Below are 111,145 nucleotides of genomic sequence, written 5' to 3' on the forward strand. Positions count from 1 at the left end.
GATTCCGGGCTTCGAGGCCGTAATGGCGAGCAGCGCTGGCAATGGCGTGTCCTATGCGTGTTTCATTGGCCGCAGGAATATTTCAGCGGATGAGATTGCGCACCCCGTTGGGGACGACGATATCCGTATCGCACCCGTTCTGGCCGGAGCAAAACGCGGAGGGCTTTTTCAGACCGTTCTGGGCGCAGCCCTCATCGTTGCTGCGGTCTATTTCGCGCCGGCAATGGGATTCGCCGCACTTGGGGCCCAGGGTGCCGTGGCCGCCCCGATGATGCTCTCGATGGGCATTTCGATGGCGCTGGGCGGTGTGGTTCAAATGCTCTCGCCGCAGCAGCGCGCGTTAAGCGCTCGGGATCGCCCTGAAAATGGTGCCTCTTACAATTTCAATGGTCCTGTGAATACGACTGCACAAGGCAACCCGGTGCCGATCCTATACGGCCGAATGATTGTCGGCAGCGCGACGATATCGGCGGGGATTTTCTCGGAAGATCAGGCATGAAACAGCGAGTCCGCATGAAGCGAAAGGCGCCCTGGGGCGCCTTTTTTTATGGGCACAAGAATCACGCCATTGTGGGTCATAAGGGCGGCAAGGGCGGCGGAGGTGGGCGCGGCCCCACCGAGGCCCCCGACAGCCTGCACAGCATCGCTTATGCCCGAGTCATCGACCTGTTGAGCGAGGGCGAAATCTATGGTCCTGCGCACGGCCAGGGAGGCGCGCTGCGTGATGTGTACCTGAATGGCACTCCGGTAGCCAACGAGGATGGCTCGTTGAACTTCTCCGGCGTGTCGGTGGATTTCCGTACGGGGACGCAATGGCAGGATCCGTTGCCCGGCTTCCCCGCGTCAGAAAACACCATCGGCATCGGGACCGAACTGAAGGCCGCGCAGCCCTGGGTGCGGTCGTTCACGAATCGCCAACTGTCGGCCGTGCGCGTCACGCTCGCTGTGGAAGGATTGAGTCAGGCGAACACCAGTAACGGCGACATCAACGGCTACCGCGTCGAGTACGCAATCGATGTTAGCCGAGACGGTGCCGCCTATCAGCAAGTGCTGGCCAGCGCCTTCGACGGCAAGACTACCCAGCGCTACGCGCGGTCGCATCGTATCGAATTGCCGGCCGGCGCATTGCAGGGTTGGAACATTCGCGTTCGACGGATGACCGCCAATGCGAGTAGTAACACAATCGCTGACCGCACGGTTGTCGATGCGGTGACGGAAGTTATCGACGCCAAACTGCGCTACCCCATGTCCGCGGTGGTCGGGATCAAGGTCGACGCGTCGCAGTTCCAGAGCGTGCCGACGCGCGCCTACGACGTGAAGGGCCGCATTATCCGGGTGCCGTCGAACTACGACGCTGACACTCGAACCTATACGGGCGTGTGGGATGGAACATTCAAGCTCGCTTGGACCGATAACCCGGCTTGGGTGTTCTTCGACCTGGTGAGCAATGACCGGTATGGCCTTGGCGAGCGAATCCCTGCGGGGTGGCTAGATAAGTGGGGCCTGTACCAAGTTGGCCGCTACTGCGACGAATTGGTAGACGACGGCTTTGGAGGGAAAGAGCCGCGATTTGCCTGCAATGTCTATATGCAACAGGCGGCCGACGCATATCGAGTGGTGCAGGATTTCGCCTCCATCTTCCGCGGCATGGCGTATTGGGCGAATTCGTCGGTGTTTGCCGTGGCGGACATGCCGGGTGATCCGGTCTACACGTTCGCGTCAGGGAATGTGATCGGAGGCAAGTTCAGCTACACCGGATCGGCTCTCAATGCCCGGTTCTCAGTCGCATTGGTGTCGTGGACCGATCTGAGCGACATGGGTCGCCAAAAGGTCGAGTACGTCGAGAACCGCGAGGGCATCGCGCGCTATGGCATCAAGCAGCTGGAGGTGACCGCGTTTGGCTGCACGTCGCGGGGCCAGGCCAATCGCGTTGGAAAGTGGCTTTTGCTGACTTCGCAGCTGGAGACGCGCGGCGTCACCTTCACGGTGGGCCTGGAGCATTGCCAGATCCGTCCCGGCAGCATCATCCGGGTTGCTGACCAGCACCTGGCCGGCCGCCGCATCGGCGGGCGCATCCGCGAGGCCACGGCCAGCCGGATCGTGGTGGACGCCGAACTGGGCATCCGGCCGGGTGACCGGTTGACGGTGAACCTTCCCAGCGGCACTTCCGAAACTCGCGTAGTGTCGTCGGCCATGGGCGAGCCGTTGACGCTGGACAACGGGGACTACAGCTACGACTCTACGGCGCTCACCTGGGACTTGATCGGCCTGCCTGGCACGGCCATGCACATCGACGTCAAGACGCCTTTCTCGGAGGTGCCCGAGGCTGAATGCGTATGGACGCTGGAATCGGAAGCGCTGTCCGCGCAGACGTTCCGGGTGCTGCGCATCGAGCGCAAGGACGGCCTGCTGGCTGATATCTCGGCCATCCAGCACGAGCCGGGCAAGTTCAACAACGTCGACTTCGGCACGCGCCTGGATCGGCCGCCAATTTCGGTGGTGCCGCCTGGCGTGCAGTCGCCGCCCACCGCGCTGAAGATCAGTTCGTATTACATCGTCAGCCAGGGCGTGGCGAACCACACCGCTGTATTCGAATGGGATCCGGCCGAGGCCGCCGTGTCCTATGAAGTGCAGTGGCGCCGTGACAACTCGGACTGGATCAACCTGCCGCGCACGGGCTACACGCGGGTGGAGGTGCCCAATATCTATGCCGGCGGCTTCACGTTCCGTGTGCGGGCGATGAACGCGCTGGACGTGGCATCGATCTGGGCCACGTCCACGCTGGTGCAGCTGGACGGCATCGTGGGACCGCCGCCGGTGGTTACCAGCCTGGTCGCGCGAAGCCTGCTGTTTGGCATCCAACTGGACTGGGGCTTGCCGCCTGGTCCGTCGATCATCGAGCGCACCGAGGTTTACTACTCGCAGAACTCGAGCTTCGAATCGGCCATTCCGCTGGGCGTGTTCGCCTACCCGCAGAACACGCACACGCTGATGGGCCTGAGCGCTGGTAAGGAACTGTGGTTCTGGGCGCGCCTGGTCGACAAGAACGGGGTGGCGGGGGCGTGGTATCCCGCGGCGTCCGGCATCGGCGTGCGCGGTCAGGCCAGCTCGGACGCAGGGCCGATCCTGGAGCAGATCGGCGGCAAGATCGAAAAGTCCATGCTCGGCCAGGAGCTGGTCAAGGAAATCGAGTCAGGGGGCGAGTCTGCGACCGAGATCAAAGAGGTCAAAGATAGCCTGAGCGCGATGATTAGTATGAAGGCCGGCGTGACCGTGGACGGCAAGTACTACGGCGCGGGCATGGCGCTGGGCGTTGAGAACACGCCTGAGGGCATGCAAACGCAGGTGCTTTTTCTCGCTGATCGACTGGCCCTCATCAACTTGCAGAACAGCGTCATCACAACGCCGTTTGTGATTCAGGACGGCCAAACGATCATCAATGAGGCCATCATCGGCAACGCCTCCATCGGCTCGGCCAAGTTCAAGGACTGGCTGGAGTCGGACGCAGTGAATTCCCAAGGGCAACGCATTTTGCGGATGAACTTCCGAACCGGGGTCATTGAGCAGAACATGCCGCTCACGGGCGGCGGCCGAATGGTGACCAACGGAAACGGGCAATTCATCTACGACCAAAACGGCGTGCTGCGCATTGAAACAGGTCTTTTGTCATGAGCTATGGAACTCAGTTTTTTGATGGAAATGGGCGCCTGCGGGTGAGGATCACTGATCGGCTGACGCGGATCTTGGGTTCGGTCGAAACGGGCACTTCTGATGGCTCTATCAGCGTTCCTGCGTTCGCTGGGCGGCAGCCATTTGCGCAGCTGGCCCTGAATTCTGGGGCGCCGGCTGGATCATATTTCGCACCCGAGTTCGAGATATCCGGGACCACGTTGAGTTGGCGGTTCCTTGTGGCGGCGGCTGCCTATCGGGCTAATGCAAGAATCATCTATGGAATCGTCGGCTAATGGCGGACTTTGGGCAGAGAATACGGAACGGCATAAACGAAGTGCAGATCGACAGCACGTTTAAAAATCTGGCACTTCGGATGAAAGGGACTGCTGTAGCGTCGTCGCCATGGTTCCACGTCAATTACCGGCAGGTCATCGTTTCGCTCCCGGCAAGTAGCGGCATGATTGCTTACCGTGCGAACGGACCTTGCTGCATCTATGGCATGGACACGAGCGGCGGCACATTGAAGGTGGCCTTTCTGACCTACAAGCCATCTTCCGCCACGCCAGACATTACGGTGAACTGGTATCTCTTTGATGAACCAGGCTTGGTTCCCGTTGCGCCTGACTATGGCCGGAGGGTGCGTAATTCGAGCGGGGTGGTGACCTACGACTCTCGTCTGCCCTACATGAAGTTCAATGCGTTTCTTGTTGGCACAGACAAAGACCTGCCATCCACGTCGTCGGGCTTGTCTCCGAACTTCACATATTGGGCTTATCCGGGGATTCTCCCGGCTATTGTTCAAGGGAATCTTGTCAACAGCCAAACAGAGGTGCCTGTGGGGGTCGGGCCTAACACACCCTGGATGCAGTTTCGATTCTGGCAAATGATGGTGCAAAACGGTCCGATGATTGGGTCGACTATCTGCGTGGAGGACTACGGGCCCAGCTCGACCCCCTCGGGATGGTTAGACGTAAGGAGGCAGAAATTCAGTATGTCGATCGTTGATGTTTCTGATCTTTGAAAACTAGTAAGACGGCCTTAAATCTTCTCCCGCTTCGGCGGGTTTTTTTTCGTCCACACAACGGGAGGCAGCAATGCAAACCCATCAGAGGAGTATTCGAATGGAACCGAGTTCCACGGGATTGGGTGGCTGGGCCGCCCTTAAGGGGCTGGAGGGGTTGGGTGGGTATGCCGCGGTGAAAGTCGCGATGGCCTACGGCGTGCCGGCGGCGGTTGCCGCGATTCTGGGGTTGCTAATCATGCCCCCGCGCACCGCGCGTGAATTTACGGTGCGGACCATCTGCACGGTCGCCTGCTCGTTCATGTTCGGGCCGGCGCTCGCGGGGGCGGTCATCGCCTGGAAGCCTGGCCTGATGGAGGCCATGACGTGGCTGGCGCAGCACGGTGCCGGCAGCGACGACGCGCTGCTGGCGAAGTTCTACGTTCTGGGGCCGAGCATGCTGATTGCCGGTCTGCCGGCGTGGTGGGTGCTGGGCGCCTATATGCGCTGGATGGCCAGCATGCGGCAAAAGGGGCTACTGGAATGGCTGGTTGAAGTTCGCGCCAAGCTGTTGGGCCTGCGGTCGGGCGGGGAGGGCTGACCATGAATCTTCAGACGATCAACGATAACGCGATCACTCCGGCGCTGGCGCTGCTGCCGGCGCGCATGGACACGGCGGCCGCGCGCGTGATGCTGCTGGCCATCGGCCTGCAGGAAAGCCGGTTTCTCGACCGGCGGCAGCTTGTTGGCAGTCCGCCGCGGCCGACCGGCCCGGCCAAGAGCTTCTGGCAGGCGGAGCAGGGCGGCGGCATGGTCAGCGGCGTTCGGACTCACGCGGCGACCCGCGACCTGGCGGCGCAACTGTATCGCGCCCGGGGGGTGGCGGCCGACAACGCCGCAATCTGGAACGCCATCGAGCAGGACGATGTGCTGGCGGCCGGCCTGGCTCGCTTGCTGCTTTGGAGCGATCCGGGGCGGATGCCGGACATTGGCGATGAAGAGGGCGCATGGTTGCTGTACCTGCGCACCTGGCGCCCTGGCGCCTACAGCCGGGGTACGCCCGAGGTGCGGGCAGCCCTGCGGAAGAAGTGGGCCAGCAACCACACGCAGGCCTACATCGAGATAGGGGGGCGAAATGCGAACGTGGCTTGAACGCATGCAAGGCTGGCTGCTGTTTGCGGGAATCTTCCTGGGCACGCTGGCGGGCGTGTTCTACCGGGGGCGCGCCACCGGGCGGCAGGCGGAGCGCCACGAGCGCGCCGAGCAAATCAACGAACAGGCGGCGAAGGCCCGCCAGGAGGTGCGTGATGTACAGGACGACGTGGCCCGCAAAGATGATGACGCTGTCATTGCTGAGCTTAAGTCTGACTGGGTGCGTGGCCCCGGCTCGCGTAGGGATTGAGTATTGCGAGCATGCGCGGCCGATCTACTTTGATTCGGAGGCGCAGGTAGAGCAGACGCCGCGGCCGGTCGCCCGCCAGATATTGGACCGCAATGCCACCTGGCGGCGTCTGTGTTCGACAGTGAAGTAATTAGGTCATCGTGGAGGGGCGCAGCGTTTCACGCTGGCGCGGAATTCTGCCTCTGGCATGGCCCAGAGCGTCCGGCCGTATGTGTGGATAGCGATGCTAGATCCGCTACTGTCCTTCGAGGCGGCGGCTAGATAAACCATGTCGCTCGACGTGCCGATCATGAATTCGGCCGCGCCCGATTCGGGGTAAGTGGTGATCTCGAGCATGTCTGTTGGCAAATCGCGCATGCAGCGCGTCACCGTATCCACGGATGCCTGGCTGAAGTAGGTTTCACCCGGCGTGGCTCGCAATTGAACAAGGCTCTTTGAGGGCGCGCATCCGCTCGCCGCCATCGCGCAAGCCAAGATAACGAATATACGAAGCACGCTGGGTCTCCCAAAAGCATTGTTGCGACCTTTTAACACACGGGGCTCGCCGACCCTATTCAGAACTCGATACCCACTGCATCCACCACCCCTGGTAGTAGCGCACGCCGGCGATCTCCTCGAAGCCGACCACCATCATGCCGCGGTCAGACCCGAAGGTGAGTAGCTGGGGTTCGAGCAGATCGGGGATAGCACTGGGCACCGTCGCGCCGAATTTTGCTAGGGCATCCATCGTCATGCGAGGGACATGGCGATTTAGGCCCTGGTGGAGCATGGAATACATCCGGACCGTGCCCACCACGGGCTGGCCTGGATCGTTGTCGCGGCGGCGTTCGCCAAGGTGATGCGTCCGGAGGACGGTGCACTGGAGTCGCACGGTCTTGCTCTAAAAATACTGTATGGACATACAGTGTAAACAGTCCTAGAATTCGCGCAATTCGGCCCCGATTTCGGCCGAAAGGGGACGGAACATGGCGGACACGACGGACTGGCAGCAGCGGGACGAGTACTACTGGGCGGGGCCTGGCGGGTGGACGATCTGCAAGGTGTTCGCGCAGAACCGCTGGCAGTTCGAGGTCTGGGCAGCGAACGGCACGCGCCACGGCATGGAGCCGTCACTTGCTGCCGCCATCACGCTCTACGACAAGGTGAAGGGCTGAGGCCTACTTCGCCGCCGGTGTCGCGACCAGCTTGTCGGCCGGGAAGGGCACCAGGAAATCCCGTGTCGCATCCGACGGCGCGTTGAGCCATTCGCTGTAGGCGCCCTCGGGCAGGATCACGACCATACGTTTTTCCTTGCCGGCCTGGTGGTAGTCCTGGAACATTGGATGCTCGTCCGCATTGATGGTGAGCATGGTGTAGCTCTCCTGCAGCTGGCCGGCGGCGTCGCGCCAGCGGTCCCACAGGCCGGCAATGCCCAGCGGCGCGCCGTCGGCCCGGGTGAACCGGGTAGCAACCGAGGTCTTGCTGCGGCCTTCATCGACCGGCCGCCAATCGGGTTCAAAGATCGCATCGGCCGGAATGATGCAGTGCTGCGCGCGGCGCCAGGCGTTGCCGAAGGTGTAGGAGTTGGCCGCCGTCTCGCTGCGTGCGTTGACCGTCGACAGCTTGCCGGCCTTGTCCAGACCGTCCGCCTTGGTCATGGCGCTGATCAGGCCCCAACGACCCACGACCGCCTCACGCTCGGGCACCGCTTCGTCGCCGGCGTCATGCTCGACCGGCCGCCGGATGAAGATGCCGGGGTAGCGCGGCCACATGTCGTATTTGCCGCCGGCCGGCTTGTTGGGCGCGCCGAACTTCTTGAGCAGCAGCTCGGCGTCCTTCAGGGTCTGGTAGTGGCTGCACATGACACCCTCCCATGGGAAGGGTCAGTATAGGGTCAGTCGTCCGTGTCCGGCGCCTGCAACCTGGCCGCGCGTTGTCGTTCGACCTCGGCTATGAAGGCGGCTGTCAATGCCTCGACCATCGCCTTGTCGTCGGCGGGGAGCGCTGCCCACACTTCGGGCGTCAAGGTGTCGTAGGGCCATGTGTGCATGGGCAACAGTCTATGGCTGCGTTCTTGGCCAGAGGGGCGATAATTGAATTCCCAGACCGTTTCACCCAACGCAAAAAGGGCGAGACGGCTTTCGCCGTCCCGCCCGAATGACAGCTTACGGACAACATAAGTCCGGGAAGCCGCATAAACATTGGCTTGAGTAGGGGTTCGAGTCCCCTCCTTCGCACCAACCCTATTCGGGTAGTGATCTGGCGGCATGCCGACACTGTCCCAAGACCCCGAGACACCCTTGTGTCTCGGGGTTTTTTTATTTTGCGCTTCTTGGAATGTCCTTATTAATCAAATGGTTGATTGGGAGAATGGCTGATCAAGCGAATGGGTTGAATGCCGCCGGAGAGCGGCGACCGCCATGGGGGACAAGACAGGCGCAAGACAGGGACCCGGATCGGGATGAAAAGGCGGCTCGAAGCCGTGCCCCGGATTAACGCGCCTGTACCGCATTTGCCTCGCTTGTTATAAAGAAGCCTGAAGCTTTTCTCGTCGAGCGAGGGTAAATTGTTGTCGATTCAATCACTTGGCCGCGGCGCATTGATGTTGTTGCTCGCCGGGCTCGCAGCAGGCTGTTCTTCCTCCTCCCCCCTGAATGTCTGGTCGGCGCCGGCGTCGTCATCCGGCCCCGACTCATCGCGCGTCAGCCTCGAATGCCGGGTGAGCCGCAGCAGTTGCCTGTATGACGGCAAGTACGAAGTGGGCGAGCGCGATTACGCCGAGGACGAGGCCAAGCGCCTGAACCGCGCCGAATTGGACCGCTTGCGCCGCGCCGCCGGCAACTGACCGTCCGCGATGGCCGGCCCAGCCGGGCCTAGCGCGCGGCGCCGTGCAGCCGGATGCGGAACGTCGCCTGCGGATCGTTGAATGCGCTGGCGCTGTCGGCGCCGATGTCGATGCGCGCATTGTCGGCGTTGGCGTACGACTTGTTCGAAAAGTGCTTCACCACGTCGCGCCCGGCGACGATGTCGGCCAGGTAGATGGCCGGGCTGAAGTCGACCTGCCCGTGGTGCAGGTCGGCGGTCACGCCCACCAGCGCCCAATGACATATCCCTTTGCCGTAATAGTCTTCGTCGCGGAAGCGGTCGAGGAGGATTTCAGCGCGGTAGCCACCGCCGGTGGCGGGCTCGAACGACACCGGTACGCGCTGTTCCGGCACCACCGTGGCGCCGGTGACGGCGGTCAGCGGCACGCAGGCCGGATTCTCGACGCGGTAGTCGGCGTGGCCGTCGACGCGCTCGAAGAGGCCGGGCGCGCCCTCGACGCGCATGCTCAGGTCCACGCCTTGGCGCGCTTGCGGATTGGGTTGAACGGCCACACTCGCGGCCAGTGCGCAGGCCGGCGCGAGCAGCGCCGCAATCAGCGGCAGGGCGATCGGGGCGAGGCGGCGCGTCATGGCGATCAGCGGGCCGGTTTGGCGGGGGCCAGCGTTTCGTACTGGTCGATCTGGCCGACGTCGACCCAGCCGGCCGCGCAATCGCCCTGGTAGTCGCCATCCTTGGTGCGTTCGCAGGCCTGGCCGCGCTTGGCCTGCTTCCAGTCCACCGGCAGGTCGGCGTTCTTGCACAGCTCGTTGCCACGGCACGCGGGCACGCTGGCGGTGGGCACGGCGATCACGTAGTGGCGCTGTTCCTCGCCCTTGCGCACCATGGCGGGAATGCAGACGAACTGGCGGTCCATCACGTGGGCCACCGTCTTGCCTTTGCCGTCGACGCGATCATTCAGGTCGACGCCGCCATCGGCGGCGATCGAGCCGAACGCGGCGCCTTCGCCGCAATTATCCAGGTACATCACGGTGTAGCCGTCGGCGCTGCATTGCGCGCCGTTGCTGCCGGTGGCGTGGCACTCGATCTTCGAGGCGGGCGTCATGCCGGCCAGCCTGGCTTGCGCGGCGGTGACGGAGGGGGCGGGGGCGGCCAGGGCGGCGCCGGCGCAGAGGCTGGCGGCCAGGGCGGCGAACAGGCGGGGCAGGGAGATCGTCATGAGGGCTTCCAAGGGGGATGGGGGAAGAGGGTGGGGCCGGCGCTCACGCGGGGGCGGGAAGGGTGGCTTGCGGCTTGCCGTAGAACACCCGCGCGCAGACTACGCCGCTGATCAGTCCGGGCACGCCGCCCAGGAACAGCGGAAAGCCCAGTTCGGGCAGGGTGTTGTCGCGCACCGCGAAGCCCAGCAGAAAAACGAAGGCATAGAGACCGCCCAGCAGCCCCGGCCAGCAATACGAGTGCCATGATACGGCGGCGGGGCGGCAGGCGCCCGCCACCAGGCCGCACAGCAGCGCGGGCACGCCGCCGTACAGGTACGACCAGGGCACCAGGAAGATCGACGTGAACAGCGTTTCGACGCTGATCGTGGAAATGGCGATGAAGAGCGCGAAGACCAGGGTGCCCACCGGAGGCCCCAGGGCCGCGAACAGGGCGGCGCCGGCAGCGGCCGAGCGGGCAATGTCGCCGCGCGTCTTGCCGGCAGGCCGGCGCACGAGGCGCCACGTCAGCACGCCCAGCGACAAGGCGGCCAGTACACATACGGATAACAGCAGCACAGCGTGGCTTCTTATGCGTCGGTGGGTTTGTTGGGAAACAGGTTCAGCGACAGGATGGCGTCGGGATAGGTCGACAGCAGCATGCCGGACAGGTGGCCATGCAGGGCGCCGAACAACGGCCAGGTCAGCGCCTCGCTGCCGGGCAGCAGGTCCAGCAACATCAACTGGCCGGTGCGCACGGTACCCACGAAGTAGGCGCGTTCGTCATGCTGGCCGGTGGGCGTGGCGCGGTAGATCTTGGTGGCGCGGCCGCTGTCGTCCTTGCGCCAGCTGTTGCCGCTGGTGGTGGTCCGGGCGTTGATGGAGGCGATGTCCGCCTGGATGGTTTCCCAGAGGGTGCGGGCGTTGGCGGCGTATACGACGATGGTCATGGTGGGCGCTGTCCTGTGCGAAAAACGGGGAACGCGAGGCCGGGCACAGCAAAGTTACCAATGCCGCCGCGGCACGGCAAGCGCCGCCGCGTCGCGCCGCGGGCTCAGTCGCCCGCCAGTTCGCGCAATTCGGCGGCGCGGCTGATGTTGAGCAGCATCGGGCAGTACTCGTACATGGGCGAACCGACGTGCGCCCCGGCCAGGGCGCATTGGCCGTTGCGGTAGGCCAGCCAGGCTTTCTGGGTCTGTTCCAGCTTGGCGGCGTCGTCCGGGTAGTCATTGGCCAGGCGCGCCTGGACCCGGGCGTAGAGCGCGTTGATTTCGCGCTTGGCGGCCGCCGAGACGCCTTCCGCGCAGGCGCCCACGGTGCCGTTGTTGGTGACGCCCGCGTCGCGCAGGCAGCGGTCGTACTGGCCCATGTAGTCCGGCGTGGAGGCGCCCAGGACCAGGGCGGGAGACAGCATCAGGGAAAGCGCGAGGACGTGTCGGATCATGGCGGCGAGGATCGCGGGAAGGAATCGGGGCGCGTGCGGATATCGCCGCGCAACGAGAGCATACCGCCCACGGCGGCTTCTTCCATGGCCGCGTCCGCGCCGGCCATGGCCGGACCGATCGGAGGCGTGCGCGCAGGCGGCGTCCACGCCACGCAATGTCAAGGATTCAAAAGAATTTGCATTGCTTTGAAGTGTCGTTTTTTACGTCGGGCTACTGTCGCGTTTTCTGTCTTGGAGAGCGGCAATGTACCCACTATCGAAGCGCTGCGGCGCGGAATTCTTCGGCACCTTCTGGCTGGTGCTGGGCGGTTGCGGCGCGGCGGTGCTGGCGGCCGGGTTTCCGCAACTGGGCATCGGTTTCGCCGGCGTGGCGCTGGCGTTCGGCCTGACGGTGCTGACCATGGCTTTCGCCGTCGGCCATATTTCGGGCGGGCACTTCAATCCCGCCGTCACGGTCGGGTTGGTGGCCGGCGGCCGGTTTCCGGCGCGCGAGATCCTGCCCTACGTGGTGGCGCAGGTGCTGGGCGCCATCGCCGCGGCGGCGGTGCTGGCGGTGATCGCCGACGGCAAGCTGGGGTTCGACCTGAAGGGCAGCCATTTCGCCGCCAACGGCTATGACGCCTATTCGCCCGGCAAGTACTCGATGGCGGCGGCGCTGGTCACCGAGATCGTGATGACGGCGGGCTTCCTGTTCGTGATCCTGGGCGCCACCGCCAAGCGGGCGCCGGCCGGTTTTGCCGCGATTCCCATCGGGCTGGCGTTGACGCTGATCCACCTGGTCAGCATTCCGGTCACCAATACGTCGGTGAACCCGGCGCGTTCGACCGGCCCGGCGTTGTTCGTGGGCGGCTGGGCGCTGGAGCAGCTGTGGCTGTTCTGGGTGGCGCCGATCGTCGGCGCGATCATCGGGGCGCTGGCGTACCGGCTGGTGAGCGAGCCGGCCTCGCAAGCGTAAGGGGCGGGGCGGACTGGCCCCGGTCAGTCCATGGCCCGCAACTGGGCCAGCTGCGCATCGCTGGGAAAGCCGCGGGTGCGATAGCGCACCGGGTAGAGGTTCTCGCGTTCGAGCAGCGGCGCCATCAAGGCCAGGGCCTGTTCCCAGGCGACCACCCGGACCTCGCCGATCTCGTCGGCCGCGTCGGGGCGCACCAGCGCCAGGCGGTCGACCTTGGGCAGCGAGGTATCCACGCCGCGGGTCCAGGTCGCCAGCGAGAACGAGGCGTCGGCGTCGCCGTTCTGCACGAACAGGTTGTAGGTGGCGACGAACACGTCGATGCCCTGCTCCTCGTACAGGTGTTCCAGCGCCTCTTTCTGGGCGTCGTAATCGCCCTTGGCCAGCATGCGCGCCAGGTTGGCCTGGCGCTGCCGCAGTTCGTCATGCGGCGGCACGAAGCGCTCGACCCCGGCCTCGCCATGGCGGTACATGCAGGGCGACACGGGTCGACCGTGCGGGATCACCTGCTGGCACAGCTCGACCATCTTCATCAGGCCTTCATCGTCGTTGTCGCCGCTGACCAGCAGCAGGTCGCGCGTCGGCATCATGAAGACCGGCCGGCCGCGCACCGGCACGCGCTCCAGCATGTCGGGCAGCAGCACGCGGCTGATGTCATAGCCGTCTTCCCAGCCGCCGCCGTAGACGCCCGGCGCCACCTCCACGAAGTTGTCGGCCGAATCGCGCAGGTTGTCGATGGCGATCGCCAGCGCTTCGTCGAACGTGACGCCCCAGGAAGCTTCGGGGCCATTGGTGAGGGTGGCGATGGATTCCGGTCGGTCCAGCGCCAGCAGCACCACGCAATCGTCGCCGAAGGGCCGCACGGCGGGGTGGAACGCCGCGTCGTTGCCATCGTTGCGCAGGTGATGCATGCGCACGGCCTCGACCGCGCTGCGGCCGCGGATCACCGGGCGCAGCAGGGGGCGGGCCTCGGCCAGCGAGTGCGGCATGGCCTGGCCGCTGCTGAGCAGGGTGGAGACATAGCCCTGCAACGCGCCCTGGCGCTGGCCGCCGCGGGCGTCGCAATAGGCGTGGTAGGCGTTGTGCAGGTTGAAGTAGGCGCTGTCGCCGTGCAGCAGGCGGAACTCATCGGCCTTGTAGATGAGTTCGCCGGTGTAGCCCCGTTGCCGCACGGCGGCGATGAAAAGCGTGGCGAACTGGTCTTGCGTGGGCTTGCGCCGGAACAGCGAGTCTAGGAATCCCATGCTTTTCTCACCTGTTGGAGGCGTCGCTATGCCGGTCTGGCGTGTAATCGTGGCTGGCCGAGTTTGAACCAGGCCTTGGTAATCTGGTGGCCGCGCACTTCGTAGATTGCGGTGACGTCGATTTCCCCGGGGCCGTCGGCGAAATTGCGGGTGACGATCTCCTGGTCCACCACGATGTCGCCGTTGACGATGCGGTTGACCAGCCGGCCGTGCAGGTCGGGTTCCTGGAAGCGTTCAACGTGGCGCGCGCGGATTTCGGCGTGGCCGCTGGCCAGCAGCGTGTCGGGGAAGGCGTAATACAGGCAATCCTCCGCCCAGGCCGGCATGAAGGCCTCGATGTCGCGGGCGTTGTAGGCGTCCAGTTGCCGCTGGACCACGTCGGCGGGGCCGGCGGGGGGCGCGTCGCGCACGGCGGCCTGCTGGCGGATGCGCGCTTCGGTGTCGGCATCGAGCAGCCGGCGGATCTCCCGGAACAGGGGCAGGGCGTCGGTGTGCTTGCGGCCATAGTCCAGGTTGAACGCATAGTCGAAATCCGGGGCATTGGCGCCCTGGTTATGTTGCAGCAGCGTCTCCAGCTTGTCCATCGCCTTGACGGCGCGGGCCTCGGGCGAACCGGCGTTTTCGTAGTCGTCCCATAGCGCCAGCAGCCGCGCGCGCGCCGTGGCGTCCAGCGGGGCGGCCAGCTGCAGCAGGTCGAGCCGTTCCTGGGCGCCCTTGTCGGTGCCCGTGGCCTGTTGCGTCGCCGGGATGTCGCCATGGATGGCCTCGCCCAGGTCGTGCACCACGCACAGTCGCAGAATGCGGGCGAAATCCAGGTCCGCCAGGCCCTCTTCGAGCATCATCGCCATCAGGCACAGGCGCCAGGTGTGTTCGGCCGTGCTTTCCTGGCGTCCGCCCGAGCTGCGGGCGCTGCGCAGGACGTCTTTCAGCTTTTCGGCTTGCCGCAGGAATTCGAGCCGGCCTTGCAGGGTGTCGGTGTCCATGAATCAGGTAGTCGTAAGTCTGTTCTCAATACGCTCGCGGGTATTGCTACCAACGAGTGTATCTTGTGACTGCCACGATGACGCCGCCTGCTTGCGCCGGCACCCCGCACTATGACCGGGCCACGATCGCTTTCCACTGGCTGACGGTGATCCTGGTCGTCGGCCTGTTCGCCCTGGCCGAGATCTGGGGCTTCCTGCCGCGCGGCACGCCGACGCGGCGCCTGCTGCAATCGGTGCACATTTCCTTCGGGCTGCTGTTCGCGGCGGTCTTCGTGCTGCGCGTGGTCTGGCGCTTGAGCCGTGGCCGTCGCCTGCCGCCGGCCTCGAGCGGCTGGCTGCGGCTGGCGGGCTCGGGCATGCACGGGCTGCTGTACCTGCTGCTGGCGGCGCAGATCGTGCTGGGCTTCCTGTTCCGCTGGGCGCAGGGCGAGCCGTTCGCGTTCTTCGGCCTGTTCGACATCCCCACGCTGGTCAGCATCGATCACGAGCAGCGGCGATTTTTCGGCGGGCTGCACAACACAGTGGCCTGGAGCATCATCGTGCTGGCCTGTATCCACGCGGTGGCGGCGCTGGTCCACCACTACGTCCTGCGCGACGGCGTGCTGCGCCGCATGACTTCCAGCCGCTGAGGCGGCGCAAAAAAGCGGTTGGCGGGGGCCGGGTCCGGGGTGGGCAGGTTGTACATTACGCACTATTACCCGCTTCATCTTTACAGGATCGCCCCCCATGACCGCCCCGGAAGTCGTCATCTCGCCCTCGATCACCTGCGCCAACGACCAGCCCTTCGTGCTGTTCGGCGGGATCAACGTGCTGGAATCCAAGGATCTCGCGCTGCGCGCCTGCGAGGAATACCAGCGCGTGACCACCAAGCTGGGCATCCCCTACGTGTTCAAGGCGTCGTTCGACAAGGCCAACCGCTCGTCGATCCATTCCTACCGCGGTCCGGGCCTGGAAGAGGGCATGAAGATCTTCGAGGCGGTCAAGCAGAACTTCGGCGTGCCGGTGATCACCGACGTGCACGAACCCTGGCAGGCGGCCCCCGTGGCCGAAGTCGCCGACATCCTGCAACTGCCGGCGTTCCTGGCCCGCCAGACCGACCTGGTGGTGGCGCTGGCCAAGACCGGCCGGGTCGTCAACATCAAGAAACCGCAGTTCCTCAGCCCCACGCAGGTGCTCAACATCGTCGACAAGTTCACCGAGGCGGGCAACCAGCAGATCATCCTGTGCGACCGCGGCACCAGCTTCGGCTATGACAACCTGGTGGTGGACATGCTGGGCTTCGGCGTCATGAAAAAGGTTTCCGGCAACCGCCCGGTGATCTTCGACGTCACCCACGCGCTGCAGCAGCGCTCGGCCCTGGATGCGGCCTCGGGCGGCCGCCGCGAGCAGGTGGCGGAACTGGCGCGGGCCGGCATGGGCGTGGGGCTGGCGGGCCTGTTCCTGGAGGCCCACCCGGACCCCAGGAACGCCAAATGCGACGGCCCCAGCGCCTTGCCGCTGGACAAGCTGGAGCCGTTCCTGACCCAGCTCAAGCAGCTGGACGATCTGGTGAAATCCTTTGCGCCCATCGACATCGAACCCTGATGCCGCCTGTCATCGCGGATCAGTGAAGTTGTTATACGATCCGGGCCACCAACTTTGGGGAGGCCTGGATGTCGTTTTACGCAATCGTCGCCGTTCGTAAAGAAGCCGTCAGCGGTCACGTGGCCTACGTGCGCTGGGGGCTGGCCGAGCGCGGCGTGCCCGGCTGGGTCAGCGACCCCGTGACGGCGGCGGCCTCCGAGGTGATCGAGGCCATCAAGGCCGGCGCCGAGGTCGAGACCGTGATCAGCGTCGACGGCCTGTCCGTGGCCTCGCGGCCGGTGCGGGTGCTGACCGACGATGACGGCCGCGAGCACCTGGCCTCGGTGCCGATGCCCAGTTCCACCCTGCATACCGTCTTCGACCTGCCGGAATTCTAGGGACGGTAAGCCCGTACCACTCCGGCTGGTAATTTTTCCACCCCCCGATCCCCCCATCCCGCGCCCGGCGCGGCAGGCATGGCGCTTGCTGCCGTCAATGCCGTCATACCGCCGCGACCCGCGCGGCCGCGGCGGGGCTTCAGGGGGAACCAGCATGATGGACCATAACGAAATGATGGCCCGCATGATCAGCAAGCCCGTCGCGCCAGGCAAGCCCGAAGGTTGGGATGGCATCCTGTCCGCCTATGCGGACTGCCTGATGCGTGTGCAGGGCCAGTTGACCGAGGACGACATGGGGCGCTTTCTGGAAGTGGGCGCGCGGGTGTTCCGCACCTGCTGCCAGGAGGAAGCCCGGCAGCGCTGGACCGCCGAGCAACTGGCTGCCTATCACCGCAAGCCGCGGGTGGAGCTGTGAAGGGCCGCGGCCGGCCGCGCTAGAGGCACTGGCGCAGCGCGAACTTGCGGCCAAAGGCGCGTATTTCGTCGCCGTCGATGGAGGCGGCGACGTCCCAGTGGTCGCCGCGCGTGATCAGCACGGACTGCGACGACAGGGCGTGGCGCAAGGCGAACATCCAGAATGCGGCTTCCGAGCCGACCGGCGCCAGGTCGTGCGGACCGATGCGCAGTCGCGCCGGCCGGGGCGTGGCGCCCAACGACCAACGCAGCGCAACGCCCAGGAAGGCGAAGCGGGCCATCACCGATGACGGTTGCACGCAAAGCACTCGGATCTTGGGTTGCATGGTCACTGGACCTCCACAAGGGTGACCCAGCGTAGCAAAGAAGATTTCATCCTTCCATACTGCATTTGGATTACCAGCGGATTGCGTCCGGAGGGGGTAGGCGTCAGTCCGCGGGCAGGCGGGTGAAGAGATTGGTGACGATCATCTGGTCGGGACGCTTGGCGCCCGGCTTCACCGGCGGCATCAGCCTGTCCATTTCCTTGCGATCCTGGACGCGGGTGAGCGTCAGGTGGTCGCCCTGGATCTTCACGTAGCGGATGGAGGCCTCGCCGATCTCGTATTCGCTGGTGGATTGCTCCAGCGTCTGCTCGATGCGCTTGGCGTCGAGCCAGCGGTAGGTGCCGCTGGAAAGCGCACCCGGGCCCTGCATCGACCAGGTGCCGTCGCTGCGGAATTCGGCCACGCCGGCGCCGCCGGACGGCTGGGGCGGCAGCGCCTGGCCGTCGACGGTGCGCAGCATGGTCTGGTGCCGCCATTTGCCGACGAGGGCTTGCGCGGCGGCTTGCTGCGTCGGCGGTTGGGCCGGCGCCGCGGCGGGCAATAGCGCGGTGCCGCCGAGCAGGGCGGCCAGGGCGTAAAGGCGCAGGAGCTTCATTTTGGTGGGGCGAGGGATCCGGGTTGCGGGGGCAGGGGCCGGTCTCCAGGGGCGGCCCATCAAACGCAGTGTCGCATTATGCGCGACGACGGCGTTTGCGGCGAGTGCCGATCCCGCTTGCCGGTGGTCGCGGTCAGGTCCGGCGCAGGCCCGCGAGCAGCAGGTCCAGCGCCTGCAGCGCCTGCGCCAGCCGCGCCTGGCTGTCGTCCCCGGCGATCCAGAGGGCGCTGTCGGCCAGTCCGCCGTGCAGCATCCGCGCCAGCGCGTCGGGTTGGGCCGGGCCGATGACGCCTTGCGCCATCAGGGCCTGCAGCAGCGCGCCCAGCGACGCGGTGCACTGTTCCTGCGCGGCGGCGCCGCCATGGCCCAGCACCGCGCGCGCGTCCTGCAGCACGATCCGGCGGATCTCGGGCTCGGCCGCCATCGCCAGATAGGCCCGGCAGCGCTCGCGCAGGGCTGTCCAGGCATCGGGGGCGTCGCGCGAAATGGCCTGCAGCCGCGCCTCCATCTCGCCGTCGATCTGCGCCGCGACCGCCGCCAGCAAGCCCTGCTTGTCACCGAAATGGTGATACAACGCTCCACGGGTCAGCCCGGCGGCGGCGGTCAGGTCGTCCATCGACGTGCCCGCATAGCCGGCGCGGCGGAACGACTCACGTGCCGTCGCCAGCAGTTTTCCGCGGGTTTCTTCGATCATCTCGGCGCGCGATCGCGACATGGCTGGCTCCAGTGGCATACGAGGCGTATGTTAATTGACATACGCCAGGTATGTGAATACCATCTTGCATACGCTACGTATGTCAATCTGTCCGGCGGCGCCCATCGCCGGCTGCAACATCCCCAGAGGTTCCGGGTGTCGAATCCCTATCGCGAATTGTTCCAGGCGCCCGGCGCCGCCGGTTTTGTCGCCGCCTGCGCCGTGGCGCGGCTGGCCCTGCCCATGATCGGCATCGGCATCATCACCATGCTGTCCCAGGTGCGCGGCGCCTACACCCTGGCCGGCGCGGTAGCGGCCACCTTCGCGCTGGCCACCGCCTTGCTGGCGCCACGCATTTCGCGCCTGGTGGATCGCCATGGCCAGGGCCGCATCCTGCCGCTGGCGGCCGGCGCCTGCGTGGCCGGGCTGGCGGGCCTGGCCGCCTGCGTGCGCTTGCAGGCGCCCGACTGGACGCTGTTCGTGTTCGCGGCGCTGGCGGGCAGCCTGCCGAGCATGCCCGCCATGGCGCGGGCCCGCTGGACCGAGATCTACCGCGACCGGCCGCAATTGCGCACCGCCTACGCCCTCGAGTCGGTGTTCGACGAACTGAGCTTCATCATCGGCCCGCCGCTGGCGGTGGGCCTGTGCGTGATCCTGTTTCCCGAGGCCGGCCCGCTCGGCGCGGCGCTGTTGCTGGGCCTGGGCGTGACCGCCTTCGTGCTGCAACGGGCCACCGCGCCGGCGGTGCAGCCGCGCGAGGCGGGCCGCGAGTCCTCGGTGCTGGGCGTGCCGCTGATGCGCCAGCTGACCGCCATGATGGCCGCCATGGGCGTCATCGTCGGCACCATCGACGTCATGAGCGTGGCCTTCGCCCGCCAGCAGGGCCTGCCCGCCGGCGCCAGCGTGGTGCTGTCGGCCTATGCCCTGGGATCGTGCGTGGCCGGCCTGGCGTTCGGCGTGCTGAAATTCCAGATGCCGCTGGCGCGCATGCTGGCCATTGCCGCCAGCGTGACCGCCTTCACCACCTTGCCGCTGCTGTGGGTCGGCGATCTGCTGACGCTGTCGCTGGGCGTGCTGCTGGCCGGCCTGTCGTTCGCGCCGACCATGATCATCGCCATGGCGATGGTGGAAGGCAGCGTGCCGGGCCGCCGTCTCACCGAAGGCCTGACCTGGCTGGTGACGGGCCTGGGGGCGGGCGTCGCGGCGGGCGCCGCGCTGGCGGGGTGGATCGTCGATCGCCATGGCGTGGGAGCGGGCTTCTGGACCGCGGCGGGCGCGGGGGCGGTGGTGCTGCTGGTCGCGGTCTACGCGGCGCGCGGCGCCCGGCCTGCCGCCGCCGTGGCCTGAGCGCGGCCGGGGCGGGCATGCAGGGCATCTAGAATGCCGGCAACGCCGCGCCGCGGGGCGGGGCGTCCACAAGGAGAACAAACATGTCCCGAACCGTCGTCAATCCCGATACCGTCTTCAACACCGTGCAATACGGCTTCAGCCAGGCCGTCATCGTCACGGGCCAGCGCCGCATGCTGCTGTCCGGCCAGGTCGGCGTCGATGCCCAGGAGCGCACCGTCGGCCCCGGCCTGCGCGACCGCTTCCCGGTCGATCCGCCGCCGTCGTCCTGGATCATCGTCAGCGGCTTGTCGCTGCCCGAATGGCTGGTCGAGATCGAGGCCGAGGCCATGCTGGACTGATCCGGCGGGGCCGCGGCCGTCGCGCGCCTCAGGCGGTCGCCTTGTCGCGCCACGGCGTGGCCGCGAACGCCTCGCGCAGGTGGGCGAGGAAGCCGGCGGTGCGCGCCGGCAGTTCCTGGCGCGATTTCACCAGCGCCACCACATTGGCCTCGGGCAGGGTCCAGCCCGGCAGCAGCGGCACCAGGGCGCGCGTTTTCACATGCTCGGCCACGTCCCATTCCGACCGGGCCACGATGCCGTGGCCGGCCAGGGCCCAGGCCACCGCGGCGGCGCCGGCGTTGCTGGACAGCACCGGCGCGATGCGCACCCCCACCGCCGGCCCGCGCCCGCGCTTGAAGCGCCACAGGGTCACGTCCTCCTCGTTCTCACGCAGGGCGATGCAGTCGTGTTCGCGCAGGTCCTCGGGCTTGGCGGGCGCGCCATGCCGCGCCAGATAGGCGGGCGAGGCGCACAGGATGCGCCGGTTCGGCGCCAGCGGATAGGCCACCAGGGTCGAATCGCGCAGCTCGCCGATATGGATCATCACGTCCCAGTCGTCGCTGGCCAGGCGCGGCGGCCCGTCCGACAGGATCAGGCTGGCGGTCACGTTCTCGCTTTCCTTGCGAAAGCCGGCCACCAGCCCGGCGACGTAGCGCTGGCCGAAGCCCAGCGGCGCCACCACGCGCAGGTGGCCGGCCACCACGCCCCGCCGGCCCACCAGTTCATCGGCCAGGTCGTTCAATTCGCCGCAGATCTGGCCGGCCCGCAGCGCCAGCAGCCGGCCCTCGTCGGTCAGCGCGGTGCCGCGTCCCGAGCGGTTGACCAGCCGCACGCCCAGGCGCTTTTCCAGCGCATGCAGGCGTTGCGTCACGGCGGGCGGCGTCACGTCCAGCGCGCGCGCCGCCTGCGCCAGCGAGCTGGTGGCCGCCAGGCTCAGGAAGAAACGCAGGTCGTCCGTCGTGATCATTCAGAAACGCCTTAATGATTGATTAAGTCTTTATTAAACACGCAAGCCACGTGGCGCGCCATACTGCGGGCATGCGGTCGCGTTCCGGGCGGCGCCCGCGTCGGTTTCCATTTTTCCGCCCTTCCTGTTCCGTCGATACCGCCATGACCACTGCCTCCGCCACCCTCGATACGCTGGAAACGCCCTGCCTGGTGCTGGACGAAATCCGCATGACGCGCAACATCGAGCGCCTGAACGGCCTGATGGCCGCCCATGGCGTGCAATTGCGTCCGCATCTGAAGACGCCCAAGTCGATCGAGGTGGCGCGCCGCGTCATGACGCGGCCCGAGGGGCCCGCGGCGGTGTCGACGCTGCAGGAAGCCGAGCAGTTCGCCGCCGCCGGCGTGACCGACCTGCTGTACGCCGTGGGCGTGGCGCCGGCCAAGCTCGGCCGCGTGCTGGCGCTGCGCCGCCAGGGCATCGACCTGACCGTGGTGGTCGACAGCATCGACGCCGCCGAAGCGCTGGCGGCGCGCGCCCGGGAAGAGGGCGCCGCCATTCCCGCCTTGATCGAGATCGATTGCGACGGCCATCGCGCCGGCGTGCAGCCGGGCCACACCGACCAGTTGCTGGCGATCGCACGGACCCTGCATGCCGTCGACAGCCTGCGCGGCGTCATGACCCACGCCGGTGAATCCTACGGCTGCCGCAGCGTGCAGGCCATCGCCGACATGGCGGAGCAGGAGCGCGCGGCCGCGGTCGGTTGCGCCCAGGCCATCCGCGCGGCGGGCCTGCCGTGTCCGGTGGTCAGCGTGGGCTCGACGCCCACCGCGCATTTTGCCCGCAACCTGGAAGGCGTGACGGAAGTGCGCGCCGGCGTCTACGTGTTCTTCGACCTGGTTATGGCGGGACTCGGCGTCTGCGAGGTGGACGACATCGCCGCCACCGTGCTGACCACCGTGATCGGCCACCAGCCCGACAAGGGCTGGATCCTGGTGGACGCGGGCTGGATGGCCATGTCGCGCGACCGCGGCACGGCCAAGCAGCCGGTGGACCAGCTGTACGGGCTGGTGTGCGATGCCGACGGCAAGGTCTATCCCGACCTGCTGCTGGCCGAGACCAACCAGGAGCAGGGCATCATCAAGCTGCGCGCCGGCAGCGGCGCCGCCTTGCCGGAACTGCCGCTGGGCACCAAACTGCGGATCGTGCCAAACCACGCCTGCGCCACCTGCGCGCAGCACGACGCCTACGCGGTCGTGCGCGACGGCGACCGCCGTGTCGTGGCGCAATGGCAGCGCTTTCGCGGCTGGTAAGTCCGGCCGCCCCGCATAAGGAATCGAGATGGACCTGATCCACACCCCCCGCGCCACGCCGCCGGCGGGCCATTATTCGCAGGCCGTGCGCGCCAACGGCTTCGTGTTCGTTTCCGGGCAACTGGGCTTCCTGCCCGCCGCCAGCCCGGGCGAACGGCCGCAGCTGGCGCAGGGCGTCGCCGCGCAGACCGAGGCCGCGCTGCGCAGTATGGCCGCCATCCTGCAGGCCGCCGGCACGTCGATGGCGTCGGTGGTCAACGTCACGGTCTACATTCCCGACGTCGGCCTCTGGAACGAGGTGAACAGCGTCTACGAGCGCAGCTTCGGCGACCACAAGCCGGCCCGCGCGATCGTGCCGACGGGCGAATTGCACTATGGCGCGCTGGTGGAAATCAGCGCCGTCGCCGTCGTTCCCCAGGGCTGAACAGCGCCCCGGCGGCCGCTCGGTCCGCCGGCCTGCCGCCATCGTCGGGGACGGATGGCACGCCAGGCCCCCTATAATGCGGGCGCCGCAACGTCCCAGGGGAGTCCGTCCGCATGCAGTACGAATACCTGTTCTGGTCCATGGCCGCCATGGTGGCGGTGGCATTGGTGGGTGGGTCGCTCTGCGGCCGCCTGCGCTCACCCGGCCGGGTGCTGGCGGGCGTGGCCGTGCTGGCCGCGGCGGTCTGCGCCAGCGTGGTGGTGCTGTCGCGGTCGGCCGGTTTCGGCGACCAGGCGGCGATGCTGGCGATCGCCGCGTTCATGTTCAGTCTGGTGATCGGCGCCGCCGCCGCGCTGCTGACGCGGCGCATCCTGCGGCGCCATTGAGCGTCGCGGCAGCCGGATCGCCCAGGGGATCCGGCCGGCGCGGCAGGCGAGGGCGGCGTGTGGCCGCCGTCTCAGCGGTGGGCCCGGCTGGCGGGCCGCGAACCGCTCATTCCTCGTCGTCGAAGTCCTCGTCCTCTTCGTCTTCCTCGTCCTGTTCCAGGGCGTCGTAGCCCTTCCAGGTGATGCGCCAGCGCGTGTCGCCGGCCGTCGCCGTCGTTTCGCTGATCTGCTTGACCAGGCCGGCGTCGGCCAGCAGGTCCAGGTGGTGCGCAATCAGCTGCAGGCCTTGTTCCTGCGCGTGGGGCGCCAGGGCGGCCTCCTTGATGTCGTGGGTGCTCAGGTTGGGGCCCGCCGCGTCGCGCAGGGCTCCCAGGATCGTGACGACCAGATCGAAATCGCGTTGCATGATGTCCGCCGTATGGGGTTGGGGTGGAACAGCCCACAATAGCAGAGTTCCGTGGCGACGACGCGACAGCCGGCCGGGTCGGGTTACAGTGCGGGATTACCGATCACAGATAGGCTGTATCAATGAAGAAACCCGCCGAGCGCGATTGCCTCGCCCTGATCCCTGGCTACACCGGCCAGGCCGCCAAGCTGTTCCTGACGCGCACCGAGGAAGGCGCCATCGTCGGCGTCACCGTGTTCGATCTGCTGGGGCACATCAAGCAAGAGGGTGATGCCCAGGCCGCCGCCGACTGGGTGGCCAACTGGCTCGCGCAAGAATCCGACAACCGCAAGGCGCGCCGTACGCAGCTGCTGGCCCAGATGTTCCTGTGCAAGCTGGTGGGCGACGAGAAGGCCGTGTTCCTGGACGCCCAGAAGCCGCTGCTGGCCGCGCTGGCCGCGGCCGGGGTGCGCAGCCGTCGCGTGGCCGCCACGTCCGGCGCCGCCCGCCGCTCGCTGGGACCGGTTGTCAGGAAGTCTTAGCATAAGGCTGTTATAGTCGCGCCTGGGCGTGTACGCATCCGTGCGAGCGTGCCCAGGCGGGCCTGGCCCGCAAGTCAAGGAAGAGTGATCATGGAAATACTGAGTCGGCATGTTGCCGACGTGGCGGGCGGCGTTGAGCTGCACACAACGCTGGATGGCGAGAGCATCAGCGTCTATGTCGTGACCGATGTGGACGATCTCAATGCGATTGCCGACATCGTACCCCCCGAAAAAGTCGAAGCTGGCGCGGACATACACGCCGCCAATGTCGACAATGTTGATAATGCGCAAGAACAAATCGACCAAGTCCTGGAAAATATGAATCCCGGTGACGTGGCGGTTTTCCTTTGCTCGGGTCCCGACGCTTTCGGCGCGGCGCTCGACTTGTTGGGTTTACCTATCGACGAGTAAGCCTGACGGCAAACCAAAGTGCCCGTCCAAACGGCGTATGCATCCAATACGCTCTTTGGCGGCATTTATATAAGCCTTGATTGTTTTTTTATGATGCGTGGGTGTTTACACCTATGCAGGACTTCTTTTTCCCTATGAAAACGTGCAAATTCTGTTCGCAGTTTCTCTTTGTTGCATTATTGGCACGTATTTTTTAGGATTATGTTGACTTGTGAGGGGAACATAACGATAGTGTCGGCACACGATCACAAGCGTTGCGATTTTCGTTCAGTGCCGTGCCTTTTCCGGCTCAGCGTTATTGTTCTACTGTCCCCTCCTTGATTGATTCGTGACCTCCGGGCATTTGCCCATTATCTCTAGGAAATACAGTATGGAAACCGGCGTCGTTAAGTGGTTCAACTCGGAAAAAGGCTATGGCTTCATCACCCCGGAAGCGGGTGGTAAGGACCTGTTCGCTCACTTCTCCGAAATTCAGGGCTCGGGCTTCAAGTCTCTGGAAGAGAACCAGCGCGTCAGCTTTGTGACGGCCAATGGCCCCAAGGGCCCGCAAGCCACGAAGATCCAGGTCCTGTAAGGTTCTGGCTTTTCGGAAAAGCCCCTTCGGGGGCTTTTTTGCATCTGGGCTCCCCGTGGGGAGCCCTTTTCGTTGGCGGCGCCCGCAAGGCCCCTGGCGCGCGCCGCGAGGCCATCCCGCGCCCGCGCCTGGCCGCACGCGGTATCCTTGCCCCTGTCTCCCGCCGCGCCGCCTGGCCGGACCCGCCATCGATTGAGGACGATCTCCATGACCCACCCTGGCCAAGCCCCCGTATCCCTGACGCCGAAGGACGTCGTCGCGTTCTGGCGCGACGCCGGGCCGCAGCAATGGTTCAACAAGGACGAGGCCTTCGACGAGCGCTTCCGCCAGCATTGCGGCGCCGCCCACATGGCCGCCGCCGCGCGCCAGCTCGACGCCTGGCTGGACGAGCCGGACGGCGCGCTGGCCCTGATGATCCTGCTGGACCAGTACCCCCGCAACGCCTACCGCGGCACCGCCCACATGTTCGCCACCGACCCGCTGGCGCTGCTGTTCGCCGAACGCGCCATCGCCGCCGGCCACGACCTGGCCGTCGATCCGGCGCTGCGCCAGTTCTTCTACATGCCCTTCGAGCACGCCGAGACCGTGGCCGCGCAGAACCGCGCGGTCGCGCTGATGGAGCCGCTGGGCGCCGACTCGGTGCGCTGGGCCGTCCTGCATCGCGACATCATCAAGCGCTTCGGCCGCTTTCCGCATCGCAATGCCGCGCTGGGCCGCCAGACCACCCAGCCCGAGCAGGAGTTCCTGGCCTCCGGCGGCTTCGCGGGCTGAGCCGCGGCGGCACGGCCGTTCGACGCGAGCGTATCGGCTTGTATCGACGCATGGCGAGTTGAAAGATCGCGATGCCGCGGCCAGGAGCCTGGCGCGGCGCGGGCGCCGGGATCGCCGCATATTTGACGTTTTTCGGGGTTCGCCAATACACTGGGTTCAGCGAGATTTTCAAGAGACGCGGTCTGCGTTTAACTTGTCGCGGTCAGTGGTGCTGCGGTTGCTTTCCTCTCCCATCCTTGATCATCTGGCGCCCCGCGAGCAATCGCTTCTTTAGGTTCGAGGAAATTCCATGGCAACCGGCATCGTCAAGTGGTTCAACGCCGAAAAAGGGTATGGCTTCATCATGCCCGACGACGGCAGCAAGGATCTGTTCGCCCACTACTCGGAAATCCGCAGCGAAGGCTACAAGTCGCTGCAGGAAAACCAGCGCGTCACGTTCGAGGTCGGTACCGGCCCCAAGGGTCCCAGCGCCAAGAACATCAAGGTGGCGGCCTGAGTACAGGTCCACGGCGGGCCGTATCCGGCCGGCCGTAATAAAAAGCCCCGACACGCCAGTGCCGGGGCTTTTCTTTTCCCGCGCGGCGCGGGGCGTTCAGTGCTTGGGGTGCGACGGCGTGGACAGCTTGTCGACCAGGGCGATGCCCAGCGCCGACAGGATGAACAGCGCGTGGATGATGGTCTGCCACATCACGCCCGCCTCCGAGAAGCGCGCGTTGGGCGTGCCCAGCGTGCCCGCCTCGATGAAAGTGCGCAGCAGGTGGATCGACGAGATGCCGATGATGGCCATGGCCAGCTTGACCTTGAGGACGCTGGCATTGACGTGGCTGAGCCATTCCGGCTGGTCCGGATGGCCCTGCAGGCGCAGGCGCGAGACGAAGGTCTCGTAGCCGCCGACGATCACCATCACCAGCAGGTTCGAGATCATCACCACGTCGATCAGGCCCAGCACCAGCAGCATGATCTCCATTTCGCCGAAGCTGTTGGCATGCGTCAGCAGATGCCAGAGCTCCTTCAGGAACAGCATGACGTAGACGCCCTGGGCGACGATCAGTCCCAGATAGAGCGGCAGTTGCAGCCAGCGCGAGCTGAAAATCAGGCTGGGCAGCAGGCCAAGACGGGGAGGGGTGTTGGGGGTCATGATGGGTGCGAGCCGTTATAGGGATACGGAAAAAGTGCGGCGGCAATTCTAACAACGCCGCGCCATCCCGGGATTTGTTTTTGATGACGGATTTATGGCGAGGCAGGGGTACTTACCACGGTAAGAAGTCTTCCGCATGCCTTTTATGTAAGAGAACTTCGCATTTGCGAAACTCTGTGGCGAAACGGTTTGAGAGCTTTGGCCGTATATAGAATTGCCGCCTCACTCGCACAGAGTCAGTCAAGAGGAGTTTTTTCCATGAAGATCCGCTACACCGTTGCCGCGCTGGCCGTCGCACTTGCCCCTTATTCCGCGTCGCATGCCCTCGATATCGGGGGACTGGTGGGCGCCGGCAGCAAGGTGGTGCAGGCCGCCACCCTGAGCGATGCCGAAATCAAGACCTTGTCGGACAAGGCTTGCGCGCAAAGCGATTCCCAGGAAAAGATTGCCGCCCCGGGCAGCAAGTACGACGTGCGCCTGCAGAAGATCGCCAAGCAGCTGGGCGGCACCGTCAACGGCCAGAAGGCCAGCTACAAGGTCTACCTCACCAAGGACGTCAACGCCTGGGCCATGGCCAACGGCTGCATCCGCGTCTACAGCGGCCTGATGGACATGATGACCGACGACGAAGTGCTGGGCGTGGTCGGCCATGAAATCGGCCACGTGGCGCTGGGCCACAGCAAGAAGGCCATGCAGACCGCCTACACGGTCTCGGCCGCGCGCGACGCCGCCGGCGCCGCCGGTGGCGCCACGATCGCCGCCCTGAACTCGTCGCAGCTGGGCGACCTGACCGAGAAGTTCGTCAACGCGCAGTTCTCGCAGTCGCAGGAAAGCGCCGCCGACGACTACTCGTTCGATCAGCTGCAGGCCAAGAAGCTGAACACCCGCGGCCTGGTGACGGCGTTCCAGAAGCTGGCCGAGCTGGATGGCGGCAAGAGCGATATGATGAGCTCGCACCCGTCCTCCGCCAAGCGCGCGCAGCACATCGAGGATCGCATCGCCAAGGCCAAGTAAAGCGCCCTGGCGCGCCATTTGACGCCCTTTCCGGGCGGAAAACGGGGCGCGAGCATCCGGGCTTATCCGGGTGCTCGCGCCCCTTTGCGTCAGGGGTCCGGAAGTTTCCGGTAAAATGCCGCGTTTATCCGCCCGTCATCTCATATCTTTCGGAAAATAGGTCTTTTAATGCAGCCTGTGGTTGAAACCCTCTCCGGCCTCGAGCGCCGTGTTGATCTGGCCGTCTCGGTGGCCGACGTCGAAAAGGAAGTCCAGGCGCAATTGAAGCGCGTGGCCCGTACCGCCAAGGTTCCCGGCTTCCGTCCCGGCAAGGCGCCGCTCGCCATGCTCGAGCGCAGCCATGGCCCCGGCATCCGCTACGACGTGATCAACAGCCAGGTCGGCCGTGCATTCGAACAAGCCGTCGACGGCGCCAAGCTGCGCGTCGCTGGCGCCCCGAACCTGGAACCCAAGACGGAAGGCGTCGGCGAAGACACGCTGGCCTTCACCGCGACCTTCGAGGTCTACCCCGAAGTCGCCGTGCCGGACCTGTCGGCCCTGGCCGTGACCCGCTATGAAACCGCCGTCACCGACGCCGAAGTGCAGCAGACCCTGGACGTCCTGCGCAAGCAGCGCGCCACGTTCGAAGCCCGTGAAGGCCGCGCCTCGCAAGACGGCGACCGCGTCACGCTGGACTTCGCCGGCACCATCGACGGCGTGCCGTTCGAAGGCGGCAAGGCCGAAGACTTCCCGTTTGTGCTCGGCCAAGGCCGCATGCTGCCGGAATTCGAAGAAGCCGCCCGCGGCCTGAAGGCTGGCGAAAGCAAGGTCTTCCCGCTCAAGTTCCCCGATGACTACCAAGGCAAGGAAGTCGCCGGCAAGACCGCCGAATTCACCATCACCGTCAAGGAAGTGGCTGAAGGCGTGCTGCCCGAACTGAACGCCGAATTCGCCAAGTCGCTCGGCCAGGCCGAAGGCGACGTCGAAAGGCTCAAGGCCGACATCCGCAGCAACATCGAACGCGAAGTCAAGGTGCGCTCGCAAGGCCGCACCAAGTCCAGCGTGATGGACGCCCTGGTCGAGGCCGGCAAGTTCGACGTGCCGAAGTCGCTGATCGACAACGACGTGCAAGGCCGCATCGCCGCCGCTCGCGAAGAGCTCAAGCAGCGTGGCGTGCCCAACGCCGAGTCGGTGCCGATCCCGGCCGAAGCCTTCTCCACCGAATCCGAGCGCCGCGTGCGCCTGGGCCTGCTGGTGTCCGAGCTGGTCAAGCAAGCCCAGCTGCAAGCCAAGCCGGAACAGGTTCGTGCCCGCATCGAGGAATTCGCGGAAAACTACGAACAACCCGCCCAGGTTGTCAGCTATTACCTGGCCGACCGCCAGCGTCGTGCTGAAATCGAGGCTATCGTGCTCGAAGACAACGTCGTCGCGCACGTTCTGGACAAGGCCAAGGTCACCGACGAAAAGGTGCCTTTCGATCAGTTGATGGGGATGGCGTAACACTATGCAGAGATTCACCGATTTCTATGCGGCAATGAATGGCGGGTCTTCGGTGACCCCCACCGGCCTGGGCTACATTCCCATGGTGATCGAGCAGTCGGGGCGCGGCGAACGCGCCTACGACATCTATTCGCGTCTGCTCCGCGAGCGGCTCATTTTCCTGGTGGGTCCGGTCAACGACGCGACGGCCAACCTGGTCGTGGCGCAGTTGCTGTTCCTGGAATCGGAGAATCCTGACAAGGACATTTCCCTGTACATCAACTCGCCTGGCGGGTCGGTGTACGCGGGCATGGCCATCTACGACACCATGCAGTTCATCAAGCCGGACGTGTCGACCCTGTGCACCGGCCTGGCGGCCAGCATGGGCGCCTTCCTGCTGGCGGCTGGCAAGAAGGGCAAGCGCTTCACCTTGCCCAACTCGCGCATCATGATCCACCAGCCCTCGGGCGGCGCCCAGGGCCAGGCCTCCGACATCCAGATCCAGGCTCGCGAGATCCTGGACCTGCGCGAGCGTCTCAATCGCATCCTGGCCGACAACACCGGCCAGTCGATCGAGCGCATCGCCCTGGACACGGAACGTGACAACTTCATGTCCGCCGAAGATGCGGTATCGTATGGACTGGTCGACAAGGTGATGACCTCCCGTTCGGAAGGCTGACTTCCCGGTTGAGTCCCACCCGCTGTTGCCATGTTTGAGTAAGCGCCGGGCCCTTCACCCGGTCCGGCGCTTCTTTACCTGAGATACGAATACATATGCCAGAAAAAAAGGGATCGGCAGACGCTAAAGTGCTGCATTGCTCGTTTTGCAATAAAAGCCAGCACGAAGTCCGCAAGCTGATCGCGGGTCCGTCCGTATTCATCTGCGATGAATGCATCGACCTGTGCAACGACATCATCCGCGAGGAAGCGCAGGCGACCGCGCGCGCGGCGATTCGTTCCGAGCTGCCCACTCCGGCTGAAATCAAGACGTTCCTCGACCAGTACGTGATCGGGCAGAACTCGCCCAAGCGCATGCTGGCGGTGGCCGTCTACAACCACTACAAGCGCATCCGCCACGGCGAGATCAAGGGCGACGAAGTCGAGCTGTCCAAGAGCAACATCATGCTGATCGGCCCCACCGGGTCGGGCAAGACGCTGCTGGCGCAGACCCTCGCGCGCATGCTGAATGTGCCGTTCGTCATGGCCGACGCCACCACCCTGACCGAAGCCGGTTACGTCGGTGAGGACGTCGAGAACATCATTCAGAAGTTGCTGCAGAACTGCAACTACGAAGTCGAGAAGGCGCAGCGCGCCATCATCTACATCGATGAAATCGACAAGATTTCCCGCAAGTCCGACAACCCGTCCATCACCCGCGACGTGTCGGGCGAGGGCGTGCAGCAGGCGTTGCTCAAGCTGATCGAAGGCACGGTGGCCTCGGTGCCGCCGCAGGGCGGGCGCAAGCACCCCAACCAGGACTTCGTCCAGGTCGACACGACCAACATCCTGTTCATCGTCGGCGGCGCCTTCGACGGGCTGGAAAAGGTCATCCGCGACCGCACCGAAAAGTCCGGCATCGGCTTCTCGGCCGCGGTGCGCGCCAAGTCCGAGCGCGGCGTGGGCGAGCTGTTCTCCGAGGTCGAACCCGAAGACCTGATCAAGTTCGGCCTGATCCCCGAACTGGTGGGCCGTCTGCCGGTGGTCGCCACGCTGGACGAGCTCGACGAGGCCGCCCTGGTGCAGATCCTCACCGAGCCCAAGAACGCCCTGCTCAAGCAATTCCAGAAGCTGTTCGCCATGGAAGGCGCCGAGCTGGACGTGCGTCCCGCCGCACTCAAGGCCATCGCCCGCAAGGCGCTCAAGCGCAAGACCGGCGCCCGTGGCCTGCGTTCCATCATCGAGCAGGCCCTGCTCGACACCATGTATGACCTGCCGTCGCAAGGCAACGTCAAGCGCGTGGTGCTCGACGAAGGCGCGATCGACGGCGAGGGCAAGCCCTTGCTGATCTACGCCGACGAAGAGGGGACGGCCGAAAAGCCGGAGCGCGGGGAAGTCCGCGACGCCGCGGCCTGACGGATATTTCAAAAAAACCCGTTTCCGTAACGGGTTTTTTTGTCTCCGGCGCCTGATTGAACGCACACTGCCAGGGTGTGTCCAATAAAACGGGATACCGGCCGCCGATTTTTTTGCCGTTTTGTTTATCCGGCCGCCGGGACCTTGAATTTTCGGCTATTGTTCCCATAACAGACGTAACCGACGGGGCTGTCCGGGTATACCCGGTCATCCTGTCCCCGATACGCCGAGTCATACCGAGGAACCTCCTATGTCTGCCAGCCAGACCCTGCCTTCCGACCCGATCGACCTTCCCCTGCTGCCACTGCGCGACGTCGTGGTGTTCCCGCACATGGTCATCCCGCTGTTCGTCGGCCGTCCGCGCTCCATCCGCGCGCTCGAGGTTGCGATGGAAGCGGGCAAGAGCATCATGCTTGTGGCCCAAAAATCCGCCGGCAAGGATGATCCCACTCCCGAAGACGTCTACGAGATCGGCTGCGTTGCCGGCATCCTGCAGATGCTCAAGCTGCCCGACGGCACCGTCAAGGTGCTGGTCGAAGGCACCCAGCGCGCCCGTATCAACAGCATCGAGGACGCCGATTCGCACTTCACCTGCCAGGTCACCCCGATCGAGCCGGACGCCGTCCAGGGCTCCGAGACCGAGGCCCTGCGCCGCGCGATCGTCGCCCAGTTCGAGCAATACGTAAAACTCAACAAGAAGATCCCCCCGGAGATCCTGACCTCGCTCGCCGGCATCGATGACGCCGGTCGCCTGGCCGACACGATCGCCGCGCATCTTCCGCTGAAACTCGAGCAGAAGCAGAAGATGCTCGAGATCGTCGGCACCTCCGAGCGCCTCGAAGGTCTGCTCACGCAGCTGGAAACCGAAATCGACATCCTCCAGGTCGAGAAGCGGATCCGCGGCCGCGTGAAGAAGCAGATGGAAAAGAGCCAGCGCGACTACTACCTGAATGAGCAGGTCAAGGCCATTCAGAAGGAGTTGGGCGAGGGCGAAGAGGGCGCCGACATCGAGGAGCTCGAAAAGAAGATCATCGCCGCGCACATGCCCAAGGAGGCACGCAAGAAGGCCGATGCCGAGCTCAAGAAGCTCAAGCTCATGTCGCCCATGTCGGCCGAAGCCACCGTGGTGCGCAACTACATCGATACGCTCATCAACCTCCCCTGGAGGAAGAAGAGCAAGATCAACAACTCCATCTCCAACGCCGAGACCGTGCTCGACAACGACCACTACGGCCTGGAGAAGGTGAAGGAACGCATCCTCGAATATCTCGCGGTGCAACAGCGCGTCGACAAGGTCAAGGCGCCGATCCTGTGCCTGGTCGGTCCTCCGGGGGTCGGCAAGACCTCGCTGGGCCAGTCCATCGCCAAGGCCACGAACCGCAAGTTCGTGCGCATGGCCCTGGGCGGCGTGCGCGACGAAGCCGAGATCCGCGGCCACCGTCGTACGTACATCGGCTCGATGCCCGGCAAGATCGTCCAGAACATGTCGAAGGTCGGCGTGCGCAACCCCCTGTTCCTGCTCGATGAAATCGACAAGCTGGGCATGGATTTCCGCGGCGATCCCTCGTCGGCGCTGCTCGAAGTGCTGGACCCGGAACAGAACCACACGTTCCAGGACCACTACATCGAAGTCGACTTCGACCTGTCGGACGTCATGTTCGTGGCCACCAGCAACACGCTGAACATTCCGCCGGCCCTGCTGGACCGCATGGAAGTGATCCGCCTGTCCGGCTACACCGAGGAAGAAAAGATCCACATCGCCCGCGACCATCTGCTGCCCAAGCTGATGAAGAACAACGGCGTCAAGGATACCGAGCTGACCGTCGATGACAGCGCGCTGCGAGACATCGTGCGCTACTACACCCGCGAAGCCGGCGTGCGTGCGCTCGAACGCGAAGTGGGCAAGATCTGCCGCAAGGTGATCAAGCAGTTGCTGACCCAGAGCGATCGCGCCAAGGCCGAAGGCAAGACCTTCGAGCTCAAGCCGGTCAATGTCACGGGCGACAACCTCAGCGATTACCTCGGCGTGCGCCGCTACACCTTCGGCATGGCCGAAAAGGAAAACCAGATCGGTCAGGTGACCGGCCTGGCCTGGACGGAAGTCGGCGGCGACCTGCTCACGATCGAAGTGGCGGACATGCCCGGCAAGGGCGTGATCCAACGCACCGGCTCGCTCGGCGACGTGATGAAGGAATCGGTCGAGGCGGCCCGCACGGTGGTGCGCTCGCGGGCGCGTCGCCTGGGCTTTGCCGACAGCGTGTTCGAGAAGCACGACATGCATGTGCACGTGCCGGAAGGCGCGACGCCCAAGGACGGTCCGTCCGCCGGTATCGCGATCACCACGGCCATGGTGTCGGCCCTGTCGCGTATCCCGGTGCGCGCCGACGTCGCCATGACCGGCGAGATCACGCTGCGTGGCGAAGTCCTGCCGATCGGCGGCCTGAAGGAAAAGCTGCTGGCCGCCCACCGCGGTGGCATCAAGACGGTCTTGATCCCGGAAGAAAACGTCAAGGATTTGGCGGAGATCCCGGACAACGTCAAGAACCATCTCGAGATCGTGCCGGTCCGCTGGATCGACAAGGTGCTGGAACTGGCCCTGGAACGCCTGCCGGAGCCGCTGGCTGAAGACGAAGCGGTCAAGGAACCGCTGGTCGCCAAGCCGGCGGAACCGGGCTCGACGGATCCCGTGCTCAAGCACTGATGCCTGGCCCGAGGCGCCCCGCAAGGGGCGGCCTTCAAAAAGAAACCCCGCTTGCGCGGGGTTTCTTTTTGGCGCGGCGATCTAGCCGGCGCCGGAACAAGCGGGGAAATCAGTGCAGCGTGTGCGGCCGGATCAGCCCGACCGCGATGCCTTCCAGCGCGAATTCCTGGTCGGCTTCGACCACGATGACATTGAAGTCGGGGTTCTCGGGCAGCAGTTCGATGCGGCCGTTCTGGCGCTGCAGGCGCTTGACGGTGACGTCGTCGCCCAGCCGGGCCACCACGATCTGGCCGTTGCGAGCCTCGGACGCCTTCTTGACGGCCAGCAGGTCGCCTTCGAGGATGCCGGCGTCGCGCATGCTCATGCCGCGCACCTTGAGCAGGTAGTCGGGCGTCTGCGCGAACAGGCTGGTATCGACGCCGATCTCGCGCTCGACGTGCTCGGCCGCCAGGATCGGGCTGCCAGCGGCCACGCGGCCCACCAGCGGCAGCAGCAACTGCGCCAGGCCGGGCAGGGGCAGCGGCGCCTGGGTCTGGGCGGGCGAGGCGTCCTTCAGGCGGATGCCGCGCGAGGCGCCGGCGGTGAGCTCGATGGCGCCCTTGCGGGCCAGCGCCTTCAGATGGTCTTCGGCCGCGTTGGGCGAGCGGAATCCGAGGGCCTGGGCGATCTCGGCGCGGGTGGGCGGAAAGCCGGTGCGCGCGACGGTTTGCCGGATGAGGTCCAGGATTTGCTGTTGACGATCAGTGAGTTTGCTGGCCATGGTGATGATCCGTTGGTGAGTCGGACTGTACATATATACAGCAGCATTCTGGGGGACATAACGCAAAAAAGCAAGCGCGGATCGGGCGCGGCCACCGAGCGGGCAATAAAAACGGGACCCGAAGGTCCCGTCTGGGGCTGGCGCAGGCCGGCGGGGCGCTTTACAGCACCGCGGCGATGCCCTTGGCCACCTGGTCGATGTTGCCGCTGTTGAGCGCGGCGACGCAGATGCGGCCGCTGGAGACGGCGTAGACGCCGTGCTCTTCGCGCAGGCGGTCGACCTGGGCCGAGGTCAGGCCCGAGTACGAGAACATGCCGCGCTGCTGCAGCACGAAGCTGAAGTCCTGCTTGCCGCCGTGTTCCTTGATCTTGTCGACCAGCTGCTTGCGCATCAGGCGGATGCGGTCGCGCATGCCGCCGAGTTCTTCTTCCCACATGGCGAACAGCTCGGGCGAGTTCAGCACCGTGGAGACGATCGTGCCGCCGTGGGTGGGCGGGTTGGAATAGTTGGTGCGGATGACGCGCTTGAGCTGGCTCAGCACGCGGACGGCTTCGTCCTTGCTGCCGGAGACGACGGTCAGGGCGCCGACGCGCTCGCCGTAGAGCGAGAACGACTTCGAGAACGACGAGCTGATGAACATGGTCAGGTCGAGGTCGGCGAACAGGCGCACGACCGCGGCGTCCTCACGCAGGCCCTCGCCGAAGCCCTGGTAGGCGATGTCCAGGAACGGCACCAGCTTGTTTTCCTTGACGACCGCGGCGATCTGCTGCCATTGGTCGAAGGTGGGGTCGACGCCGGTCGGGTTGTGGCAGCAGGCGTGCAGCACGACCACGGTGTTGGCCGGCGCGGCCTTCAGGGCGGCCAGCATGCCGTCGAAGTTCAGGCCGCGGGTGGCGGCGTCATAGTAGGCATAGGTGCCGACTTCGAAACCGGCGCGTTCGAACAGCGCGCGGTGGTTTTCCCAGCTGGGATCGCTGATCAGGACCTTGGAGGTCGGCAGCAGCTGGCGCAGGAAGTCGGCGCCGATCTTGAGCGCGCCGGTGCCGCCCAGGGCCTGGGTGGTCAGGACGCGGCCGGCGGCGACCAGCGGGGAATCCTTGCCGATCAGCAGGGCTTGCGCGCCCTGGTTGTAGCCGGCGATGCCTTCGATCGGCAGGTAGCCGCGGGCGGCGGCTGCCTCGATGCGGGCGATTTCCGCCTTGCGCACGGCGCCCAGCAGGGGAATGCGACCCTGGTCGTCGTAGTACACGCCCACGCCCAGATTGACTTTACCGGGGCGGGTATCCGCGTTGTATTGTTCGTTCAGACCAAGAATGGGGTCGCGCGGCGCGAGTTCGACGGAATCGAAAAGGGTGCTCATGGGACTCTGCTGAGGGTGAGTGGACGCAGTCGGAAGTGCTGTGGATAATGGGGGGTTTACCCTGGGAACAGTCTAGCATGCCTAAGAGCGCAATAGACCCGAGCGCGGCGGGTGCCGCAGCCGTTGGCTCCGTCACCGACGGGGCGCCCGATAGGGCCCCTGGCGCTGCCGCGGCGGCCCCAGGCCCGGGGTTCGTCGATTACCCCGGCAGCCCGTTCCACCTGTATCAACCGTATCCGCCCGCTGGCGACCAGCCGGGCGCCATCGACGGACTGATCCAGGGCGTGCAGGACGGCCTCATGTACCAGACCCTGCTGGGCGTGACCGGCTCGGGCAAGACCTACACCATGGCCAACGTCATCGCCCAGTTGGGGCGGCCGGCGCTGGTGCTGGCGCCCAACAAGACGCTGGCGGCGCAGCTGTACGCGGAAATGCGCGAGTTCTTCCCCAAGAACGCGGTGGAGTACTTCGTCTCGTACTACGACTACTACCAGCCCGAGGCCTACGTGCCGACGCGCGACCTGTTCATCGAAAAGGACTCGTCGATCAACGAGCACATCGAGCAGATGCGCCTGTCGGCCACCAAGAGCCTGCTGGAACGCCGCGACACCATCATCGTCGGCACGGTGTCGTGTATCTACGGTATCGGCAATCCGGGCGATTACCACGCGATGGTGCTGATCCTGCGCGCCGGCGACCAGATCTCGCGGCGCGAGATCCTGGCGCGGCTGGTGGCCATGCAGTACACCCGCAACGACGCCGAATTCACGCGCGGCGCGTTCCGCGTGCGCGGCGAGACCATCGACATCTTCCCGGCGGAAAGCGCCGAGCTGGCGCTGCGCCTGACGCTGTTCGATGATGAAATCGAAAGCCTCGAGCTGTTCGATCCGCTGACCGGCCGCATTCGCCAGAAGCTGCCGCGCTTCACCGTCTACCCCGGCTCGCACTACGTGACGCCGCGCGACACGGTGCTGCGCGCCATCGAGACCATCAAGGAAGAACTGCGCGAGCGCACCAAGCGCTTCATCGACGACGGCCACCTGGTCGAGGCCCAGCGCCTGGAGCAGCGCACCCGCTTCGACCTGGAAATGCTGCAGGAACTGGGTTTCTGCAAGGGCATCGAAAACTACTCGCGCCACCTGTCGGGCGCCGCGGCCGGCGAGCCGCCGCCCACGCTGATCGACTACCTGCCCGGTGACGCGCTGATGTTCATCGACGAGAGCCACGTCACCATCGGCCAGCTCAGCGCCATGTACCGGGGCGACCGCTCGCGCAAGGAAACGCTGGTGCAGTATGGCTTCCGCCTGCCGTCGGCGCTGGACAACCGGCCGCTCAAGCTCGAGGAGTTCGAGGCCCGCATGCGCCAATGCGTGTTCGTGTCGGCCACGCCCGCGGCGTATGAAAAGGAACATGCCGACAACGTGGTCGAGCAGGTGGTGCGGCCCACCGGCCTGGTCGACCCGATCGTCGAGGTGCTGCCGGCCCGCACGCAGGTCGACGACCTGCTGGGACAGATCAAGGTGCGCACGGACCTGGGCGAGCGCGTGCTGGTCACCACCCTGACCAAGCGCATGGCCGAGGACCTGACCGACTTCCTGACCGAGCACGGCGTGCGGGTGCGCTATCTGCACTCCGACATCGACACGGTCGAGCGCGTGGAAATCATCCGCGACCTGCGCCTGGGCACGTTCGACGTGCTGGTGGGCATCAACCTGCTGCGCGAGGGCCTGGACATTCCGGAAGTGTCGCTGGTGGCCATCCTGGATGCCGACAAGGAAGGTTTCCTGCGGTCCGAGCGCAGCCTGATCCAGACGATCGGGCGCGCCGCGCGCAACCTGAACGGCCATGCCATCCTGTACGCCGACCGCATCACCGATTCGATGCAGCGCGCCATGGAGGAAACCAGCCGCCGCCGCGCCAAGCAGCTGCAATTCAACGCCGACCACGGCATCACCGCCCGCGGCGTGCAAAAGGCCGTGCGAGAGCTGATCGACGGCATCGTCGCCCCGGTGCAGCACGATGCGCTGGAAGCCGCGGTCCCGGCCGAATTGCTCAAGGACGAAAAGGCCCTGGCGCGCGAGATCAAGCGCCTGGAAAAGCTGATGATGGATCACGCTCGCAACCTCGAGTTCGAGCAGGCCGCCGCCGCCCGCGACGCCCTGACGGCGCTCAAGCAGCGGGTGCTGCTGGATGGCGCGGTATGAAGTTCGTCAGTATCTAAATGTATCTATTCGCTGACAACGTGCTGAATATTGGGAAAAGTCATCATGTTGTCAGCGGACGTCCGAAATTTGCGCAAATGATCCATCCGGGGCCTTCCGCGAAGCCTCAAATATAGTTGTTAACTATATGATTTATTAGCATTATTTAAGGCGGCGAGCTGGCTTGTAACGGATGGCGAAAACGCAAAAAAAGCTTGCCTTATCTCGGGTTTTCCCGCACACTTACTCCCATGATGACCAAGGTACTTTTCGTTTGCATGGGCAATATCTGTCGCTCGCCGAGCGCAGAGGGCGTGTTTCGCCATTTGGTGAACGACGCGGGTTTGGGCGATGTGGTTCGCATCGACTCCGCGGGCACGCACGCGTTTCACATCGGCGAGGCGCCTGATGCCCGGGCGCAGGCCGCAGCGCGCAAGCGCGGCTACGAGATCACGCACTGCGAGGCTCGCCAGGTCACCGCGGAAGACTTCCGCGACTTCGACCTCATCCTCGCCATGGATTGGGACAACCTGTCCGCCATGCAGCAGCAGTGCCCCAAGGCGTACCAGCACAAACTGATGCTGCTGATGCGCTTCGCCAACGAGTTCGAAGAAGCCACCGTGCCCGATCCCTACTACGGCGGCGCCGACGGTTTCGGCAAGGTGCTGGACTACCTCGAAGACGCCTGTCAGGGCGTGCTCGAGCTGGTCCGCAAGCGCGCCACCCAATACCAGGCGGCTTGAGGCCTCCTGTGCGCCGGCGCGCCCTGTAGGGCGGCTTGGCGATTGGCAGTGAAAAGAACCGCGCGACAGCGCGGTTTTTTTCTAGCCGGGAGTCATACCAAATTACTCGGGAATTTGCTATACTTGAGCCAATTACTCGGGTATTGACCGCCGGATTCGCCGACGGCCATTGCCGAATCACAGGGAATTCACCATGCGGCTAACTACCAAAGGGCGTTTCGCCGTGACTGCCATGATCGATCTGGCTATGCGGCAGCATAGCGGCCCGGTCACTCTTGCGGCCATCAGCCAGCGTCAGAATATTTCGCTTTCCTATCTGGAACAGCTGTTCGGGAAACTGCGCCGCCACGAACTCGTGGACAGCGTGCGCGGCCCCGGCGGCGGTTACTCGCTCGCCCGCCTGGCGCGCAACGTGACCGTGGCCGACATCATCTTCGCCGTCGACGAACCGCTGGACGCCACCAGCTGCGGCGGCAAGCGGGACTGTACGAGCGGCAACGACGGCAAGCCTGGCAAGTGCATGACGCATGAGCTGTGGGCCACGTTGAATCGCAAGATGGTCGATTACCTGGATTCGGTGTCGCTGCAAGATCTGGTTGATCAGCAGCGCGTGCGCCAATTGCAGGAAGCCAACAATCAAGCGCAGGCTTGCGCGGTACGCGTGAATCGGGTGGGAGGCACCAACAACGCCGCCAACGCCCCGACCACCACCGTCGCGGCCAATGCCACCGTATAAGCAGTAGGAGTTGTAGATATGACCACCCGCCCGATTTACCTGGACTACTCGGCCACGACCCCCGTCGACCCGCGCGTCGTCGAAAAGATGGTGCCCTGGCTGTACGAAAGCTTCGGCAACCCCGCTTCGCGCAGCCACTCGTTCGGCTGGGAAGCCGAAGACGCCGTCGAGCGTGCCCGCGAGGAAGTCGCCAAGCTGGTGAACGCCGATCCGCGCGAAATCGTCTGGACCTCCGGCGCCACCGAGTCGGACAACCTGGCCATCAAGGGCGCCGCCAACTTCTACGCCGAGCGCGGCAAGCACATCATCACCATCAAGACCGAGCACAAGGCCGTGCTCGACACCTGTCGTGAACTCGAGCGCCAGGGCTTTGAAGTGACCTACCTGGACGTCAAGGACAACGGCCTGATCGACCTGGACGTCTTCAAGGCGGCGCTGCGTCCCGACACCGTGCTGGTGTCGGTGATGATGGTGAACAACGAAATCGGCGTCATCCAGGACATCGAAGCCCTGGGCGAGATCTGCCGCGAGAAGGGCATCATCTTCCACGTCGACGCCGCGCAAGCCACCGGCAAGGTCGAGATCGACCTGCAGAAGCTGAAGGTCGACCTGATGGCGTTCTCGGCCCACAAGACCTACGGCCCCAAGGGCATCGGCGCGCTGTACGTGCGTCGCAAGCCGCGTGTGCGCATCGAAGCGCAGATGCACGGCGGTGGCCACGAGCGCGGTTTCCGCTCGGGCACGCTGGCCACGCACCAGATCGTCGGCATGGGCGAGGCCTTCCGCCTGGCCCGTGAAGAAATGGGCACCGAGAACGAGCGCATCCGCATGCTGCGCGATCGCCTCTGGGCCGGCCTGTCGCAGATCGAAGAGGTCTACCTCAACGGCGACATGGACCACCGCGTGCCGCACAACCTGAACGTCAGCTTCAACTATGTCGAAGGCGAGTCCCTGATCATGGCGATCAAGGAACTGGCCGTTTCGAGTGGCTCGGCCTGCACCTCGGCCAGCCTGGAACCTTCCTACGTGCTGCGCGCCCTGGGCCGCAACGACGAGCTGGCGCACAGCTCGATCCGCTTCACGCTGGGCCGTTTCACCACCGAGCAGGAAGTGGACTACACCATCGAACTGCTCAAGAGCCGTGTCGGCAAGCTGCGCGACATGTCGCCGCTGTGGGAAATGGCCAAGGAAGGCATCGATCTGAATACCGTGCAGTGGGCCGCGCACTGAGCGCCCGAGCCAAAGAATACGTGGAGAACTAACATGTCTTACAGCACCAAAGTCCTGGATCACTACGAAAACCCGCGCAACGTCGGTTCGTTCGACAAGTCGGACGACTCGGTGGGCACCGGCATGGTCGGCGCGCCGGCCTGTGGCGACGTCATGAAGCTGCAGATCAAGGTGAACGAAGCCGGCGTCATCGAAGACGCGCGCTTCAAGACCTACGGCTGTGGCTCGGCCATCGCCTCCAGCTCACTCGTGACCGAATGGGTCAAGGGCAAGACGCTGGACGAAGCGATGAACATCCGCAACACGCAGATCGCCGAAGAACTGGCCCTGCCGCCCGTGAAGGTGCACTGCTCGATCCTGGCCGAAGACGCGATCAAGGCCGCCGTGCAGAACTACAAGGAAAAGCATTCGGTTCCGGCCGAAGCTGTTGCGAGCTGAACATGTCCGTTACCCTGACCCAACAGGCCGCCACCCACATCGGCCGCTATCTGCAAAAGCGCGGCAAGGGGATCGGCTTGCGCCTCGGCGTTAGGACGACGGGTTGTTCCGGCATGGCCTACAAGCTGGAGTACGTGGACGATGTGGCGCCCGAAGACCAGGTGTTCGAGAGCTTCGGCGTGAAGGTGTTCGTCGATCCCAAGAGCCTGGCCTACCTGGACGGCACCGAGCTCGACTACGCCCGCGAAGGCCTGAACGAAGGCTTCAAGTTCCGCAACCCCAACGAGAAGGCGACCTGCGGCTGCGGCGAGTCGTTCACGGTGTAAGTCTTGGCTGGAGACGATCACTTCAGCCTGTTCGGCTTGCCGTCACGTTTCGACCTGGACGCTCAGGCGCTGGAATCGGCGTGGCGCACCGTCGCCGCGCAGGTGCATCCCGACCGCTTTGCCACCGCCAGCCCCGCGGAACGCCGCGTGGCCATGCAGTGGGCGGCGCGCGCCAACGAGGCCTACCGCCAGTTGCGCGATCCGCTGTTGCGGGCGCGCTATCTGTGCGAGCAGGCTGGCGTGGATCTGCAGACCGAGAGCAACACGTCGATGGACACGGCTTTCCTGATGCAGCAGATGACCTGGCGCGAAATGATGGACGACGCGCGCGACGACGCCGGCGTCCTGGCGACGCTGCGGACCGAGCTGGAGGAAGCCCGCCAGCAGATGCGCGCCGCGTTGACACGCCTGCTGGACGAACAGCGCGACTACGCCGCCGCGGGTCTGAAGGTGCGGGAATGGATGTTCGTGGAGAAGCTGGCGCAAGAGCTGGCCCACGCCCATCCCGATTCCTAGCCAACGGGGCCGGGCAAGGCCCGGCCGCGGGGCGACCCGGACTTCGCCGCCTACTGAGTAGAAAAAACAATCATGGCCTTATTGCAGATATCCGAGCCCGGTGAATCGCCCGCGCCGCACCAGCGCAAGCTGGCGGTGGGGATCGACCTGGGCACCACCAATTCCCTGGTTGCCGCGGTGCGCAGCAGCGTTGCCGAAGTCTTGCCCGATGCGCAGGGCCACGTGCTGCTGCCCTCGGCGGTGCGCTATTTCCCCGGCGGCAAGGTCACGACGGGCCGCGAACCCCTGGCGCAACAGGCCGAGGACCCGCTGAACACGGTGGTGTCGGTCAAGCGTTTCATGGGCCGTTCGCTGGAAGAGGCGCGGGCCTCGCGCGCGCCCTACGAATTCGTGGATGCGCCCGGCATGGTGCGCATCCGTACCGTGCAGGGCGACCTGAGCCCGGTGGAAGTGTCGGCGCAGATCCTGGCGGTGCTGCGCCAGCGCGCCGAGGACGTGCTGGGCGACGACCTGGTGGGCGCCGTCATCACGGTGCCGGCCTATTTCGACGACGCCCAGCGCCAGGCGACCCGCGACGCGGCGCGCCTGGCTGGCCTGAACGTGCTGCGCCTCTTGAACGAGCCGACCGCCGCGGCGATCGCCTACGGCCTGGATAACGCCGCCGAAGGCGTGTACGCCGTCTATGACCTGGGTGGCGGCACTTTCGATATTTCCATCCTGCGGCTGACGCAGGGCGTGTTCGAAGTGATCTCGACCGGCGGCGATACCGCGCTGGGCGGCGATGATTTCGATTCGCTCATCGTCGACCATGTGGTGGCGGCCGCGGGCGCCACCGACCTGACGCACGCCGACCGGCGCGGCCTGCTGATGGCGGCGCGCGCGGCGCGCGAAGCGCTGTCGGATGCGCAGGACGCCCATCTGACGCTGACGCTGGCCAATGGCCAGGTGATCGACCACACGCTGACCCGCGCGCAGTTCGAGGCGCTGGCGCAGCCGCTGGTGCAGCGCACGCTGGACAGCGCGCGCCTGGCGCTGCGCGACGCCGCCCTCAAACCGGCCGACGTGCGCGGCGTGGTGATGGTGGGTGGCGCCACGCGCATGCCGGTGGTGCGCGCCGCGGTCGGCGAGATGTTCGGCACCGAGCCGCTGACCGATCTGGATCCGGATCAGGTCGTGGCGCTGGGCGCCGCGCTGCAGGCCAATCTGCTGGCCGGCAACCGCGCGCCGGGCGAGGACTGGCTGCTGCTGGATGTTACGCCGCTGTCGCTCGGCCTGGAAACCATGGGCGGGCTGGTCGAGCGCGTGATTCCGCGCAACAGCACCATTCCGGTGGCGCGCGCGCAGGAATTCACGACGTTCAAGGATGGCCAGACGGCCATGAGCATCCACGTGCTGCAGGGCGAGCGCGACCTGGTGACGGATTGCCGTTCGCTGGCGCGTTTCGAACTGCGCGGCATTCCGCCCATGGTGGCGGGCGCCGCGCGCATCCGCGTGACGTTCCAGGTGGACGCCGATGGCCTGTTGAGCGTGACCGCGCGCGAGCAGAGCACGGGCGTGGAAGCGGCGGTGTCGGTCAAGCCTTCGTATGGCCTGAGCGATGACGAAGTCGCGCGCATGCTGGCCGATAGCGTGGCGCAGGCCGACAACGATGCCCGCGCCCGCATGCTGCGCGAGCAGCAGGTGGAAGCGCGCCAGCTGGTCGAATCGGTGCAGGCCGCGCTGGCGGTGGACGGCGACCTGCTGAACGCCGAGGAACGCCAACGGGTCGATGAATGCCTGCAGGCGGCCGCCCGCGCCCAGGAGGCGCAGGACGTGGACGCGGTGAAGGCCACGGTCGAGGCGCTGTCGGCCGCGACCGATGAATTCGCCGCGCGCCGCATGGACCGCAGCATCCGCGCCGCGCTGGCCGGCCGCAAACTTGACGAAATCGCCTGATAAGAAGCTATGCCGAAACTGACCGTATTGCCTCATCCCGACTACTGCCCCGAGGGCGCCGTGATCGAGGACGCGCCCAAGGGCGTGTCGATCTGCCGCGTTCTGCTGGACAACCACATCGACATCGAGCACGCCTGCGAACTGTCGTGCGCGTGTACGACCTGTCACGTGGTGGTCAAGCAGGGCTATGCTTCACTGGAAGACGCGACCGACGACGAAGAGGATCTGCTGGACAAGGCCTGGGGCCTGACGCCGACCTCGCGCCTGTCATGCCAGGCATTGGTGACGGACGCCGACCTGACGGTGGAGATTCCCAAGTACACCATCAACCACGCGAAAGAGGGCCATTGATGAAGTGGACCGATACTTACCAGATCGCCGAGGCGCTGGCCGATACGCATCCGGATGTCGACCCCAAGACGCTGCGCTTCACGCAACTGCGCGAATGGGTGCTGGCCTTGCCCGGTTTCAATGATGATCCGGAACGCAGCGGCGAGAAGATCCTGGAGGCCATCCAGATGGCCTGGATCGACGAGGCCGACTGATCCTGGCGCGAAACGCTCCCCTCGGGGAGCGTTTTTTGCATTGAGGCCACGCACGCGCGGTATCATCAAGGCTCTCTTCGTTGTCCTTGCCCTGAGTCTACCGATGCCCGCTGCTCCCCTGCGCTTTGGCCTGGCCGCCAACCGGCTGCACCATGAATCGCCCGACGCCGCCTTGTTCACCTGGCTGCGGGCCTGTTCGTCCACCATCCGCGAACTGGGCGTGCAGTTGCATACCGTGGGCCGCACCCACGATGCCATCGTGCGCGAGGGCATGCTGCAAGGCTATTCCGGCCTGATCCGCTATCCGTATGGCCGCGAAGGCGGGCTGATGAAGCTGGTAGCGCGCGTGACCGAGGGCCGCGATGGGCAGGAGCCGTTCGATGGCGCGATCTACCTGATCGATCCGGTGGACCCGTCGTCGATCTTTCCCGAGGCGCTGGCGCTCAAGCGCCAGTGCATCACGCATGGCCGGCCGTTCATCTCGACGCTGGCCGGCGCCATCGAGTGGATGGAGGTCGAGCGCGTGCATGCGGGCCTGGCGCCGGACATGGCGGCGTCGCGGCTGTTCAATTACACCGGCCAGACGCTGGCGCTGATCGCGCACGATGCGCTCAAGGACGAGATGGTGGCGTTCGCCGCCGAGCACTTCGACGTGTTGTCGCAATTCGCGCGGCGCGTGGCCACCGGCACCACCGGCGGCCGCCTGAACGAACTGGCCTGGTCGCGCGGCTGGCCCAAGGACACGCCGTGGGTGCACCGCTACCTGAGCGGTCCGCTGGGCGGCGATGCGCAGATCGCGGAACTGGTGCTGGAGCACCAGTGCCAGCGCGTCATCTTCTTCGAAGATCCCCATGTGGCGCGCCAGCATGAGGCCGATATCCAGCTGCTCGAACGCGCGGTGCGCGTGGTGACGGAGTCGGCCACCTGCGCGACCTCGCCATCGGTGGCGCGGCGCTGGGCCAAGGCGGTGGAGTTGCGCGCCGGGCGCGGTTGACCCGGTTGCGTGTTGTCGAGGCGCCCTGTGGGGCGCCTTTTTTCTTGTCGTTTTCCCTGATGGGGGAGGGACGTTTGGGGCGTTTTGCCCGTGGGCGGCGTGTTGTAAACAGGGGAAGTCTTTCCTTTTGTAGGGAAAAGGAACGATTTCAATAACGAGAAACATTAACATCTGGCTCTTCAAAATTCATCAAGGGGAGCCACGTCGATGTTTGATCCTGCCATGTCCCGCCGCGCCAGCCTGGCGGCGGCGTTGAGCCTGCTGCCGGCCGCGCTGGTCGCGCAGTCCGCGCCCGTCGAACCGACCACGTTGCCGTCGGTCAAGGTGGAAGGCAGCGCGGAGACGGCGACCAGCCCGGTGCTGGGCTACGCCGCCACGCGTTCGGCCACCGCCACCAAGACGGACACGCCGCTGAACGAGACGGCGCAGTCGATCACCGTGGTGCCGCGCGACCAGATCGTGGACCAGGGCGCCACCAGCCTGCAGGAGGCGCTGGGCTATGCGGCCGGCGTGCGCTCCGACGCCTACGGCCTGGATTCGCGCAGCGACAGCGTGCGGGTGCGCGGGACCGATGTCGACGTCTACCTGGACGGCATGCGCCAGGCGTTCGATTACTACACCAGCACGACCCGCCCCGATCCGTACATGCTGGAACGCATCGAGGTGCTGCGCGGGCCGGCGGCCATGACGTATGGCCAGGGCAGCACGGGTGGCCTCATCAACATGGTCAGCAAGCGGCCGCTGGCGGAGACACAGCGCGAAGTCGGGATACAGCTGGGCAACCATGGGCGCAAGCAGGCGCAGATCGACCTGACCGGGCCCGTCACCGAGGACGGCCAGTGGCTGTACCGGCTGGTGGCGTTGCAGCGCGATGCCGATACCCAGGTGCATCACGTGCCGGACGACCGCACGCTGGTGGCGCCGTCGCTGACGTGGCGCCCCAGCGCGGCCACGTCATTGACGCTGCAGGCGCTTTACCAGAAGGACAAGTCGGGCTCGACCGCGCAGTTCATGCCGTGGTCGGGCATGCGCACGCCCAATCCGAACGGCATGATTCCGACCTATCGCTTCATCGGCGAGCCGGGCCATGACCGCTACGATTCCGAGCGCAGCAGCTTCGGCTGGCTGTTCGAGCACCAGTTCAACGACAAGTGGTCGTTCAGCCAGGGCTTCCGGCACGCCAACAACAAGGTGACGTACTTCACGCACTATGCGGATTCGTTCTCCGTGCCTGGCGGCTGGGCGGAGGATCCGATCAACCAGCGCATCATCGGCCGCTACGCCGACGATTCCATCACCAAGGTGCGCATGGATACGCTGGACCAGCACCTGACGGGCGAGGTGAGCACCGGCGCCGTGACGCACAAGCTGCTGCTGGGGCTGGACTGGTCGCGCTACCGGCGTGACCGCCAGAGCGGAAGCGGCACGGATACGATCGACGCGTATGCGCCGGTGTATGGCAATGGCTACATCCCCGAGCTGACCGGCGAGCCGCGCTTCACGCAGCGCCAGACCGGCCTCTACCTGCAGGACCAGATGAAGATCGGCCAGCACTGGATCGTGACGGCGGGCCTGCGGTACGACCGCGCGCGCAGCCAGCTCGAAGGCGGCGAGGTGGACAAGGCGCAGGCCACCACCAAGCGGTTCGGGCTGATGTACGCCGCCAGCAACGGCTGGTCGCCGTACGTCAGCTACAGCGAGTCGTTCACGCCGGTGGCCAGCACCACGCGCAACACGCCCGATGGCGCGGTGCCCGAGCTGTACAAGCCGCTGCGCGGCAAGCAATGGGAGGCGGGCGTCAAGTACCAGTCCGCCGATGGCGGCCACCTGGCGACCGCGTCGGTGTATGACCTGCGGGAGCAGAACCGCCTGGTGCCGGATCCGACGGCGGCGTTGAACAACATCCAGACCGGCAAGACGCGCACGCGCGGGCTGGAACTGGAATGGCGCGGCCAGCTGACGTCGTCGTTCGACGTGATCGCGCACTACAACTACATCGACCTGGATCCGAAGCTGGAAGGCATTCCGCGCCACCAGGCCGCGGCATGGGGCCGCTACCGTTTCGCGCTCGACAACCTGGACGGGCGCTTTACGGTGGGCGCGGGCACGCGCTGGATGGCGGCGTTCCGCGATGGCGACGGGCCCAAGCTGTCGCCGGTGTGGCTGGTGGACGCCATGATGGCGTACGAGACCAACCACTGGCGCTATGCCTTGAACGTCAACAACCTGACCGACAAGACCTATCTGGCCACGTGCCTGTCGCGCGGCGATTGCTGGTACGGCGCGCGCCGCAGCGCGATCGCCAGCGTCACGTACAAGTTCTGACGCGGACGCCGCGCTCGCGCTTTACCGGCCCTGGAAGCGCGGCGCGCGTTTTTCGCGGAAGGCGCGCACGCCTTCGGCGAAGTCCTCGCGCCGCGCGGTTTCCAGGAAGCAGGCGGTTTCGTCCGCCAGCTGGGTTTCCAGCGAAGCGTGCGCCGCGCCGCGCAGCAGGTGCTTGGCGCCGGCGATGCCGTGCGGCGCGTGGCTGGCGAGATGGCCGGCGTAGGCCTCGGCCTGCTGTGCGAGCAGGCCGGTGTCGGCGACGCGGTTGAGCAGGCCCCAGGCCAATGCGTCGGCGGCACCGAAGGCGTCGTGGCGCAACAGCAGGTCGAGCGCGCGGCGCGGGCCGAGCAGGCGGTTCAGGCCATGCGTCATGCCGGCGTCGGGCGTGGCGCCGAGTTTCAGGTAGGCCGTCATGAAGCGCGTTTCGGCGTCGGCGATGGCGAGGTCGCAGGCCAGTACCAGCGACAGGCCGGCGCCCGCGGCGACGCCGTGGATCTGCGCCAGCCAGAGCTTGTCCATGCGGGCGACGTGCGCGACGAAATCGTTGAGCGGCGTGAACAGGTCGAGCAGCTTGCCGCGCACCGCGTTGACGTCGCCTTCGAACAGCGTGATGTCGCCGCCGGCGCAGAAGGCCTTGCCGGCGCCGCGCAGCAGCACCACGCGCAGGTCCGCGCGGGTATCGAGCCACTGGGCAGCGCGTTGCAGGTCGCGCGCCATGGCGACGTCGATGGCGTTGAGCGTGGCGGGCTGGTTCAGCGTCAGCGTGGCGATGCCGTCGGCGGCTTCCAGCAAGAGGGTTGGAAAGACGGGCAGGGGTGGGTTCATGGCTTGTCTCCGTTATCGGGTAAATACCAACTTTCGATCCAAAAACCACGATGCTATGGTCGGAACCAAGCGCTTGCTCGGTTGCCGTCCGCCACGCAAGCGTAACGCATAGAACGATTTTCCGGCGCTGTACAGCGTAGGTAAAGACAGGTTCGCCGCATCGCCTGCCTCGGGGCTACGCTGATTCACCGCCATTAGAAAAACAGCTTCGCGACAACAGCGAGGAGACAAAGGTGGATCAATCCGACAGCCCTCCGTTGCTGGAGGTGGATGGGGTCACGTTGGCGTTCGGCGGGGTCAAGGCGCTCACGGGCGTGGGCTTTCGCGTGGCGCCCGGATCCATCACCACGGTCATCGGCCCCAATGGCGCGGGCAAGACCTCGCTGTTCAACACCATCTCGGGTTTCTATCGGCCGGCCGCGGGCGCCATCCGCTTCATGGGCCGCGACATCACGCGCATGGCGGCGCCGGAGCGCGCCCGGCTGGGGCTGGCGCGCAGCTTCCAGAACATCGCGCTGTTTCGCGGCATGACGGTGCTGGACAACATCAAGCTGGGGCGTCACGCGCACCTGCGCACCAACGTGCTGGACGCGCTGTTGTACCTGGGGCGGGCGCGGCGCGAGGAGATGGCGCTGCGCGCCGACATCGAAGAACGCATCATCGACTTCCTGGAGATCGACCACATCCGCCATGCTCCGGTGGCGGCGCTGTCGTACGGGCTGCGCAAGCGGGTGGAACTGGCGCGGGCGCTGGCGATGCAGCCCAGGGTGCTGATGCTGGACGAGCCGGTGGCGGGCATGAACCGCGAGGAGACCGACGACATGGCGCGCTTCATCCTCGACGCGCGCGCCGAGTGGGGCGTGACGGTGCTGATGGTGGAGCACGACATGGGCATGGTGATGGACCTGTCGGACCACGTGGTGGTGCTGAACTTCGGCCAGGTGATCGCCGATGGCACGCCGGCCGCGGTGCAGGCCGATCCCGAGGTCATCAAGGCCTACCTGGGCGCGGGCGACGTCGGCGACCTGCGCCGGCGGCTGCGCGAGGCGGCCTGATGGACGGCCTGTTCTTCCTGGAGGTGACGCTGGCCGGGCTGGGCAGCGGCGGCCTGTATGCGCTGGCGGCGCTGGCGTTCGTGATCGTCTACAAGGCGACGCGGGTGGTGAACATCGCCATCGGCGAATTCCTGATGATGGGCGCCTATGTGTTCTATGCGTTTGCCGCCGGCATGGCCTGGCCAGTGTGGGCGGCGATCGCCGGGGCGGTGGCGGTGTCGGCCGTGCTGGGCGCGGTGGTCGAGCGCGTGACGATCCGGCCGATGCTGGGCGAATCGCCGATCTCGGTGTTCATGATCACCGTGGGACTGGCGTCGATCCTGGTGGGCGTGGTGGAGCTGATCTGGACCGCGGACCAGCGCCGCCTGCCGGAATTCATGCCGCGCGCGCCGGTGATGGTGGGCGAGGCGTTCGTCGCGCCCAAGGTGTTCTACGGCTTCTGGGTGGCGCTGGCGCTGGTGCTGCTGGTGCTGGTGGTGTTCCGCTACTGGCGCGGCGGCGTCGCCTTGCGCGCCACGGCGTCGGACCAGGGGGCGGCGTATGCGATGGGCATCAACGTGCCGCGCGTGTTCTCGCTGTCGTGGGCGGCGGCGGGCGCGATCGCGGCGGTGTCGGGGGTGATCGTGGGGGCGATCGGCGGCATCTCGTCGTCGATGGGCGTGTTCGGCCTGTCGGTGCTGGTGGTGGTGATCGTTGGCGGGCTGGACAGCGTGGCGGGGGCGCTGGTGGGGGGCATCTTCATCGGGCTGCTGGAGGCCTGGGCCGGGGCCTACCTGGGCGGCGAATACAAACTGCTGGCGACCTTCGTGGTGCTGGTGGCGGTGCTGATGATGCGGCCCTACGGGCTGTTCGGCACGCGCGAAATCGAGAGGCTGTAGCCATGCGCATCGCGACCGCGAAAGAGACCTACCGGGCCGACGAGGCGCTGTTCGACACAACAACCCAGCGGCTGTGGCTGGCGTTGCTGGCGGCGTCGCTGGCGCTGTTCCCGTTCGTGGCCGACGCCTACTGGCTGTACCTGGCGTGCCTGGTGGCGATCAACGTGGCCAGCGCCACGGGGTTGAACATCCTGACCGGCTACACCGGGCTGGTGAGCCTGGGGCAGGCCGCGTTCATGGGGCTGGGCGCGTACACCGTGGCGGTGATGGAATTGCGGCTGGGCACGCCGGTGTTGCTCAACCTGCTGGGCGCCGGCGTGGTGGCGATGCTGGGCGGGCTGCTGGTGGGGATTCCGTCGCTGCGGGTCAAGGGGCTGTACCTGGCGATCTCGACCATCGCGGCTTCGTTCATCGCGCACTTCGTGTTCGCCAACTGGGCCTTCACCGGCGGCACGGGCGGGTTGCAGGTGCCGCCGGCGCGGCTGCTGGGAATCGACCTGGATACGTCGTTCAAGATCTACTGGCTGATCGTGCCGTTGACGGCGCTGATGGTGCTGGGCGCGGCCAACCTGTTCCGCACCCGCATCGGCCGCGCCTTCATCGCGATCCGCGACCGCGACATCTCGGCCGAGGTGCTGGGCATCCACCTGCTGCGCTACAAGCTGCTGTCGTTCGGGCTGTCGTCGTTCTACGCCGGCGTGGCGGGCGGATTGTGGGCGTATTTCTTTCGCGTGGTCACGCCGGAGAGCTTTCCGCTGATCATGTCGATCTTTTTCCTGGCGGCCATCATCGTGGGCGGCATGGGCTCGATCCTGGGTTCCATCCTGGGCGCCGTGTTCATGACCATGGTGCCCGAACTGCTCAAGCTGGTGGTGGGCTGGCTGCCGGTGGGGGGCGACGCGCTGCGCCTGATTTCGCCGGTGCGCACCATCGTGTTCGGCCTGCTGATCGTGGGCTTTCTGATCTTCGAGCCGCACGGGCTCGCGGAAATCTGGCGCCGCGTGCGCCGCTACTTCCATCTGTGGCCATTCCGCACCTAGACGGCGGCCGCGTATTCCCAAGAGAACCAGGAGACGAAACCATGAAGCGCATCCGGATAGGCAGCGGTTTATCGAAGTTGCTGGCGCCCTTGGGCGTGGCATTGGCGTTGGCCGCGGCGCCGGCGGCCCAGGCCGAGGAGGATCTGGTGCTGGGCGGCTCGATCCCGCTGAGCGGGGTGTTCGCGTTCGCCGGGCAGGGCATCCACGCCGGCATCACCGACTATGTCAAGATCGTCAACGACCAGGGCGGCATCAAGGGCCGCAAGCTGCGCTACGTGCCGGAGGACACCGCCTACAAGGTGGACGCGTCGGTGGCGGCCTTCAAGAAGATCACCAGCCAGAACAAGGTCAATTTCTACTACGGCGATTCGACCGGGTTCTCCAAGACCATCAATGCCGAGCTGAACCGCTCGGGCAACATCCTGATGACCGGGGCCTCGTTCGCGACCGAGCTGAATGACCCGGCCAAGTATCCGGCGCAGTTCATGCTGGGGCCGGACTACACGGAGATGTTCGGCATCCTGCTGCGCTACATCGCCAAGGAAAAGCCGGGCGCCAAGGTGGCGTTCGTGTATTCGGACACCGAGTTCGGCCGTGACCCGATCGCCAGTTCGCGCGCGGTGGCGCAGAAGCTGGGGCTGACGGTGGCCACCGAGATCATGACGCCGCCGGGCAGCGTCGATGTGTCGACCGAGGTCATCAAGCTGCGCCGCGCCGATCCGGACTTCACCATCTTCCACGGCTACGTGCTGGCGCCGATTCCCGAATTCGTCGGGCAGGGCAAGCGCATGGGCCTGAAGACGCGCTACATGGGCACGTTCTGGACCATGGACAACTCCACCGTGATGCAGATGGGCGAGGACGCCGAGGGCTTCATGGGCGTGATGCCGTACCGCTACTACTACGACGAGACGGCCGACGCGCCGATGCTCAAGAAGATCCGCGAGATGCGGCCGCAGTACCAGAGCACCGGCTACATGCAGGGCTTCCTGGCGGCGATGCTGTTCACCGAGGTCGCCAAGCGCACGCTGGAGGCGGGCAAGGAGCTGACCAGCGCCAACATGAAGGCCGCGCTGGAGGGCATCAAGGACTTCGACACCGGCGGGCTGATCGGCGTGCCGATCAGCATCAAGGGTAATTCGATTCCGGTGGGGCGCATCTACCGCGCCGATACCAGGCAGAAGCAGATGGTGCCGGCTTCCGACTGGATCGTGCTGCAGTGAGGCGCCCGTGAATCCCGGACACGCTGCGTCGCCGCCGACGGTGCTGGACATCAACAACATCGAAGTGGTCTACAACAAGGCGGTGCAGGTGCTGCGCGGCCTGTCGCTGTCGGTGCCGGCCGGCGCCATCGTGGCGCTGCTGGGCAGCAACGGCGCCGGCAAGTCGACCACGCTGAAGGCGGTGTCGCGCCTGCTCGACCTGGAGGACGGCGAGCTGGCGCGCGGGCGCATCCTGTTCGATGGCGGCGACACCGCCGGCGCGAAACCGCAGAACCTGGTGCGGGCCGGGCTGGCGCACGTGATGGAAGGGCGCCGTGTGTTCGAGGACCTGACGGTCGAGGAAAACCTGGTGGCCGCGACCTACGCGCTCAGCGGCAGGGCTGGCGCCAAGGCCGACTTCGACCTGGTGTATGGCTATTTTCCGCGGTTGTACGAACGCCGCCGCGGCCTGGCGGGCTATCTGTCGGGCGGCGAGCAGCAGATGCTGGCGATCGGGCGGGCGTTGATCGCGCAGCCCAAGCTGATGCTGCTGGACGAGCCGTCGCTGGGATTGTCGCCGATGCTGGTGGAAACCATTTTTTCGATCATCGCGCGCATCAACCGCGAGCAGGGAGTATCGATGCTGCTGGTCGAGCAGAACGCGTCGGTGGCGTTGGCGGTGGCGCATTACGGCTACATCATGGAGACCGGCAAGGTGGTGATCGACGGCACGGCCGAAAAACTGGCGGCCGACCCCGACGTGCGCGAGTTCTATCTGGGCGTGGGCGGGTCGGGCGAGGCGCGCGGCTTTCGCGATATCAAGCACTACAAGCGCCGCAAGCGCTGGCTGTCATGAACGGGCCGCTCGATCCTGGCCGTGCGCCGCACGCCTGGCCGGCGCTGACGCTGCCGCAGATGCTGCGCGAGCAGGCGCGCCGCCAGCCCGAGGGCATCGCCGTGCGGCAGAAGGACTTCGGCGTCTGGCAGCCGGTGTCGTGGGCGCAGTACTGGCGCCGCGCCTGCCGCGTGGGGCTGGGCCTGCAGGCGGCCGGCCTGTCGCGCGGCGGACGCGTCGCGATCGTGGCGGAGAACCGGCTGGAGTGGCTGTTGACGCAGCTGGGCGCGGGCGCCGTCGGCGGCGTGGCTGTCGGCGTCTATGCGACCAGCCCGGCCGAGGAAATGGGCTATGTGCTGGAGCACGCCAACGTCGAACTGGTGGTGTGCGAGGACCAGGAGCAGACCGACAAGGTGCTGCAGGTGGCGCATCGCCTGCCGCTGTTGCGGCGCATCGTGGTGATGGAAACCAAGGGCCTGCGCTCGTACGCGCCGGCCGAGCGCGACCGCATCGTCGCCTTCGCGGAGCTGGAGGCCGAGGGCCAGCGGATGGAGGCCCAGGCGCTGCCGGCCTTGAACAGCGTGCTGGACGGACAGCGGCTGGATGACCTGGGCCTGATGATCTATACCTCGGGGTCCACCGGCAAGCCCAAGGGCGCGATGCTGAGCTATCGCAACATGCGCGGCGTGGCGCCGGGCATCGCCGAGCGCCTGGGCATGGACGCGGCCAGCGTGCACCTGTCGTACCTGCCGCTGTGCCACGTGGCCGAGCAGATGCTGTCGACGTTCGTGCCCATCTACCTGGGCGCGCAGGTCAATTTCGGCGAATCGATCCGCACCGTGCAGGAAGACCTGCGCGAGGTGGCGCCGACCGTGTTCCTGGGCGTGCCGCGCATCTGGGAGAAGCTGCACGCGTCGATCTCGATCAAGATGCAGGAGGCCGGGCGCCTGCAACGCTGGCTCTACCGGCGGGCCATGGCGGCCTGCGCGCCGTTCGCGGAAAAGTCGGCGCGCCAGCGCAATGCGGGCGAACGGCTGACCTATGCGTTGTGGTACTGGCTGGTGCTGCGCGCCCTGCAGAATTTCATCGGCCTGCGGCGCGTGCGGGTGGCGATGACGGGGGCGGCGCCGATCGCGCCGGAAGTGGTGCGCTACTTCCGCAATCTTGGCGTGCCGCTGGTGGAGGTGTACGGCCTGACCGAGTCGACCGGCATGATCTTCGGCCAGCATCCTGACCGCGTGAAGGCGGGCACGGTGGGCGAGCCGATCCTGGGCGTCGAGTGGCGCCTGGGCGAGGCGGATGAATTGCAGATGCGCGGCGAGATGGTGTTCGCGGGCTACTACCAGAACGAGGCCGCGACCGCCGACGCGGTGCGCGACGGCTGGCTGCACACGGGCGACGTGGCCGCGGTGCGGGATGGCCAGCTGCGCATCGTCGATCGCCTGAAGGACATCATGATCACGGCGGGGGGCAAGAACCTGACGCCATCCGAGATCGAGAACGCGGTCAAGAGCAGCCCGTACGTGAAGGAATGCGTGGTCGTCGCGGACGGCCGGCGCTACGTGGCCGCGCTGATCCAGCTGGAATTCGAGACGGTGGGCAAGTGGGCCGAATCGCAGCGCATCGCCTTCACCCATTTCCGTTCGCTGGCCGAGTGCGGGCAGGTGCGGGAGCTGGTGGCCGGCGAGGTGGCGCGCGCCAACGCGGGGCTGGCGCCCGTGGCGCAGATCAAGCGCTTCCATCTGCTGACCAAGGAACTGGACCATGACGATGGCGAGGTGACCGCGACCATGAAGGTGCGGCGCGCCAGCATCTACCGCAGCTACGCGGACGAGATCGAACGGCTGTACGCCGAGGAGACGCCGGCATGAACGAAGCGGTGATCGTGGAAGCGGTGCGCACCCCGTTCGGGCGGCGCGGCGGCTGGTGGGCCGATACCCGGCCCGATGACTTGCTGGCCTTGACCATCCAGGGCGTGCTGGCCCGCGCGGGGCTGCCGCCGGAGCAGGTGGACGACGTGGTGGCGGGCTGCGTCAGCCAGGCGGGCGAGCAGGGGGCCAACATCGGCCGCCTGGCCGCTTTGCTGGCGGACTTGCCGCAAACGGTGCCGGGCATGGCCTTGAACCGCATGTGCGGATCGAGCCAGCAGGCCGTGCATGTCGGGGCGCAGGCGATTGCCGCGGGCGATATGCGCTATGTGGTGGCGGGCGGCGTCGAGAGCATGAGCCGCGTGCCCATGTTCCTGGACGTGACGCTGGGGCAGCGCGAGTTCCGCGGCTTCGAGTCGCTGAACCCCGGACTGCTGCAACGCCATCCGTTGATCCACCAGATCGAGAGCGCGGAGCGTATTGCCGAGCAGTGGCAGTTGAGCCGCGAAGAACTGGATGCGTGGTCAATGCAAAGCCACGCGCGCGCCTGGCAGGCGGCCAGCGCGGGCCACCACGCCGAACTGCTGCCGGGCCCGGCCGGCACGCCGGCACGCGACGAAGGCATCCGCGAGCGCGCCGATCCGGCCAAGATGGCGGCGCTGGCGCCAGCCCTGCGCGCGCCCGGGCAGGGCAATGTGACGGCGGCGCAGGCCAGCCAGTTGGCCGACGGCGCCGCCGCGGTGCTGCTGGCGGATCGCGCCGTGGCGCTGGCCGACGGGCTGCGGCCGCAAGCGCGGTTCCGCGCCCGCGTGGCGATCGGCTCGGATCCGGTGTTGCAGCTGACCGGCGTCATCCCCGCGACCGAACGCGCCCTGGCGCGCGCCGGCCTGCAACTGGCGGACATCGACTGGATCGAGATCAACGAGGCCTTCGCCAGCGTGGTGCTGGCCTGGCTGAAGACGCTGGGCGCGGATCCGTCGAAGGTCAATCCGTGGGGCGGCGCCATCGCCCATGGCCATCCGCTGGGCGCGACCGGCGCGGCGTTGATGGCCAAGATGCTGGCGGGGCTGCGCGCCACCGACGGCCAGTTCGGCCTGCAGGTCATGTGCATCGGCCATGGCATGGCGACCGCGACGATCATCGAACGCCTATGATCCGGATCGACAGGGCAGGGCCGGGCGCGACGCCTGCCGGGCACGAGGACGGCGCGGAATCGCTGCGCCGCGCCGAAGTGATCTTGACGGCGGCCCGCCTGTTCCGCAAGCATGGCTACGAGCGCACCACGGTGCGCGAGCTGGCGCGGGCCGTGGGCCTGCAGTCCGGCAGCCTGTTCCATCACTTTCGCAGCAAGGAGGAAATCCTGGTGGCGGTGATGAACAACGGCATCCAGGAAGTGCTGGATGCCGGCCGCCAGGCCCTGGCGTTGTACCAGGCGCCCGCCGACCGGCTGGCGGCGCTGTTCCGCGTGCACATGTGGAGCATGCTGCACGGCGCCGGCGGCGATGCGATGAACGCGCTGGTCTACGAGTGGCGCAGCCTGTCGGCGCCGAGCCAGGCCAGCGTCAAGGTGCTGAGCGACCGCTACGAGGCGATGTGGCAGGACGCGGTGGCGGCGGCGGTGGCCGCCGGCCTGCTGCGCGGCGATGCGCGCGTGATCAAGCGTTGCGTGCTGGGCGCGATGAACCTGACGGTGCAGTGGTACAAGCCCGACGGCCGGCTGCGGCCGGCGGCGTTCATCGATGAGATGCTGCGGGCCAGCCTGCCGGCGTTGCCGGAGGGGGCGGGGCGCTGGCCGGTGGCATGAAACGCCCGGCGGGTCAGGCGCTGCCCGGCCAGTAATGGCTGTCCGGCAGCGCGCGCGCGCCGAAGATCGCCTGGCCGACCCGCACCAGGGTGGCGCCTTCCTCGATGGCGATCTCGAAGTCGCCGGACATGCCCATCGACAGTTCGTCCAGGTTGATGCCCGCGGGCGCTTCCTGGCGCAGGCGGTCGCGCAGGCCGCGCAGCAGCACGAAGCACTGGCGCACGCGTTCGGCCTCGCTGGAGAACAGCGCCAGCGTCATGAAGCCGCGCACGCGCAGCGCGGAATACGCCGGCAGCGCCTGGATGAAGGCCGCCACGTCATCGGGCGCCAGGCCATACTTGCTGGGCTCGCCGGACGTGTTGACCTGCACGAATACGTCCAGCGCGCGGCCCTCGGCCTGCAGGCGCCGGTCCAGCGCCTCGGCCAGCCGCAGGCTGTCCAGCGCCTGGAATTCGCTGGCGAACTGCGCCACCAGCTTGGCCTTGTTGGTCTGCAGGTGGCCGATGACCGACCAGCGCAGATCGGCCAGGTCGGTGGTGTTCTCCCATTTGCGGTGCGCTTCCTGCACCTTGTTCTCGCCCAGCAGGCGGCAGCCGGCCGCATGGGCCAGCCGGATGCGGGATTCGTCCATGGTCTTGCTGACCGGCAGCAACCGCACGCTGGCCGGGTCGCGTCCGGCGCGATGGCAGGCGGCCGCCATGCGGGCGTGGATCGTGGCCAGGTTGTGCTGGAAATCCTCGACGCTGAGGGCCTGCGGGTAGCGGCCGTGCTGGTCGTGCCGGGTCTGGGTGTCGCCGTCGGCCGGCGTGGCCGCGGCGCTGTCGGGGGAAGTCGTCATCATTTCACCAGTTGCTTGTGCGCGGAGTCGGAACGCGTCGATGCAGTGTAACGGGCCGCGCGCCAGGGCAGGCGGCCATTGAGCAGGGCGTGGGCCAGCAGGCCGATCACCAGGCCCCAGAAGGCGCCGCCGATGCCGAACAGCTTGATGTTGGCGGCGGCCGCCAGGAAGGTGATGAGCGAGGCCTCGCGTGACTTGGCATCGGCCAGGGCGCTGGCCAGGCTGCCGCCGATGGTGCCCAGCAGGGCCAGGCCCGCCAATGTGGTGATGAAGGCGGCCGGCAGCGCCATGAACACGGCGGCCAGCGTCACGCCGAAGATGCCGACCAGGATGTAGAAGACGCCCGCGGCGATGCCGGCGATCCAGCGCTTGGACGGATCGTCGTGGGCTTCGCGGCCGGTGCAGATGGCGGCGGTGATGGCGGCCAGGTTGAAGGCATGCGAGCCGAACGGCGCCATCAGCAGCGAGCCCAGGCCGGTGAGGGTGACGATGGGGTTGGCGCTGGTCTTGAAGCCGTCGTTGCGCAGCACCAGCATGCCGGGCATGTATTGGCCGGTCAGCGTGATCAGGAACAGCGGCAGCGCCACGCTCAGCAGTCCATTGAGCGAGAACGCGGGCGCGGTGAAGACGGGGGCGGCGAATTCCAGCCGCAGCCCCGACAGGTCGACCCGGTCCTGCGCCAGCAGCAGCGCCAGGCCGGACACCAGGATGCCGACCACGGCGTAGCGCGCCGTGTAGCGCTTGAGCGCGACGTAGGCCAGGATCAGCCAGCCCACCAGCAGCGGGTCCAGGCTCATGCCGCCGAAGGCGCCGATGCCGAACGGCAGCAGGATGCCCGCCAGCAGGCCGGCGGCCACGCCCGGGGGGATGAGGCGGATGGCCTTGTCGAAATAGCCGGACAGTCCGAGCAGGACGAAGGCGGCGGCCGAGATCAGGTAGGCGCCGATGGCCTCGGCATACGGCGTGGTCGCCAGGGCCGTGACCAGGAAGGCGGCGGCGGGCGTGGACCAGGCGGTGATGACCGGTTCGCGGCTGAGCCAGCTCAGCACGATGCCGGTGATGCCCACGCCGATCGACACCGACCAGACCCAGGAGGCGGTCAGCGCCGGACTGAGACCGGCGACCTTGGCGGCCTGGAACACCAGGATGAAGGTGCCGCCGTAGTTGACGATGACCGAGATCAGGCCGGCGACGATGGGATGGACGAGATCGCGCGGAAGCAGGGAGGAGGCGCTGGGGGAGGACATGGGGGGCGAGGGGATGCGGGAAGGGTTGAGTGGCAGCCCACTTTGTAGCGCCGTATTGGCCTGTCATGACCGTACACTTCGGATGCCAAGACCAGACCACTTTTTTCATCCCGGCGTATCCGGCCGCGACTAGAATGGTCGGTTTTCATCGACGCTTTCATCGCCTTCGGGCAGGCCACATGAGCAAGACCTTTGCGCTTGAGACCCTGAAGATCCGCATGGGCGACGCCGACCTGGCGCCGCTCGACCTGCATCTGCGCATCCAGCGCGCCCTGCGCGCGCTGGTGCTGGACGGCGACCTGGACCCTGGCGTGAAACTGCCCGCCACGCGCGCGCTGGCGCAGTCGCTGGGCGTGGCCCGCGACACGGTCGAGAACGCCTACGTGCAGTTGCAGCGCGATGGCTTCATCGCGCGGCGCAAGGGCTCGGGCAGCTACGTGTCCGAGATGATCGGCACCGAACTGCGCGGCTCGGCGCGGCGCCGTCCCGCGGTCCGGGAGCGCCGACCCGAGACGCCGCAACCGGCCGCGCCGGCGGCGGGCATGAGCCGGCGCGGGCGCGCGATCTTCGACAGCGGCGGCGTGGCCGACCAGCAGACGATCCAGGCGTTCGCCACCGGCCTGCCCGAGACCCGCACCTTTCCGACCGGGGTGTGGGAACGGCTGCAGAGGCAGGTGATGAAGGATCATCGCGGCACGGTGCTGCTGCATGGCGACCCGCAAGGCGCCGAGCCCTTGCGCCGCGCGATCGCGACCTACCTGAACCTGGAGCGCGGCGCCAAGGTCCGCCCCGAGCAGATCGTGGTGCTGAGCAGCACGCGCCAGGCGCTGTTCCTGTGCGCGCAGTTGCTGGTGGACGCGGGCAAACCGATCCTGCTGGAGAACCCCGGCTACTTCGGCGCCCGCAAGGCGTTCGAATTCGCCGAGGCCCGGGTGGTGCCGATCGACGTCGACGCGCAGGGGATCCGCACCGACCTGCTGCGGGCCGACCGCAGCGGCGCCAGCTGCGTCTACGTGACGCCGTCGCACCAGTATCCGACCGGGGCGACGCTGTCGCTGGAACGGCGGCTCGACCTGACCCGCTGGGCCGCCGAGAGCGGCAAGTGGATCATCGAGGACGATTACGACAGCGAATTCCACTACGACGGCCTGCCGACCGCCTGCGTGCAGGGGCTGGACCGGCACGGCCGCACGATTTACCTGGGCACCTTCAGCAAGACGCTCTATCCGGGCCTGCGGATGGGCTACATGGCCCTGCCTGACGAGCTGGTCGGCGCCTTCAGCCGCGCGCGCAGCATCGTCGACGGCCACACGCCGCAGATCCTGCAGCTGACGCTGGCGCGTTTCATGGCCGACGGCCACTACAACGCGCACGTGCGGGCCATGCGCAAGCTGTACGCGGCGCGGCGCGAGGCCATGCTGGAGGCGGTCGGCAAGCACCTGGCGGGGGTGGCGCGGGCGCTGCGTCCCGAGGGCGGGCTGCAGGTGCCCTGCCTGCTGAAGCCGGGATGGTCGGAGGCGGACACCATCCGCCGCGCCGCGCAGGCCGGCCTGGTGCTGCCGGGCCTGGCGCGTCTGTATGCGGGCACGCCCGCGCTGCAAGGCTGGCTGCTGGGCTATGCCTCGCTCAGCGCGCACGAGATCGACCTCGCCATGCGGCGCCTGGCGGTCGCGATAAAGAGGAAGGGGTAGGGCGGGCCCGGCGCCGCGGACGGAGGCCGCTGGAGCGGCCCGTCGCGCGGGATCAGGGCATCAGCCCTTGCGCTTGAGGAAGGCGCCGACGCCGCAGGCCACCGCGATCGCCAGCAGGGCGGCCGCGATGGTCAGGAGGAAATCGGCTTCGCCGTGGTAGCCGCCGCCGGTCACGCCGCCAGCGACGCTGCCCATCCAGATCACCGCCGTGACCAGCGTGCCGGTCAGGGCCAGCGCGGTGGCCAGGCACAGCGCGATGAACAGCGGCGTGCGGCGCACGGGCGCGGGGCCCGTGGCGTAGCCGCCGCGGCCGCGGCGGGGTTGCATCACCATGAAGAACAGCGCCGCAACCACCGCGGCCAGCATCAGGATCTTGACGATCATGACGCCGCCCGCGTCTTAGTCTTCACGGCGCAGGTGCGGGAAGAGGATGACGTCGCGGATGCTGGGGCTGTCGGTCAGCAGCATGACCAGGCGGTCGATGCCGATGCCGCAGCCGCCCGTCGGGGGCATGCCGTATTCCAGCGCGCGGATGTAGTCGGCGTCGTAGTACATCGCTTCCTCGTCGCCGGCATCCTTGGCCTCGACCTGCGAGCGGAAACGCTCGGCCTGGTCTTCGGGGTCGTTCAGCTCGGAGAAGCCGTTGGCGATCTCGCGGCCCGTCATGAACAGCTCGAAGCGCTCGGTGATGCCTTCGCGGCTGTCGGAGGCGCGCGCCAGCGGCGACACTTCGACCGGGTAGTCGATGATGTAGGTGGGGTTCCACAGCTTGGCTTCGGCCGTTTCCTCGAACAGCGCCAGTTGCAGCGCGCCCAGGCCGGCGCGCGACAGCACCGGGCCGTCGGCGTCGGCGCCCAGCTTCTTGAGCTCGGCGCGCACGAAGGCCGGGTCGTCCAGTTGCGCCTGGGTGTAGCCCGGGGCGTACTTGAGGATGGCTTCGCAGATGGTCAGGCGGTCGAACGGCTTGGACAGATCCAGCTCGCGTTCCTGGTAGGTCAGCACGGCGCTGCCGGTGGCCGAGATGGCGGCCTGGCGGATCAGTTCCTCGGTGAAGTCCATCAGCCAGCGGTAGTCCGCGAAGGCCGCGTAGAACTCCATCATCGTGAATTCCGGATTGTGGCGCGGGCTCACGCCTTCATTGCGGAAGTTGCGGTTGACCTCGAACACGCGTTCGAAGCCGCCGACGATGAGGCGCTTGAGGTAGAGCTCGGGCGCGATGCGCAGGAACATCTCCATGTCCAGCGCGTTGTGGTGCGTGACGAAGGGCTTGGCCGCCGCGCCGCCCGGGATCGGGTGCAGCATGGGCGTTTCGACTTCGAGGAAGCCGGCGTTCAGCATGAACTGGCGGATGCTGCCCACGGTCTTGCTGCGCGCCTCGAAGGTGCGGCGCGTGGCGTCGGTCATGATGAGGTCGACGTAGCGCTGGCGGTAGCGCAGTTCCTGGTCGGCCACGCCGTGGAACTTGTCCGGCAGCGGGCGCAGCGACTTGGACAGCAGGCGCGCCGTGGCGGCGTGCACCGACAGTTCGCCCTTGTTGGTCTTGAAGACCGACCCTTCGACCGCGATGATGTCGCCAATGTCCCATTGCTTGAACGCGGCGTAGCTGTCTTCGCCCAGCGTGCCGCGGTCCAGGTAGATCTGGATGCGGCCGGTGCTGTCCTGCAGCGTGGCGAAGCTGGCCTTGCCCATGACGCGCTTGAGCATCATGCGGCCGGCGACCTTGACGGTGACGGGCGCGGCGGCCAGGGCTTCCTGCTCCTGGTCGTCGTACTTGTCGTGCAGGGCCGCGGCGCGGGCGTCGGGGACGAAATCGTTGGGATACGCGACCCCGGTCTCGCGCAGTTTGGCCAGCTTGGCGCGCCGTTCGGCGATCAAGCGGTTTTCATCCTGGGCGGGGGCCGGAGCGGTCGTGTGGTCGGTCATGGTCGGGGGATCAGTCGTAATTGCGGATGTCGTCGATTTCGGTGGTGCCGAAGTCGTCGCGATCCAGGTAGGCGAGGATGCGGGAGGCCACGTTGGCGGGCGCGGACAGCTTGCCGCTGGCGTGGAAGTCCTGGAACTTGGCCAGTGCCGGGAAGCTCTTGGGGTCGCTGGCGCGGATGGCGACCTGCATGTCGGTGTCGACGATGCCGGGCGCCAGCGAGACGACGCGCGCGCCGCCTTCGCCTTGTTCTTCTTTGACCACGCGCGAGTACATGTCGAGCGCGGCCTTGGTGGCGCAGTACACGCCCCAGCCGGCGTTGGGGTTGCGGCCGGCGCCGGACGAGATGTTGAGCACGCGGCGGTCGGCCTTGAGGTCCGCGACCGCGGCCAGGAAGCGCGCGGTCAGCAGCATCACGGCCGTCACGTTCAGGTTGAAGGCGGCGGCGATGGCCGGGCCGTCGATCAGCGCGTCGGTGCCGGACACGGGGTGCACGGTGCCGGCGTTGTTGATCAGCAGGTAGCGGCTGGCGTCGCGCGGCAGCGCGTCGCAGATGCGGCGCGCGGCCGCCTCGGCCGCGGCCAGGTCCGAGAGGTCCACGGACAGCTGTTCCAGCTGCGCGTCCTGCGAGCGGGCGTAGGCGGCCAGCTCGGGGTCTTCGCGGCGCGCCAGGGTGATCAGGCGGGTGCCCGGTTTGGCCAGGCCGCGCGCCATGGCGGCGCCGATGCCGCGCGAAGCGCCGGTGAGAATTGCGATGGTGTCAGACATGCGTGAACCCTCGGGGTACGGTGGACGGAAGTATCGCGGAACTTACACGCCTTGCTTGAGGCTGGCCTGGATGAAGGGATCCAGGTCGCCGTCCAGCACTTTCTGCGTGTTGGAGATTTCGACGTTGGTGCGCAGGTCCTTGATGCGGCTCTGGTCCAGCACGTACGAGCGGATCTGGTGGCCCCAACCCACGTCGGTCTTGGAGTCTTCCAGCTTCTGCTGCTCGGCCATGCGGTTGCGCATTTCCAGTTCGTACAGCTTGGACTTCAGCATCTGCATCGCTTCGGCGCGGTTGCGGTGCTGCGAGCGGTCGTTCTGGCACTGCACCACGATCCCGGTCGGGATGTGCGTCAGGCGCACGGCCGAGTCGGTCTTGTTGATGTGCTGGCCGCCCGCGCCCGAGGCGCGGTAGGTATCCACGCGCAGGTCGGCCGGGTTCACTTCGACTTCGAAGGAATCGTCGACCTCGGGGTAGACGAACACGCTGGCGAACGAGGTGTGGCGGCCGCCCGACGAGTCGAACGGGCTCTTGCGCACCAGGCGGTGCACGCCGGTTTCCGTGCGCAGGTAGCCGAAAGCGTGATCGCCCTCGATCTTGATGGTGGCCGACTTCAGGCCGGCGACTTCGCCCTCGGATTCTTCCAGTATCTCGGCCTTGAAGCCCTTGCGCTCGGCGTACTTGAGGTACTGGCGCAGCAGCATCGAGGCCCAGTCCTGCGCTTCCGTGCCGCCCGCGCCCGCCTGGATGTCCAGGAAGCAGTTCAGGGGATCGGCCGGGTTGGAGAACATGCGGCGGAATTCCAGGCTTTCCAGCTTTTCCTGGAAGGCGTTGGCGTCCAGTTCGATGGATTCCAGGGTGGCGTCGTCGTTGTCGGCGGCGGCCAGTTCGAACAGCTCGTTCGAGTCGGCCAGGCCCATGCCCAGGCCGGTGAGCGTTTCCACCACGTCCTCGAGGGCTTTCTTTTCACGGCCCAGGTCCTGGGCGTGCTTGGGGTCGTTCCAGACGGCCGGGTCTTCGAGCTCGGCGTTTACGACTTGCAGGCGTTCAGCTTTGGCATCGTAGTCAAAGATACCTCCGTAGAGCCTGTTCGCGCTCCGCGTAGTCGGCGAGGCGGGCTGCGAGCTGGTTCTGACGTTCGGCTTCCATGATGATTCCTGATGACTTTTGTGCGAAACCGGGCATTTTACCGTGTAAGACGCAGGCCCGTGGGGCCCGCCCGTATTCAGGGGGACGGATTGGGATGAAACGCCGTTCCGGCGGGGAGCCGTCCGGATCCGTCGGCCGGGTCCTAGGGGTTTGCGCGCAGAGGGCATAGTTGTTCAGTCTTTTGTCAACTATGGGGTTCTAGGCTTGATCTGCCGGCCCATATGTCCCCGCCGCGGGACGCGGGACCGGCAAGCCGCCGGTAAACAGCCGGCCTGTCCCGTTAGAGGAGGAGACGTTGATGGAACACACTATGGCCCCCGGGGTCTCGCCGGCGATCCCGGCGGCTGAGGAGGACCGGATCTACCGCAAAGTGGGGTGGCGGCTGGTGCCGCTATTGGTCGTCTGCTATGTCGTGGCCTACCTGGACCGCGTCAACGTGGGCTTCGCCAAGCTGCAGATGCTGCAGGAACTCCAGTTCAGCGAGACGGTGTACGGGTTGGGCGCGGGGATCTTCTTCATCGGCTACTTCCTGTTCGAGATCCCCAGCAACATCATCCTCCACAAAGTCGGCGCGCGCATCTGGATCGCGCGGATCATGATCACCTGGGGCATCATCTCGGCGTGCATGATGTTCGTGTCCAGCGTGCACATGTTCTATTTCCTGCGTTTCCTGCTGGGCGCGGCCGAGGCCGGGTTCTTCCCGGGCATCATCCTCTACCTGACCTACTGGTATCCCGCCGCCCGCCGCGGACGCATCACCACCTTCTTCATGACCGCGGTGCCGATGTCCGGCCTGATCGGCGGCCCGATCTCGGGCTGGATCATGAGCACCTTCCATGGCGGCCACGGCCTGTCGGGCTGGCAGTGGCTGTTCCTGCTCGAAGGCATCCCGTCGGTGATCATCGGCGTGCTGGTGCTGATCTACCTGGACGACCGCATCAACAAGGCCAAGTGGCTGACCGCCAATGAAAAGGCGGTGCTGATCCGCAATATCGCGGCCGAGGAGCAGCACAAGGAAGACCCGCCGATCCGCGCCGCGCTGACGCGTCCGCGGGTGTGGGCGATGGCGCTGATCTACTTCTCGTTCGTGATGGGACTGTACGGCGTGGGGTTCTGGATGCCGACGCTGATCAAGAGCACGGGCGTGCAAAGCCCGCTGGCGATCGGCCTGCTGACCGCGGTGCCCAACCTGTTCGCGGTGATCGGCATGATCCTGATCGCGCGCAACTCCGACCGCAACCGCGAGCGCCGCTGGCACGTGGCCATCCCGGCGCTGTGCGGCGCGGTGGGGCTGCTGTTCTCGGCGATCTGGAGCGGCAACACGGTGCTGGCCATCCTGGCGCTGACGGTGGCCAACATCGGCATCTGCACGGTGCTGCCGCTGTTCTGGAGCCTGCCGACCGCGCTGCTGGGCGGCACGGCCGCCGCCGCCGGGATCGCGCTGATCAACTCGGTGGGCAACCTGGCGGGCTTCGTCAGCCCCTACCTGGTGGGCTGGCTCAAGGACGCGACCGGCACCACCAACACCGGCCTGTACATGCTGTCGGCATGCCTGGTGGTCGGCGCGCTGGTGGCGCTGGCGCAACCGGCCAAGCTGGTCAACAAGTAGGCGCCAACCAGGCGCGACGGCCCCGCTTGCCGGGGCCTGCAAGCGACACGGGCGCATCCTCGCGGATGCGCCCGTTTTCTTTTACGGCACCGAGCGTCATTTGGTCTTGCTTCGCGGCGACAACGAAACTTTCCGCCTGTTTTGTGCCGAAAATGCTGGGACGTAATGCGTGAATGAATCATTCTCATTCATGCATGTTTTCCCGGCAATTTGCAGCTCGGCCTTGGTCATTCTGACCGAAGTGGCCGCGGAGTTCAAAACCATCATGACCGTTGCTTCCTCGCGTTCTGCTTTCCGCCTACCGACCCGGCTTTCCCGAAGCCACACCCACTCCAGGCGTTTCATCCCCCGCAAGACCACCACCGCCCTCTACGTCGCCCTGGCCCTCTCGGGGCAGGCGGCCAGTGTGCATGCGGTAGAGGCGGCAGCGGAAGCGCCTGCGACCCTTGCCGGCACCCAGAGCATCCTGCTGACCAAGGACAACACGCCGTTTGTCGTGCAGACGCAGCCGACCGGGCTGGATGGCGACAACGGCAAGGCTGCCGGGGCTGATGCGCCCTATGCGGCCGCGACCGATGGCAAGACGGCGTACGTCTTCACAACGCAAGACGGTTCACTGCGCGACAGCAACTTGGTGCAAATAAATACTCCCTCTTCCCTTGTCGGCGGCAAGGCGGGGGCCCCCGTCATCCAGGTTGGCGAAAATGGCGCCAACGGCGCGGATGCCATTCATGGCAGCAATCTCCGAATCATTATCGACGGCGGTTCAATCAAGGGCGGCGCGGGCAGCAATGGCGTGAATGGGCGCGGCGCCAATACCGTAGATACCGAAGGAAACGCTTTGCCGGCGTCGAAGGGCGGCAATGGCGGCAATGGCGGCGCCGCCATTGTGGGCAGCGACCTGGACATTGTGTTTACCGATGCCAAACCCGCAGGATCAATCAGTGCTGGAACGCCCGGCTTTGGGCGGCAGGGCATTGGCAAAGCAGGAGGCGATGCCCAGGAAAGCGGGGGCCATGGCCGCTATGGGGAGGCTCTCCACTTTACCGGCGGCAATAACCTGCTCACGCTTGAGATGGGCTCCATCATCAACGGCAGCGTGCTGCTCGATGCGCCTGCCGGCTCGTCCGGCAGCATGCTGCATATCTTGAATAATGCAGCAGAGTGGATTGATTTGAATGGAAGGTACTTCACAGGTTACGCCAGCATCAACCAAGGGCCGATACTCAGGAAGCCGCTGGCCAGCTCGTTTCCCGCCGATTTTTCGACTGAAGTGCAGGGTCGCATGCGCATGCCGCAACTCACCGTTGGCGAAGGCGCCACGCTGATGGTGTCGGGAAAGGGCCAAACCCGGATCGGCGATCTGGTCTTGAAGGATGGCAGCACCCTCTCCGTCATTGCCCGCAGTGCGCTTAACGGCGACGGCACGAAATCCAGCAATCCGGAAAGTTTCCGGCTTGTCCTCAACAACAGCAAAGCCACTATCAGTAAAACCGGCACGACGTTCAACCTGGCCGGCATCACCGATGGCAGCGCGGCCGATCAGTTCCTGTTCGTTACCGAGAATCAACTCAACTCGGAAGTCTTCGTCGAGGGCGATTTCGCCAAGACTGCCGTCGGCGGCATTGCCGTCACCGACAAATCGCCCGTCGACTACCTGACGTTCGCATCCGGCATCGCCATGGGCGGGGAACGGACCCAGGCGGAGGTCGATGCTGATAAATTCGGCCTCAACCTGCCTGTGATAGCGGCCCACCCCATCGGCTACCAGGCCACCTACAAACTCAGTTGGCTCGAAGACCCCGCCAAGGCGCACGGCACATTCACGATTGCCGAAGGCGGCGACTTTACCTTGGGCGCGGTGCTGGCCGATGTGAGCGCGAACACCAACACCACCACGCCATGGGATGGCAAGAGCCTGACCAAAGCGGGGCCCGGCGTGTTGCAGTTGACGGCGGCAAACCTGTATACCGGTCCCACCACGATCAACGCGGGGGTGCTGAAGGCCGGGGTGGCGGACGCGTTCGCAAAAAGCAGCGCGCTGACGATTGCCGCGGATGCCACCTTGAACCTCGGCGGGTTTTCCCAGGCCGTGAGCGCAGGCGGGGCCGTCACCAACAATGGCACCATCCTGTTCAACAGCATGAATGCCGGCAAGGCCGGCTCGAACGCGGTGAGTCTGACGGGCAACCTGACCAACGCCGGCACGCTCGATCTCGACAACGGCGACAATGCCGTTGGCAAGACACTGAAGATCATCGGCGATTGGGTCGGCGGCACCAACAGCCTGATCAAACTGGCCGCCGTCCTCGGTAACGGCGACGACAGTGTCACCGACAAAGTCGACATCACGGGCGCCGCCACGGGTTCCACCAAAGTCCAGGTGCGCAACATCAACGGCGCAGGGACGACGGGCACCACGAACGGTATCACTCTGATCACCGCTGGCGACGGTAGCGAAAACGGCGCCTTCACCCTGAACACCGACACCATCACCGCCAACGGCCTGGTCTATTCGCTTCTCAACAAGGCCGATTCGGCCAACCATAAAGTCTGGTACTTGAGCAGCGCCAAGAATAATGATGGTGATGGGGCTCAGCCCGTCCCGCCAGCCGTTAACCCGCCTGCCGTTAATCCTCCTGCGGTTAACCCTCCTGCCGGTGAGCAGCAGGATATTGACCATGCCATTCCTCCCACGATCGAGGCAGGCACCACGCTGCCTTTCGATTTCTCAAGGGCGCTGACCGCCGAAGAGAAGGCGAAGTATGTCGTCAATGCGGAGGGAGACATGATCTTCGCCGAGGGCGTGACCCTTGACATGACGATGGCCGGCATCAGCGAGGCGGAGAAGAGCGACGTCGGGATCACCAGCGTCACCGGCGCCATCAAGGGCGATCTGCCCAAGGTCACCGTCAACGGCGCGGCGCAACCCGATTATGTGACGGCCAACGTGTCTAAATCGCAGGACGACAAGACGCTGCAAGCCGGCTACAAGCTCAGCTGGAATGAAACGGCCGACAAAGCGCACGGCACCTTCACCGTTGCCGGCGGCAGCTTCGCGCTTGGCGCGGCGCTGGCCGATGTGGGTGCGAACACCAGCACCACCCTGCCGTGGGATGGCAAGACCCTGACCAAGGACGGCCTGGGTACGCTGGTCTTGACAGCTGGCAACCGCTACACCGGCGACACGATCATCAACCAGGGTGAACTGAAAGCCGGCGCCGAAAATACGTTCGCCACGAGCGCCAATCTGACGATCGCCAACGGCGCCACGCTCAACCTGGGCGGATATGCCCAATCCGTGGGCGGCAACAATCCCGGCGCCATCACCAACCGCGGCCGCATCGTGTTCAACGACATGGGCGAGGGCAAGAAGGGTGCCAGCCCGATGAGCTTGGCCGGCAACGTCGGCAACGCCGGCACGCTCGAACTCGACACCGGCGACGGCACCGTTGGCAAAACCTTCCAGGTCCAAGGCGATTGGTTCGGCGATGTCGGCAGTTTGATTTCCCTGACCGCCGCACTGGCGGGCGACGACAGCAACACCGACAAGGTCGACATCACTGGCGCAGCCACCGGCACCACCCGAGTCAAGGTCCGCAATGTCGGCGGCGCGGGGGGCGAAACCACCGCCGATGGCGGCATCACCCTCATCACCACCGGTAGCAGCGTGGCCAATGCCTTCGTGCTGGACAGCCCGGTCACCGCGGGCGGGTACGTCTACAAGCTCAGGCAGGGCCGAAAAGACGCAACCGGCAAGATCAACGAGGGCATCTGGGTCCTGAGCAGCTTGGCGGACACCCTGGTCTCGACGATTCCGTCCACAAAGCCGCTGACCATCACGGCTGGCAAGCCGCTTGGCGCCGACACCCTGAAGGACTACATCAATGAAGATGGCAACCTGAATATCGCCGCTGACGATCCCATCCAGCTGACCGATGCGAATCCGCCTGCCACCAGCGAAGCGCTGGACACGCCCAAGGCCATCCTGACCTTGCCCGCCACCGGGCCGGCCGGTAACGATACCAACGGTATCCATCTCAACGGCACGCCCAAGGTCACCGTGTTCGATACGGGCGCGACCGAGATCGATTACCTGACGCCCAGCCTCAAGGTCGCGACGGGCGACGCCAAGAAACTGGAACTCAGCTACAAACTCCGCTGGAATGAGGCCGATAAAAAGAAATCGGGTGGCAACTTCACCATCGCTGAAAACGGCACGTTCAGACTGGCGACGGCCCTGGCCGATGTGACGGGGGTGGATGTGGCCACCAATGATTTCAAGTGGGATGGCAAAGCCCTGACCAAAAAAGGCGCGGGCACGCTGGAACTGGCTGCCGTCAGCACCTATACCGGCGCCACCACCGTCGAGGCGGGCACGCTCAAGACCGCGGTTGCCAATGCAATCGCCAATACCAGCAATGTGATCATCCGGCCGGGCGCCACGCTCAACCTGGGCGCGACCAACCAGAACTTCGCCGGGATCGAGAACCAGGGGACCATCGTATTCAACGATGTGAAACCCAACGGGACGCCGGTGTCCACCCCGGTCGTCCTGAAACTCGGCACCGGCGGCGGGAGGGGAAAGTTCCTCAACGGCGGCACGCTCAATCTCAAGAACTGCGACACTTGCGCCACTCAGACCTTCACCATCGACGGCGATTGGGAAGGCAAGGATGCCAGCGCGCTGACCTTGGGCGCCGTACTGGGCGATGACAGCAGCCCCGCCGACAAGCTCATCATCCAGGGCGTAGCCAGCGGCAAGACCTTGGTGACCGTCGAAAACGAAGGCGGCAAGGGCGGTCAGACCGTGGAAGGCATTACCCTCATCACCGCCGTCGGCGGCAGTGCCGGCACCGATACCTTCGCGCTTGCCAACGACGTGACCGCGGGGGGGTATGTCTATTCGCTTCACAGCAAGGAAAATGCCGATAAGAAAGCAAACGGTATCTGGTATCTGACCAGCGCGAAACAGGCGGCGCCGGACTCCGACGACATCAGGAATCACAACGTCAGTCCCTTGTTCGGTGCCTATGCCAGCAACCTGCTGGCGGCGAACACGCTGTTCAACACCAGCTTGAGCGACCGTGAAAGCGGCGAATCCGTCGACCCGGTCACCGGCGCGCGCGGCCGGGTCTGGGCGCGGGTCGCAGGGGGAACCACGCACGGCATGATGTTCGATGGCGAAAACCGCTTCAGCGCCGATCGCAGCCTGCTGCAATTGGGTAGCTCGATCATCGCGGGCAGCATGAACGGCCAGGATGCGTGGCGCGTCGGCGTCATGGCGGGCCATGGCCAACAGCGCAGCAAAACCCGCAACGCCGCAACCGGCAACGCCCGCGGTCAAGTCGACGGCTATAGCGTTGGCGTGTATGGCACCTGGTACCAGGACGGCCAAAGCCATCGCGGCGCGTACGTCGATGGCTGGCTGCTTTACAACGACTTCGACAACAGCGCTCAAGGCAGCGGCCTCAAGGAGAAGTACAAGGCCGACGGCATGACCGCCTCGATCGAAGCCGGTTATGCCATCGACGTGACGTCCTTCACCAGCCACGGCGGCCGCGAACACCGCTTCAGCGTGCGGCCGCAAGCGCAAGTCCTGTACGGCGGCGTCAAAGCCAAGACTTTCGTGCAGCAAGACGCGGGCCCGACCACGGTCAAGGGCGAAGGCGATGGCAACATCCAGACCCGCCTCGGGGCGCGCTTGGCCATGGTCAGCAAGCCGGCCGCCGCCAGCGCCAGCCTTGCCGGCCAAGTCGAGACCGCGCTCGAATTGAACTGGCTGCACAACACCAACAAGTACGGGGTCGCGATGGGCGCCAATCGCAACTGGATTCTCGGCGCGGATAACGTCGGCGAAGTCAAGGTCGCGGTCTCGGGCAACCTGAGCGACAACCTCGCGCTGTCAGCCAATGTCACCCATCAACAGGGCGACCACCGCTACCGTGACACCCAGGGCGGCCTGAGCCTGAAGTACCAGTTCTAAGCCATCGGGGGCGCCCAGCCTGGGCGCACGGGCCGTCCCTCCCCATGCCGAATGGGCGGGACGGCCTTTTGCCGCCAGGGCCCACAGCCAGCCCGCGCGGGCTGGCCGCATCACCCGGCGTGTTCGATCACCAACTGCACCGACACCATTCCGTTCCACACGTTCTGTTCCAGCCGGTAGGCCGCCTGGATGTGTTCGGGCAGCGACTGGTCGTGGCCGAACCAGATGGCGTCGAAACGCTGCTGGCCGCGTTCGAGCGACAGCTTCAGGTGCTTCTCGCCGACCAGGCGCTGGTTGCGCACCACGAATTCATCCAGGAACAGCGGGGCGGCGAAACCCGCGCCCCAGACCTGCTGCTGCAGCAGGCCGGCGACCTCGGCGTTGGCGTAGCCGGATTCGAGCGACCCGTCGGTTTCGATGACGGGCTCGAAGGTGTCGCGGCCCGTCAGCTCGCGCACCGCGGCGTCGAAGGCGGGGGCGAAGGCCGGGAAGTCGTTGCGTCCCAGCGTCAGGCCGGCCGCCATGGCGTGGCCGCCGAACTTGCGGATCAGGTTGGGGTGGCGCTTGGACACCAGGTCCAGCACGTCGCGCAGGTGCACGTCGGGAATCGAGCGGCCCGAGCCGCGGATCTCGTCGTCGCCGGCCGGCGCGAAGGCCAGGGTGGGGCGCCAGAATTTTTCCTTCAGGCGCGAGGCCACCAGGCCGACCACGCCCTGGTGCCAGCCCGGGTCGAACACGCAGACCGTCGCGCCGGGCGCGGCGTCGGGCGCCTCCATGGCGGCCATCGCCTGTTCGCGCATCTCGGCTTCGATGGTGCGCCGTTCGCGATTGATGTTGTCCAGTTCGCGCGCCATTTCCAGCGCCTGGGCTTCGTCGTCGGTGGTCAGGCAGGCGATGCCCAGGCTCATGTCGGCCAGGCGGCCGGCGGCGTTGATGCGCGGGCCCAGCGCGAAGCCCAGGTCGAAGCCGTTGGCGGCGCGCGGCTCGCGGCCGGCCACGGCGAACAGGGCGCGCAGGCCCGGTTGCAGGCGGCCGCTGCGCATGCGCTGCAGGCCCTGCGTCACCAGCAGGCGGTTGTTGGCGTCCAGCTTGACCACGTCGGCCACCGTGCCCAGCGCCACCAGGTCGGACAGCGCATCCAGGCGCGGCCCGCCATCGGGCGCGTAGACGCCGCGGCGGCGCAGCTCGGCGCGCAGCGCCAGCATCATGTAGAAGATGACGCCGACGCCCGCCAGGTTCTTGGACGGGAAGCCGCAGCCCGGCTGGTTCGGGTTGACGATGGCCAGGGCGTCCGGCAGCGTGTCGCCGGGCAGGTGGTGGTCGGTGATGACCACGCCGATGCCGGCGGCATTGGCCGCGGCCACGCCGTCGACGCTGGCGATGCCGTTGTCCACGGTGATGATGATGTCGGGCTTGCCGGCGCGGTGGCGGCAGGCCAGCTCGACCACGGCGGGCGACAGGCCGTAGCCGGTCTCGAAGCGGTTCGGCACCAGGAAGTCGACGTCGGCGCCCATGGCCGACAGGGCGCGCAGGCCGACCGCGCAGGCGGTGGCGCCGTCGCAGTCGTAGTCGGCCACGATCAGCAGCTTCTTGCCGGCCTGGATGGCGTCGGCCAGCACGCCGGCGGCGTGCGCCGAATGCGTCAGGCCGGCCGGCGGCAACAACGAGGGCCAGGCCAGCTTGGTCTGGTCGGGATGGGTGACGCCGCGGGCCGCCCACAGGCGCGCCAGCAGCGGGTGGATGCCCGAGGCTTCCAGGGCATGGCAGGCGGCGAGGTCGGCGCGGCGGATGGTTAAGCGGGGTGAGACCACCAGGCGCTCCAGTTTTTCTTGGGCGCGGGCAGCAAGCGGAGCAGGCCCCCGCGCGGTTTCAGGGTGAGGGTGGCGCTGCGGTCGTCGCCCAGCAGCAGCAGTTCGGCGGGCGCGTCCGGCAGGCCCTTGGGACCGGCCAGCGGCCGCAGGCGCCGGTCGAGCGCGGGCAGCGCGTCGAGCCAGGCGGCCCAGTCGCCGGCGCGTTGCGGCCCGTCCAGGTCGGTCATGACCTGTTCCTGGCCGGCCGGCCGCACGGCCCACGGGGTGCCGCCGCCATACAGCCAGAGGGCGTTGACGGGCGGCAGGCCGCGCGCGGCGCGGGATTCATTGGCGGGATGCTCGTGCCAGGACATCTGGATCTCGTTGAGCAGCCGGCGCCAGGGCCGGGTTTCGGCGTCCTGGCGCCACCAGTCGTTCAGGCGCTGGCCGGCCACCGCCAGCGGGCTGGCGGTCTGGGGCCGCAGGCCGTCCGGCAGGCGCAGGCGCCAGCGGGTGGCCGACAGCGCGTCGACCGCGAAGCCGGTGCCCTCGAACAGGGGGCGGGCGGTGTCCAGCAGCGCGGCGGTTTCCTCGTCGCGCAGTTCCATCAGGGCGGGGTCGAGCAACGTGGCCTGGTCGGCGCCCAGGGCCAGGTGGACCAGTTCGGCCAGCCAGACGGGGCCGTCCGCGGCCTGGCCGGGGGCCAGCAGCGGGCCCAGACCTGCGCCCGGCAGCAGGCCGGCCTCGGGCGTGTAGCCCGCCTGGCGCAATTGCCAGGCTTCGAACGCGGTACAGCCTTGGGCACGGATATCGTGGGCCTGGACCCGGGCGCTGCCGGCTTGCAGCCAGCGGTGCAGCGTGGGCGCGCGCTCGGGCAGCAGCTTGGCCAGTTCTGCGGCGACGGGAAGGGCGGGCAAGGCGCCCGGAATGACGATCAGCATGGCCGCGATTGTAGTCGCTGGCGGGATGTCGACCCAGCCCGGGAACTAAGCCCGGCCCCGCTTGCCATAGCTTGTCATGGCTTGTCTTCCATTCCCGCATTCCGGGGACGGTTTTAGGGCCGGTTAATGCCATAATGCGCTCGTGCTGAAAATACCCTACGAACTCTGGATCGGCGCCCGCTATGCCGGGTTGGCCCGGATCCGCCAGCGACGCGGCCGCCGCGATCGCTTCATCTCTTTCATCGCCGCCAGTTCCATGGCCGGCATCGCGCTGGGCGTCGCCGCCCTGATCGTGGTGCTGTCGGTCATGAATGGTTTCCAGAAAGAGGTCCGTGACCGCATGTTGTCGGTGCTGCCGCACATCGAGCTCTATATCCCGGGCGCCGCGCCCGAGCGGGTGCTCGAGCAGTGGCAGCAGTTCGCCGATGCCGCCAAGCGCAACCCCGAGGTCAAGGCCGGCGCGCCCTTCGTGGCGGCGCAGGGCATGCTGGTGCGGGGCCAGGCCCTGCGCGGCGTGCAGGTGCGCGGCATCGACCCGGCCACCGAGGGCAATGTCTCGGACTTGCCGCGGCAGATGGTGGCGGGCAAGCTGACCGACCTGAAGCCGGGCGGTTTCGGCGTGGTGCTGGGCAACGAACTGGCCGACGGCATGGGCGTGAAGGTGGGCGACACGCTGCTGATGCTGGCGCCGCAGGGTTCCATCAGCCCGGCCGGCTTCGCGCCGCGCATGCGCCAGTTCACCGTGGTCGGCGTGTTCTCGTCGGGCCACTACGAATACGATTCCTCGCTGGCCTTCGTCGACAACGACGACGCCGCCAAGGTCTTCCGCGACAGCGGCACCGCCGGCGTGCGCCTGCGCATCGCCGACATGCAGAAGGCGCCCGAAGTCGCGGCCGAACTGCGTAACGTGCTGCCGCCGTACGTCATGGCGAGCGACTGGTCGCGCAACAACCGCACCTGGTTCGCCGCCGTGCAGACCGAAAAGCGCATGATGTTCCTGATCCTGGCGCTGATCGTGGCGGTGGCCGCGTTCAACCTGCTGTCGTCGCTGGTGATGGCGGTCAAGGACAAGCAGTCGGACATCGCCATCCTGCGCACGCTGGGCGCCGGGCCGGGCGAAGTGGCCCGCATCTTCCTGGTGCAGGGCGCGCTGATCGGCGTTATCGGCACGCTGCTGGGCGTGGCCGGCGGCATTCTCATCGCCTACAACGTCGATGTGATCGTGCCGTTCATCGAGCGCCTGCTGGGCGTGCACTTCCTGCCGCGCGAGATCTATTTCATCAGCGCCTTGCCGTCCGATCCTCAGATGGGCGACATCGTGACCATCGGCGTGACGTCCCTGGTGCTGTCGTTGCTGGCGACCTTGTACCCCAGCTGGCGCGCCTCGCGCCTGCAACCCGCACAGGTGCTGCGCCATGACTGATACCCTGACTCCGGCGCTGCAGGCCGACAAGCTGGTCAAGATCTACGACGAGGGCCCGGCCCGCATCGAGGTGCTGAGCAACGTCAGCCTGACCGTGGCGCGCGGCGAGATGGTCGCCATCGTCGGCGCGTCCGGTTCCGGCAAGAGCACGCTGCTGCATATCCTGGGCCTGCTCGACGTGCCCAGCAGCGGTTCGGTCTCGGTCGACGGCCAGCTGGCCGTCGGGCTGACCGAAGCGAAGAAGAGCCAGGTGCGCAATCGCAGCCTGGGCTTCGTCTATCAATTCCACCACCTGTTGCCGGAATTCTCGGCGCTGGACAACGTGGCGATGCCGCTGATCGTGCGGCGCGAGAACCGCGACAAGGCCCGCGAGGCGGCGCGCGAGGTGCTGGGCCTGGTCGGCCTGGCGGCGCGCGAAGGCCATTATCCGGGCCAGTTGTCGGGCGGCGAACGCCAGCGCGTGGCGTTGGCGCGCGCGCTGGTGACGCGCCCGGTCTGCGTGCTGGCCGACGAGCCCACCGGCAACCTCGACCGCCACACCGCGCACAACATGTTCGAACTGCTGACGCGGGTCAACCGCGAGTCGGGCACGGCATTTGCGATCGTCACCCACGATCCCGAGCTGGCGGCGCGCGCCGACCGCCAGTTGCTGATGGAAAACGGCAAGCTGGTTTCGGGCTGACGCCGACCGCCGCGGGTGGGGCGATAATGAGGCAAGAGACCCGGGCAAGGAGACCGCGCCCATGCTGATCGACACCCATTGCCATCTGGACGCCACCGAGTTCGACGCCGACCGCCGCGAGGTGGCCGAGCACGCGCTTGACGCCGGCGTGCAGGCCATCGTCATTCCCGCCGTCGAGCGCGCCAACTTCAGTGTGGTGCGCGAGCTGGCGGGGCAGGTGGCCGGTGGCGCCTACGCGCTCGGCATCCATCCCCTCTACGTGCAACGCGCGGCCGATGCCGACCTGGACGCCCTGCGCGAGGCCATCCGGCAAGCGCTGGGCGATCCGCGCTTTGTCGCCATCGGCGAGATTGGCCTGGACTTCTTCGTGCCCGAGATCGCCTCGGGCGAGCCGCGCGCGCGGCAGGAACATTTCTACGCGGCCCAGTTGGCCATGGCGGCGGAATTCAAGCTGCCGGTGCTGCTGCACGTGCGCAAATCGCAGGACATCCTGTTGAAGTACCTGCGGCGCCACGGCCGCATCGGCGGCATCGCGCACGCCTTCAATGGCAGCGCGCAGCAGGCCCAGGCCTTTGTCGAGCAGGGCTTCGCGCTGGGGCTGGGCGGCGCCATGACCTACGAGCGGGCCTTGCAGATCCGCCGCCATGCCACCGACGTCGACCTGCAGCACCTGGTGCTGGAGACCGACGCGCCGGATATTCCGCCGGCCTGGCTGCATCCGCCGCAGCGGCGCAACCGTCCCGGCGAGCTGGCCCGCATCGCCCGGGTGCTGGCGGACCTGCGCGGCCTGTCCGTGGCGCAGGTGGCGCAGGCCACCACGGCCAACGCCCTGCGGGTGTTGCCGCGGCTTTGTGCCGCGATCCTGGCCGACGCGGACTGAGCCGTCCCTGTTTGGTGCGGCGCGATACGGGGCGTTGTTGCCGCCTCAGGTCTGGGCGCGCGGCAGTTCGATGCGCACGCTCAGTCCGTTCGGCGCGGCGTTGCGCGCCGAGATCCGGCCCTTGTGCGCCGTGACCGCGGCGCGCGCGATGCTCAGGCCCAGGCCGGCGCCGCCTGGCGTGACGCCGGCGGCCGCCGCGCTCTGGTAGAAGGGTTCGAACAGGTACGCCAATTCCTTTTCCGGCACGCCGGGGCCGCCGTCCTCGATTTCCAGGCAGGCCTCGGCGGCATCCGCCAGCAGGCGCACGCGCACGATGCCACCCTCGGGCGCGAAACGCAGGGCGTTGCGCAGCACGTTCTCGATGGCGCTGGCCAGGCTGTCGCGATCGGCGGTCACGGGCAGCGGCGCCGGACGCCGCCAGTCGATCGAGATGCGGCGATCGCCCGCCTCGAAGCGGGCATCCTGAACCACGTCATCGACCACTTCCGCCAGGTCCAGCGTTTCGGTCGGCGAGGGCAGGGCGCCCATGCGGGCCAGCCGCAAGGTGCTGCCGACCAGGGCGTCCAGGCGCTCGCATTCGCGCTCCATGCGGTCCAGTTGCAGGTCCTGGCGTTCGTCCTTGCGGCGCGCCAGTTCGACGCCCAGCCGCAGGCGCGCCAGCGGCGAGCGCAGTTCGTGAGCGATGTTGCGCAGCAGTTGTTCGCGGGTATCGACCAGCGCCTGCAGGCGGCCGGCCATGGCGTCGAAGTCGCGCGCCAAGAGGCCCACTTCGTCCTTGCGCAGCGACAGGGCGGCGGGGCTGCGAGTCTCCAGCTTGCCGGCGGCCAGCGCGCGGGCCGCCCGCCGCAACTGGTCCAGCGGCGCCGCTACGTGGCGCGTCAGCGCCCAGCAGAACGGCGCGGTGATGGCCAGCGCGAACAGCAGCAATCCGAGCGCGACCGGGGTCAGGCCCAGCATCTCCCAGTGCGACGAATCGAACGGCAGGAACAGCATCAGCAGATGGCTGCGGTCCGGCAGGATGAGCAGCTGCGGGTGCCACCAGGACACGCGCAGCGCGTCGGGATCGGCGGCCACGTCGATGGCGGTCAGCATGCTGGCATCGGGCGAGGCGCGAAAGGCGGCCAGCCAGTCGTCCAGCCGGGTCGGCAGGCGGCGCCCCAGGATCTCGCGGTCCTGCGTGTCGACGATGTAGATCTTGAGCGCCGAATAGCGCGCATCCATGGCGGCGAGCCAGCGGCGCAGGCCGTCGGCGCCGTCGGTGCGCGCGATCTGCGTCGCGTCGCGGGTCAGGTTGCCGGGGTTCAGGCCGTCCAGCGAATCGACGCGATACCAGGCCACGGCCGCGGTCAGCATCATGCCGCAGACCGTGATGACGGCCATCGCGCCCCAGAAGGTCAGGAAGGCGCGCCAGAACAGGGAGCGGATCGGCAGCCAGGCCATCAGGCCGTGCCCGCCAGCACGTAGCCCAGCCCCCGCAGGTTGCGGATGGCGGGGGCGTCGCCGGCCTGGTCCAGCTGCAGTTTCCTGCGCAGGCTGCTGATGTGGGTGTCGATGCTGCGGTCGTAGCGGTCGGCGCTGCGGCCCAGCGCGTACAGGCTGATCTGGTCGCGCGCCACGACCTGGCCGGGCGCGCGCATCAGGATTTCCAGGATGCGTTGTTCGGCGCCGGTCAGCAGCACTTCCTGCGCGCCGAGACGGGCGCGGCCGCTGGCGGCGTCGAGCGACAGCGCGCCCACGCTCAATTCGAGCGGCGCGGGTTGCGGTGTTTCCTCGAAACGGCGCAGCACCGCGCCGATGCGGGCCTTGAGTTCGCGCGGACTGAACGGCTTGGCCAGGTAGTCGTCGGCGCCCAGCTCCAGCCCCAGCACCCGGTCGGTTTCGCCGCCATGGGCGGTGAACATGATGACCGGGCGGCGCGAATGCTGGCGCAGGCGCCGTAACAGGTCGAGGCCGTTGCCGTCGGGCAGCATCAGATCGAGCAGGACGAGATCAAAGCAACCCTGCATTGCCAAAGGCAAACCTTGAGCGCTGTTGTGCGCCAGCGTCAGCTCGATCTGGCCGGGTTCGAGGTATTCGCGCAGCATCAATGCCAGGTCGACGTCGTCGTCGATCAACAGGATGCGGCGCAGTGTCAAAGAGGGTGGAATGGACATGCGCTTGGGTTCTGTTGCTGCGGCAGCATAGCGGGTCGCTGGCGGCCGGAGTGTCAAGAAGTGCGAAGAAAGTAAAAGTTGCGGAAAGCGTGTTGCAGCCCCCGGACGGCCTCCATTCTAATATGAGAATGCTTTTCATTAAAAATTGAAGCGGAGGGCGCGGCGCGCGGGGCGCGGCGGCCATCCGGGACGGGAGAAGTTCAAATCATGCTCAGTAACGATCTGACCGTGCGTCGCGCACTGGGTCCGCGTACCCGCCTGGCCGTCGCCTTGTGCGGCGCCGGCCTCGCCCTGGGCCAGCCGGCCTGGGGGCAGGCGGCCGACACCAAGACGCTGGACACCGTGGTGGTCACGGCCAGCGGCTACGAGCAGCAGATCCAGGACGCGCCGGCGTCGATCAGCGTCATCACGCGCCAGGATCTCGAAAAGAAGTTCTACCGCGACGTCACCGACGCGCTGGTCGAAGTGCCGGGCGTGATCGTCACCGGCGGCGGCGACCGCCAGGACATCAGCTTGCGCGGCATGGGCCCGAAGTACACGCTGATCCTGATCGACGGCAAGCGCCAGAACTCGCGCGAGACCCGCACCAACTCCGACTCGAGCGGCGTGGAAGGCGGCTGGACGCCGCCGATCTCGGCCATCGAACGCATCGAGGTGGTGCGCGGGCCGATGTCGTCGCTGTATGGGTCCGACGCCATGGGCGGGGTGATCAACATCATCACCCGCAAGGTGCCCGGCGAGTGGGGCGGCGAGATCCGCATGGACACCACCATCCAGGAAAGCAGCAAGTCCGGCGACATCTACCAGGGCAACTTCTACCTGGCCGGCCCGATCAAGAACGACCTGCTGGGCCTGCAGATCTACGGCCAGGCGACCCAGCGCGACGAAGACAAGATCTTCGACGGCTACCGCAAGCGCAACGCCACCAACATCACCGCCAAGCTGGCGCTCACGCCCAACCGCGACCACGACATTGTGCTGGAAGCCACTTCCAGCCGCCAGAAATACGAGAACACCCTGGGCAAGACCGTGGCCCCGCTGGCGCCGGGCGTGGCGTGCCCGCGCACCGGCTGCCCGGCCTCGTCGGAAACCGACTACCGCAGCAACAAGTGGGCCTTGTCGCATACGGGCCGCTGGGGCTGGGGCGTGTCCGACAGCTACGTGCAGCAGGAAGAGTTCGACAACCGCTCGCGCCAGATGAAGATCAAGAACCTGGACCTGCAGACCAGCTGGTCGCTGCCGCTGGGTTCGCACATGCTGACGCTGGGCGGCAGCTACCTGACGCAGCGCCTGAACGACCAGACCGGCAACCAGCTGGCCGGCGGCCCCAGCAAGGTGGAACGCTACCAGTGGGCGCTGTTCGCCGAGGATGAATGGCGCCTGGCCGAGAGCTTCGCCGTCACCGGCGGCCTGCGCATGGACCAGGACGAGAACTTCGGCAGCCATTTCAGCCCGCGCCTGTACGGCGTGTGGCACATGGCCGAGCGCTGGACCCTGAAGGGCGGCGTCTCCACCGGGTTCCGCGCGCCCGACCTGCGCCAGACGGTCGCGGGCTGGGGCCAGGTCAGCCGCGGCGGCAACATGTACGGCAACCCCAACCTGACGCCCGAGAAGTCGGTGACCGAGGAAATCGGCCTGCTGTATGACGACGGCGAAGGCTTCAACGCCGGCCTGACGGTCTTCAACAACGACTTCAAGGACAAGATCACCCGCGTCGCGTGCCCGCTGTCGCAGTGCACCGACGGCCCCAACCAGTTCGGCGCCAATCCCACCACCTACTTGAACGTGGACAAGGCGGTGTCGCGCGGCGTCGAGGCCAACCTGAAGCTGCCGCTGGGCCGCGACTGGTCGCTGACCAGCAGCTACACCTTCACCAAGTCGGAACAGAAGACCGGCCAGTATCAGGGCCAGCCGCTGAACCAGCTGCCCAGGCACCTGTTCACCACCACGGTCAACTGGCAGGCGTCCGACGCGCTCGAGGCCTGGGCCCGCGTCAACTACCGCGGCAAGGAAAGCCAGCCGATCACCGGCCCGTCCTCGTCGTCGCTGGTGGCGCCGTCCTACACCTTCGTCGACCTGGGCGGCTCCTATGCCGTCAACAAGAAGGTGTCGGTGTACGCCGGCATCTACAACCTGTTCGACAAAAAGGTCGGCTACGACGACTACGGCTACGTCGAAGACGGCCGCCGCTATTGGCTGGGCGTGGGCGTGAAGTTCTGAGCCCGCGTGCAACACCAGGGACGCGCCGCCGCCAGGCGGCGTTCCCGCAACCTGGAGAGACGAGCATGACGATGAAACAAACCCAGGCGGGACGCGCCGGCCGTTGGCTGGCGTGTGCCGCCGCCGCCCTGGCCCTGGGCGCCGCCAGCGCGCTGAGCGCGGCCCAGACCGTGCCGGTCAAGCATGCGCGCGGCGAAACCGCCGTGCCGCAGAACCCCGCCAAGACCGTGGTGCTGGACCTGGCGGTGCTCGACACACTGCACGCGCTGGGCGTGGACGTCACCGGCGTGCCGACGGCCGCCAAGCTGCCGCCGCAACTGGCCCAGTACGCCGACAAGCGCTACCTGAAGGTGGGCAGCATGTTCGAGCCCAACTACGAAGTGATCCACGCGGCGCAGCCGCAGGTGATCTTCGTGGCCGGCCGCTCCGCGCCCAAGTACGACGAGCTGGCCAAGCTGGCGCCCACGGTGGACCTGACCGTCGACGCCAAGGACCTGGTCGGCAGCGTGGTGCGCAACACCGAGACGCTGGCCGCCCTCTACGGCAAGCAGGCCCAGGCCAAGGAAAAGCTGGACGCCCTGCGCGCCGCGATCGCCGCGCTGCACGGCAAGGCCGCCGGCGCCGGCACCGGCCTGATCGTGCTGACCACGGGCGGCAAGATGAGCGCCTACGGCCCCGGTTCGCGCTTCGGCGTCATCCATGACGCGTTCGGCATCGCGCCGGCCGCCAAGGACCTGAACGTGTCGAACCACGGCCAGGCGATCTCGTTCGAATTCATCGCCCAGACCGATCCGGACTGGCTGTTCGTGATCGACCGCGATGCCGCCATCGGCCGCGAGGGCACCTCGGCCCAGCGCATGCTGGACAACGAGCTGATCCGCCCGACCAAGGCCTGGAAGCAGCAGCGCGTGGTCTACCTGAATGGCTACAACTGGTATCTGCTGGGCAGCGCGGGCCTGACCGCCATGCAGCAGAACGTGGACGACCTGGCGCGCGCGCTGTCGGCGACCAAGTAACCGCATGGCACATCGGATGGAACCGGAGTCGGCCGGGTGAAGCAGGGTGGCATGATCACCGGCTGGGCCGGGCTGGCGGCATTGCTGCTGTTGTTGCTGTTGCTGTGCGTGGCCAGCGTCAGCCTGGGCGCGGGGACGTTTTCGTTCAGCGCCCTGGCCGGCGGGCCGGACGCCGAGCGCGCCTGGCGCCTGCTGCTGGTCAGCCGCGTGCCGCGCACGCTGGCCTTGCTGCTGGCCGGCATGGCGCTGGCGGTGGCCGGGCTCATCATGCAGATGCTGGTGCGCAACCGCTATGTCGAACCGACCACGGCCGGCACCGTCGAGTCGGCCACGCTCGGCATCCTGGTGGTGACGCTGCTGGCGCCGGACACGCCGGTGATCGGCAAGATGCTGACGGCCACCGGCTTCGCGCTGGCGGGCACGCTGCTGTTCCTGGCGCTGCTGCGGCGCGTGCCGCTGCGCACGCCCTTCATCGTGCCGCTGATCGGCCTGATCCTGGGCGGCGTGATCCACGCGGTCACCACCTTCGTCGCCTATCGCTACGACCTGCTGCAGTCGCTGCACGCCTGGACCACGGGCGATTTTTCCGGGGTGCTGCGCGGGCGTTATGAACTGCTGTGGATCGGCTTCGCGCTGGCGGCCGCCGCCTACCTGGCGGCGGACCGCTACACCGTGGCCGGCATGGGGCGGGAATTCGCCGCCAATCTCGGCCTGAACCACGCGCGCCTGACGCTGACCGGATTGCTGATCGTGTCGGCGATCTCCGCGGTGGTGGTGGTGACGGCCGGCGGCATTCCGTTCCTGGGCCTGATCGTGCCGAACGCCGTCAGCCTGATGCTGGGCGACAACATGCGCCGTTCGATTCCCTGGGTGGCGGCGCTGGGGGGCGTCTTCGTGCTGGCCTGTGACATCATCGGCCGCCTGGTGATCCACCCGTACGAGGTGCCGCTGGGCACGGTGGTGGGCGTGGTGGGCAGCATCCTGTTCCTGTGCCTGCTGCACAGCCGGAGGAACCGCCGTGGCTGATTCCGTCGTGTCGCGCGCCGCCACGGCGCGTTCGCCGCAGGCCTGGCGCCTGGCCCTGCTGGCCGCGCTGGCGCTGCTGTGCGTGGCCGGCTTCATGATGCTGGGCGCCAATGGCCAGTGGGACTTCGTGCTGCCGTTCCGTGGCGGCAAGCTGGCGGTGATGCTGCTGGTGGCGTACGCGGTGGCGGTGTCGTCGGTGCTGTTCCAGACCGTCACCCACAACCGCATCCTGACGCCGGCCATCATGGGGTTCGATGCGCTCTACCTGCTGATCCAGTCGGTGGTGGTGTTCGGCTTCGGCCAGGCGGCGGGCGCGGTCAGCCATCCGGTGGCGGCCTTCGTGCTGGAGGTGTGCGCGATGACGGCGTTCGCCTGCCTGCTGTTCCGCTGGCTGTTCACCGACGCGGTGCGCAGCCTGCACCTGATGATGCTGGTCGGCATCATCTTCGGCCTGTTGTTCCGCAGCCTGTCCAGCTTTGTCGTGCGCCTGATCGACCCGAACGAGTTCCTGGTGCTGCAGGACCGGATGTTCGCCAATTTCAATTCGGTGCGCACCGGCCTGCTGCCGATCGCGCTGGCGGCGGTGGCCGTGGCCACGCTGCTGATCTGGCGCATGCGGCGCCGCTACGACGTGCTGGCGCTGGGGCGCGAGATCGCGCTGAACCTGGGCGTGGACTATCGCCGCACCTTGCTGCTGACGCTGGCCGCCATCGCCGTGCTGGTGTCGGTGTCCACCGCGCTGGTGGGGCCGGTGACGTTTTTCGGCCTGCTGGTCAGCAACCTGGCCTACCACGCGATGGGCTCGGACCGGCATCGCCATACCGTGCCTGCCGCGGTGCTGCTCAGCGTGATCTTCCTGGTGGGCGGCCAGACGCTGCTGGAGCGGGTATTGCAGCTGAGCACCACGGTCAGCGTGGTCATCGAATTCGTGGGCGGAGTGATGTTCCTGGCCCTGATCTTGCGCAGGGGACGCCAATGATCGATATCCAAAAAGTCAGCAAGCAGTATGGCGACAGCGTGGTCGTGGACCAGGTGTCGCTGGCGCTGCCCGCGGGCGGCGTGACCGCCATTATCGGCCCCAACGGCGCCGGCAAGTCGACCCTGCTGTCGATGATCAGCCGCCTGTTGCCGACGTCGGCCGGCCACATCCTGGTCGACGGCCTGGACGTGACGCGCAGCGACAGCCGCGAACTGGCGCGCCGGCTGGCCATCCTGCGGCAGGACAACCACCTGCCGCTGCGCCTGACGGTGCGCGACCTGGTGGCGTTCGGCCGCTATCCGCACAGCGGCGGGCGGCTGACGCTGGAGGACAAGGCCCATATCGACCGCGCCATCGCCTACCTGGAGCTTGAGCCGCTGGCCGACCGCTACCTGGACGAGATGTCCGGCGGCCAGCGCCAGCGCGCCTTCGTGGCGATGGTGCTGTGCCAGGACACGCGCTACCTGCTGCTGGACGAGCCGCTCAACAGCCTCGACATGAAGCACGCGGTGGCCATGATGGGCACCCTGCGGCGCGCGGCCGACGAACTGGGCAAGACCGTGGTGCTGGTGCTGCACGACATCAACTTCGCCTCGGCCTATGCCGACCGCATCGTGGCGATGAAGGCGGGCAGGGTGGCGCACCATGGCACTCCCGCCGAGTTGATCCGTCCGGAAGTCCTGGGCGCGTTGTACGAACTGCCGATCGACGTGCACGAGATCGGCGGCAAGCGCATCTGCGTGTACTACCGCTGACCCGCGGTCGATAAAAACAGGGGCGCATGGCCGCGGCGGGGGCCTGCCGAGGGGCGCGCACGCGTGGCACGAGGTGGCTGAAAAGCATCTGAATTGAACGCGTGTCTCATTTATCGTGGCCGCAAGGCAACGTAATGATAAAAGCATTGCGAGTGATTCTCGTTGTCAAGAGAATGGCGAACCCTTCCATTTCAAACGACTTCGACAAGACCCGCTGGCCATGCACGTCCTTCGCCCTCTCACCGCCGCCCTGTTCGTCGTGGCTCCCCTGGCCGCGCACGGCCAGGCCGCCGCGCCCACCGCCACCTTGCCCGCCGTCAGCGTCGTCGGCACCGACGACACCGCCCGGAGCTACAACCCGCCCGCGTCCACCAGCGCCACCAAGATCGACGCGCCGCTGCGCGACATTCCGCAGACGGTGAACGTGGTGCCGGCGCAGGTGCTGCGCGACCAGCACGCCATGTCGGTGCAGGACGCGCTCAAGAACGTGCCGGGCGTCAGCTTCTCGACCGGCGACGGCCAGCGCGACCAGGTGTCGATCCGCGGCTTCACCGCCATCGCCGACCAGTTCGTCGACGGCTTCCGCGACGACGCGCTGTACTACCGCGACCTGTCCAACGTCGAGCGCATCGACGTCATCAAGGGCCCGGCCGCGGTGCTGTATGGCCGCGGCTCGTCGGGCGGCCTGATCAACCGCGTCACCAAGAAGCCGGGCGAGGACATCTCGCAGGTCGGCCTGAGCTACGGCTCGTGGAACGACCGCCGGCTCGACCTGGACCTGGGCCGCGCCAACGAGAGCGGCTCCATGTCGTGGCGCCTGACCGGCGCGGTGGAGAAGGGCGACAGCTACCGCGACAAGCAGTTCATCGACCGCAAGGCGATCGCGCCGTCGGCCCAGTTCCGCCTGGGCGAGGACACCACCTTCCTGCTGCAGACCGAGTTCCTGGAAGACCGCCGCCTGACCGACTTCGGCATTCCGGCCTATCACGGCCGGCCGGTGGACGTGGACCCGTCCACCTACTACGGCGCCGAGAACGCGCGCGACACCGATTACACCCAGACCCGTGTGCAGTCCTATGCCGGCACGCTGACGCACCGCTTCAACGAGAACTGGTCGCTGCGCAACGCCACGCGCTACTACCACTACACGCTGAACCGCAACAACACCTTGCCCGGCACGGTCAACGAAGCCGCCCAGACCGTGTCGCTGACGCACGGCAACGTGCTGCGCGACGAACACGGCTGGACCAACCAGACCGAGCTGATGCAGCGCGTGCAATGGGGATCGGTGCGCCACGACATCCTGTACGGCGTCGAAGTGGGGCAGCAGAACAAGGACCTGGTGAGCTATTCCAACGCCAACGTGGCGGTGGTCAACCTGTTCGATCCGCGCCTGCCGACGCTGCAGCGCCAGGCCGTGGGCGCGCCGGGTTCGGACAGCCTGGGCCGCTTCAGCACGCTCGGCCTGTACGTGCAGGACATGGTGTCGCTGGGAGAGCACTGGAAGGTGCTGGGCGGCGTGCGCCACGACCGCTTCGAGCAGAAGACCGAGGACCGCCGCAGCGGCCAGAACCTGCAGCGCACCGACTCCAACCTGAGTCCGCGCCTGGGCCTGGTGTTCCAGCCGGACAGCGTGCAGTCGTACTACGTGTCGTGGAGCCGTTCGTACCAGCCCTCGGGCGAGGCCTTCGCGCTGGCCGCCAACAACGCCGACCTGGCGCCGGAAAAGACCACCAACTATGAAGTCGGCGCCAAGTACGACTTCCTGGATGGCAAGCTCTCGACCACCGTGTCCGTGTTCCGCCTGGAGCGCACCGACATCAAGGTCACCAACCCGGTGACCAACACGCTGGTGCCGGTGGGCACGCAGCGCACCGACGGCGCCGAATGGACGCTGTCGGGCGACCTGTCCAACGGCTGGCGCGCGATGCTGGGCTACGCCTACCTGGATGCGCGCGTGACGCAGTCCGTCGCGGTGGACGCCGGCAAGAGCGTGGAAGGCAAGCGCGCCACGCTGACGCCGCGCCATGCCGGCAACGTCTGGATCACCAAGGACCTGGGCGATGGCTTCGGCGCGGGCGCCGGCCTGAACCTGGTGGGCGCGCGCTTCGCCAACCCGGGCAGCACGGTCACGCTGCCGGGCTACCTGACGGCGGACGCGGCGGCATGGTGGCGCCAGGGGCCGTACTCGGTGCAGTTGAACTTGTACAACCTGTTCAACGCCGGCTACATCGTCTCGGCCCACGGCACCAGCCCCAACCTGAACATGCCGGGCGCGCCGCGCAACGCGATGCTGAGCCTGCAGTACCGCATGTAAAACGAGCAGTCCGCGCGCGCCGGCCAGGCGCGCGCGGCGCGGTTCAGCGCAGCGGCGATTCGGCCGTCAGGCTGTCCGTTTCCAGCGCCGCCAGCGCGTCCAGGAAGCGCCACGCGAACGAGCCGGGGCCTTCCGCCAGCGCGTCGGCGCGCCGGCCGGCGATGCCGAAGCAGGACAGCGCCGCCACCGCCGCCGTGTAGGCGTCATCGCGCGCCACCGCCGCGAAGGCGCCCACCACCGCCGTCAGCGCGCAGCCCGTGGCGGTGACCTGCGGCATCAGCGGCGATCCGCCGGTCACGCGCACTTCGCGCTGGCCGTCCGTCACGAAATCCACTTCACCGGTCACGGCCACCACGGTGGCGCGCGCCCGCGCCAGCTCGCGCGCCGCCTGCTCGGCCTGTTGCACCGGATCGCGCGCGTCCACGCCCTTGCTGGCGCTCTGGCCGCCGGCCAGCGCGATGATCTCCGATGCATTGCCGCGTATCACCGCGGGCCGCAGGTCCAGCAGGCGCCGCACCGCGTCGCGGCGGAACGCCGTGGCGTGGTGCGCCACCGGATCCAGCACCCATGGCGTGCCGGCCCGGCCCGCGGCGGCGGCCGTCAGCAGCATGCTGTCCAGCCAGGGGGCCGAGAGGGTGCCGATATTGATCACCACCGCGCCGCTGATGGCGGCGAATTCGGGCGCTTCCTCGGACGCGTGCACCATCGCGGGCGAGGCGCCGATCGCCAGCAGCGTATTGGCCGCGGTATTCATCGACACGAAATTGGTCAGGCACTGCACCAGCGGCGCGTCGCGGCGCACGGCCGCGTACAGGTCGCGCGACGCCAGCGTCAGCGCGGAAAGGGAGGGGGTGGTAGAGGCCATGCCGATAGGTCCTTGCAGGGGGCTGCAGGCGGGGCGGGGCGTCATGGCGCGGCAGCGGGGGCCGGCGGAATGCGCACCTTCCCTACGCCAGCATTGTCTGGATCAGGTTCAACGGGTCTGCGCGCCGCGCGCCGCGTGTGGGGCGCGGCCGCCATCGGAATCTCAGCTTCTTGCCGAAGCTCCCCGGGTGGATGCAGCTATGTTCGGAGGCGCAAGGGGGGCTTGTCAAGCCGGATGGGCCGGCGCATCTGTCATCATGGCGGGCAATCGGATCGAGACGAGGAGGCGCGCGGCATGCAGACCCACGATGAGGCGTTGACCGAGCAGGACCTGTCCTGGTTGCGCCGTCATACGCGCTTTCACGGCGCGGAAACGGTCCTGGGGGCGGTGTTCTTCACGCTGTTCCTGGCCATCACCGCATTCATGGCAGGGATCTGGCTGTGGGGGCCCTCGACCACGGCGCGCGATCCGGTGCTGGGCGTGATGATCCTGGTGCTTGCCGGCTTCACGCTGCATTTCGGCCGGCGCCTGCTGCGCGGCCCGGCGGTGCGGCGGCGCTGGCGGCGGGTGTTGCGCGGAGGCGTGCCGAAGCAGGTGGTCTCGGGCGTGCTCACCGGCTTGGCGCCCACCGCCGGTGGCAGCGTGCGGTACGGCATCGATGGGCGCACGCTGGAGGTGGCGCTGCCGTTCATGAACGGCTTCACGATGCCCGGGGATGGCGGCACGAGTCCCGAACGCTGCGCCGCCAGGCTGGATGCGCCGGTACGGCTGCACCTGCTGGCGCTGTGGCCGGGGCAGGCGCCGGTGCTGTTGCGCGCGGAATACGACGGCCCGGGCGAAGTGCAGAAAGCCTACGAGACCCTCGGCGATGCTGATCGGGGGCGGTTGGGGCAGGATGCGGCCTTGTCGCGCAACGTGTTGCTGGGGGCAGCGCTGGTGTCTCTGGCCGCCGGTTGGTTGGCGTGGCCGCTGTATGGCGTCGGCGCGTTGTTCCTGGCGGCGGCATGGTGGGCGGGGCGGCCGAGCCGGGCCTTGCGGCGCGCGAGCGTCAAGTACGGCGTGCGCGGCCGGGTGGACGAGGTCCTGACCTACAAGGCGCAGATGCCGGACTCGACTTCCAGGACTCCGCTGTACGCCTATCGGCTGGGCGGCGAACTGTACAACCTCAGCCATGGCGGCGGCCCGGCGCATCCCGGGGAGCGGGTCGCGTTCGAGTACCTGGACCGGGGCAAGGGCGGCCTGGAACCGCTGTTTTTTCACCGCGAAGGCGGGGCGCCCTCCGCGTCCGCGGACAGGCTCGTCACGGACAATTCCAAGGCCTGAATCGGAAGCGTCGCGACGGGGGCGGGGCGTCCGCGCCGGGCGGGGCGCTTGCCGATGCCAGTCTCTCGTCATTACAATAGAGAATGGTTATCATTCATTTGCCCGCAAGGGCGCGCGGCCATGCCCCCCACGACGCAGGATCGAATCGAATCGCTTTATGTGGATCACCACGGCTGGTTGCACGGTTGGCTGCGCCGTCAGCTGGGCAATTCGTTCGAGGCCGCGGACCTGGCGCATGACGTGTTCGTGCGCCTGCTGCGCCGGCCGGCCGTGGCCGACACGCGCGAGCCGCGGGCTTTCCTGAGCACCATCGCGCGTGGCCTGCTGGTCGACCACTGGCGCCGCCGCGAACTGGAGCGCGCCTGGCTCGACGTGCTGGCCCGCACGCCGGAAGCGCAAGCCCCTTCCCCCGAAAGCCGCCTGCTCATCCTCGAGGCGCTGATCAAGATCGACCAGATGCTCGACACCCTCAAGCCCAAGGTGCGCCAGGCCTTCCTGTGGGCCCAGCTCGAGGGCCTGAGCTGCCCGCAGATCGCCGCGCGGCTCGATGTGTCGCTGGCCACCGCCGAGCGCTACGTCGCCAGCGGGCTGCGCCAGTGCTATCAATTCCGCTTCGAGCCGGCATGAGAGAGCCGGGCGCGGCCGCGCCGATCGCCGCCACCATCGTCGACCAGGCCATCGACTGGTCGGTCAAACTCAACTTCAGCCAGGCGGACGCGCGCACGCGCGCGGCGTTCGAGCGCTGGCGCCGGGCCGCGCCCGAGCACGAAATGGCCTGGGCCCGCGTGCAATCGCTGAACGCCGATTTCACCTCGGTCCCGCAGGGGCTGGCGCTGGATGCGTTGACGGCCCTGAACGGCACGCGCCGGCGCCAGCGCCGCGTGGTGCTCAAGAGCCTGCTGGTCGCCGGCGGCGTATTGGGCACGGGCTGGGCGGCGCGCGAGCAGGTGCCCTGGCAGCGCCTGGTCGCCGACGTCAGCACCGGCCTGGGCGAGCGCCGGGCCCTGACGCTGGCCGATGGCACCTATCTGGTGCTGAACACCGACAGCGCCGTGAGCCTGCTGCTGGAGGGCCCCGAGCGCGTGGTGGTGCTGCATCGCGGCGAGATCTCGCTGAGCACGGGCAGCGACGCCGGGTCGCCGGCGCGGCGGCCGTTCCGCGTGCGCACGCCGTATGGCATGGTCGAGGCGCTGGGCACCCGCTTCGTCGTGCGCCTGGACGACGACGGCGCCCGGGTCAGCGTGCAGGAACACGCGGTGGCCCTGACGCCGGCCGACGGCGGCGACCGTGTCATCGTGCAGGCGGGCCAGCAGGGCTGGCTTGACCGCCGGCACGCGCAACCCCTGCCGCCGCCCGCCATGGAAAGCGCGGCCTGGGTCGAAGGCGCGATCGTCGGCAAGAACATGCGGCTGACCGACCTGCTGGCGGAACTGTCGCGCTATCGCCGCGGGCGCATCAGCTGTGCCCCCGAGGTGGCGGACCTGCGGGTATCGGGCACCTATCACATCGGCGACGCCGACCGGGCGCTGGCCTTCCTGGCCCAGACCTTGCCGGTCCGGGTGCGTTACTGGACCCGCTACTGGGTGACGGTCGGCCCGGCCTGATGCCGGCATGCCGCGCCGGGAAATGGCTCAAGAGACGGCCGCGCGCAGAGGCCGAAAAAAAAGTCGCAAAAAAATGAGGGGATTCGCGTTCTTGTCCGGCCTACAGGGAAAGACACCTTTCAACCTGGCCTTCAAGACTACGCAATGACACTCGCTCGTACCCCGAAGACGGCGCGCCCGGCGCCCGTTCCCACCTTGCTGCGCACGGCCCTGTCCGGCATCCTGTGCGGCGCCGCCCTGGCGGCCTGGCCGGGCGCCGCCGTGTGGGCGCAAGCCGCGCCCGCGGTGCAGGAGGCCGAGCGCGGCTTCGCCATCGCCGCCGGCCCGCTGGACCAGGCGCTGAACCAGTTCGCGCGCGCCGCCGGGGTGAATGTGTCGTTCGATGCGTCCCAGGTCGAGCGCGCGCAGACGCAGGGCCTGAACGGCCGCTGGACCACCGCGGGCGGCCTGGCGGCCTTGCTGGCCGGCACCGGCTTCGAAGGCGTGCGCCAGCCCAGCGGCGGCTACGCGGTGCGGCGCGCCGCGCGCGGGGGCGCCGTCACGCTGGACGCGGTGACGGTGACCGGGCAGGAATACCGCAGCATGTCCGAAGGCACCGGCTCCTATACCGTGCCCTCGGTCATGATCGGCAAGGGCGACCAGCGCCTGCGCGACATCCCGCAGTCCGTCAGCGTCGTGACGCGCCAACGGCTGGACGAACAGAACCTGACCTCGGTCTACGACGCGCTGGAAAACACCACCGGCGTGACCCTGCAGCAGAGCCCGCAGGGCGGCAAATACATCTATTCGCGCGGCTTCGAGAGCAGCGTCATCCAGTACGACGGCGTGCCGCTGGAACGCGGCTTCTATGGCCGCGCCAGCAATTACTCGGGCGGCACCGCCATGTATGACCGGGTCGAGGTGCTGCGCGGCGCCGCCGGCCTGCTGCAAGGCTCGGGTTCGCCCGGCGGCGCGGTGAACCTGGTGCGCAAGCGCCCGCTGGCGGAAGACCGCTTCATGGTCGAGACCAAGGCCGGCAGCTGGGACCGCTATGGCCTGCAGGTCGATGGCAGTGGCGCGCTCAATGCCGATGGCAGCCTGCGCGGCCGGGCGTTGATCGAACGCCAGGACAACCATTCGTTCATCGACCGCGTCCACCTGAAGAACACCACCTTCTACGGCACGATCGAGTACGACTTCACGCCCTATACGCAGCTGAACCTGGGCTACAGCTACGAAGACCTGCGCGGCCGGCCAACGATTTCGGGCTTGCCGCGCTATAGCGATGGCGAGGATATCGACTTCAAGCGTTCCACCAGCTACGGCGCCGACTGGAACCGGCAGCAGACTTCGAACCAGGGCTTCTACGCCGACTTCACGCACGCCTTCAACGACGACTGGCGCTTCAAGGTCACGGGCGCCTACGTGCGGGAAAAGCAGTACCTGAAGTACACCGCCTCCAGCCGCGCCGTGAATCCGGCCACGCAGATGGCCATGGTCAGCGTGGCCCGCACGGTCGCCGACCTGGACGCGTCGGGCATGGACGCCAACCTGACCGGCAAATTCCGCGCCTTCGGCCGCACCCACGAGGTGGTGGTGGGCGCCAACTATGCCCACACCAAGATCGACACGTCCTATTCGTACCTGACGAACTACGCCGCCTTCAACGCCTTCCAGTTCAATCCGGGCCTGCCCGAGCCGACCTCGGCCGCGCTGCTGGGATCCACGGATGAAGTCCGCCTCGGCATGAGCCGCGAACTGGGCTTCTACGGCGCGACCCGCCTGCAGCTGACCGATCCGCTGAAGCTGGTGCTGGGCGGCCGCTTCAGCCGTTCGAACCGTATCTGGACCACCGATACCACCACGGCCGGCGTCCTGGTGAACGGCCAGACGGTGCAGGGCAACACCCACTTCACGCCCTACGCGGGGCTGATCCTCGACCTGTCGCCGCAGTGGACCACCTATGTGAGCTACACGGACATCTTCAAGCCGCAGAGCGAGGTCAACGCCTCGGGCCAGTCGCTCAAGCCCATCGTCGGCGAGAACTACGAGCTGGGCCTGAAGGGCGAGCTGCTGGACGGCCGCATCAACACGGCGTTCGCGATCTTTCGCATCGACCAGAGCCACCGCGCCCAGGTGGACTTCAGCTCCAGCCCGACCTGCGCCGACAACTACTACTGCTACACCGACGCGGGCAAGGTGCGCAGCCAGGGCTTCGACGCCGAAATCAATGGCGAAGTCACCCGCGGCTGGAACGTGTACGCCGGCTATACCTTCAACACCACCCGCTACCTGAAGGACGTCAGCAGCGAAGGGCAGGCGTTCGCCTGGCACACGCCCAAGCACATCTTCCGGCTCTGGTCCACGTACCAGCTGCCGGGCGACCTGAGCGCCTTCACGGTGGGCGGCGGCGTCAACGTGCAGAGCGGCCAGTCGCGCCAGATCGGCGCGCTGACGGCCAAGGCCAGCGGCCGCGCGGTGTGGAACGCCTACGCCAAGTACCAGATCAACCGCAACTGGGCCGCCACGCTCAACCTCAACAACATCTTCGACAAGACCTACTACAGCGCCATCGGCAACATGGTCAACGGCGTGCACTACGGCGATCCCCGCAACGCCATGCTGACGCTGCGCGGCACGTTCTGATGCGCCAGGGCGGGTTGCGCCAGCGCATGGCCTGGCTGCACACCTGGTGCGGCCTGGTCTGCGCCTGGTTGCTGTGCCTGATCTTCCTGGCCGGCACGCTCAGCGTGTTCCGCGCGCCGATCTCGCACTGGATGGGCGCCGAGCCGGCCCTGCCGCGCGAGGTGCGGGACATCGGCATGCCCGCCGTGCTGCAGGCGGCCGGGCGCCTGCTCGACCAGGAGGGCGCGGGCGCGCGTTTCTGGCGCATCGAGCTGCCGCCGGCCGCCGACCGCGCATTGCGCGTGTTCTGGCGCGACGCGGCCGGCGCCACCCACGAGGCGGCGATGGATCCGCGCAGCGGCGAACGGCTGCCCCAGCCCTGGGGCCGCAAGACCGAGGGCGGCCGCCACTTCATGGTGCTGCACTACACCCTGTATGGCGGCGACTTCGGCTTCTGGCTGGTGGGCTGGCTGTCGGTCGGCATGCTGGTGGCGTTGCTGAGCGGCGTCATCGTGCACAAGCGCATCTTCAAGGACTTCTTCACCTTCCGGCCGGGCCGGGGCGCGCGCGCCTGGCTGGACGGACACAACGCCAGCGCGGTGCTGACGCTGCCGTTCCAGCTGATGATCGTCTATACCGGCCTGGCGATCTTCTACACCAGCTACATGCCCGGGCCGTTGCGCGTCCTGTACGGCGAGCAGGGCATGGCGCGATGGCACGAGGAACTGGCGGCGGCCGGGCCGGGTGCCGCCGGCCGCGACGCCATGACGGACGCGCGGTTGGCGCCCGAGGTGCCGGGGCGCCTGCAACTGGGCGCGTTCCTGGCGGCCGCGGAGGTCGCGATGGACAGCCCCGCGCGCATGCTGATGGTCGAACGCCCCGGGCAGGCGACGGAAACGATCCGCGTGTTCGGCCGGGTCGACGAGGCCGCGTCGGTGCGGCGCTTCACGGGCCAGGCTGGTCGCGCCGCCTTTCGCGCGGCCAGCGGCGAGATGACCGAGTTGCGCCGGGCCGATGCCGCGCCCGGCGCCGACGTGGCGCATGGCGTGATGGAGCGGCTGCACCTGGCGACCTATGGCGGCTGGCCGCTGCGCTGGATGTACTTCCTGTTCGGGCTGGCGGGCACGGTGATGATCGCCACCGGGGCGGTGTTGTATGCCGTCAAGCGGCGCGCCCGGCACGACGGCGCGTTCGGCGCGGCCACGCCGGTCTTCCAGCGCGTGGTCGAGTCGCTCAACGTGGCGGCCATCGCCGGCGGCGCCGTGGCCTGTATCGCCTATTTCCATGGCAATCGCCTGATCCCGGCGGACTGGCCGGCGCGCGGGCAGTGGGAGATCCGGGTGTTCTTCCTGGCCTGGCTGGCGACCTTGCTGCATGCCCTGGTCCGGCCGCCGTCGCGCGCGTGGCGGGAGCAGTTCGGCATGGCGGCGCTGCTGTGCCTGTCGCTGCCGCTCGTCAATGGCTTGACCACGGGGCAGTCGATCGTCACCTATGTGCCGGCGGGCGACGCGATCGCCGCGTCGGTGGAAGGGGTGATCCTGCTTGCCGGCCTGCTGTGCCTGTGGCTGGCCGGCAAGGTGGGGCGAACCCGCTGGACGCCGCCGCTGGCGGGCCGGACGCCGCCAGCGCCGCCCGGGTACCGCTGGCGCGTCCTGGCGCGTGTCGCGGTGGCCGTGCTGGGCGGCTACGCGCTGGCAACCCTGGCCGCGACGGCCATGGCGCAATGGCTGTCATCGCCGGGGCTGGCCGGCCGTCCGGTGGCCGTCGTGGCGGGCACGTTGTGCGCCTTCCTGTTCTACGCGCTGGCGGCGATGTGGGTGTTCGCCGCGCGGCGGGCGTGGGGGTATCTGCTGGGGATGGCGATGCTGCTGGCGTTGCTGGTCTGGGCCGTGGGGCGAGGGGTATGACGTCGTCCTGGCGGGAGGGGATGTCGGTGTTTCTGTCATCAGGAAGTGACGGCCAGCCGTCACGCGGCTGCGCGCTTCAAATGCTTCCAGACCTTCGCCAGGATGCCCTGCAAGGCCGTGCGGTCCGCTTCGTCCAGGCAATCCACCAGCGACGCGCACATCGTCCAGAACGCCGGTAGCGCCCGGGCGAGCAGGTCGCGGCCGGCGTCCGTCAGGGTCAGCGAAATGCTGCGCCGGTCGTCCTGGTTGAGCGCCCGCGTCAGCAGCTCGCGTTTCTCCAGCCAGTCCAGCAGGCCCGTGACCGTCGATCGGGTGACGCCGAAGTAGTCGGCGATGTACGACGGCGTCACGGCGCGGCTGTCGAGCAGGCCGCGTTCGGCCAGGCCGAAGATCATCAGCACGTCCAGCTTGCTTTCCGATACGCCGAACGGCGCCAGCGACGCGTTGGCCCGGTGTTCCACGTCGTCGGCCAGCCACAGCATCAACAGTCCCAGTCCGGCGGCGCCGGTATCGGTGCCGCGCGCGGCGGTTTGGGCCATCAACGTCAGGTGGGGCCGGGCGGCGGCGGCCGCGCCGTCGCGCATGGCCTGCGCCTGGCGTGTCGCGGCGTTGTCGGGGGCGGCGGGGGCGGTGGACGGGGCGCCGGCCGCGGTCTTGGCCGTCTTGGTGGCTTTCCCGGGTCGGGCGGTCGGAGCGGCGGACTTGCGTGCGGGCATGGGAATCGGCGGGCTGTCGTGTCGGAAACGTTGCGGTGCGGGCAGGCCGGATTATACGTTCATCAAATAATACGATTTGCATATAGTACGTTTAACGTACTATATTTGCCGCGTCGGCGTTCACGCCATTTCCGCGGCCAGGGCCTTGCCCGGCAGGCCGCGTTGACCTTTCAACAGGAGACTCCCATGCCCGTCAAAGTGCTCGAACTTCATCACGTCGGATTCGGCGTGAATCACGCCCAGGCCGACGCCATGCTCGATTTCTATCGCGACGTGCTGAGCCTGCCGCAGGACCCGGCGCGGTGGAAGATCCCGGGCATCTACGGTTCGTGGATCAACCTGCCCAATGGCACGCAATTGCACATCCTCGGCAGCGAAGGCCCGTCGCGCTACGCCAAGGGACCGGGGCAGGATCCGGTGTCGAACCACATCGCGCTCGCGGTCGAGGACGTGCTGGCCGCCGAGCAGGAACTCATCGCCCGCGGCATCGCGTACTTCACGCTGGACAATGTCGCCTCGCCCAGCCTCAAGCAGCTGTTCCTGCGCGACCCGGCCGGCAACCTGGTGGAACTGCATCAATCCAGCGCCCGGCGCCCCGGCGTGGACCAGCCGGCGCAGGATCCGGCCCGCGCCGGCAACGAGTAGGCCGTTTCCCGGAGAGCTTTCCCATGTATTTCGACATGCAGTCGCTCAGCGGCGAGCAGCGCAGCAAACTCATGCATTCCACCGTCCTGCCCCGGCCCATCGCCTGGGTCGGTTCGCGCGATGCGCGGGGCGCCCTGAACGTGGCGCCGTTTTCCTTTTTCAATGTGATGTCCGGCGATCCGCCGATCCTGTGCTTCTGTGTCGGTTCGCGCGACGGCCGGCTCAAGGACACCGCGCGCAATATCGCCGCGCGCGGCGAGTTCGTGGTCAACCTGGTGTCGGCGACGCAGGCGCGCCGCATGAACGTGACGGCCATCGACTTCGACGCCAGCATCGACGAGGCGATGGAGGCCGGCCTGCTGCTGGCGCCCGGCCGCAACGTCGACGTGCCGCGAATCCAGGACAGCCCGGCATCGATGGAATGCCGCGTGCGCCAGCTGGTCGACATCGATGCGCGCCGCGTGCTGGTCATCGGCGACATCGTCGGCATGCACCTGATCGACGCGGCCGTCACCGATGCCGAACGCATGTTCATCGACCCGCTGCCGATGCAGTTGATCGGCCGGCTGCACAACCCGGGGTGGTATTGCGAGGTGACCCGCGCCTTCCAGATGGCGACGCCGTCGGTGGCGCGGTGGCGCCAGATGCAGCAGGACGGGGTGGCGCAGCAGTACCTGGAGGAACCGCTGCCGCCGGTCGACGGGCGCTGAGGCGCGGCGGACATGGCGCGGGACTGCGCCGGGCGTTGCGGCAGGCGCCGCACGGTCCTGGCCGTGCGCGGCGTTCCTGCGTACACTGGCGCCATGCTACGTATCGACCATCTCACCAAACGCTACGGCGATCATTCCGTCTTCGAGGGACTGACGCACACGTTCGCGCCCGGCTGCGTGGCGCTGTGCGAAGAGGAAAGCACCGGCAAATCCAGCCTGCTCGGCATCATCGCGGGCGTGATCGCGCCGGATGGCGGCGAGGTCTGGATCGACGGCCACTCGCTGGCCGAGGCGCCGCGGCTGGCCCAGGGGCGCCTGGCCTACGTGCCCGACAACTGCCTGGCGCTGCCGCAGCAGACCGGGCGCGGGCTGCTCGAACAGGTCGCGGCGGAAAAGGGCGTGGCGCTGGATGACGCGGTGCTCGACCTGGCCACCCGGCTGGGGCTTGAGCCGCACCTGGACAAGCGCTTCGAGCAGATGTCCACGGGCACGCGTCGCAAGGTCTACCTGACCGCGGCCGCCCTGGGCGATCCGGCCGTGGTCATCGCCGACGGCCCCAGCAACGGGCTCGATACGCCTGCGCGGCGTGAGTTGGCCGAGTTGTTCAGGACCTGGGGCCGGGACCGGGTGGTGCTGTTCGCCAGCCACGATCCCGAGCTGGTGCAGGCCTGCGGGGCGACTGTCGTGGACGTCGCCGCGCTGCGCTGATCTGTCGCGCGGGCCTACTTGCCGCCCGTGACGTCGATGAACGTGCCGGTGACGTACGAGGCCTCGGCGCCGGCCAGCCACAGGATGGCGCGCGCCACTTCCTCGGGCTGGCCGCCGCGGCCCATGGGCACGGTGTCCTTGATGCGGTCCACCCGGCCCGGTTCGCCGCCGCTGGCGTGCATCTCGGTGTAGATGTGGCCCGGGCGCACCACGTTCACGCGGATGCCCTCGCGCGCCACTTCCTTGGAAAAGCCGATCGAGAAGGTTTCGAGCGCGCCCTTCGAGGCGGCATAGTCCACGTATTCGTTGGGGCTTCCCAGCCGCGCCGCGCCCGATGACACGTTGATGATGGCGCCGCCCCGGCCATTGTGGCGCTGGGACATGCGCCGGGCCGCCTGCTGCGCGCACAGCATCGGGCCGATGGCATTGACCGCGAAGATCCGCTGCATCCGATCGAACGTCAGGTCCTCGACCCGCGATTGCCGCGCGATGATGGCGGCGTTGTTGACCAGCACATCGAGACGGCCGAATTCCTGGTCGATGGCGGCGAACAGCCGAACCACCTGTTCCGGCTCCGCGCTGTCGGCGCGCACGGCCAGGGCGCGGCGGCCCTCGGCCCGCACGTCGGCCACCACCGCCTGGGCCGCCGCCTCGTTCGAGACGTAGCTGATCGCCACGTCGTAGCCCTGCGCCGCGGCCAGCCGCGCGGTCGCGGCGCCGACGCCGCGGCTGCCGCCGGTGATCAGAATGACGGGGGCTTGGGATTCGGTGGCCATGAAGGGGGCTCCTGCTGTGAAGTTCGGGATCGGGAAAGTCGGGCGCGCCCGCGCCGCGTCGGTCACTATACTGCGCGCGAATCACCGCCTCCAATGCGTGGGTCCAGGCGGCCGCCGGAATTCCCGGATGCGCCGGCGGGGCAAGACGGCGCCGGGTGCGCGATGCCGATACACTGCAATCGCCTCGGTATGGCGCGGTGTCGACGGCGGTTGCGCAAGGCTTGCGCCGCCCGCGCCCGGTTCTCAAGGAGTGGATTCATGGCACGCATTTTCATCACCGGTTCGGTTGACGGGCTGGGTCTGGCGGCCGCGCGCGCGCTGCTGGCGGACGGACACATGGTGGTCGTGCACGGCCGCAATCGCGAGCGCCTGGGCGCCGCGCGGGAATTGTTGTCGCAGGGGGCGCTGGCGGTGGTGGGCGACCTGGCCGACCTGGCGCAGACGCGCGATCTGGCGGACCAGCTCAACGTCCTGGGCCGGATGGACGCGGTCATCCACAACGCCGGCGTCTTCACTGGCCCCGCCATCCTGCCGGTCAATGTCATCGCGCCCTATGTGCTGACCGCGTTGATGGCGCGGCCGCGTCGCCTGGTCTACCTGAGCAGTGAAATGCACGAGGACGGTCGGCCGGACCTGGGCGGCATGGCCTGGGATGGCAGCCGCGAGAGCGGCTCGTATTCCGACAGCAAGCTGTTCGTGACGGCGCTGATGGCGGCCGTGGCGCGTCGCTGGCCCGACGTGATCAGCCAGGCAGTCGATCCCGGCTGGGTGCCCACCAAGATGGGCGGGCCGAACGCGCCGGGCGATCTCAGCCTGGGGCATGTGACCCAGGCCTGGCTGGCGACCACCGATGACCCGGCGGCGTTGCGCAGCGGCGGCTACTGGCATCACCAGGCGCGGCGCGAACCACATCCCGCCACGCACGACGAGGCCTTCCAGGCGCGCCTGCTGCAGGCCTTGCACGACGCCACGGGCATCGCGCTGCCGTAGCGAGGTGCCATCATGGGCTGCGATGTGAGGGTCTGACGGCGTTTTCATCCCTTGCGCCCGGCTTGCTGGCGTGCCTTGTGTCGGGCACGGATGCGCGCGGGCGTTCCCGTTGGTCCGGTGGTCAGTGCCTGAAGCGGTACGCCACGGTCACCATCGCGCCCGCCACGAAGGTCAGCACGATGCACAGCGCCAGGTACAGCGCCACCCAGGCCAGCCCCTCGTGGGTGGCGTAACCCAGGTATTCGAACAGCTTGTTGTGGGCCAGGCCCGCGGCGCTGACCAGCATGCCCAGGACAAGCATCAAAGGCCAGCGCGGGCGGGCGGCCTCGCCGCGGATGCCGCGAAAGCCCGCCACGCCCGTCACCGCGGCGCGCGGCAGGGCCGGCGCCAGCGTCGCCAGCGCGTACAGCACCGGCAGCCAGATCGCCAGCACCACGAGGATCAACGCCGCGAAGAACAGCGCTGTCGGCGGGGCATTCAGCACCATGTAGAGCACATAGGGCAGGTCGCCGGTGGCGCGCGCCAGCGCGGCGACGACGATCGCCAGTCCGCCCAGCATCACCAGGTGCCAGGCTTGCGGCGTGCCGCCTTGCACCGCCTCGGCGCGGGCGCTTTCGCCCGCGATGACGCGGTGCCACGCGAACGTCATGCGCGAGAAGGCGATCAGGTTGACCAGCGCCAGCAGCAGGAACACGCCGCCCTGGATCCAGTACAGCGACGCCGCCAGGATGGCGAACGGCAGCGACAGCACGAACGCGGCCAGCGACCATGGCGCGGCGGCCAGCATGGCGCGGCCATCGCGCCGCAACGTGTTTGCCGTGGCGGCAATGAACGGAAGCGCCCCAAGCGTGTGCGACAAGTCATTCCTCGGTTCAGAAAGTAGGGGCCTCGTTTATACCGCGCCGGGTTTCGGCATACGTAAACGATTGAAAGCACAGCTCACAGATTGGGAAGCCGAGGCCGGTCGCATTCATCGGTCCCGTGAAGAGCGCTCGATATGCCGTGATTGCCGCCGCCTGGCGGTGCGGCCGTGCGCGGGCAAGCAAGGGACTCGGGTATAGTCGGCTCACCTCGATTTCCGGGATCGCCTACCTCATGTCATCGTTCATCGCTCGTCCCCGCGTTCATTCCCTTGGCGCCCTGGCGCTGGCCTTGCTGTCACTGATGGCCGCGCAGGCGAACGCCAATCAGCGCACCGTCTACAAAGGCACGCTGCAAGGGGCTGGCGAGGTGGTGCTGGAACTGGACGACGCGGCCGGCGCCGATGGGGTCGTGAGCGGACGCTACTTCTATCCCAAGAGCGGCGTCGACATTCCCCTGCGCGGCACGGGCGACGTCCTGCATGAACCCAAGCCGCATCCGGCACAGCCGCCCGCTTCGGACAAGGCCACCATCGACGCGGCCGACCGCGCGGCCAGCTGGCAGGGCACGCGCGACGCCAAGGGCTATCACGGGCAATGGACCGACACGCGCACGGGCAAGCAACGCCGCTTCGACCTGCAGCGAGTGGCCGGCTACGACACCGAGCAGCTCGAGCGCGATCGCAGCAAGGCGCGGGCCGGGCAGGTCGACCTGGGCGATATCGACCTGAAGGCCGCCATCGATGCCGCCCGCGCGCCCTACGAGACCTTGAAGCTGGCCGGCCATGCCCAACCCGTGGGCAAGGACATCGGCACGGGCGGGGTGGCCTATCGCATGTGGGTCGATCCGCGCACCCGGTTCGCCTATCCGCGCCTCACCCGCCATCCCGATCCGCAGGTCATGCAGCGCGTCAACCACCTGCTGGAACAGCGCCATTGGCGCAAGAGCCTGGGCGCGCTGGAATGCATGGCGTTCGCCTACACCAGCAAGAGCGAGGGCGGCGGCACGCTCGGCGGGTTCGACGATGAGGACATCCAGGTCACCTGGCTGTCGCGCGCGCTGATGACGGTAACCGAATCGGGCAGCCTGGATTGCGGCGGCGCGCACCCGGCCAATCACTTCGAGCCCTATACCTTCGATCTGCTGCGCGGCGAGTACCTGGACTGGAACCGGGTGTTCGACGCCTACGCGCCGGGCAAGCGCAGCTTCGGCAGAGAGCCGAGCGCGGCGCTGCAGGGGCTGGTGGACCAGGTGGTCAAGGCCGGCCCGCCCGATAGCGATGTCGACAAGCGTCCCAACCTGGAAGACTGCGCCGATCTGTGGCCGCAGTACCTGGCGCTTGGGGCGCAGGCGCCGGGCGCGCTGAGCCTGTCGGTGTCCGGCGTGGGCCACGCCTCGGGCGCCTGCCTCGGCACCCACGGCAGCGTGCCGTTCCAGGCGCTGCGGCCGTATTTGAAGCCGGGTGGCCAGGCGTATCTGGTGACTGACTGATCGAGGCGCGACCTTAGCGCTCAACGTACAGTGGCATGAAGGAGGGCGGCGCCATGCCAGGCGCCGACCAGGCACACCAGCAGGGCGGCGCCGGCGGCGGCCATCAGGGCCAGACGATCCGGCGAGCTGGCGCAGACCCCCGGCGCGCAACTTAGCCGCGCGCGGACTCGGGCATATAGCCAGCCGGCCAGCGCCACGACGAGCAGGCCGGCGCCGATCGCGACGGGCTCCCCATGCAGGGCGCCGCCGCGCATCAACAGGAAGCTGTTCACCACCAGGCCCAGGCAGGTGCGCCGCCACGCCAGCAGGGTCCGCTCGGGCTGCAGGCCAGGATCCAGGGGATAGGTCATCGGCTCGCGGCGCCAGGTCGACAGGGCATGAGGATCAGGCCCGTTCCAACACCAGCCAGCACACCCCCGCGCCGATGGCGAGCATGGCCAGGCACAGCAGCGCCAGCGCCGGGCTGTGTGGCAGGGCGCTGGCGTGGCGCATGGCGATTTCGTTGCCGCGCCAACGCAGATAGGCGCTGGCGCAGGCCATCAGCGCCAGCAGGCACAGGCCCAGCGCGAGTCCCGTGCGCACGATCGGGCTGCCCGCCATGCCGGGTTGGTCGAGCAGCAGGCCGGCCGCCAGCAACGCCAGCGCCGAGCGGATCCAGGCCAGGAAAGTGCGCTCGTTGGCCAGGGAATAACGGTAGTCGGGGTCGCTGCCGTGGTCACGCCAGTGGGGACGTTGCATGGGTTTCGAGGCTCGAAAAGAGGGGTGATCGGTCGGGCTAGGGTTAGTCCTAGTGAGTCCCGGGATTGAATTTAAGAACTATATAGGACTATAGTTTTGACACGGCGCGGCGTCAACGCGGCGGATCTCGAAAAACAAGGGGCGAGACATGGCAACAGCAGCACCAGCGCAGAGGAATGTACGGGGGTGGGTCGTGACAGTGCTTCTGGCCCTGTTCATGGTCATCAATTTCATGGACAAGGCGATTCTCGGCATCGTGGCCGTGCCGCTGATGCAGGAGCTGAGCATCGAGCCGGCGCAGTTCGGCATGATCGCCAGCAGCTTCTTCCTGTTCTTTTCGGTGTCGGCGATCGGCTTCGGCTTTCTCGCCAACCGGGTGTCGTCCAAGGTCGTGCTGGTGGTGCTGGCCGGCATCTGGGGCGTCTCGCAAATGCCGCTGGCCTTCTTCGCCTCGGTGCCGCTGCTGTACTTCTCGCGCATCCTGCTGGGCATCGGCGAGGGGCCGGCGTATCCGCTGGCGCTGCACTCCTGTTATTCCTGGTTCGCCGACGACCAGCGCAACGTGCCGTCGTCGGTGATCTTCCAGGGCGTGACGGTCGGCCTGCTGATCTCCGGGCCGGTGCTCACCTACATCATGCTCAACCACAGCTGGCACGCGGCGTTCCTGCTGCTGGGCATCCTGAGCATCGTCTGGATGGTGCTGTGGCTGCTGTTCGGCGGCGACGGGCAGGTCCGCGACGCCGGCGCCAGCGCCGACGCATCCCAGGCGCGCGTGCCGTACTGGGTGCTGCTGACGGACCGCACCTTCCTGGCCAACATGCTGCTGTACTGGACCACGTACTGGATCTTCTCGGTGATGTTCACCTGGATCCCTGCCTACATGAGCAAGGCGCTGGGCTACTCCACGCAGGAAACCGGCTGGATGTTCATGATCTTCACCGGCATCAACATCCCGCTGGTGCTGGTCGGGTCGTGGCTGTCGCAGCGCATGCTCAAGCGCGGCATCGCCTCGATCTACGCCCGCGGCTGGCTCAGCTGTGCGTTCGTGCTGCTGGGCGGGGCCTGCATCCTGCTGTCACTGTACGTCGCCGAACACCCCACGCTGCGCGTGCTGCTGCTGGCGCTGGGCTGCAACCTGCCGCAACTGACCTTCGTGCTGAGTTCGGCGATCGTCGCCGAGATCTCCTTCGATTCGCAGCGTTCGGCCGCGATGTCGATCAGCAGCGCGCTGGCGACCACCGGCGGCCTGGTGGCGCCGGCCTTGATGGGCCGTTTCATCGGCAGCGGCAACACCGTCGCGGCCGGCTATGAACAGGGCTTCCTGGTGTCCGCGGTGCTGGCCATCGGCGTGAGCGTCATTGGCGTGCTGTTCATCAATCCGCAGGCCAGCCGCCGGCGCATGCAGGCACGCATGATCGCCGCGCCGGGCGCCGTCGCCGGGGCCGCGCCGGGCAGCGCGCAGCGGCTGTCATGACGGGTCTTCTTCCCTTTCCCAGAACCACGATGAGTCACAAGCCATGAAGCAAACGAAACACGAGCGGGCCGCGGCGACCGCGAGCCTGCACGCGGCGGCCTATCCCCAAGCACTCGCCCTGTACGTGGGCGGACAGTGGCGCGATGCGCAGGGGCGCGAAACGCTGGCGGTGCGCAATCCCGCCAACGGCGCCGAGTTGGGCAGGTTGCCGGTGGCCACGGACGAGGACATCGACGACGCGCTGCGCCACGCCGACGGCGCGTTCGCCGCCTGGTCGCGCACCAGCGCCTGGGAGCGGGCGGCGATCCTGATGCGCGCCGCGCAACTGATCGACGAGCGCCGTGGCGAGCTGGCGGTGGTCCTGACGCTGGAGAACGGCAAGCCGCTGGCCGATGCGGACGGCGAGGTGAGTCGGGTGATCGAGGGCATCGTCTACTGCGCGGAGGAATGCAAGCGCGCCTACGGCCGGCAACTGCCGCCCCGCTCGGCGCTGCTGACGCAGACCACCGTCAAGCGCCCGATCGGGCCGGTGGCGGCCTTCGTGCCGTGGAATTTCCCGGCGTTCCTGGCCGCCCGCAAGGTGGCGGCGGCGCTGGCGGCGGGCTGCACCGTGGTGCTCAAGGCGCCCGAGGAAACCCCCGCCATCGGCATGCTGCTGGTGCGGGCGTTCCTGGATGCGGGCGTGCCGCCCGGCGCCATCGGCCTGCTGTATGGCAAGCCGGCGCAGATTTCCGAGCGCCTGATCGCCTCGCCCGTGATCCGCAAGGTCTCGTTCACCGGCTCGGTGCCGGTGGGGCGCTTGCTGGCCATGCTGGCCTCGCGCCATCTCAAGCCGTGCACCATGGAACTGGGCGGCCACGCGCCGGTGATCGTCTGCGACGACGTCGACGTGGCCCGCACCGCGCAGGCGTGCGTTGCCTTCAAGTACCGCAACAGCGGCCAGGTGTGCCTGTCGCCCAGCCGCTTCTTCGTGCAGGACAGTCTCTACGAGGCCTTTGTCGCGCACTTCGTCGAGTACGCCAGCCAGCTGCAGGTGGGCGACGGCCTGGCGGACGGGGTGCGCATGGGGCCGCTGAACAACGAGCGGCGCCTGGCCGCGGCGGCCGAACTGGTCGACGATGCGCGGCGGCGCGGCGCCCAGGTCAGGCTGGGTGGCGCGCGCCATGCGGGCGCGGGCTATTTCTTCCCGCCGACGGTGCTGACCGACGTGCCTGCGAACGCCCGCATCCTGCACGAGGAACCGTTCTGCCCGGTGGCGCCGATCCTGTCCTTCGGCGACCTGGACGCCGCCATCACGCGCGCCAACGCCGTCGAGTATGGGCTGGCGGCCTACCTGTTCACCAATGACCTGCAACGCGCCGCCACCTTTGCCGAGGACATCGACGCGGCGTGGATCGGCATCAACAACTTCACGCCCTCGCTGGCCGACGCGCCGGTCGGCGGCGTCAAGGACAGCGGGCTGGGCTACGAGGGCGGGCCGGAAGGCCTGGATGCCTACCAGCAGATCCGCTTCATCAGCCAATCGAATCTGCGTGTTTGACCCATTCCCATCATCAGGAGACAAGACATGACGCAAGCCACGAGTTCCGTGCCCGCGACCCGCAGCGAACATCCGTTGCGGTTCTCCGGCTACCAGCAACGCAACCGGCCCGGCCCGGACCTGGAACTGACCAGCACCAACCCCGGCACGCCGATGGGCGAGTACATGCGCCGCCACTGGCAGCCGGTGTGCCTGTCGCAGGAGCTGACGGACGTGCCCAAGGCCATCCGCATCATGGGCGAGGACCTGGTGGCGTTCCGCGACAAGAGCGGCGACGTCGGCGTCATGCATCGCCAGTGCGCGCACCGTGGCGCCTCGCTGGAGTTCGGCATCATCGCCGAGCACGGCATCCGTTGCTGTTATCACGGGTGGCACTACGGCGTGGACGGCACGTTGCTGGACGCGCCCTGCGAGCCGGACGCCACGCGCCTGAAGGAAACCGTGTGCCAGGGCGCGTATCCCGCGTTCGAGCGCGATGGACTGGTCTTCGCCTACATGGGGCCGGGCCAGGCGCCGCCATTCCCGCAGTTCGATACCTACAGCCTGCCCGCCGACACCCGGCTGGTGCCGTTCTCGAACATCTACCCGTGCAACTGGCTGCAGGTCTACGAGAACATCATGGACCACATGCACACCGCCGTGCTGCACAACCACATGGTGGTCGAAGGCGTGGACGCCGCGACCTCTGCGGGCGTGTCGCTGGAAGGCTTCGGCGACATGCCGGTCATGCAATGGGAAGCGACGCGCGACGGCAACGGCTGCGTGTTCATCGCCTCGCGCCGCCTGCCCGGCGACAAGATCTGGGTGCGCATCACCGAAATGGTGTTCCCCAACTACCTGCAGATCGGCTCGTTGCTGCCGACCGCCGCGCGCGAACGCCATGGCACCGCCGGCTGCACCCGCTGGAACGTGCCGGTCGACGACGAGAACATGATCATCTTCGGCTATCGCCACTTCAACAGCACCGTCGACCCGGACGGCCTGGGCAACGAAGCGGACTGCGGCGTCGACAAGATCGACTTCCTGGAAGGGCAGACCGGCAACCGCAGCTACGACGAGGGGCAGCGCGCGCCGGGTGACTGGGAGGCCATCGTCAGCCAGGGCCGGATCGCCGCGCACGGCGCCGAGCATCCGGGCGTCTCGGACGTGGGCGTGTACATGTGCCGCAAGCTGCTGCGCAACGCCGTGCAGGACAAGACCGCGCCCTACGCGCTCTACCAGCAGTTGCAGGAGCAGGGCCGGACGCTGCCGATCTATGCCCAGGATTCGGTGCTGGACATTCCCGAACTGGCCGACAAGCAGGCGGACCGCAAGCAGTTGGCCGCCGCCGGCAAGCAGGTGCTGGAGATCATGCGGTCGGCCGACGCGCTGCCGGCGGACCAGCGCGATGCGCACGTGCGCGCCCGGCTCGACGGCATCGACCGCGCGGGCCAGGCGGCCACGGCCGGCTGAGGGATGCGGAGAGAACCATGCTGAAGTTGCGAGTCAGTGCGATCCGGTATGAGGCGCAAGGCATCTATGCCTTCGATCTGGTCGATCCGGGCGGCGCGCCGCTGCCCGCGTTCGAGGCCGGCGCGCACCTGGATATCCGGACCCCGGGCGGCGTCAACCGCCGCTATTCCCTGTGCAACGTGCCGGGCAGCACTGACCGCTATTGCATTGCCGTGCTGCATGTGCCGGACAGCCGCGGCGGCTCGCGCGCCATGCACGAACAGGTGCGGCCCGGCGATCTGCTGGAGGTGGCGGGCGTGCACAACTACTTCCCGCTGCGGGAAGACGCCGGCCATTCGCTGCTGCTGGCCGGCGGCATCGGCATCACGCCGTTGCTGGCGATGGCCGAACGGCTGCACGCGCTGGGCCGGCCGTACACGCTGCACTACTGCACGCAGTCGCCCGAGCGCACCGCCTTCGCCGGCTATCTGGCCGGCGACAAGTGGCGCGGCCGCGTCTTCCTGCACCACGATGGCGGCAACCCCGCCAACGGCCTGGATCTCGGCCAGCTGCTGGCGCAGCGGCCGGAAGATGGCCAGTTGTACTTCTGCGGCCCGCCCGGCTTCATGCGGGCGGTGCAGGCGGCCTGCGCCCATTGGCCGGCGCAGGCGGTGCATTCGGAGCATTTCGGCGCCGACCTGGCGCCGGCGCCGCCGCCCGCGGCGGACAGCGCGCCGGCCAGCCTGACGCTGCGCCGCAGCGACCGCTCGGTGCCAGTGGCGCCGGGGCAGACCATCCTGCAGGCCCTGCGCGGCGCCGGGGTGGCCTGCAATTCATCCTGCGAGGCCGGGCTGTGCGGTGAATGCCGGCTGCACCACCTGTCGGGCCTGATCGAACACAACGACTACCTGTTGAGCGACGAAGAACGCGCCGACAGCGTACTGATCTGCTGCGCGCGTGTCCGCGAGGGCGCCGTGGTACTGGACATCTGAGGGGAAGGGAACGTGGAGACCAGGGAGTTTGACTACATCGTCGTGGGCGCGGGCTCGGCCGGATGCGCCGTGGCCGCCAGGCTGGCGCAGGACCGCAAGACCACGGTGCTGCTGCTGGAGGCCGGCCCGCGGGATCGCAACATGTGGATCCACATCCCCATCGGCTATGGCAAGACGATGTTCAACCCGCAGCTGAACTGGCAATTCGAATCCGAGCCCGAGCCCAATCTCGACAACCGCAGGATCTACATCCCGCGCGGCCGCACCCTGGGCGGGT

The 111,145-nt window shown here is 67.2% G+C and carries 111 protein-coding genes, 1 pseudogene and 1 riboswitch (2 of these 113 only partly in view); of the genes and pseudogenes, 75 read left to right on the top strand and 37 right to left on the bottom strand.

Annotated features, from left to right (window positions below; translation table 11 throughout):
* The 6 genes from I6I07_RS19530 to I6I07_RS19555 all read left to right on the top strand — a co-directional run.
* Positions 1-499: the 3' portion of a tail assembly protein gene (locus tag I6I07_RS19530; protein ID WP_198483333.1), read on the top strand. 116 nt of this gene lie to the left of the window's left edge; the window shows 499 of its 615 coding nt (coding positions 117-615); its start codon lies beyond the left edge, outside the window; the stop codon is at positions 497-499.
* Positions 496-3,672, top strand: coding sequence for a phage tail protein (locus tag I6I07_RS19535; RefSeq protein WP_198483334.1), 3,177 nt, complete (start codon positions 496-498; stop codon positions 3,670-3,672). Before I6I07_RS19530 ends, I6I07_RS19535 begins: the two co-directional genes overlap by 4 nt.
* Positions 3,673-4,006: 334 nt before the next feature.
* Positions 4,007-4,693: a hypothetical protein gene (locus I6I07_RS19540; RefSeq protein WP_225856603.1), complete on the top strand. Its 687-nt coding sequence runs from the start codon at positions 4,007-4,009 to the stop codon at positions 4,691-4,693.
* A 100-nt stretch (positions 4,694-4,793) separates the two neighbouring features.
* A complete protein-coding gene (locus I6I07_RS19545; protein WP_198483335.1) occupies positions 4,794-5,273 on the top strand; it encodes a hypothetical protein in 480 nt (159 codons plus the stop codon).
* A 2-nt stretch (positions 5,274-5,275) separates the two neighbouring features.
* Positions 5,276-5,824: a hypothetical protein gene (locus I6I07_RS19550; RefSeq protein ID WP_198483336.1), complete on the top strand. Its 549-nt coding sequence runs from the start codon at positions 5,276-5,278 to the stop codon at positions 5,822-5,824.
* A 4-nt stretch (positions 5,825-5,828) separates the two neighbouring features.
* Positions 5,829-6,074, top strand: a complete 246-nt coding sequence (locus I6I07_RS19555; RefSeq protein WP_232625658.1) for a hypothetical protein — start codon at positions 5,829-5,831, stop codon at positions 6,072-6,074.
* Positions 6,075-6,209: 135 nt separating this feature from the next.
* Here the strand turns inward: I6I07_RS19555 and I6I07_RS19560 are convergent, their stop codons facing one another.
* Complete coding sequence (locus tag I6I07_RS19560) at positions 6,210-6,569, bottom strand: hypothetical protein (protein ID WP_198483338.1); 360 nt, start codon at positions 6,567-6,569, stop codon at positions 6,210-6,212.
* A 55-nt stretch (positions 6,570-6,624) separates the two neighbouring features.
* Positions 6,625-6,807, bottom strand: coding sequence for a hypothetical protein (locus I6I07_RS19565; protein ID WP_232625659.1), 183 nt, complete (start codon positions 6,805-6,807; stop codon positions 6,625-6,627).
* 232 nt (positions 6,808-7,039) lie between these two features.
* Here I6I07_RS19565 and I6I07_RS19570 point away from each other — a divergent pair, with 232 nt between their 5' ends.
* Positions 7,040-7,228, top strand: coding sequence for a hypothetical protein (locus I6I07_RS19570; protein ID WP_198483340.1), 189 nt, complete (start codon positions 7,040-7,042; stop codon positions 7,226-7,228).
* Between the two features lie 3 nt (positions 7,229-7,231).
* Here I6I07_RS19570 and I6I07_RS19575 read toward each other — a convergent pair whose 3' ends face one another.
* A complete protein-coding gene (locus tag I6I07_RS19575; protein WP_198483341.1) occupies positions 7,232-7,915 on the bottom strand; it encodes an SOS response-associated peptidase in 684 nt (227 codons plus the stop codon).
* 32 nt (positions 7,916-7,947) lie between these two features.
* On the bottom strand, positions 7,948-8,103 hold the full coding sequence (locus tag I6I07_RS19580) for a hypothetical protein (RefSeq protein WP_198483342.1): 156 nt from the start codon (positions 8,101-8,103) through the stop codon (positions 7,948-7,950).
* A 669-nt stretch (positions 8,104-8,772) separates the two neighbouring features.
* On the opposite strand from I6I07_RS19580, the gene I6I07_RS31920 reads away from it, so the two are divergent.
* On the top strand, positions 8,773-8,898 hold the full coding sequence (locus I6I07_RS31920; RefSeq protein ID WP_006395902.1) for a hypothetical protein: 126 nt from the start codon (positions 8,773-8,775) through the stop codon (positions 8,896-8,898).
* Positions 8,899-8,926: 28 nt separating this feature from the next.
* Here the strand turns inward: I6I07_RS31920 and I6I07_RS19590 are convergent, their stop codons facing one another.
* The 5 genes from I6I07_RS19590 to I6I07_RS19610 form a co-directional block, all read right to left on the bottom strand.
* Positions 8,927-9,508 carry a hypothetical protein gene (locus tag I6I07_RS19590; protein ID WP_198483343.1) on the bottom strand — a complete coding sequence of 194 codons (582 nt, stop codon included), beginning with the start codon at positions 9,506-9,508 and terminating at the stop codon, positions 8,927-8,929.
* 5 nt (positions 9,509-9,513) lie between these two features.
* Positions 9,514-10,095 (bottom strand): hypothetical protein, encoded by a 582-nt coding sequence (locus I6I07_RS19595; protein ID WP_198483344.1) that lies wholly within the window; start codon positions 10,093-10,095, stop codon positions 9,514-9,516.
* Between the two features lie 43 nt (positions 10,096-10,138).
* Positions 10,139-10,651, bottom strand: a complete 513-nt coding sequence (locus I6I07_RS19600) for a hypothetical protein (protein ID WP_198483345.1) — start codon at positions 10,649-10,651, stop codon at positions 10,139-10,141.
* An 11-nt stretch (positions 10,652-10,662) separates the two neighbouring features.
* A complete protein-coding gene (locus I6I07_RS19605; RefSeq protein ID WP_198483346.1) occupies positions 10,663-11,022 on the bottom strand; it encodes a hypothetical protein in 360 nt (119 codons plus the stop codon).
* Between the two features lie 104 nt (positions 11,023-11,126).
* On the bottom strand, positions 11,127-11,486 hold the full coding sequence (locus I6I07_RS19610) for a lysozyme inhibitor LprI family protein (RefSeq protein WP_232625660.1): 360 nt from the start codon (positions 11,484-11,486) through the stop codon (positions 11,127-11,129).
* 274 nt (positions 11,487-11,760) lie between these two features.
* Here I6I07_RS19610 and aqpZ point away from each other — a divergent pair, with 274 nt between their 5' ends.
* On the top strand, positions 11,761-12,471 hold the full coding sequence (gene aqpZ, locus I6I07_RS19615; protein ID WP_006395896.1) for an aquaporin Z: 711 nt from the start codon (positions 11,761-11,763) through the stop codon (positions 12,469-12,471).
* Between the two features lie 23 nt (positions 12,472-12,494).
* Here aqpZ and I6I07_RS19620 read toward each other — a convergent pair whose 3' ends face one another.
* The 3 genes and pseudogenes from I6I07_RS19620 to I6I07_RS31725 form a co-directional block, all read right to left on the bottom strand.
* On the bottom strand, positions 12,495-13,712 hold the full coding sequence (locus tag I6I07_RS19620) for a hypothetical protein (protein ID WP_198483348.1): 1,218 nt from the start codon (positions 13,710-13,712) through the stop codon (positions 12,495-12,497).
* A gap of 26 nt (positions 13,713-13,738) precedes the next feature.
* Positions 13,739-14,038 (bottom strand): nuclear transport factor 2 family protein, encoded by a 300-nt coding sequence (locus I6I07_RS31720; RefSeq protein ID WP_232626133.1) that lies wholly within the window; start codon positions 14,036-14,038, stop codon positions 13,739-13,741.
* Positions 14,039-14,137: 99 nt separating this feature from the next.
* A pseudogene (locus I6I07_RS31725) lies at positions 14,138-14,695 on the bottom strand (HD domain-containing protein); the annotation flags it as partial.
* Positions 14,696-14,760: 65 nt separating this feature from the next.
* Between I6I07_RS31725 and I6I07_RS19630 the strand changes: the two are divergent.
* The 4 genes from I6I07_RS19630 to I6I07_RS19645 all read left to right on the top strand — a co-directional run bounded on the left by I6I07_RS19630 (position 14,761) and on the right by I6I07_RS19645 (position 17,071).
* Positions 14,761-15,324: a cytochrome b gene (locus I6I07_RS19630; protein WP_232625661.1), complete on the top strand. Its 564-nt coding sequence runs from the start codon at positions 14,761-14,763 to the stop codon at positions 15,322-15,324.
* A 97-nt stretch (positions 15,325-15,421) separates the two neighbouring features.
* Positions 15,422-16,279, top strand: coding sequence for a 3-deoxy-8-phosphooctulonate synthase (gene kdsA, locus I6I07_RS19635; protein WP_006395892.1), 858 nt, complete (start codon positions 15,422-15,424; stop codon positions 16,277-16,279).
* 68 nt (positions 16,280-16,347) lie between these two features.
* Positions 16,348-16,656 carry a hypothetical protein gene (locus I6I07_RS19640; RefSeq protein ID WP_054429978.1) on the top strand — a complete coding sequence of 103 codons (309 nt, stop codon included), beginning with the start codon at positions 16,348-16,350 and terminating at the stop codon, positions 16,654-16,656.
* A 154-nt stretch (positions 16,657-16,810) separates the two neighbouring features.
* The gene (locus I6I07_RS19645; RefSeq protein ID WP_232625662.1) at positions 16,811-17,071 is read left to right on the top strand and encodes a hypothetical protein; all 261 of its coding nucleotides are present in this window, start codon (positions 16,811-16,813) and stop codon (positions 17,069-17,071) included.
* A 19-nt stretch (positions 17,072-17,090) separates the two neighbouring features.
* On the opposite strand, the gene I6I07_RS19650 is transcribed toward I6I07_RS19645, so the two are convergent.
* The 3 genes from I6I07_RS19650 to I6I07_RS19660 all read right to left on the bottom strand — a co-directional run bounded on the left by I6I07_RS19650 (position 17,091) and on the right by I6I07_RS19660 (position 18,706).
* Positions 17,091-17,396, bottom strand: coding sequence for a hypothetical protein (locus I6I07_RS19650; protein WP_054430334.1), 306 nt, complete (start codon positions 17,394-17,396; stop codon positions 17,091-17,093).
* 103 nt (positions 17,397-17,499) lie between these two features.
* On the bottom strand, positions 17,500-17,991 hold the full coding sequence (locus I6I07_RS19655) for a hypothetical protein (protein ID WP_198483350.1): 492 nt from the start codon (positions 17,989-17,991) through the stop codon (positions 17,500-17,502).
* A 133-nt stretch (positions 17,992-18,124) separates the two neighbouring features.
* Positions 18,125-18,706, bottom strand: a complete 582-nt coding sequence (locus I6I07_RS19660) for a TetR/AcrR family transcriptional regulator (RefSeq protein ID WP_198483351.1) — start codon at positions 18,704-18,706, stop codon at positions 18,125-18,127.
* Between the two features lie 135 nt (positions 18,707-18,841).
* Between I6I07_RS19660 and I6I07_RS19665 the strand changes: the two genes are divergently transcribed.
* Together I6I07_RS19665 and I6I07_RS19670 are read left to right on the top strand one after the other, a co-directional pair.
* A complete protein-coding gene (locus I6I07_RS19665) occupies positions 18,842-20,032 on the top strand; it encodes an MFS transporter (RefSeq protein WP_198483352.1) in 1,191 nt (396 codons plus the stop codon).
* Positions 20,033-20,115: 83 nt separating this feature from the next.
* A complete protein-coding gene (locus tag I6I07_RS19670) occupies positions 20,116-20,373 on the top strand; it encodes a hypothetical protein (protein ID WP_198483353.1) in 258 nt (85 codons plus the stop codon).
* 28 nt (positions 20,374-20,401) lie between these two features.
* On the opposite strand, the gene I6I07_RS19675 is transcribed toward I6I07_RS19670, so the two are convergent.
* A complete protein-coding gene (locus I6I07_RS19675; RefSeq protein ID WP_006395883.1) occupies positions 20,402-21,319 on the bottom strand; it encodes a LysR family transcriptional regulator in 918 nt (305 codons plus the stop codon).
* Between the two features lie 143 nt (positions 21,320-21,462).
* Between I6I07_RS19675 and I6I07_RS19680 the strand changes: the two genes are divergently transcribed.
* The 3 genes from I6I07_RS19680 (at position 21,463) to I6I07_RS19690 (ending at position 23,421) form a co-directional block, all read left to right on the top strand.
* Positions 21,463-22,611 carry a DSD1 family PLP-dependent enzyme gene (locus I6I07_RS19680; RefSeq protein WP_198483354.1) on the top strand — a complete coding sequence of 383 codons (1,149 nt, stop codon included), beginning with the start codon at positions 21,463-21,465 and terminating at the stop codon, positions 22,609-22,611.
* 28 nt (positions 22,612-22,639) lie between these two features.
* Positions 22,640-23,035, top strand: a complete 396-nt coding sequence (locus I6I07_RS19685) for a RidA family protein (RefSeq protein WP_198483355.1) — start codon at positions 22,640-22,642, stop codon at positions 23,033-23,035.
* A 113-nt stretch (positions 23,036-23,148) separates the two neighbouring features.
* The gene (locus I6I07_RS19690) at positions 23,149-23,421 is read left to right on the top strand and encodes a hypothetical protein (protein WP_006395880.1); all 273 of its coding nucleotides are present in this window, start codon (positions 23,149-23,151) and stop codon (positions 23,419-23,421) included.
* A gap of 106 nt (positions 23,422-23,527) precedes the next feature.
* Here the strand turns inward: I6I07_RS19690 and I6I07_RS19695 are convergent, their stop codons facing one another.
* Entirely contained in the window at positions 23,528-23,827 is a 300-nt protein-coding gene (locus I6I07_RS19695) for a DUF2513 domain-containing protein (RefSeq protein WP_006395879.1), read from the bottom strand.
* Between the two features lie 122 nt (positions 23,828-23,949).
* Here I6I07_RS19695 and I6I07_RS19700 point away from each other — a divergent pair, with 122 nt between their 5' ends.
* The 5 genes from I6I07_RS19700 to I6I07_RS19720 all read left to right on the top strand — a co-directional run bounded on the left by I6I07_RS19700 (position 23,950) and on the right by I6I07_RS19720 (position 26,600).
* On the top strand, positions 23,950-24,348 hold the full coding sequence (locus I6I07_RS19700) for a hypothetical protein (protein ID WP_198483356.1): 399 nt from the start codon (positions 23,950-23,952) through the stop codon (positions 24,346-24,348).
* Positions 24,349-24,438: 90 nt separating this feature from the next.
* Entirely contained in the window at positions 24,439-24,759 is a 321-nt protein-coding gene (locus I6I07_RS19705) for a hypothetical protein (RefSeq protein ID WP_198483357.1), read from the top strand.
* A gap of 370 nt (positions 24,760-25,129) precedes the next feature.
* Positions 25,130-25,333 (top strand): cold-shock protein, encoded by a 204-nt coding sequence (locus tag I6I07_RS19710; protein ID WP_006220190.1) that lies wholly within the window; start codon positions 25,130-25,132, stop codon positions 25,331-25,333.
* A 207-nt stretch (positions 25,334-25,540) separates the two neighbouring features.
* Positions 25,541-26,104: a DUF924 family protein gene (locus tag I6I07_RS19715; protein ID WP_198483358.1), complete on the top strand. Its 564-nt coding sequence runs from the start codon at positions 25,541-25,543 to the stop codon at positions 26,102-26,104.
* A gap of 289 nt (positions 26,105-26,393) precedes the next feature.
* Positions 26,394-26,600, top strand: coding sequence for a cold-shock protein (locus I6I07_RS19720; protein WP_006225311.1), 207 nt, complete (start codon positions 26,394-26,396; stop codon positions 26,598-26,600).
* A gap of 96 nt (positions 26,601-26,696) precedes the next feature.
* Here the strand turns inward: I6I07_RS19720 and I6I07_RS19725 are convergent, their stop codons facing one another.
* On the bottom strand, positions 26,697-27,242 hold the full coding sequence (locus I6I07_RS19725) for a TIGR00645 family protein (RefSeq protein WP_006395875.1): 546 nt from the start codon (positions 27,240-27,242) through the stop codon (positions 26,697-26,699).
* Positions 27,243-27,500: 258 nt separating this feature from the next.
* On the opposite strand from I6I07_RS19725, the gene I6I07_RS19730 reads away from it, so the two are divergent.
* The 5 genes from I6I07_RS19730 to lon all read left to right on the top strand — a co-directional run bounded on the left by I6I07_RS19730 (position 27,501) and on the right by lon (position 34,488).
* A complete protein-coding gene (locus I6I07_RS19730) occupies positions 27,501-28,256 on the top strand; it encodes a M48 family metalloprotease (protein ID WP_198483359.1) in 756 nt (251 codons plus the stop codon).
* A gap of 168 nt (positions 28,257-28,424) precedes the next feature.
* Positions 28,425-29,735: a trigger factor gene (gene tig, locus I6I07_RS19735; protein WP_198483360.1), complete on the top strand. Its 1,311-nt coding sequence runs from the start codon at positions 28,425-28,427 to the stop codon at positions 29,733-29,735.
* Between the two features lie 4 nt (positions 29,736-29,739).
* Positions 29,740-30,393, top strand: coding sequence for an ATP-dependent Clp endopeptidase proteolytic subunit ClpP (gene clpP / locus I6I07_RS19740; RefSeq protein WP_006395872.1), 654 nt, complete (start codon positions 29,740-29,742; stop codon positions 30,391-30,393).
* A gap of 95 nt (positions 30,394-30,488) precedes the next feature.
* Positions 30,489-31,787, top strand: coding sequence for an ATP-dependent Clp protease ATP-binding subunit ClpX (gene clpX / locus I6I07_RS19745; protein ID WP_198483361.1), 1,299 nt, complete (start codon positions 30,489-30,491; stop codon positions 31,785-31,787).
* A gap of 250 nt (positions 31,788-32,037) precedes the next feature.
* Positions 32,038-34,488, top strand: coding sequence for an endopeptidase La (lon, locus tag I6I07_RS19750; RefSeq protein WP_006395870.1), 2,451 nt, complete (start codon positions 32,038-32,040; stop codon positions 34,486-34,488).
* Positions 34,489-34,597: 109 nt separating this feature from the next.
* Here the strand turns inward: lon and lexA are convergent, their stop codons facing one another.
* The gene (lexA, locus tag I6I07_RS19755) at positions 34,598-35,248 is read right to left on the bottom strand and encodes a transcriptional repressor LexA (protein ID WP_162876245.1); all 651 of its coding nucleotides are present in this window, start codon (positions 35,246-35,248) and stop codon (positions 34,598-34,600) included.
* 160 nt (positions 35,249-35,408) lie between these two features.
* Positions 35,409-36,608 carry an amino acid aminotransferase gene (locus tag I6I07_RS19760; RefSeq protein ID WP_198483362.1) on the bottom strand — a complete coding sequence of 400 codons (1,200 nt, stop codon included), beginning with the start codon at positions 36,606-36,608 and terminating at the stop codon, positions 35,409-35,411.
* A gap of 77 nt (positions 36,609-36,685) precedes the next feature.
* On the opposite strand from I6I07_RS19760, the gene uvrB reads away from it, so the two are divergent.
* The 12 genes from uvrB (at position 36,686) to I6I07_RS19820 (ending at position 48,597) form a co-directional block, all read left to right on the top strand.
* On the top strand, positions 36,686-38,812 hold the full coding sequence (uvrB, locus tag I6I07_RS19765) for an excinuclease ABC subunit UvrB (RefSeq protein WP_232625663.1): 2,127 nt from the start codon (positions 36,686-36,688) through the stop codon (positions 38,810-38,812).
* A gap of 248 nt (positions 38,813-39,060) precedes the next feature.
* Entirely contained in the window at positions 39,061-39,552 is a 492-nt protein-coding gene (locus I6I07_RS19770) for a low molecular weight protein-tyrosine-phosphatase (RefSeq protein ID WP_006386176.1), read from the top strand.
* Positions 39,553-39,745: 193 nt separating this feature from the next.
* Positions 39,746-40,288, top strand: a complete 543-nt coding sequence (iscR, locus tag I6I07_RS19775; RefSeq protein WP_035360559.1) for a Fe-S cluster assembly transcriptional regulator IscR — start codon at positions 39,746-39,748, stop codon at positions 40,286-40,288.
* Positions 40,289-40,306: 18 nt separating this feature from the next.
* Positions 40,307-41,518, top strand: coding sequence for an IscS subfamily cysteine desulfurase (locus tag I6I07_RS19780; RefSeq protein ID WP_006395865.1), 1,212 nt, complete (start codon positions 40,307-40,309; stop codon positions 41,516-41,518).
* A gap of 33 nt (positions 41,519-41,551) precedes the next feature.
* Entirely contained in the window at positions 41,552-41,956 is a 405-nt protein-coding gene (iscU, locus tag I6I07_RS19785) for a Fe-S cluster assembly scaffold IscU (protein ID WP_006386173.1), read from the top strand.
* 2 nt (positions 41,957-41,958) lie between these two features.
* Positions 41,959-42,282: an iron-sulfur cluster assembly protein IscA gene (iscA, locus tag I6I07_RS19790; RefSeq protein WP_006395864.1), complete on the top strand. Its 324-nt coding sequence runs from the start codon at positions 41,959-41,961 to the stop codon at positions 42,280-42,282.
* Between the two features lie 3 nt (positions 42,283-42,285).
* On the top strand, positions 42,286-42,798 hold the full coding sequence (gene hscB, locus I6I07_RS19795) for a Fe-S protein assembly co-chaperone HscB (RefSeq protein ID WP_006395863.1): 513 nt from the start codon (positions 42,286-42,288) through the stop codon (positions 42,796-42,798).
* A 72-nt stretch (positions 42,799-42,870) separates the two neighbouring features.
* Positions 42,871-44,733 carry a Fe-S protein assembly chaperone HscA gene (gene hscA, locus I6I07_RS19800; RefSeq protein WP_198483363.1) on the top strand — a complete coding sequence of 621 codons (1,863 nt, stop codon included), beginning with the start codon at positions 42,871-42,873 and terminating at the stop codon, positions 44,731-44,733.
* 9 nt (positions 44,734-44,742) lie between these two features.
* Positions 44,743-45,084 carry an ISC system 2Fe-2S type ferredoxin gene (gene fdx / locus I6I07_RS19805; RefSeq protein WP_006395860.1) on the top strand — a complete coding sequence of 114 codons (342 nt, stop codon included), beginning with the start codon at positions 44,743-44,745 and terminating at the stop codon, positions 45,082-45,084.
* Positions 45,084-45,278 (top strand): Fe-S cluster assembly protein IscX, encoded by a 195-nt coding sequence (gene iscX, locus I6I07_RS19810; protein WP_006395859.1) that lies wholly within the window; start codon positions 45,084-45,086, stop codon positions 45,276-45,278. Before fdx ends, iscX begins: the two co-directional genes overlap by 1 nt.
* Before the next feature lie 103 nt (positions 45,279-45,381).
* Positions 45,382-46,272 (top strand): methylglyoxal synthase, encoded by an 891-nt coding sequence (locus tag I6I07_RS19815; protein ID WP_006395858.1) that lies wholly within the window; start codon positions 45,382-45,384, stop codon positions 46,270-46,272.
* 222 nt (positions 46,273-46,494) lie between these two features.
* Positions 46,495-48,597: a TonB-dependent siderophore receptor gene (locus I6I07_RS19820; RefSeq protein WP_232625664.1), complete on the top strand. Its 2,103-nt coding sequence runs from the start codon at positions 46,495-46,497 to the stop codon at positions 48,595-48,597.
* Positions 48,598-48,618: 21 nt separating this feature from the next.
* On the opposite strand, the gene I6I07_RS19825 is transcribed toward I6I07_RS19820, so the two are convergent.
* Positions 48,619-49,422: an enoyl-CoA hydratase/isomerase family protein gene (locus tag I6I07_RS19825; RefSeq protein WP_198483365.1), complete on the bottom strand. Its 804-nt coding sequence runs from the start codon at positions 49,420-49,422 to the stop codon at positions 48,619-48,621.
* Between the two features lie 257 nt (positions 49,423-49,679).
* Between I6I07_RS19825 and I6I07_RS19830 the strand changes: the two genes are divergently transcribed.
* The 8 genes from I6I07_RS19830 to I6I07_RS19865 are packed head-to-tail and all read left to right on the top strand — an operon-like array spanning position 49,680 to position 58,104.
* Complete coding sequence (locus I6I07_RS19830; RefSeq protein WP_420094592.1) at positions 49,680-50,477, top strand: ABC transporter ATP-binding protein; 798 nt, start codon at positions 49,680-49,682, stop codon at positions 50,475-50,477.
* Complete coding sequence (locus tag I6I07_RS19835) at positions 50,477-51,355, top strand: branched-chain amino acid ABC transporter permease (protein WP_198483367.1); 879 nt, start codon at positions 50,477-50,479, stop codon at positions 51,353-51,355. The genes I6I07_RS19830 and I6I07_RS19835 overlap by 1 nt, the downstream gene beginning before the upstream one ends.
* A 2-nt stretch (positions 51,356-51,357) precedes the next feature.
* Positions 51,358-52,395 (top strand): branched-chain amino acid ABC transporter permease, encoded by a 1,038-nt coding sequence (locus I6I07_RS19840; protein ID WP_054487154.1) that lies wholly within the window; start codon positions 51,358-51,360, stop codon positions 52,393-52,395.
* Positions 52,396-52,436: 41 nt separating this feature from the next.
* The gene (locus I6I07_RS19845) at positions 52,437-53,618 is read left to right on the top strand and encodes an ABC transporter substrate-binding protein (RefSeq protein ID WP_198483368.1); all 1,182 of its coding nucleotides are present in this window, start codon (positions 52,437-52,439) and stop codon (positions 53,616-53,618) included.
* A 40-nt stretch (positions 53,619-53,658) separates the two neighbouring features.
* Entirely contained in the window at positions 53,659-54,453 is a 795-nt protein-coding gene (locus I6I07_RS19850; protein ID WP_198487604.1) for an ABC transporter ATP-binding protein, read from the top strand.
* Positions 54,450-56,303 (top strand): AMP-dependent synthetase/ligase, encoded by a 1,854-nt coding sequence (locus I6I07_RS19855; RefSeq protein ID WP_198483369.1) that lies wholly within the window; start codon positions 54,450-54,452, stop codon positions 56,301-56,303. Before I6I07_RS19850 ends, I6I07_RS19855 begins: the two co-directional genes overlap by 4 nt.
* Positions 56,300-57,454 (top strand): thiolase family protein, encoded by a 1,155-nt coding sequence (locus I6I07_RS19860; RefSeq protein ID WP_198483370.1) that lies wholly within the window; start codon positions 56,300-56,302, stop codon positions 57,452-57,454. The genes I6I07_RS19855 and I6I07_RS19860 overlap by 4 nt, the downstream gene beginning before the upstream one ends.
* Positions 57,451-58,104 carry a TetR/AcrR family transcriptional regulator gene (locus tag I6I07_RS19865; protein WP_198483371.1) on the top strand — a complete coding sequence of 218 codons (654 nt, stop codon included), beginning with the start codon at positions 57,451-57,453 and terminating at the stop codon, positions 58,102-58,104. Before I6I07_RS19860 ends, I6I07_RS19865 begins: the two co-directional genes overlap by 4 nt.
* 13 nt (positions 58,105-58,117) lie before the next feature.
* On the opposite strand, the gene I6I07_RS19870 is transcribed toward I6I07_RS19865, so the two are convergent.
* Positions 58,118-58,945, bottom strand: coding sequence for a YggS family pyridoxal phosphate-dependent enzyme (locus tag I6I07_RS19870; RefSeq protein ID WP_006395849.1), 828 nt, complete (start codon positions 58,943-58,945; stop codon positions 58,118-58,120).
* Positions 58,942-60,189, bottom strand: a complete 1,248-nt coding sequence (locus tag I6I07_RS19875) for a benzoate/H(+) symporter BenE family transporter (RefSeq protein WP_198483372.1) — start codon at positions 60,187-60,189, stop codon at positions 58,942-58,944. The genes I6I07_RS19870 and I6I07_RS19875 overlap by 4 nt, the downstream gene beginning before the upstream one ends.
* 179 nt (positions 60,190-60,368) lie before the next feature.
* On the opposite strand from I6I07_RS19875, the gene I6I07_RS19880 reads away from it, so the two are divergent.
* Positions 60,369-61,880 carry a PLP-dependent aminotransferase family protein gene (locus tag I6I07_RS19880; RefSeq protein ID WP_198483373.1) on the top strand — a complete coding sequence of 504 codons (1,512 nt, stop codon included), beginning with the start codon at positions 60,369-60,371 and terminating at the stop codon, positions 61,878-61,880.
* A 60-nt stretch (positions 61,881-61,940) separates the two neighbouring features.
* Here I6I07_RS19880 and I6I07_RS19885 read toward each other — a convergent pair whose 3' ends face one another.
* From I6I07_RS19885 to prfB, 4 genes are all read right to left on the bottom strand, one after another.
* Complete coding sequence (locus I6I07_RS19885; RefSeq protein ID WP_054429919.1) at positions 61,941-62,264, bottom strand: hypothetical protein; 324 nt, start codon at positions 62,262-62,264, stop codon at positions 61,941-61,943.
* Between the two features lie 15 nt (positions 62,265-62,279).
* On the bottom strand, positions 62,280-63,803 hold the full coding sequence (gene lysS / locus I6I07_RS19890; protein ID WP_198483374.1) for a lysine--tRNA ligase: 1,524 nt from the start codon (positions 63,801-63,803) through the stop codon (positions 62,280-62,282).
* A gap of 10 nt (positions 63,804-63,813) precedes the next feature.
* Positions 63,814-64,569, bottom strand: coding sequence for an SDR family oxidoreductase (locus I6I07_RS19895; RefSeq protein ID WP_198483375.1), 756 nt, complete (start codon positions 64,567-64,569; stop codon positions 63,814-63,816).
* A gap of 42 nt (positions 64,570-64,611) precedes the next feature.
* A protein-coding gene (prfB, locus tag I6I07_RS19900; RefSeq protein WP_104021788.1) for a peptide chain release factor 2 occupies positions 64,612-65,716 on the bottom strand; the annotation gives its coding sequence in 2 pieces (ribosomal slippage) (positions 64,612-65,634 and positions 65,636-65,716; 1,104 coding nt in all).
* A 298-nt stretch (positions 65,717-66,014) separates the two neighbouring features.
* On the opposite strand from prfB, the gene I6I07_RS19905 reads away from it, so the two are divergent.
* Both I6I07_RS19905 and I6I07_RS19910 read left to right on the top strand, forming a co-directional pair.
* On the top strand, positions 66,015-67,325 hold the full coding sequence (locus tag I6I07_RS19905; protein WP_198483376.1) for an MFS transporter: 1,311 nt from the start codon (positions 66,015-66,017) through the stop codon (positions 67,323-67,325).
* A 169-nt stretch (positions 67,326-67,494) separates the two neighbouring features.
* The gene (locus I6I07_RS19910; protein ID WP_198483377.1) at positions 67,495-73,311 is read left to right on the top strand and encodes an autotransporter outer membrane beta-barrel domain-containing protein; all 5,817 of its coding nucleotides are present in this window, start codon (positions 67,495-67,497) and stop codon (positions 73,309-73,311) included.
* Between the two features lie 110 nt (positions 73,312-73,421).
* On the opposite strand, the gene recJ is transcribed toward I6I07_RS19910, so the two are convergent.
* Together recJ and I6I07_RS19920 are read right to left on the bottom strand one after the other, a co-directional pair.
* Positions 73,422-75,122 carry a single-stranded-DNA-specific exonuclease RecJ gene (gene recJ, locus I6I07_RS19915; RefSeq protein WP_198483378.1) on the bottom strand — a complete coding sequence of 567 codons (1,701 nt, stop codon included), beginning with the start codon at positions 75,120-75,122 and terminating at the stop codon, positions 73,422-73,424.
* Positions 75,104-76,042, bottom strand: coding sequence for a hypothetical protein (locus I6I07_RS19920; RefSeq protein ID WP_198483379.1), 939 nt, complete (start codon positions 76,040-76,042; stop codon positions 75,104-75,106). Before I6I07_RS19920 ends, recJ begins: the two co-directional genes overlap by 19 nt.
* 190 nt (positions 76,043-76,232) lie before the next feature.
* Here I6I07_RS19920 and I6I07_RS19925 point away from each other — a divergent pair, with 190 nt between their 5' ends.
* The 3 genes from I6I07_RS19925 to I6I07_RS19935 all read left to right on the top strand — a co-directional run bounded on the left by I6I07_RS19925 (position 76,233) and on the right by I6I07_RS19935 (position 79,027).
* A complete protein-coding gene (locus tag I6I07_RS19925) occupies positions 76,233-77,465 on the top strand; it encodes a lipoprotein-releasing ABC transporter permease subunit (protein ID WP_006395835.1) in 1,233 nt (410 codons plus the stop codon).
* Positions 77,458-78,147, top strand: coding sequence for an ABC transporter ATP-binding protein (locus I6I07_RS19930; protein WP_006395833.1), 690 nt, complete (start codon positions 77,458-77,460; stop codon positions 78,145-78,147). The genes I6I07_RS19925 and I6I07_RS19930 overlap by 8 nt, the downstream gene beginning before the upstream one ends.
* Before the next feature lie 61 nt (positions 78,148-78,208).
* Positions 78,209-79,027 (top strand): TatD family hydrolase, encoded by an 819-nt coding sequence (locus I6I07_RS19935; RefSeq protein WP_198483380.1) that lies wholly within the window; start codon positions 78,209-78,211, stop codon positions 79,025-79,027.
* A gap of 45 nt (positions 79,028-79,072) precedes the next feature.
* On the opposite strand, the gene I6I07_RS19940 is transcribed toward I6I07_RS19935, so the two are convergent.
* Both I6I07_RS19940 and I6I07_RS19945 read right to left on the bottom strand, forming a co-directional pair.
* Positions 79,073-80,467, bottom strand: a complete 1,395-nt coding sequence (locus tag I6I07_RS19940; protein WP_198483381.1) for a sensor histidine kinase — start codon at positions 80,465-80,467, stop codon at positions 79,073-79,075.
* Positions 80,467-81,180: a response regulator transcription factor gene (locus tag I6I07_RS19945; RefSeq protein WP_198483382.1), complete on the bottom strand. Its 714-nt coding sequence runs from the start codon at positions 81,178-81,180 to the stop codon at positions 80,467-80,469. Before I6I07_RS19945 ends, I6I07_RS19940 begins: the two co-directional genes overlap by 1 nt.
* Positions 81,181-81,387: 207 nt before the next feature.
* Here I6I07_RS19945 and I6I07_RS19950 point away from each other — a divergent pair, with 207 nt between their 5' ends.
* From I6I07_RS19950 to I6I07_RS19975, 6 genes are all read left to right on the top strand, one after another.
* Positions 81,388-83,400 (top strand): ligand-gated channel protein, encoded by a 2,013-nt coding sequence (locus tag I6I07_RS19950; RefSeq protein WP_198483383.1) that lies wholly within the window; start codon positions 81,388-81,390, stop codon positions 83,398-83,400.
* 65 nt (positions 83,401-83,465) lie between these two features.
* Positions 83,466-84,416, top strand: coding sequence for a siderophore ABC transporter substrate-binding protein (locus I6I07_RS19955; protein ID WP_198483384.1), 951 nt, complete (start codon positions 83,466-83,468; stop codon positions 84,414-84,416).
* 51 nt (positions 84,417-84,467) lie between these two features.
* The gene (locus I6I07_RS19960; RefSeq protein WP_116520887.1) at positions 84,468-85,442 is read left to right on the top strand and encodes an ABC transporter permease; all 975 of its coding nucleotides are present in this window, start codon (positions 84,468-84,470) and stop codon (positions 85,440-85,442) included.
* Complete coding sequence (locus I6I07_RS19965) at positions 85,435-86,421, top strand: iron chelate uptake ABC transporter family permease subunit (RefSeq protein ID WP_198483385.1); 987 nt, start codon at positions 85,435-85,437, stop codon at positions 86,419-86,421. Before I6I07_RS19960 ends, I6I07_RS19965 begins: the two co-directional genes overlap by 8 nt.
* Complete coding sequence (locus I6I07_RS19970; RefSeq protein ID WP_198483386.1) at positions 86,418-87,176, top strand: ABC transporter ATP-binding protein; 759 nt, start codon at positions 86,418-86,420, stop codon at positions 87,174-87,176. The genes I6I07_RS19965 and I6I07_RS19970 overlap by 4 nt, the downstream gene beginning before the upstream one ends.
* 220 nt (positions 87,177-87,396) lie before the next feature.
* Positions 87,397-89,493 carry a TonB-dependent receptor gene (locus tag I6I07_RS19975; RefSeq protein WP_198483387.1) on the top strand — a complete coding sequence of 699 codons (2,097 nt, stop codon included), beginning with the start codon at positions 87,397-87,399 and terminating at the stop codon, positions 89,491-89,493.
* A 43-nt stretch (positions 89,494-89,536) separates the two neighbouring features.
* Here I6I07_RS19975 and thiM read toward each other — a convergent pair whose 3' ends face one another.
* Positions 89,537-90,358, bottom strand: a complete 822-nt coding sequence (thiM, locus tag I6I07_RS19980; RefSeq protein ID WP_198483388.1) for a hydroxyethylthiazole kinase — start codon at positions 90,356-90,358, stop codon at positions 89,537-89,539.
* A 61-nt stretch (positions 90,359-90,419) separates the two neighbouring features.
* Positions 90,420-90,554, bottom strand: a riboswitch (TPP riboswitch).
* A 98-nt stretch (positions 90,555-90,652) separates the two neighbouring features.
* On the opposite strand from thiM, the gene I6I07_RS19985 reads away from it, so the two are divergent.
* The 5 genes from I6I07_RS19985 (at position 90,653) to I6I07_RS20005 (ending at position 97,796) form a co-directional block, all read left to right on the top strand.
* Complete coding sequence (locus tag I6I07_RS19985; protein ID WP_198483389.1) at positions 90,653-91,681, top strand: hypothetical protein; 1,029 nt, start codon at positions 90,653-90,655, stop codon at positions 91,679-91,681.
* Positions 91,682-91,801: 120 nt separating this feature from the next.
* Complete coding sequence (locus tag I6I07_RS19990; RefSeq protein WP_198483390.1) at positions 91,802-92,308, top strand: sigma-70 family RNA polymerase sigma factor; 507 nt, start codon at positions 91,802-91,804, stop codon at positions 92,306-92,308.
* Positions 92,305-93,285, top strand: coding sequence for a FecR domain-containing protein (locus I6I07_RS19995; RefSeq protein WP_198483391.1), 981 nt, complete (start codon positions 92,305-92,307; stop codon positions 93,283-93,285). Before I6I07_RS19990 ends, I6I07_RS19995 begins: the two co-directional genes overlap by 4 nt.
* Before the next feature lie 144 nt (positions 93,286-93,429).
* Complete coding sequence (locus I6I07_RS20000; protein ID WP_198483392.1) at positions 93,430-95,910, top strand: TonB-dependent siderophore receptor; 2,481 nt, start codon at positions 93,430-93,432, stop codon at positions 95,908-95,910.
* On the top strand, positions 95,910-97,796 hold the full coding sequence (locus tag I6I07_RS20005) for a PepSY-associated TM helix domain-containing protein (protein WP_198483393.1): 1,887 nt from the start codon (positions 95,910-95,912) through the stop codon (positions 97,794-97,796). The genes I6I07_RS20000 and I6I07_RS20005 overlap by 1 nt, the downstream gene beginning before the upstream one ends.
* A 59-nt stretch (positions 97,797-97,855) precedes the next feature.
* On the opposite strand, the gene I6I07_RS20010 is transcribed toward I6I07_RS20005, so the two are convergent.
* The gene (locus I6I07_RS20010) at positions 97,856-98,512 is read right to left on the bottom strand and encodes a MarR family winged helix-turn-helix transcriptional regulator (protein WP_198483394.1); all 657 of its coding nucleotides are present in this window, start codon (positions 98,510-98,512) and stop codon (positions 97,856-97,858) included.
* Positions 98,513-98,698: 186 nt separating this feature from the next.
* Here I6I07_RS20010 and I6I07_RS20015 point away from each other — a divergent pair, with 186 nt between their 5' ends.
* From I6I07_RS20015 to I6I07_RS20025, 3 genes are all read left to right on the top strand, one after another.
* Positions 98,699-99,157: a VOC family protein gene (locus I6I07_RS20015; protein ID WP_006395805.1), complete on the top strand. Its 459-nt coding sequence runs from the start codon at positions 98,699-98,701 to the stop codon at positions 99,155-99,157.
* A 23-nt stretch (positions 99,158-99,180) separates the two neighbouring features.
* Complete coding sequence (locus tag I6I07_RS20020; RefSeq protein WP_198483395.1) at positions 99,181-99,867, top strand: flavin reductase family protein; 687 nt, start codon at positions 99,181-99,183, stop codon at positions 99,865-99,867.
* A 93-nt stretch (positions 99,868-99,960) separates the two neighbouring features.
* The gene (locus tag I6I07_RS20025; RefSeq protein WP_198483396.1) at positions 99,961-100,575 is read left to right on the top strand and encodes an ABC transporter ATP-binding protein; all 615 of its coding nucleotides are present in this window, start codon (positions 99,961-99,963) and stop codon (positions 100,573-100,575) included.
* Positions 100,576-100,589: 14 nt separating this feature from the next.
* Here I6I07_RS20025 and I6I07_RS20030 read toward each other — a convergent pair whose 3' ends face one another.
* A complete protein-coding gene (locus tag I6I07_RS20030; RefSeq protein ID WP_198483397.1) occupies positions 100,590-101,351 on the bottom strand; it encodes an SDR family oxidoreductase in 762 nt (253 codons plus the stop codon).
* Between the two features lie 258 nt (positions 101,352-101,609).
* Between I6I07_RS20030 and I6I07_RS20035 the strand changes: the two genes are divergently transcribed.
* Positions 101,610-102,341, top strand: a complete 732-nt coding sequence (locus I6I07_RS20035) for an SDR family NAD(P)-dependent oxidoreductase (protein WP_198483398.1) — start codon at positions 101,610-101,612, stop codon at positions 102,339-102,341.
* 121 nt (positions 102,342-102,462) lie between these two features.
* Here I6I07_RS20035 and I6I07_RS20040 read toward each other — a convergent pair whose 3' ends face one another.
* Positions 102,463-103,200, bottom strand: a complete 738-nt coding sequence (locus I6I07_RS20040) for a hypothetical protein (protein WP_198483399.1) — start codon at positions 103,198-103,200, stop codon at positions 102,463-102,465.
* 236 nt (positions 103,201-103,436) lie between these two features.
* On the opposite strand from I6I07_RS20040, the gene I6I07_RS20045 reads away from it, so the two are divergent.
* A complete protein-coding gene (locus I6I07_RS20045) occupies positions 103,437-104,693 on the top strand; it encodes a hypothetical protein (protein ID WP_198483400.1) in 1,257 nt (418 codons plus the stop codon).
* 20 nt (positions 104,694-104,713) lie between these two features.
* On the opposite strand, the gene I6I07_RS20050 is transcribed toward I6I07_RS20045, so the two are convergent.
* Together I6I07_RS20050 and I6I07_RS20055 are read right to left on the bottom strand one after the other, a co-directional pair.
* Positions 104,714-105,043 (bottom strand): DUF202 domain-containing protein, encoded by a 330-nt coding sequence (locus I6I07_RS20050; protein WP_198483401.1) that lies wholly within the window; start codon positions 105,041-105,043, stop codon positions 104,714-104,716.
* Between the two features lie 34 nt (positions 105,044-105,077).
* Entirely contained in the window at positions 105,078-105,431 is a 354-nt protein-coding gene (locus I6I07_RS20055) for a DUF202 domain-containing protein (RefSeq protein ID WP_198483402.1), read from the bottom strand.
* Positions 105,432-105,624: 193 nt separating this feature from the next.
* On the opposite strand from I6I07_RS20055, the gene I6I07_RS20060 reads away from it, so the two are divergent.
* The 5 genes in view from I6I07_RS20060 to I6I07_RS20080 are tightly spaced (at most 43 nt apart) and all read left to right on the top strand, a layout consistent with a single transcriptional unit that may run on beyond the window.
* Complete coding sequence (locus tag I6I07_RS20060; RefSeq protein ID WP_232625665.1) at positions 105,625-106,905, top strand: MFS transporter; 1,281 nt, start codon at positions 105,625-105,627, stop codon at positions 106,903-106,905.
* 43 nt (positions 106,906-106,948) lie between these two features.
* Positions 106,949-108,445 carry an NAD-dependent succinate-semialdehyde dehydrogenase gene (locus tag I6I07_RS20065; RefSeq protein ID WP_198483403.1) on the top strand — a complete coding sequence of 499 codons (1,497 nt, stop codon included), beginning with the start codon at positions 106,949-106,951 and terminating at the stop codon, positions 108,443-108,445.
* Positions 108,446-108,472: 27 nt separating this feature from the next.
* The gene (locus I6I07_RS20070; RefSeq protein WP_198483404.1) at positions 108,473-109,897 is read left to right on the top strand and encodes a Rieske 2Fe-2S domain-containing protein; all 1,425 of its coding nucleotides are present in this window, start codon (positions 108,473-108,475) and stop codon (positions 109,895-109,897) included.
* A gap of 17 nt (positions 109,898-109,914) precedes the next feature.
* Positions 109,915-110,868, top strand: a complete 954-nt coding sequence (locus I6I07_RS20075; RefSeq protein ID WP_198483405.1) for a PDR/VanB family oxidoreductase — start codon at positions 109,915-109,917, stop codon at positions 110,866-110,868.
* A 12-nt stretch (positions 110,869-110,880) separates the two neighbouring features.
* Positions 110,881-111,145: the 5' portion of a GMC family oxidoreductase gene (locus tag I6I07_RS20080; protein WP_198483406.1), read on the top strand. Its footprint extends 1,346 nt past the window's final position; only the first 265 of its 1,611 coding nucleotides appear in the window; the start codon lies at positions 110,881-110,883; its stop codon lies beyond the right edge, outside the window.

This window comes from Achromobacter deleyi (assembly GCF_016127315.1).
GTDB lineage: Bacteria > Pseudomonadota > Gammaproteobacteria > Burkholderiales > Burkholderiaceae_B > Achromobacter > Achromobacter insuavis_A.

Bases quoted from the DNA above. Each gene is read 5' to 3' on its own strand.
- I6I07_RS19815 (WP_006395858.1), top strand. From the start codon at position 45,382: ATGCCCGCTGCTCCCCTGCGCTTTGGCCTGGCCGCCAACCGGCTGCAC.
- I6I07_RS19575 (WP_198483341.1), bottom strand. From the start codon at position 7,915: ATGTGCAGCCACTACCAGACCCTGAAGGACGCCGAGCTGCTGCTCAAG.
- iscU (WP_006386173.1), top strand. From the start codon at position 41,552: ATGTCTTACAGCACCAAAGTCCTGGATCACTACGAAAACCCGCGCAAC.
- kdsA (WP_006395892.1), top strand. From the start codon at position 15,422: ATGACCGCCCCGGAAGTCGTCATCTCGCCCTCGATCACCTGCGCCAAC.
- I6I07_RS20005 (WP_198483393.1), top strand. From the start codon at position 95,910: ATGCGCCAGGGCGGGTTGCGCCAGCGCATGGCCTGGCTGCACACCTGG.
- I6I07_RS20000 (WP_198483392.1), top strand. From the start codon at position 93,430: ATGACACTCGCTCGTACCCCGAAGACGGCGCGCCCGGCGCCCGTTCCC.
- I6I07_RS19595 (WP_198483344.1), bottom strand. From the start codon at position 10,095: ATGACGATCTCCCTGCCCCGCCTGTTCGCCGCCCTGGCCGCCAGCCTC.
- I6I07_RS19770 (WP_006386176.1), top strand. From the start codon at position 39,061: ATGATGACCAAGGTACTTTTCGTTTGCATGGGCAATATCTGTCGCTCG.
- thiM (WP_198483388.1), bottom strand. From the start codon at position 90,358: ATGGCCTCTACCACCCCCTCCCTTTCCGCGCTGACGCTGGCGTCGCGC.
- I6I07_RS19845 (WP_198483368.1), top strand. From the start codon at position 52,437: ATGAAGCGCATCCGGATAGGCAGCGGTTTATCGAAGTTGCTGGCGCCC.
- I6I07_RS19550 (WP_198483336.1), top strand. From the start codon at position 5,276: ATGAATCTTCAGACGATCAACGATAACGCGATCACTCCGGCGCTGGCG.
- I6I07_RS19720 (WP_006225311.1), top strand. From the start codon at position 26,394: ATGGCAACCGGCATCGTCAAGTGGTTCAACGCCGAAAAAGGGTATGGC.
- I6I07_RS19610 (WP_232625660.1), bottom strand. From the start codon at position 11,486: ATGCTGTCTCCCGCCCTGGTCCTGGGCGCCTCCACGCCGGACTACATG.
- I6I07_RS19680 (WP_198483354.1), top strand. From the start codon at position 21,463: ATGACCACTGCCTCCGCCACCCTCGATACGCTGGAAACGCCCTGCCTG.
- I6I07_RS19565 (WP_232625659.1), bottom strand. From the start codon at position 6,807: ATGACGATGGATGCCCTAGCAAAATTCGGCGCGACGGTGCCCAGTGCT.
- I6I07_RS19685 (WP_198483355.1), top strand. From the start codon at position 22,640: ATGGACCTGATCCACACCCCCCGCGCCACGCCGCCGGCGGGCCATTAT.
- clpX (WP_198483361.1), top strand. From the start codon at position 30,489: ATGCCAGAAAAAAAGGGATCGGCAGACGCTAAAGTGCTGCATTGCTCG.
- I6I07_RS19725 (WP_006395875.1), bottom strand. From the start codon at position 27,242: ATGACCCCCAACACCCCTCCCCGTCTTGGCCTGCTGCCCAGCCTGATT.
- I6I07_RS20075 (WP_198483405.1), top strand. From the start codon at position 109,915: ATGCTGAAGTTGCGAGTCAGTGCGATCCGGTATGAGGCGCAAGGCATC.
- I6I07_RS19885 (WP_054429919.1), bottom strand. From the start codon at position 62,264: ATGATCGTCAAGATCCTGATGCTGGCCGCGGTGGTTGCGGCGCTGTTC.
- lexA (WP_162876245.1), bottom strand. From the start codon at position 35,248: ATGGCCAGCAAACTCACTGATCGTCAACAGCAAATCCTGGACCTCATC.
- lysS (WP_198483374.1), bottom strand. From the start codon at position 63,803: ATGACCGACCACACGACCGCTCCGGCCCCCGCCCAGGATGAAAACCGC.
- I6I07_RS20025 (WP_198483396.1), top strand. From the start codon at position 99,961: ATGCTACGTATCGACCATCTCACCAAACGCTACGGCGATCATTCCGTC.
- uvrB (WP_232625663.1), top strand. From the start codon at position 36,686: ATGCCTAAGAGCGCAATAGACCCGAGCGCGGCGGGTGCCGCAGCCGTT.
- I6I07_RS19590 (WP_198483343.1), bottom strand. From the start codon at position 9,508: ATGACGCGCCGCCTCGCCCCGATCGCCCTGCCGCTGATTGCGGCGCTG.
- I6I07_RS20020 (WP_198483395.1), top strand. From the start codon at position 99,181: ATGTATTTCGACATGCAGTCGCTCAGCGGCGAGCAGCGCAGCAAACTC.
- I6I07_RS31720 (WP_232626133.1), bottom strand. From the start codon at position 14,038: ATGCCGGCCTGGGCGGAGGATTGCCTGTATTACGCCTTCCCCGACACG.
- I6I07_RS19570 (WP_198483340.1), top strand. From the start codon at position 7,040: ATGGCGGACACGACGGACTGGCAGCAGCGGGACGAGTACTACTGGGCG.
- I6I07_RS19990 (WP_198483390.1), top strand. From the start codon at position 91,802: ATGCCCCCCACGACGCAGGATCGAATCGAATCGCTTTATGTGGATCAC.
- I6I07_RS19985 (WP_198483389.1), top strand. From the start codon at position 90,653: ATGCAGACCCACGATGAGGCGTTGACCGAGCAGGACCTGTCCTGGTTG.
- lon (WP_006395870.1), top strand. From the start codon at position 32,038: ATGTCTGCCAGCCAGACCCTGCCTTCCGACCCGATCGACCTTCCCCTG.
- fdx (WP_006395860.1), top strand. From the start codon at position 44,743: ATGCCGAAACTGACCGTATTGCCTCATCCCGACTACTGCCCCGAGGGC.
- I6I07_RS19670 (WP_198483353.1), top strand. From the start codon at position 20,116: ATGTCCCGAACCGTCGTCAATCCCGATACCGTCTTCAACACCGTGCAA.
- I6I07_RS19715 (WP_198483358.1), top strand. From the start codon at position 25,541: ATGACCCACCCTGGCCAAGCCCCCGTATCCCTGACGCCGAAGGACGTC.
- I6I07_RS20055 (WP_198483402.1), bottom strand. From the start codon at position 105,431: ATGCAACGTCCCCACTGGCGTGACCACGGCAGCGACCCCGACTACCGT.
- I6I07_RS19875 (WP_198483372.1), bottom strand. From the start codon at position 60,189: ATGTCCTCCCCCAGCGCCTCCTCCCTGCTTCCGCGCGATCTCGTCCAT.
- I6I07_RS19605 (WP_198483346.1), bottom strand. From the start codon at position 11,022: ATGACCATCGTCGTATACGCCGCCAACGCCCGCACCCTCTGGGAAACC.
- I6I07_RS19935 (WP_198483380.1), top strand. From the start codon at position 78,209: ATGCTGATCGACACCCATTGCCATCTGGACGCCACCGAGTTCGACGCC.
- I6I07_RS19950 (WP_198483383.1), top strand. From the start codon at position 81,388: ATGCTCAGTAACGATCTGACCGTGCGTCGCGCACTGGGTCCGCGTACC.
- I6I07_RS19780 (WP_006395865.1), top strand. From the start codon at position 40,307: ATGACCACCCGCCCGATTTACCTGGACTACTCGGCCACGACCCCCGTC.
- I6I07_RS19690 (WP_006395880.1), top strand. From the start codon at position 23,149: ATGCAGTACGAATACCTGTTCTGGTCCATGGCCGCCATGGTGGCGGTG.
- I6I07_RS19545 (WP_198483335.1), top strand. From the start codon at position 4,794: ATGGAACCGAGTTCCACGGGATTGGGTGGCTGGGCCGCCCTTAAGGGG.
- iscX (WP_006395859.1), top strand. From the start codon at position 45,084: ATGAAGTGGACCGATACTTACCAGATCGCCGAGGCGCTGGCCGATACG.
- I6I07_RS19945 (WP_198483382.1), bottom strand. From the start codon at position 81,180: ATGTCCATTCCACCCTCTTTGACACTGCGCCGCATCCTGTTGATCGAC.
- I6I07_RS20065 (WP_198483403.1), top strand. From the start codon at position 106,949: ATGAAGCAAACGAAACACGAGCGGGCCGCGGCGACCGCGAGCCTGCAC.
- I6I07_RS19825 (WP_198483365.1), bottom strand. From the start codon at position 49,422: ATGAACCCACCCCTGCCCGTCTTTCCAACCCTCTTGCTGGAAGCCGCC.
- I6I07_RS19880 (WP_198483373.1), top strand. From the start codon at position 60,369: ATGAGCAAGACCTTTGCGCTTGAGACCCTGAAGATCCGCATGGGCGAC.
- I6I07_RS19995 (WP_198483391.1), top strand. From the start codon at position 92,305: ATGAGAGAGCCGGGCGCGGCCGCGCCGATCGCCGCCACCATCGTCGAC.
- I6I07_RS20030 (WP_198483397.1), bottom strand. From the start codon at position 101,351: ATGGCCACCGAATCCCAAGCCCCCGTCATTCTGATCACCGGCGGCAGC.
- I6I07_RS19970 (WP_198483386.1), top strand. From the start codon at position 86,418: ATGATCGATATCCAAAAAGTCAGCAAGCAGTATGGCGACAGCGTGGTC.
- I6I07_RS19835 (WP_198483367.1), top strand. From the start codon at position 50,477: ATGGACGGCCTGTTCTTCCTGGAGGTGACGCTGGCCGGGCTGGGCAGC.
- I6I07_RS19640 (WP_054429978.1), top strand. From the start codon at position 16,348: ATGTCGTTTTACGCAATCGTCGCCGTTCGTAAAGAAGCCGTCAGCGGT.
- I6I07_RS19760 (WP_198483362.1), bottom strand. From the start codon at position 36,608: ATGAGCACCCTTTTCGATTCCGTCGAACTCGCGCCGCGCGACCCCATT.
- I6I07_RS20070 (WP_198483404.1), top strand. From the start codon at position 108,473: ATGACGCAAGCCACGAGTTCCGTGCCCGCGACCCGCAGCGAACATCCG.
- I6I07_RS19660 (WP_198483351.1), bottom strand. From the start codon at position 18,706: ATGTCGCGATCGCGCGCCGAGATGATCGAAGAAACCCGCGGAAAACTG.
- I6I07_RS19535 (WP_198483334.1), top strand. From the start codon at position 496: ATGAAACAGCGAGTCCGCATGAAGCGAAAGGCGCCCTGGGGCGCCTTT.
- I6I07_RS19555 (WP_232625658.1), top strand. From the start codon at position 5,829: ATGCAAGGCTGGCTGCTGTTTGCGGGAATCTTCCTGGGCACGCTGGCG.
- I6I07_RS19655 (WP_198483350.1), bottom strand. From the start codon at position 17,991: ATGAAGCTCCTGCGCCTTTACGCCCTGGCCGCCCTGCTCGGCGGCACC.
- I6I07_RS19580 (WP_198483342.1), bottom strand. From the start codon at position 8,103: ATGCACACATGGCCCTACGACACCTTGACGCCCGAAGTGTGGGCAGCG.
- I6I07_RS19840 (WP_054487154.1), top strand. From the start codon at position 51,358: ATGCGCATCGCGACCGCGAAAGAGACCTACCGGGCCGACGAGGCGCTG.
- clpP (WP_006395872.1), top strand. From the start codon at position 29,740: ATGCAGAGATTCACCGATTTCTATGCGGCAATGAATGGCGGGTCTTCG.
- I6I07_RS20010 (WP_198483394.1), bottom strand. From the start codon at position 98,512: ATGCCCGCACGCAAGTCCGCCGCTCCGACCGCCCGACCCGGGAAAGCC.
- I6I07_RS19905 (WP_198483376.1), top strand. From the start codon at position 66,015: ATGGAACACACTATGGCCCCCGGGGTCTCGCCGGCGATCCCGGCGGCT.
- I6I07_RS20035 (WP_198483398.1), top strand. From the start codon at position 101,610: ATGGCACGCATTTTCATCACCGGTTCGGTTGACGGGCTGGGTCTGGCG.
- I6I07_RS19710 (WP_006220190.1), top strand. From the start codon at position 25,130: ATGGAAACCGGCGTCGTTAAGTGGTTCAACTCGGAAAAAGGCTATGGC.
- iscR (WP_035360559.1), top strand. From the start codon at position 39,746: ATGCGGCTAACTACCAAAGGGCGTTTCGCCGTGACTGCCATGATCGAT.
- I6I07_RS20045 (WP_198483400.1), top strand. From the start codon at position 103,437: ATGTCATCGTTCATCGCTCGTCCCCGCGTTCATTCCCTTGGCGCCCTG.
- I6I07_RS19975 (WP_198483387.1), top strand. From the start codon at position 87,397: ATGCACGTCCTTCGCCCTCTCACCGCCGCCCTGTTCGTCGTGGCTCCC.
- I6I07_RS19650 (WP_054430334.1), bottom strand. From the start codon at position 17,396: ATGCAACCCAAGATCCGAGTGCTTTGCGTGCAACCGTCATCGGTGATG.
- I6I07_RS19705 (WP_198483357.1), top strand. From the start codon at position 24,439: ATGGAAATACTGAGTCGGCATGTTGCCGACGTGGCGGGCGGCGTTGAG.
- I6I07_RS19855 (WP_198483369.1), top strand. From the start codon at position 54,450: ATGAACGGGCCGCTCGATCCTGGCCGTGCGCCGCACGCCTGGCCGGCG.
- aqpZ (WP_006395896.1), top strand. From the start codon at position 11,761: ATGTACCCACTATCGAAGCGCTGCGGCGCGGAATTCTTCGGCACCTTC.
- tig (WP_198483360.1), top strand. From the start codon at position 28,425: ATGCAGCCTGTGGTTGAAACCCTCTCCGGCCTCGAGCGCCGTGTTGAT.
- I6I07_RS19955 (WP_198483384.1), top strand. From the start codon at position 83,466: ATGACGATGAAACAAACCCAGGCGGGACGCGCCGGCCGTTGGCTGGCG.
- I6I07_RS19920 (WP_198483379.1), bottom strand. From the start codon at position 76,042: ATGCTGATCGTCATTCCGGGCGCCTTGCCCGCCCTTCCCGTCGCCGCA.
- hscA (WP_198483363.1), top strand. From the start codon at position 42,871: ATGGCCTTATTGCAGATATCCGAGCCCGGTGAATCGCCCGCGCCGCAC.
- I6I07_RS19895 (WP_198483375.1), bottom strand. From the start codon at position 64,569: ATGTCTGACACCATCGCAATTCTCACCGGCGCTTCGCGCGGCATCGGC.
- I6I07_RS19960 (WP_116520887.1), top strand. From the start codon at position 84,468: ATGATCACCGGCTGGGCCGGGCTGGCGGCATTGCTGCTGTTGTTGCTG.
- I6I07_RS19700 (WP_198483356.1), top strand. From the start codon at position 23,950: ATGAAGAAACCCGCCGAGCGCGATTGCCTCGCCCTGATCCCTGGCTAC.
- I6I07_RS19645 (WP_232625662.1), top strand. From the start codon at position 16,811: ATGATGGACCATAACGAAATGATGGCCCGCATGATCAGCAAGCCCGTC.
- I6I07_RS19930 (WP_006395833.1), top strand. From the start codon at position 77,458: ATGACTGATACCCTGACTCCGGCGCTGCAGGCCGACAAGCTGGTCAAG.
- I6I07_RS19730 (WP_198483359.1), top strand. From the start codon at position 27,501: ATGAAGATCCGCTACACCGTTGCCGCGCTGGCCGTCGCACTTGCCCCT.
- I6I07_RS20015 (WP_006395805.1), top strand. From the start codon at position 98,699: ATGCCCGTCAAAGTGCTCGAACTTCATCACGTCGGATTCGGCGTGAAT.
- I6I07_RS19870 (WP_006395849.1), bottom strand. From the start codon at position 58,945: ATGATGACGACTTCCCCCGACAGCGCCGCGGCCACGCCGGCCGACGGC.
- I6I07_RS19820 (WP_232625664.1), top strand. From the start codon at position 46,495: ATGTCCCGCCGCGCCAGCCTGGCGGCGGCGTTGAGCCTGCTGCCGGCC.
- I6I07_RS19620 (WP_198483348.1), bottom strand. From the start codon at position 13,712: ATGGGATTCCTAGACTCGCTGTTCCGGCGCAAGCCCACGCAAGACCAG.
- I6I07_RS19940 (WP_198483381.1), bottom strand. From the start codon at position 80,467: ATGGCCTGGCTGCCGATCCGCTCCCTGTTCTGGCGCGCCTTCCTGACC.
- I6I07_RS19695 (WP_006395879.1), bottom strand. From the start codon at position 23,827: ATGCAACGCGATTTCGATCTGGTCGTCACGATCCTGGGAGCCCTGCGC.
- I6I07_RS19860 (WP_198483370.1), top strand. From the start codon at position 56,300: ATGAACGAAGCGGTGATCGTGGAAGCGGTGCGCACCCCGTTCGGGCGG.
- I6I07_RS20050 (WP_198483401.1), bottom strand. From the start codon at position 105,043: ATGACCTATCCCCTGGATCCTGGCCTGCAGCCCGAGCGGACCCTGCTG.
- I6I07_RS19675 (WP_006395883.1), bottom strand. From the start codon at position 21,319: ATGATCACGACGGACGACCTGCGTTTCTTCCTGAGCCTGGCGGCCACC.
- iscA (WP_006395864.1), top strand. From the start codon at position 41,959: ATGTCCGTTACCCTGACCCAACAGGCCGCCACCCACATCGGCCGCTAT.
- I6I07_RS19865 (WP_198483371.1), top strand. From the start codon at position 57,451: ATGATCCGGATCGACAGGGCAGGGCCGGGCGCGACGCCTGCCGGGCAC.